We start from the raw sequence: 115,343 nt of genomic DNA on the forward strand, positions 1-115,343 counted from the left end.
CATTACAACTATGTAGGTGACAGTATCCTCGGATACTACTCACACATGGGAGCAGGCTCAATCACTTCCAATGTTAAGAGTGACAAGAAGCTCGTTGTTGTTCACAACGGAACAGAGAATATTGAGACCGGCATGAAGAAGTTCGGCGCTATGCTGGGCGATCATGTTGAGGTTGGCTGCAATTCAGTATGCAACCCCGGTACAGTTATCGGCCGTAATTCCAACGTTTATCCGACTTCCTGCGTAAGGGGAGTTGTTCCTGAGAATTCGATCTATAAGAACAGTGGAGAGATCATCCACAAGGAGGACAGATAATGGGTAAATATTTCGGAACAGACGGCTTCAGAGGAGAGGCTAACAAGAACCTGACCTTTGAGCATGCAGTACAGATCGGAAGATATCTTGGATGGTACTATGGTGCCAACCATGGCAAGAAGGCCAAGGTTGTTATCGGTAAGGACACAAGACGAAGCAGCTACATGTTCGAGTACGCTCTTTGTACAGGTCTTATGGCCAGCGGTGCAGATGCTTACATCATGCACGTTACCACAACTCCTTCAGTTGCTTACATTACAAGAGTAGACGATTTTGACTGCGGTATCATGATCAGTGCATCTCACAATCCGTTCTACGATAACGGAATCAAGCTCTTTAACGGCAACGGTGAGAAAATGGACGAAGAGACCATTCTCCGGGTTGAGGATTACATCGACGGCAAGATCGAGATTCCTGTTGCTGAGAGAGCAGAGATCGGAAGAACAGTTGACTATGTTGCAGGAAGAAACCGCTATGTAGGCTATCTCATCTCCAATTCAAAGTTCAGCTTTAAGGACAAGAAGGTTGGACTTGACTGTGCCAACGGTGCTTCATGGCAGATTGCCAAGGCAGTGTTTGACGCTCTTGGAGCCAAGACTTATGTTATAAACAATGAGCCTGACGGACTTAATATCAATACAGACTGCGGATCAACTCATATTGAGCATCTGCAGAAGTTTGTTGTTGAGAAGGGCCTGGATGTCGGATTTGCCTTTGACGGTGATGCTGACAGATGCCTTGCTGTAGATGAGAAGGGCAACGTTATCACAGGTGATCATATCATCTATATTTACGGTCTCTATCTCAAGGAGAGAGGCGCTCTTGCCAACAACAAGGTTGTCACAACAGTAATGAGTAACTTTGGCCTTTACAAGGCTCTTGATAAGGTTGGTATCGAGTACGAGAAGACCAAGGTTGGTGACAAGTATGTATACGAGAACATGGTTACATATGGTCACCGCGTAGGTGGAGAGCAGTCAGGACACATCATCTTCACCAAGTATGCAACCACCGGAGACGGTATTCTTACATCTCTTAAGCTTATGGAGGTTATGCTTGCAAAAGAGAAGCCTATGAGTGCTCTTGCAGCTCCTGTAGTTTTCTACCCTCAGGTTCTTAAGAACGTAAGAGTAAAGAGTAAGCCTGATGCACAGAACGATCCTGATGTACAGAATGCAGTTGATGAAGTTGCTAAGGCCCTCGGCGATACAGGACGTATCCTTGTAAGAGAGTCCGGAACCGAACCGGTTATTCGTGTAATGGTTGAGGCAGAGAGCGATGAAATCTGCGAAAAGTATGTGGATCAGGTAATTGATGTGATCCGTGAGAAAGGTCATTTGGAGTAAATTTATATGTGTGGAATAGTAGGATATATAGGCCACAAGCAGGCAGGACCAATACTGCTTGATGGACTTTCAAAACTTGAGTACAGAGGATATGATTCAGCAGGTATTGCTGTCAGAAATGGCGCAGACCAGGCAGTAGTCGTTAAGGCTGTAGGCAAACTGGAGAATCTCTCCAACAAAACTAACGGAGGATATGCCCTTTCAGGAGAATGCGGTATTGGTCACACAAGATGGGCAACTCACGGTGCACCGAGCCTTATCAACGCACATCCTCATGTAAGCGGAAACTGCACAGGCTCAGGCTCAGGAGAAGTAGAGTCTGAGGTTGTCGGTGTTCACAACGGAATTATCGAGAATTTCCAGGAACTCAAGGAAAAGCTTATAAGACATAATTACAAGTTCTATTCAGATACTGATACTGAGGTTCTGATCAAGCTTGTTGATTACTATTATAAGAAATACAAAGTAGGACCTATCGATGCGATTGCCAAGACTCTGGTTAGAGTACGTGGTTCCTATGCCCTTGAAGTTATGTTCAAGGACTATCCCGGGGAGATCTATGTTGCAAGACAGCAGTCCCCTATGATCATCGGTGTCAAGGATGATGAGTCCTTTATCGCTTCCGATGTACCTGCCATCCTTAAGTATACAAGAGATGTTTATTACATCGATAACATGGAGATGGCACGTATCAGAGCCGGAGAGGTTACATTCTTTAACCTTGACGGTGATGAGGTTGAGAAGGAAGTTACAACAGTAACCTTCTCTGCAGAAGCTGCTGAAAAGGGTGGATTTGAGCACTTCATGATGAAGGAGATCCACGAGCAGCCCAAGGCAGTTGCAGATACCATCGGCAAGTATGTATCAGGCACTACGATTGATCTTAGTGAAGTCGGAATTACAGATGAAGAGGCAAAAGAGATATCTCAGATTTATGTCATTGCCTGCGGATCAGCATGGCATGTTGGCATGGAGATGCAGTATATCATTGAGGAACTCGCAGGAATTCCTGTAAGAGTAGAGCTTGCTTCAGAGTTCAGATATCGCCAGATGCCTCTTGATAAGAATGCCCTTGCTGTGGTTATTTCCCAGTCCGGAGAAACTGCCGATTCACTGGCAGCACTTCGTCTTGCCAAGGAGAACGGCATTAAGACTCTTGCTATTGTAAACGTAGTCGGATCATCCATCGCAAGAGAAGCAGATCACGTAATGTATACCCTTGCAGGACCTGAGATTTCAGTAGCTACAACCAAGGCATACAGCTGCCAACTTATCTGCGGATACCTTCTTACACTTAAGCTTGCGGAAGTCAGAGAGACTCTTGATAGCGACAAGATTTCATACTACATAAAAGAAATCCAGAGCATACCTGATAAGATTGAGAAGATCCTGGATGAGAAAGATCGTATCCAGTGGTTCTCAGCTAAATATGCCAATGCTCACGATATCTTCTTTATCGGCAGAGGTATAGACTATGCAATTTCACTTGAGGGAAGCCTTAAGATGAAAGAGATCAGTTATATTCACTCTGAGGCATATGCAGCAGGAGAGCTCAAGCATGGTACAATCTCTCTTATTGAGGAGGGTACACTTGTAATTGGCGTTCTCACACAGCCATCACTTCTTGAGAAGACAATCTCCAACATGGCTGAGTGCAAGAGCCGTGGTGCTTACCTGATGGGACTTACTACCTACGGAAGATATAACATTGAAGATCAGGTAGACTTTACGGTTTACATCCCTAAGGTTGACGAACACTTTGTTGGAAGCCTTGCGATCATTCCTCTTCAGCTTCTTGGATATTACACCAGTGTTGCTAAGGGACTTGATGTTGATAAGCCAAGGAATCTGGCAAAGAGCGTAACTGTAGAATAAATAGGCAAAAAAATCCCCCTTAACTCGAGGCTGGTCGCTTAACCTCGTCAAGGGGGATTTTTTATGCGTGCGTTTAGTTATCGAAGTACCACAAAACTCTGTGGCTGCATATGCAATGAAGCATCTTTTATCTCAGTCTGACCTATCTCGAACACCTTGGTGGTGTTCTTAGGAAGGGTGGCTGAGGTCTTTTTATCTGACGGGTTTATGGCTACGATCAGATTTCCACGCTTATATACGAACGGGAACTCTTCAGCTTCGGCGTATATTATCTCAAACTCTGAACCTGCATGAAGATCCGTATACTCGTGGCGTAGCTTTGTAAGGGCCTTGACTGTGTTCAGGAGTGATTCAGGGTCTTTTTCCTGATCGGCTACAGTCGGTGCGTCATCAGCCGGATCTACCGGGAGATAGAGCTTATCGGCAGGAGCTTTAGAAAATCCTTTGTTTTCTGTGTTATCCCACTGCATAGGTGTTCTTGTTCCTGTCCTTGTATAGCCGCCTTCCTTGGTGGGAAGCTCAAAGTATCTCATTCCGATCTCGTCGCCATAGTAGATGAACGGAACACCGGGGAGAGTTAAGAACATTGCATAGGCAATCTTGAGCTCGTCGTAGCCAAGTGTTCTTCTGGGCCTCGGAGTGTCATGATTACAGGTTATAAAGCTGATATAGCCGTCTTTTCTTGTGGCATCGTACTTGGGCAGATAATCGCTAAGGAATCTCATGATATCGCCGTTTCCGTCCTTTTTAAGAAAGCTCTTGTCGCCGCCTTCTGTTTCATAGTCGCGCAGAAGAGTGTTGTAGCCGTTTCCTCTGTGATCAAGGTAGAAATCTGCGTGGAATCCGCTCTTAAGAGCCTGCACAGGATTGCTCCACTCAGAAATGATGGCTGCTTCGGGATATTCGTTATCCAGCATTTCACGGATATTTTTCCAGATGGCTCCGGTGGCTGATTTGTTCTCATCATCCTCTTTTACCAGGGAATCCGCCATGTCCACCCTGAAACCGTCACATCCCTTGTCAAGCCAGAAGCGCATAACATCCTTAAGAGCCTCTCTTGTGGCGATACATGCCGGATCATCGGGGGCTTTCTGCCAACTTTCGGTTCTTTTTAAAAAGCCGTAGTTAAGAGCCGGCTGACACTTGAAGAAGTTCAGCATGTAGCAGCCGTCCCTGTCAGCCTCACCGCCAATATAAGGATGGCCTGCAATTCCCTCTATCCAGCAGTTTGTCCAGATATATCTGTCTGTATATTCATTTTTCTCAGCCTTTTTACTCTCCTTAAACCACGCGTGTTCCTCCGAAGTATGTCCGGGAACCAGGTCAAGGAGAACATGAATGCCCTTTTCATGTGCTGTCTTAAAGAGTTTGTACAGATCCTCATTGGTTCCGTATCTCTTTGCTACCTTCTTATAGTCGCGAACATCATAGCCTGCGTCCTTAAATGGTGAATCGTAGCAGGGATTGATCCAGAGAGCATTGCATCCCAGCTCTTTTACATAATCAAGTTTTTCCGTAATACCGTTAATATCTCCGATACCATCTCCGTTGGTGTCATTGAAGGACTGCGGATATATCTCGTAAAATACGGCATCTTTTAACCAATCAGGCATGTGTGTACCTCCCAATAATGCTTTTCTGAATTCGTCATTAATTAACAATAACACATAAATGTACCGTGTGCCATAATTTGTCGGAAACGTTACCGGAAAATATTAATTGTGCATTATTTTCCTTGAAAAAATATCAGTTTCAGTGTATGTTATATGTGTCTGTACAACTGGCGGATAAGTGGGTAACCACATGGGAGTACAGATAATAATTTTGAACAGTCGACCGCCTGGGCAACCGCTTTTAGTGGCACGCTCAGGCGGTTATTTTTTGGAGGGAACAGTATGACAGACCTTAAGAAAGAACTCGGAAGCACAACCTATCCCGGAAGGGGCATCATCCTTGGTACATCAGAGGATGGCAAGTATGCAGTATGCGCATATTTCATCATGGGTAGAAGTGAGAACTCAAGAAACAGAGTATTTGTAGAGGAGGGAGAGGGAATCCGCACCCAGGCTTTCGATGAGTCCAAGATGGAGGATCCAAGCCTTATCATCTACGCACCTGTTCGTGTTCGCGGAACATCAACCATCGTTACAAACGGTGATCAGACAGATACAATTTACGAGCTTATGCAGGCAGGACAGAGCTTTGAGGAGTCACTCAGAACAAGAGAGTTCGAGCCTGATGCACCTAACTATACACCAAGAATTTCAGGTATCATGAACGTTAAGGGTGGAAAATACGACTTTGCTCTTTCAATCCTTAAGAGCAACCACGGCGATCCTTCTTCATGCCAGAGATTTACCTATACATACGAGAATCCTAAGGCCGGTGAGGGATACTTCATCCACACATATCAGGGTGACGGAAATCCGCTTCCAAGCTTTGAGGGAGAGCCCACACAGGTAAATATCTCAGGCGACATCAATAAGTTCACAGATGATGTTTGGACAGCACTTAACGCTGATAACAAGGTATCTCTTTTCACAAGATATATCGATATCGCAACCGGAGCAAAAGAGACAAGGATCTACAACAAGAACTTCAAAAAGGAGGAGAAATAAGATGAACGAGATTCAGTTAAAATACGGATGCAACCCTAACCAGAAGCCTTCACGTGTGTACATGGAGAACGGCGCAGACCTTCCTATCGAGGTACTTAACGGTCGTCCCGGATACATCAACCTCCTTGACGCATTAAACGGCTGGCAGCTTGTTTCTGAGCTTAAGAAGGCAACAGGACTTCCTGCAGCTACATCTTTTAAGCACGTTTCACCCGCAGGTGCTGCAGTAGGTACACCTCTTACAGACATTGAGAAGAAGATTTACTGGGTAGAGGATCTTGGCGAGCTCAGCCCTCTGGCAAATGCTTACGCAAGAGCCCGTGGAGCTGACAGAATGTCATCCTTTGGTGATTTCATCTCTCTTTCAGACGAGTGCGATGCAGATACAGCCCGTCTTGTTAAAAGAGAAGTTTCAGACGGTATCATTGCTCCCGGCTATACAGATGAGGCTCTTGAAATCTTAAAGGCTAAGAAGGGCGGAAACTACGCAGTTATCAAGGTTGACCCTTCATACGTTCCCGAGGCTATAGAGAAGAAGCAGGTTTTCGGTATCACTTTCGAGCAGGGACACAACTTCATCGAAATCAATGACGATATGTTTGAGAACATCGTTACAGACAACAAGGACCTTCCTGAGGCAGCTCTCATCGACCTCAAGATTGCACTTATCACTCTTAAGTACACACAGTCAAACTCAGTTTGCTATGTAAAGGGCGGAGCTGCCATCGGTATCGGAGCAGGACAGCAGTCCAGGATCCACTGCACAAGACTTGCAGGAAACAAGGCAGACAACTGGTTCCTTCGTCAGGCACCTCAGGTTCTGAATCTTCCTTTCCTTGATACAATAAAGCGTCCTGACAGAGATAATGCCATCGACCTTTATATCGGCGAGGATTACATGGACGTTCTTGCAGACGGCAAGTGGCAGAACATCTTTAAGGAGCAGCCGCCTGTATTTACCCAGGCTGAAAAGAGAGCTTGGCTTGATAAGAACACTGATGTTGCTCTTGGTTCAGATGCTTTCTTCCCGTTCGGAGATAACATTGAGAGAGCATTCAGAAGCGGCGTTAAGTATGTTGCTCAGCCCGGCGGATCAGTAAGGGATGACAATGTAATCGAAGCTGCCAACAGCCATGATATGGTTATGGCATTTACAGGTCTTCGTCTTTTCCACCACTGATATTTATAATAACCGGATAAAGGTAATAATTAAGGCCTCATCGGAGAGATTCCGATGGGGCCTTATTTTTTTATTATTTAGATGAGACTCTGATCGTAGATAGCTCTTTGTCCGCCGACATATTTGGGCCTGTGACGGGCACATGTTATAGGTGCTTCGCCGATCTTGCGAAGTGATATTCTCATGGGAACCGCAACGGCGTGCATGTGCATTCCTATCATGGTTCCCCCTATATCTATTCCTGCATCGGCTCTGCCACCGATATCTTCTACAAGTACAGGATCGTCGAATCTCTCATAGCATACGGTTCCAAAGGCTCCGCCGGCGTGATTGGGCTGCGGTATTGCATTTACCTGCTCAAATCCGTATTTGTCCATACAGGCTCTTTCTACCACAAGAGCTCTGTTTAAATGCTCACAGCATTGGGCGGCTGCAAATATGCCTCTCTGCTTGAGCACGGGGATGATACCGTCATATACTGCATTTGCTGAATCGAGGTTTGTAGCTGTTCCGATCTGATCTCCGAGAATCTCGCTGGAAGAACAGCCTATTACGAAAATAGAACCTTCCCTAAGCTTTGCACTCTCTAAAATCTCTGTTATTGCCTGATTTGCCTGAGCCTTTACTTCTGAATAATTCATTGAAATCGCCTGCCTTTAATCATGTTCTTGGGTCAGCTGAGTTCCATCTTTTTAAAGATCTTGATAAGTCCCGCTTTGTAGCACAGAAGGAGAGAGCCCACAACACCGATAAGAGCCTGAGCAATCTCATAAGGGAGCTTTATCATGGCATATTCGAATGTGCTGTAGACAAATGTCTTACCCAGCGTATACCCAACTACCATTATAACAGCACCAACAAGAGTGGCAACAAGGGATTTGGAAATACTCTCTTTTCCCTTATGAGCCATGTAGGAAATGGTGGCTGCCTGAAGACCGTGTACTACAAGTGAAACAAACATCGGAAGCGGGTAAAAGATCATGTCCCCCAAAAATGATCCGATACCGCCTACAATAAACGCTGCAAGTGGGTCAAGCAGGAGTGATGCTGTGCATATGATTAGGTCACATAGGTATAGATGTCCTCCCGGAACAGTGATGCCAAAACTTGACATTGCGATGTTAAGAGCCATAAATATGGCGGTTACAGTGAGCCATCTGACCTTATTCACCTCTTTGAGCGTTACCTTGTTTAAAACTGTTTTCTCCATAATGTTCTCCTCCTTGATAGTAGCCTTATTTTCTGTCTTGACTAACAAACTTAAATCAATATATCATCAAACTGATAATATTAAAAATATCAAAAACAAAATATTTTATATGACCAGATTTTATTGAGGTGAAGATGCAAAGTGAAAAGAGATATTTAACGGTATATGAACAGGTCAGAAAGGACATAATCGGAGGCAGATATCCGGTTGGAACAAAGCTGCCTTCCAAGCGTGTAATGGCAGAAGCCATGGATATGAGCGTGATTACAATAGAACATGCATATGAACTACTTGCGGAGGAAGGGTATATTGTGCCCAGACAGAAGAGTGGATACTTTGTGTCTTTTGACGACAGCGATATATACGTTGGGGCGGAAAAGAGCTTTATAACAGCCGGAAACAGGATCAAGCGCCTGAAAAACAGTGAAGGCTACGCTGCCAGATTCAGGGAAAAACCGGCTGATAATCAAAATAAAAAGAATGAGCCCGGTTTATCGTACTCAATTTATGCTAAAACAGTAAGGAAGGTACTCAGTGACTTTGATGACTATATTATGCAGAAGTCACCCCAGAATGGCCTGTTTGAGCTTAGAAGCGCCATTGCAGAGTACCTCATCAGGTCAAGAAGGCTTGATGTTACGCCGGATCAGATAGTGGTAGGAGCGGGGGCTGAGTACCTGTACGGGCTTATAGTCCAGACTTTCGGAAGGGACGTGGATTACGGAATAGAGAGTCCGTCGTATCAGAAGATTGCCCGGGTTTACGCTGCCGGAGGTGCAAGTCTCAAAATGCTGAAGCTGGGCAACGACGGAATTGAGAGCGATGAGCTCTGGAACAGCAATGTGAAGATACTTCACATAACTCCCTACAGGAGCTTTCCCAGTGGTGTTACCGCGTCTGCTTCCAAGAAGAGAGAATACCTTAAATGGAGCAGGAAGAATGGCGGATATATCATAGAAGATGACTTTGAATCAGAGTTTACTCCAAGCCGTAAGCCTGAGGAGACCATATTCTCTTTGGACGAAGAGGGGAGGGTTATCTATGTCAACACCTTTACCAGGACCATTGGAAGCTATGCAAGGTGCGCATATATGGTGCTTCCGGAGAACCTCATCTGTGAGTTTTCCGACAAGACAGGCTTCTATGAGTGTCCTGTTCCCACTCTGGATCAGCTAGTCATTGCCAGCCTTATTGACAGCGGAGATTTTGAGAGACACATTAACAAGGTAAGGAGATATAATCGCAATAAATGATATTTAGTTCAGAAACGTGCTATAATTGAATAATAAACTTTATACACAAGCCGAAGGTAATCAATGGATAATTACGATAATATTGATGAGCTAACAGGGCTCTATAATCTGAATGGAATCTTAAGCCATTTGCAGAGCCACGATAAAAGTGCTGCAGATAGCAGCTCGGTTATCATCTATCTGAATGTGATGAATTTTAAGGCCTTCAACCAGAGATATGGATTTGTTGGAGGCAATGAATTCTTAAGAGGCCTTGCAGGGGAGATAAAAGGTCTTTTCCCTGAGGAACTGATTGCCAGAACGGCAGGTGATCAGTTTATTATTCTTGCAAATTCCCTGGATGAAAAAGAGATAACGGACAGGCTTACCATGCTCTCGGAAGCTTCAACAAAGCATGACAAGGGGCTTCGCCTTCATATCAAGGCCGGAATATATCAGGAAGCGGGAGATGAGGCAGATCCTGTTATCATGATCGACAGGGCTAAGACTGCCTGCGATGATATCATAAGGGTATATGACAAGAGCATAAACTTCTATGATGAAGCGCTTAGCAAGAAGAATGAGCTGAGACAATACGTTATTGACAACTTCGAGAATGCATTTGAGAACAGGTATTTCAAGGTTTATTACCAGAAGGAAGTCAGAGCATTAACCGGCAAGGTATGCGGGTATGAAGCCCTTGCCAGATGGCAGGACCCTGTTATGGGAATAATCTCGCCCCTTATCTTTATTGAGGTTTTGGAAGAGGTTCATCTGATACATAAGCTTGATCTGTGCATCATTGAAATGGTATGTAAGGACCTGAGGGATGATATCGATAGCGGATACGCGGTTGAACCGGTCTCGGTAAACCTTTCACAGCTTGATTTTGAGCTGTGTGACATCATGGTAGAGATTGACAAGTGCAGGGACAAATATGACATACCGGTTGATCTTATTCATGTTGAGGTCACAGAGAGTGCCCTTTCTTTCGGTGCGGACTTCCTTGATCAGCAGATCAGGAAGTTCAGAGATGCAGGATATGAGGTCTGGATGGACGACTTTGGCTCAGGCTACAGTTCTTTAAACAACCTTAAGAACTTTGATATAGATGTGCTCAAGATTGATATGGATTTTCTGCGTACCTTCGATACCAATAAAAAGACGCAGGTTATCCTGGCAATGATAGTAAATATGGCCAAGGAACTTGGTATCCACACTCTGGCTGAGGGTGTTGAAACCAAGGAGCAGTATGAGTTCCTTCGCAGGATAGGCTGTGAGAAGCTTCAGGGTTACCTTTTTGGCAAGCCAATGCCTGTAGATGATTTTGACAGAGCGGTGGACTGCAGTTCTGGTGTATGTGAGGACTTCTCTCTTGCACCCTACTATGACAGGATCGGAGAGGTCAATTTCCTTGGAAATACGCCACTTAGAGACAAGAGCTTTGAGGTATTTAATAACCTGCCTCTTGCTATTATTGAGCTTCAGGATGAAATAGCACAATGTATTTTTGCAAACAGGGCTTATCTCGATTACCTCAGTACATTGGGCTATGCTTCACTGTCGGAATCCAACAGCGTGTACGGAACTACGAATCATCCCGACGTTATGGAATTTACAGTGTCATTGAAGCGTGCAGCAGACAGCCCTGACCACAGGTCTGTTTCTGATATAGTCACAAACGGCAATGCGGTTAATCATAAGATAAGATTTTTAGGTGAAGGCGGTGGTCGCAAAGCCTTTGCAGTTGTATCCAGGAATAATTCGATTCATGAGGAAAATGACACTGCAGAGAGTTTGCGCGTTGCCATGGCGCATGTCTTTAATCAATATTTCAGAGTTGATCTTTTTGATGAGGACGGCACTGTTGACAATATCTTCCTCAATGCAGATCAGAAGTCTGTTTCTGACATTACAAGAGATTCCAAAGAGGCTGTCAGGTTATATTCTGAATATTATATTTATCCTGAGGACAAGGAACGTTTCAAAAAATTCTATGATATTACTACAGTCCGTGACAGGATAAAGGATACAGAAAATGAATATGTTGTTGATTATTATCGGTCTGCTACACCGGGGGATGACGGAAGAATGCAGATGTACATGATACTTCCGTTTTATTATAATGGCAGATGGAAGTTTATTTCCCTCTGCAGATATGCGGATGAGATCAAGGATGATGTATGGAAATGATTGGATGAGAATAATATGTTAAGGTTTTGTTTTGGGGCATCCGGAGCAGGTAAGAGCACCGGATTATACAGGGAAATAATAAAGAGAAGCATAGAGGAGCCGGGCACTGATTTTCTTATCATAGTGCCGGATCAGTTCACGATGCAGACTCAGAAGGATGTAGTCAGACTGCATCCTAAGAGGGCTATCATGAACATAGATGTACTGAGCTTTGGCAGACTCTCCCACAGAGTATTTGAGGAGACAGGCCATGGCTCTTTTTCTGTGCTTGATGATGTGGGTAAGAGCCTGGTGCTCAGGCATGTTTCGGATATGCTTGGGTATGAACTCCCGATTATAGGCAGGAATATGCACAAACCCGGATATCTGGATGAGGTTAAGTCCACAATTTCTGAGTTCATGATGTACGGGATTGAAGACAAGGACCTTTGTCTTCTCGAGGAAAAGAGCTCTAAGAAGGGCGCGCTCAGAGCCAAGCTAGGGGATCTTAGACTTCTCTATGGCAAGTTCCTTGAATACATAGAGGGAAAATTCATCACCACAGAGGAAACTCTGGATATTTTGTGCAAAGCACTTCCGGAGTCAGCGCTCATCAGAGACAGCGTTATTGTTTTTGACGGATTTACAGGCTTTACACCAATCCAGTACAGGGTTATCAAAGAGCTTTTGTCACTTTGCAGAGAAGTCGTGTTCTCTGTGACCATCAGCCCTGATGAGGATCCTTACGCAGATGCTTTCCAGGAGCAGGAGCTTTTTATGCTCAGCAAGAAGACGGTAAGAGACCTTGAGAAGCTGGAGTTTGAAGTTCAGAAGGAAAACGGATCCAATGTACCTGATTTTGAGACATATAGGAAGCTAAGACACAGTGAGATGGCGGGAAAAGGCGATCTTGGGGATGTGTTTTACACAGAAGAGCCTGTTGCCAGGCTCAAAGACAATGAGCCACTGGCATTTCTGGAGAAAGCTCTTTTCCGATATAACCCTGAGAAGTTTACCGGAGATAACAATTCAATATTCATATATCGTACGACTACGCCTGCCGAAGAAATTCGCCAGACCATGATCAAGATTGCAAATCTGGTAAGGGATGAGGGCTATGCATACAGGGATATTGCGCTTGTATGCGGATCTCTTGATACTTACGGAGATATGATCACCAGAGCGGCGAATAAGTTTGGTATCCCCGTATATGTGGATCAGAATGTTTCTCTTATGCTCAATCCGTTTATTGAATACATAACAAGTGCTCTTAATATTGTGATCTCGGGATACAGGTATGAGGATGTCTTCCACTACATGAGAAGCGGAATGACAGGGTTTGATCCGGGTGATACGGACCTGCTTGAGAACTATGTGAGAGCTTTGGGAATAAGTGGCCGAAAACAGTGGGAAGACAGATTTCTGCGCAGAATGCCAAGGAAGTTTACCTCAAGGAAGCAGGAAATAGAGGAAAAAGAACAGCAGCTGCTTGAGAAGCTGGATGCTATGAGAGCGCAGATCAGTTCGGATCTTAAACCGCTCTTTGATGCAAAGGGAGGATCTGTAAAGGAGATCACGGATGCCCTTATTTGCGTCATAGAGGCTGCAAATTCAAAAGAAAAACTTGAAGCCTATACTCAGATGTTCGAATCGAAGGGAGACCTTAAAAAGGCCAGAGAATACGATCAGATATATACAAGAGTAATGGAACTTCTGAATCAGATGAATGGTCTTATTGGTGATGAGAAGCTTGATATGGCTGAGTACAGGGATGTACTGAGTGCGGGCTTTGGCGAGATTTCTGTCGGTACGATACCACAGGACGTCGACAGGATAATTGTGGGTGATATAGAGAGGACGAGACTTAAAGAGGTCAGAGTCCTGTTCTTCGTTGGTGTTAATGACGGTAGTATTCCTTCATCTGCCGGAAGCGGAGGCATTCTGTCGGATATTGACAGGCAGTTTTTGCAGGACCTAGGCACGGATATTGAGTTTGCACCATCTCCCAGACAGCAGATGTATATACAGAGGCTCTATCTGTACATGAATCTTACAAAACCTACGGACAAACTGTTTTTGTCATATGCTGAACTGGGCAATGACGGTAAGAGTCTAAGGTGTGCGTATCTTATTCCCAAGCTCAGACAGATGTTTGAGGGGCTTGAAGTTGAAAGACCCATGGAAAGCGGATTTGAACCTCAGATGGTGAGTCTTGAAGACGGAATGGAAGCATATTCCGATCTTGTAAGAGAGTATGCGGGAGGAAGGCTCTCTGAGCAGGAAGAGACAGAAATGTTCACCCTTAAAAAGGTCCTCGCTGAAAGCGATGACAATGAGCTTGTTAAGAGACTTACTGAGGCAGCTTTCGTGCATTATGAATCTGTTCCGATTGCCAAAGCGGTTGCTCTTGCACTTTACGGAGCAACACTGGAGAACAGCGTCAGCAGGCTTGAGCGGTATGCAAGCTGTGCCTACGCGCATTTTATCAAGTATGGCCTCTCACTCAATGAGAGAGAGGAATATAATTTTGATGCATCAGACCTTGGAAACGTGTTCCATCAGGTGCTTGAGAAGTATACCGGAGAAATAATAACAAAAGGTATTGATTGGAGAGATCTCTCCAAGGAAAAATCTGATGAAATATTAAATCGAGCTTTAACAGAATGCGCTGATGCGTACGGTGACACTATTTTGAGAAGCAGTGCACAGAATCAGCACATGATAGAACGCATAAAAAGAATACTTACAAGAACCGTAGACACTCTGAAATACCAGATTTCAACCAGCTCTTTCAATCCTGCCTATGTGGAAATGAGTTTTCAGGAGGCAGGGGACCTTGATGAGATCAATGTGGCTCTCTCAGAGGATGAAAAGAAAAACATAACAGAGAAGATGAAACTTAAAGGTAAGATTGACCGAGTTGATCTATGCTCTGAAGAGGATCGGATATATGTCAAGGTAATGGACTTCAAGTCCAGTGAGCACAGATTTAATCTGGCATATCTGTATTACGGTCTTCAGCTTCAGCTTGTGATGTATATGAATGTTGCCGTTGCATGTGAAAAGAAAAAGCACAGCGATAAGGAGATAATTCCGGCAGCAATTCTCTACTATCATGTGGAAGACCCCATGATTGAAGGAAATGCGGATACGGTAACAGATGATATCAATAAAGAGATAATTTCACAACTTAAAATGACCGGACTGGTTAATGAAAATATGGATGTGATCAGGAAGCTTGACGCAGGTTTTAGCGGAAGATCAGACATCATTCCTGTTGAAATCAAAAAGGACGGGACACCTTCTGCAAGATCACAGACGGCAAAGCCCGAGGAGTATGAGGCAATATCAAGCTTTGTTAACAAGAAGGTCAGGGAGTTCGGACGGAATATCCTGAATGGGGATATTTCAGTCAATCCGTACGAAGACGGCAAGATGAATGCCTGTACATACTGTGACTATAAGCACATATGCGGATTTGACGAGAGAATAAGCGGATATAAAAAGAGAAAGCTGGATATTTCCGCAGATGAAGCAAAAATGCGGATTATGAATGGAAATTAAAATATGGGAGTAGAATTTACAAAAGAACAACAGGCAGTCATTGATGCCAGAGACTGCAATATACTGGTATCTGCAGCAGCCGGATCAGGTAAGACGGCTGTCCTTGTCGAGCGCATTATCAGGATGGTCTGCGCAGGACTTGATGTGGATCATCTTCTGGTTGTTACTTTCACCAAGGCAGCAGCTGCCCAGATGAAAGAGAAGATAACAGAGGCTATACAGGATAAGCTTATTCAGGATCCGGATAATGCTCATCTTCAGAGACAGGAGACACTGATCCACAATGCTCAGATCACAACAATTGACGCGTTTTGTCAGTATGTTATCAGGAACAATTTCAATTCTATAGGTCTTGATCCATCCTTCAGAGTGGGAGACGAGGGAGAGCTCAGACTCATTCAGGAAGAAGTGATCAAGGAGCTTATAGAAGAGGAATATGAAGCGGCGAAATCTGTGGAGGACAGTGATTTCTTATTCTTCATGGATTATTTCAATCAAGGCAGCAGAGATGACAGGTCTATCGAATTTATTAATGATCTCTTTAAGTTTTCCGACAGTATGCCATGGCCGGAGGAATGGATAAGAGAGCGCGCGTTGGATTACGCACCGTCAGATACTCCGTTTGATGAACTACCATGGGTCAGGGAGTGCGTGGATCATGCCATAAGTGTCCTTAGGGAGTGCTCAGTCGGAATGGACAGAGCATACAGGATGAGTCTTGAACCCGACGGGCCATATATGTACGGAGACCTCCTGGAAAGTGAAAAAGACAGTATTGATGCGGCTTTGCGATATAATACCTACGATGCCCTGTTTGACGGACTTCGCGCGATTACCTTCGACAGACTTTCGACAAAAAGGGACCCTTCAGTTAATGCGGATAAGAGAGAAACTGCCAAAAATCTGAGGGGTGATGTTAAGGATAAAATCGCAGATCTGATCAAGAAGTACTTTGCTCTTCCTTCAGAGGCCGTCATAGCCAATATGGAGCTTTGTGACCGCGCAGTCAGAGAACTTTGCAGACTTACACTGGAATTTAAATCAAGATTTGATGAACTTAAGAAACAGAAGCAGATCATTGATTTCTCCGATATGGAGCACTATGCACTTCAGATACTTGTGGATCCCGATACCAAAGAGCCCACTCAGGTGGCCCTGGAATACAGGGATTATTACAAGGAGGTTCTTATTGATGAGTATCAGGACTCCAACAATGTCCAGGAGATGATACTTAAGGCTATATCCGGGGAAACAGCCGATATTTCAGAGAGATTCATGGTTGGAGATGTCAAGCAGAGCATTTATAAGTTCAGACTTGCAAGACCTGAAATCTTTATGGAGAAGTTCCACAGTTATGACAGGGATGAGAAGGCACCTGACAGACGAATAGATCTTCACAGGAACTTCAGAAGCAGGAGAGAAGTCCTTGAGATAACCAATTACATCTTTAAACGGATCATGGGAGACGACCTCGGCGGAGTTGAGTATGATACCGATGCAATGCTGGTCTCCGGAAGAGATTTTGAAGAGCCGGCTTTTGATGTCACACCGGAGGTACTCTTTGTCGATGGTGCAGACACACTTGATGAAGATATAACGGATGATGAGGGCATCAGAGATATGTCCGACAAGGAAAAAGAGGCCCTTCTGATAGCTGAGAGGATAAACAGCCTCAGGGAGGAAAACCCTGAGCTCATGTTCAAGGACATAGTAATCCTTCTAAGAGCGCCCTCCGGCTGGGATGAGATATTTAAGGATGTCCTTGAGGGACAGGGGATTCCCACATATATCGAATCAAAGAGCGGTTATCTGGATGCATCGGAAGTTGCTATTTTGCTGGATTTTCTGACTGTGATCGACAATCCCAGGCAGGATGTGCCGTTGACTGCTGTCATGCATTCTTCCGTGGGCGGATTCTCAGATGAGGAGCTTGCCCTTATCCGCATTGCAATAAATAAAAACGAAGAGCTTTCCGGAAGGGATTGTCTTTATGACGGCCTTATAAGTGATCTGCAGCTGGAAGAGATGCTCTCAGCCAAGGTCAGAGATTTTGTGGCGATGCTTGAAGAGTACAGGAGCATGTCAACCTACACTCCTGTTCATGAGCTTTTGCAGACCATCATAGACAGAACAGATTATGAGGCTGTAGTTACAGCGATGCCCGGCGGCAATCAGAGGAAGGCCAACGTGGAGATGCTGCTTCGCAAGGCTGCCGATTTCGAGAAGACCAGCTTTAGAGGTCTTTTCCACTTCGTCCGCTACATTGAGCATATTAAGGTTGTTCAGGTGGATTACGGCGAAGCAGGAACAATAGACGAGAACTCGGATGTGGTGCGCATCATGAGTATACACAAGAGTAAAGGCCTGGAGTTCCCGGTAGTGTTTGTGGCAGGCCTCAGCAAGGACTTTGACAAAAGAGATACCAGAGGTGATCTTATCATCGACATGGATCTTGGCATAGGTGTAAAGAGCATAAATACTGATCTTCGCGTCAAATACGACACCTTAAAACGCCAGATCATAGCAGGCAAGATAGGCACTGATAATCTGGGTGAGGAGATAAGGGTTCTGTATGTTGCTCTTACAAGAGCCAAGGAGAAGCTGATAATTACTTCCTGCGTCAAAGATATGGCAGGGGCGCTGAATAGCCAGTTAAAAGAACTTTCACAGCTGGGAAATGTCGGAGATGTCCTTCCGTACTCAAAGAGGGTGAGCGCTGCCAACTATCTTTCCATGCTGCTTCCCTCGTTAATGCTTCATCCTGCTATGGGAGAGCTTATTGATAAGTATGAACTCCCACGTGGAGAATATGATGCTCTTCTGGCAGATGCCACATCAGCTCCGGCTCTTAAGATAAGCTCTGTCGGAGATAAAGATCTTCTTGACGGAATAAGGTCAGGTGCCTTTAAGGCTACAATGCGAAGAGAAGAGCTTGAGATGGGCGGTAATATTGACGAGGATCTGCTTGAGAGATTGAAAGCCAAGTTCTTTGCTAAGTACCCTCACGCGGATCTGAAAGGTCTTTTCACCAAGACCACAGTATCCGAGCTCAAGAAAAAAGCTATGGTGGATGAGGGTGAGTTTGGAACTGTGTCAGCCGACTATGCACAGGATCAGGGACCTCTTACCGGAGCGGAGAGAGGAAGCGCATATCACAGGGTGATGGAATTGCTTGATGGTGACGCTTTTGCAGATGTATCGGTGGATAACCTTTCAGCCTGGATCAATAAGGCCGCTGAGGACGGGCGTATCCCTGATGAGTACAGGGAGGTTGTAAGACCTGAGGACATCAGAACTTATCTTTTGACTGATCTTGGAAGGCGTATGGCAGATGCTTTCGGAAGGGACGAACTGATGCGTGAAAAGCCCTTTATGATGGGAGTTTCCGCCGGAGAGCTTGATCCGGGATTTCCCAAAGAGGAGATGGTCCTTGTTCAGGGAATTGTGGATGCCTGGTTTCTGGAAGATGGTGAGATAGTCCTTCTGGACTACAAGACTGACAAGGTAAGAGATGATAAGACACTGGTCGACAGATATGCTGTCCAGTTGGAACTCTACAAGAGAGCGCTGGAAGCTGCCACAGGAAAAAAGGTAAAGGAAGTATATATCTACTCCTTTACCCTTGAAAGTGTCATAAAACTGGACTGAGCATGGTATACGCCAGTGCCACGGCATTGGCCGCCAGATGCACTATAAACGGTACGCTAAGGACTCTGTGCCTGTAATAGCTGTATGTAATGATAAGCCCCATCAGGAAGCCGTATATGGCCTGAACGGGATGAATATGATAAATGCCAAACAGGGCTGCTGTTACCACAATTGTGACGGCAGCTCTTTTTATGTGCCTGTTCAGGAAGTTGAAAATAAAGTACCTGAAGATAATCTCTTCAACCAGAGGCGTTGCAAAGCAGTACACCATGATCAGTATGGCTATGGAGTCGGAGATCAGATACATACTGCTTTCGGAGCTCTGAAAGGATTCAAGCTGTGTAAGTCCCGACTCATTGAAAATAAATGTCAGCAAAAGAGCTGACAGAGCGCCGATAAGAGCCCACAGGGCATGTATTTTGATTTGTTTTAAGTCAAAAGCATTATTCAAAGAAATTCTCCAGATCTTTTACAGTTTCAAGTATGTAGTCAGCCTTGGCCTGTTCCATCTCATCGCGGCTTCCGTAGCCATAGAGAATGCCTATACAGGGAAGTCCCAGCGCATGTGCTCCTTCAGCATCGTAGCATCTGTCGCCGATCATTATTGCGTGTTGTTTTACAAGTTCTGTGGCTCTTTCCTGCAACTCGTCTTCACCGGTGAAAAGACCCTGTTCCCGGGCCAAGTCAGTAAGCTGAGAGAGTACTTCCTGAACAACCTCGGACTTGGTGGATCGTGTGCCGTCGAGCTCACATCCCACGATGACATCAAAGTATTTGGCGATATCAAAGTGATCGAGTACCTTGTGGATCATGACCTGTGGTTTGCTGGATGCAATAGCTACGGTATAACCTTTGCCTCTAAGATCTGAGAGCAGTTCTTCCATTCCGGGATATACACTGTTCTCGAAAACTCCTTTGTCGTTGTAGTACTCTCTGAAGTACCCGATTGCCTTCCAGGCATCTTCCTCTGAAAAGCCGTATCTTTCCATAAAACTCTTATCGAGAGGAGGTCCCACAAAGAGCCGAAGCCGCTCTGTGTCTGCTTCTTCGATATTATATCGAAGTAGCGCTCTGCGAGCGGCATTCATGATTCCGGGACCGGAATCCGTAACAGTTCCGTCCAGGTCAAATAAAAGAAATTGATATTTGTGCATGTTTCCTCCAAAATCTATTGACAATCCAAATGCAGAATAGTTTAATTGATGTGAAATAAAAATAAACCGCTAGGGGAGCTATGCTGAGATTGTACGTGCCACGCACGACTAACCCTTACTACCTGACCCGGATAATACCGGCGTAGGGAAGCAACGATATCTCTTATTCATCAGGGTACATTATACTGTGCTTTTGTTGATTATGGAATATCAAGGTCAGGAACCCTCCCATTTTAACGGTCATATAAAGGGAGGATTTTTTTATGAGTTTATTTCTTGAAAAGGTAGTCGAGGACGGCTACACATCTTACAACATCACAAAGGGCGGTTATATCTTTGTTGTTGTTCTTGCAGTAATTGCATTCCTTGCTATAAGCTACTTTATCAATGCAGACGGAAAGGGAAGGCTCAGCGTTAAGCAGCTCACAGTTTCAGCTCTTTGCCTTGCTCTTGCATTCGTTCTTTCAAACGTTAAGCTTTTTAAGCTTCCTATGGGCGGATCGGTAACAGTATTCAGCATGTTCTTTGTGACATATATCGGATACCTGTACGGCCCGAGAGTAAGTCTTTCAGCTGCATTTGCTTACGGCCTTCTTCAAATGATCGTAGATCCGTATATCATCAGTGTTCCGCAGATGCTTTGCGACTACGTACTTGCTTTCACAGCTCTTGGCGTTGCCGGATTTTTCCACAACACCAAATATGGCATGTTCAAGGGTTATGTTGCAGGAGTTCTCGGAAGATTCATATTTGCAGTGCTTTCCGGTGTAGTATTCTTTGCGGATTATACTCCTGAGGGAATGTCACCTCTTGGATATTCAGCAGCATACAACGGAAGCTATCTTGGAGCAGAAGCGTTTCTGACTGTTGTAGTTCTTCTGATCCCGGCAGTTCGCACAGCACTCAACAGGATCAAGAATGAGGCTCTTGAGAAAAGCGTAGTAAAGCAGGCACAGACAGTATAAGATAAACGAAAAGCCCGGCACTTTGTCAGTGTCGGGCTATTTTTTTACAGTATCTGTATTCCGTTCTTGGTAGCTTCTTCTACCATATCTTCAGGCCAGATAGAGCACTGAACCTCTCCGATATGAGCTTTTCTGAGGAAGAACATGCAGATTCTTGACTGACCGATTCCGCCTCCGATTGTATATGGCAGTTCCTTGTTGAGAATAGCCTTCTGGAAAGGAAGCTCGGCTCTCTCAGTGCATCCTGCCTTCTCAAGCTGGGCCTTAAGTGATTCCTCATCAACCCTGATTCCCATACTTGAAAGCTCAAGTGCGATGTCAAGAACAGGGTAGTATACGATGATATCGGCATTGAGTTCCCAATCGTCGTAGTCGGGAGCTCTTCCGTCATGCTTATCGCCTGAAGCGAGCTCGTCACCGATCTGCATTATGCAGACAGCACCCTTAGCCTTGGAAATGAAGTATTCACGCTCCTTGGGAGTATTGTCGGGGAACATATCCTCAAGCTCCTGGGTTGTGATAAAGAAGATCTCCTCAGGCAGAATCTCTTCGATATAATCGTACTGAATGGACAGGAATTTCTCGGTTTTTCTGAGAACCTTGTATACGTTTCTTACGGTTTCCTTGAGGAAATCGATATTTCTGTCCTCTTTATTTATAACCTTTTCCCAGTCCCACTGATCCACGAAGATTGAGTGGATATTATCAGGAATCTCATCTCGTCTTACGGCGTTCATATCTGTGTAAAGGCCCTCGCCTACGTTAAATCCGTATTTCTTAAGGGCATATCTCTTCCACTTTGCAAGAGAGTGTACGATTTCAGCCGGACGCTCGTTTTCATTGAGAATGTCAAAAGCTACAGGACGCTCAACACCGTTGAGGTTATCATTAAGTCCTGACTCGGGAGTTACAAACAAGGGAGCGGTTACACGCAGAAGATTGAGCCTTGTTGCAAGCATCCCCTGGAAAAAGTCTTTGACGGTCTTGATTCCAACCTGTGTGTCGTGAAGATCAAGAGCTGATTTGTAGTTCTTTGGGATCTTAAGGTTTTCCATCTTATTATTCCTCTTTATATTTTAATTTCTTCCTACAATTTAATAACTTTTAGCGCAATATTGCAAGAAAAAATTGTTTTCTTCTATCAGTTAGGGAGGGGGGATTCAAATGATATATATTGACATAAAAATGTCAAACAATTTTTTCAAAAACAATTCACAGATTCGTCACAGACTCCTATTTACAAACCGTTTGAAAAAATTTATCATATGTGAAAGTTCGAAAGCGAAAACGATTTCGCAACTGATTTTTTGTTTTATGGTAGTAAGGAGTGATTATTATGTTAGGAGAAATGATTAAAAAGCACATCATGCTTAAACCTGCTCAGGTCAAGGATTTTGTAGATGCTGCAACAAAGTGTGATTTCGATGTAGACATTTACTACAACAGATATGTTGTTGATGCGAAGTCAATCCTTGGTGTTTTTGGTCTTGATCTTACACAGCCTCTTACAGTAGAGTACAGAGGATACAACAAGAATTTCGAGACATTTCTTAACGCAATGGCAGTTTGATAATTGATGCTTAGTTAAATAGGAAAATAGGAGGAGGCTCTCTATGGTATAATCTTTGAGTGAATACCGTAGGGAGCTTTTTTATGGATATAAGAGTATCAGTCAGAGGGCTTGTGGAGTTTATCTTAAGGTCCGGAGACATAGACAACAGAATACACCAGGCAAGTCCCGATGCCATGCAGGAAGGCGGCAGGATACACCGTATGATCCAGAAGAGTATGGGGCCTGACTACCACGCCGAGGTATCTCTTTCTTATGAAAAGAGTTTTGATAAGTATAACCTTATCATTGAAGGCCGCGCAGACGGAATACTGGACAGATATATGGATGAGCCTCTCAGCAGCCTGGAAATCGGCCAGAGCTCTTTTCTCCCTACTGAGCGCTATGCGCCGATGATCGATGAGATTAAAGGAACTTACAGAGAACTGGCCAAGATGAAAGAACCTGTACCTGTGCATCTTGCGCAGGCCAAGTGCTATGCAGCCATGTATCTCTATGAACGCCAATACCCGGAAATCGATGTGCGGATGACTTACTGCAACATGGATACTGAAGAGAAGAAGTTCTTTGACTCTACGTTTACTTACTCAGAGATAACCGGGTGGTTTGAAGATCTTATAGAGAAATACAAAAAGTGGGCAGATTTTGAGTGCGATTGGGCTCTTGAGAGGACCTTATCAATAAAGTCAGTGAATTTCCCATTTGCCTACAGAGATGGTCAGAAAGACCTCGCAGCCGCTGTCTACAGGACAATAGTCCATAAGAAGAAGCTGTTCCTGGAAGCTCCTACAGGTACAGGTAAGACGATATCCACTGTGTTTCCTACTGTTAAGGCCATGGGAGAGGGCAAGGTGTCCAAGATCTTTTACCTTACTGCCAAGACCATAACCAGGACTGTGGCAGAGGAGGCCTTTGGAATCATGCGTTCTGCGCAGAACCTGAGGTTTAAGACTGTTACCATAACAGCCAGGGACAAGATCTGCTTTGTTGATGAGGCAACGAGAAACTGTAATCCGGTGGCCTGTCCCTATGCTAAGGGACATTATGACCGCATCAACGATGCCATATTCGATATGCTTACCCATGAAGACAATTTTGACAGGGATACCATTGTAAGCTACGCCAGGAAGCATGAGGTATGTCCTTTTGAGATGTCGCTTGATATGAGCCTTTGGAGTGATGGTGTGATCTGCGACTACAACTATGTCTTTGATCCTTTTGTATATCTGAGACGTTTTTTTGCCGATGGCATAAGGCATGACTACGTCTTTCTGGTTGATGAGACCCATAATCTCCTTGAGAGGGGCAGAGAGATGTACAGTGCTGTCCTCAGGAAAGAGAGCTTTTTAGATCTCAAGAGAACTATAAAAGACTTTCATCCCCGCATAGTCACAGCTCTTGGCAAGTGCAACAATGCGCTTCTTGAGCTTAAGAGAGAGTGCGATGAGATGGTGGTCTATAACTCTATTGAGAGATTTATCCAGCCTCTGGACAGGCTCTCCGCAATCATAAGCGAGTACCTTGAAGACCACTCCGAAGGACCTTTCAGGGATGAGATACTCCAGTTCTATTTTGAAATATCAAGATTTTTGACAATATATGACCTTTTGGATGATCACTATGTGATGTACGGAGAATATGCCGAGGACGGCAGCTTCCTGCTCAGACTTGCGTGTGTAGACCCATCCAGAAACCTTTCGGCCTGCATGAGCAGGGGAGTATCTTCAATACTCTTCTCTGCAACGCTGCTTCCGATTCAATACTATAAGAGCCTATTGGGAGGAGATGACAAGGATTTTGAGATTTATGCCAAATCTATATTCGATCCTGCCAGACTGGGGATATTTATAGGCTCCGATGTGACAAGCAGATATTCCAGGAGAAATGACGATATGTATTATAAAGTTGCGCATTACATACATAGTGTTGTGAGCGCAAGAAGCGGTAATTATCTTATTTTCTTCCCGTCACACCAGTTCCTTGAGGAAGTCAGCAGCGTTTATGAGGATAATTTCTATGATCCCGATACAACGGAGATCCTTGTGCAAAAGAGCTATATGACCGAGGAAGCCAGAGAGGATTTCCTTGGCAGGTTTTCTGAGGGCAATAATCTTGATCTTTCGCAGATCATCCATATGGACATGGAGGTTGTTGAGGACAAGAATGTTCTCGGTTTTTGTGTCATGGGCGGAATCTTCAGTGAGGGAATCGACCTTAAGTATGACAGCCTTATAGGTGTTATAGTTGTTGGGACCGGTATTCCCATGGTGTGCAATGAAAGAGAAGTAATAAGGAATTATTTTGAAAAAAGAGGTCTTGACGGCTTTGACTACGCATACAAATATCCGGGGATGAATAAGGTACTTCAGGCAGCAGGAAGAGTAATCAGAACCAGTGAGGATATTGGTGTGGTTGCCCTTCTTGATGACAGGTTTTTACAGGCTACTTACAGGGCATTGTTCCCAAGAGAATGGAGGGGGTATAAAACAGTATTGTCCGATTCGGTCAATAATGAGATATCCCGCTTCTGGAGCGGCTTTAATGACGATTTAGAGGGCCAAAACAGAGAAAAATCATAAAAAATCGCGAAAAAGGTTTACATAAAATTGCTTTCAATAAACTTATGTAAACTTAAAAACGAAGCAAATTGTGCATAATCAATACAAAAAACATCGAATTATCAGATAAATGATACAAAAGACATAGGAAAATGACACGGGTGTCATGTGGATAACTCTGTGGAAATTGGGGATTATTCGAAAAACTGTTTTCAAAATACCGCATAAATAGGCATTCTAAATCGGCTGATAAAAAACCGGGAAGTAAGGGTGGAAAAACCTCATATGACTAGAATGGTCAATATATTTATGTAAACCAAGAAAATTAGTGACACCGACGTCATAAAAATGCTTGAAACCCAGTATCCATCTGTGTTTTGCCAATGTTAACAACATTCTTGATAGTGCCACGATGTTGTTGTAAAATAAATTCTAATATTGTTGAAAGAGGGGAGGAGCTTATATGAAGATTCATGACTATGGTCAGGATGTAGTTCTTCTTAATAAAGAGATGCTTTCTGAGAGAGCCAAGATGTCAACAGGCTTTATAGGTGCATGTAACAAGCTTCTCAAACGTGCTAAGGAAATAGACGATACGAATCTTTTGGGCTACAGCTATTATTATCTGGCTGATGCCTACTATCTTATAAGTACAGACTATCGTAAGTTCAATACCAATCTTCTTAAGGCAATCGAATATCTTCAGAGCTGCGGAGACAACGAGCATCTGGCAAGATGCTATAATCTCCTTGGAATTGATGCGCTCAATCATGGCAATCCCGAGCTTGCGCTTGATTTCTTCCTGAGCGGACTTGGATATTGCGAGAATATTGATAAGAACAGCAGTATTCCCGGGTTCCTTAAATTCAACATCGGTCAGATATACTATGATAACGGAGAGATCAAACAGTCTCTTGGGTATATCCGTTCAGCCTACAGGGATATTCGCAAGAATAAGAAGGAAAGTCTCTATTTCAGGAATCTCCTTTACTGCTATTGTTTCCAGGCAGATTGCTACATCATTCTCGATAAGAAGGAATCGGTAGAGAAATGTCTTCAGGGAATTGAACAACTGGAGCAGGCAGAAGGTGTGAATCTTGAGCTGTTCCGGGATCTTCCGGTACTTGATATCAAGATGCGCGGATATTACTATCTCGGAGAGATGGATCTTTATGAGAAATATGCTGATATGCTTTCTTATCAGCTTCAGAATAATAAGTTTGCCCTGGACAGCATGGAGGATATCTATGTGGTCTGCAGATTCTTTATGAAAGTGGGCAGATACGGTGAGGTCAAGAGGATCATCAAGAATGCCGAGAGGAGCCTTAATGACCTAAATATCCCAAATCTTGTCAAGGGACATGCCAAGCTTAGAATTGAGTTTTATGACAAGATGGGAGAAACCAAAGAGAAGAATCAGGCTCTTTTGGACTATTACAATGCTTCTCTGGAGCAGGAAAAAGAGAGTATTGCCAACTATAAGTTCTTTATGAATATAAGGAACAGGCTTTCTTCTATAGAAAAAGAAAACATCATGCTGATAAAACAGGCTGAAACGGATCCTCTTACAGGACTTGGCAACAGATACGGCCTTAATAAGTATGCTGACAAGGCATTTGAGGACGCATACGAGGGACGTTATTCACTTGCAGTGGAAATTCTGGACGTGGACAACTTCAAGATATACAATGATACCTATGGCCATCAGCTGGGTGATCTTTGTCTTAAAAAGATATCAGAGGTCATCGCAAACCTGTGCAACGTAAGGCAGAGCGTTCACGCTTTCAGGTACGGAGGCGATGAATTTGTTCTTGTATATGAGAATATGTCAGATGAGGAGATAATGGAATGCGCTACGTCACTGCGTGATCAGGTGGCATCTCTTAAGTTTGACAACAGGCGCTTCCCGAGCGGACCTGTCGTCACCATCTCCCAGGGCATAAGGAACTCGGTACCGAGCGAGACCAATAAGCTTTGGGATTACATGTACGCTGCTGACAACGCTTTGTATGACGTCAAGGAACACAAGAAGGGTGAAGTGGTGCTGCTTCATCAGGCCATTATTTCACAAAAGTCTCTTGACGAAGCCAAGCATAGCTGATTATTATTATTTTTTACTATAAATGAGGAGAATATAATGAAGAAAGAACTCGAAAAAACCTATAATCCCAGGGATATAGAGGACAGACTCTATCACAAATGGGAAGAAAAGAAATATTTCCATGCTGAGGTTGATAAGACCAAAAAGCCTTTTACTATTGTAATTCCACCGCCAAACATCACAGGTAAGCTCCACATGGGTCATGCTTTTGACCAGACTCTTCAGGATATCCTTATAAGATGGAAGAGAATGCAGGGCTTTAATGCACTTTGGCAGCCCGGAACAGACCACGCCAGCATTGCTACTGAGGTCAGGATTACAGATGAACTCAAGAAGCAGGGAATCGATAAGAGAGAGCTTGGCCGTGAGAAATTCCTTGAGAAGGCTTGGGAGTGGAAAAAAGAGTACGGCGGAACCATCGTTTCCCAGCTCAAAAAGCTCGGATCTTCCTGTGACTGGGACAGAGAGAGGTTCACAATGGACGAAGGCTGTAACGAAGCTGTTACAGAGGTATTCGTCAAGATGCATGAGAAAGGCTACATATATAAAGGAAGCAGGATTGTAAACTGGTGTCCTATATGTAAGACTTCTATTTCTGATGCAGAAGTTGAGTATGAGGAGCAGGCAGGTCATCTTTGGCATATCAAGTATCCTCTTATCGAGGATGACGGCTCCGTATCAACAACTAAGTTTATCGAGTTTGCAACAACAAGACCTGAGACAATGCTTGGTGATACAGCAGTTGCTGTTAATCCTGAGGATGACAGATACAAGGATTTCAAAGGCAAGAAAGTTCTTCTTCCTATAGTTAACAGAGAGCTTCCTATAGTAGAGGACAGCTATGTAGATATGGAGTTCGGAACAGGTGTAGTTAAGATCACCCCTGCTCACGACCCTAACGACTTTGAGGTTGGCAAACGCCACAACCTTCCCGAGATCAATGTCCTTAACGATGATGCTACCATCAATGCCAACGGTGGCAAGTTTGAGGGCATGGACCGCTATGAGTGCAGGGATGCCATTGTAAAAGAGCTTGATGAGATGGGACTTCTTGTTAAGATTGAGGACTATTCTCACAATGTTGGTACTCATGACCGTTGCCACACCACAGTAGAGCCTATGATCAAGGCACAGTGGTTCGTTAAGATGGATGAGCTTATTAAGCCTGCAGTTAAGGCAGTTAAGGAGGGCGAGATCAAGCTTATCCCTCCGAGAATGGACAAGATCTATTACAACTGGACTGACAATATCAGAGACTGGTGTATTTCCAGACAGCTCTGGTGGGGACACAGAATTCCCGCATATTACTGTGATAAGTGCGGAGAAGTTGTTGTTTCAAAAGAGGCTCCTAAGGTATGTCCTAAGTGCGGACATGAGCACTTTACTCAGGATCCTGATACACTGGATACATGGTTTTCATCAGCTCTTTGGCCTTTTGAGACACTCGGATGGCCTCATGAGACAGAGGACCTTAAATACTTCTTCCCTACAGATGTTCTCGTAACCGGTTATGACATTATCTTCTTCTGGGTTATCAGAATGATCTTCTCAAGTTACGAGCATATGGGAACCTATCCGTTCAAGACAGTTCTTTTCCACGGTCTTATCAGAGATTCTCAGGGCAGAAAGATGAGTAAATCTCTTGGAAACGGTATTGATCCTCTTGAAGTTATCGATAATTACGGTGCTGACGCACTTCGTCTTACTATCGTTACAGGCAATGCGCCGGGTAATGATATGCGTTTCTACAACGAGAGAGTAGAGAACAGCCGTAACTTTGCCAACAAGGTATGGAATGCTTCAAGATTTATCATGATGAACATGGCAGAGGATGCACCTTCAGCTATTCACCAGCCGATGCCTGCAGGTCTTGAGCCTGTTGATCACTGGATCCTCTCCAAGCTAAACAACACCATCAAGGAAGTTACCGAGAACATGGAGAAGTTTGAGCTCGGTATTGCTGTTCAGAAGGTATATGACTTTATCTGGGATGAGTTCTGTGACTGGTACATTGAGATGGTTAAGCCTCGTCTGTACAACTCAGACAATGCGGTTTCTCATGAAGCTGCACTCTGGACACTCCAGACAGTGCTTATAAATGCGCTTAAACTCCTTCATCCTTACATGCCTTTCGTTACAGAGGAGATTTTCTGTACTATTCAGGATGAAGAGGAGTCAATCATGATCTCCGACTGGCCTGTTTACAAGGATGAGTGGAACTTTGCCGCTGATGAGAAGGCAATTGAGACCATCAAGGAAGCTGTTCGCGGAATCCGTAACGTTCGTACACAGATGAACGTAGCTCCTTCACGTAAGGCCAAGGTATTTGTTGTAAGTGACAACAAGGAAGTTCTTGATATCTTTACAACAGGTAAGCTCTTCTTTGAGGCACTTGCTTATGCTTCAGAGTCTGTTTGCCAGACAGGCAAGGACGGAATTGCTGATGATGCTGTATCTGTAGTTATTGCAGATGCTACTGTATATATTCCTTTCTCAGATCTTGTAGATATTTCTGCAGAGATTGAGCGTCTGACCAAGGAACAGAAGAAACTTGAGGGAGAGCTTAAGAGATCCCAGAACATGCTAAGCAATGAGAAGTTCCTCTCCAAAGCTCCTGCCGAGAAGATTGCTGAAGAGAAAGAAAAACAGCAGAAATATCAGCAGACTTACGATCAGATAACAGAAAGGCTTGCTCAGCTGTCAAAGTGACCCAAAGGCAAGCAGATTGATTATGGACGATTTACTACTGGCGCAGGTTAATGAGCTCCTTGAGAGGGCTGAAAATGGTGCCAAGATAAAAATTTCAGAATGTGATGGCTTCTTAAATCAGATTCCGAGCTTCAGTGATAAGCACACCATCGAAGATACCAAGGATTTCCTGAGCTTTTTGGGAAATCCTCAGGATAATATCAACATAATCCATGTGGCCGGAACCAACGGTAAGGGCTCTGTATGTAATTACATCTCTTCGGTTCTGACCAAGGCGGATTATACCGTTGGAATGTTTACTTCACCGCACCTGGTGGAAGTAAATGAGAGATTTTCAATTGACGGCAAACCGATATCCGAAGGAGTCTTTGCAGAGGTCTTTATTGAGACCTTGAAAAGAGTTATGGAATATGGCAAGGAAGGATATTTCCCCACATATTTTGAATTTCTTTTCTTCATGGCAGTTATTCTCTATGATGTTTATCCTGTGGATTATCTGATCCTTGAGACGGGGCTCGGAGGAAGGCTCGATGCCACTAATGCTGTGGCAGCTCCTATTCTCACTGCCATTACTGAGATCGGATATGATCACATGCAGTATCTGGGTACAACCATTGAGGAGATTGCGGCTGAGAAGGCAGGAATCATCAAAAAGGGAGTGCCTGTAGTCTTTTTTGACAAAAGACATGAGAGCAGTGAAGTGATCAAAAAGAGGGCACTTGAACTTGACTCAAGAGCTATTGCCGTAGAGCCCAAAAGCATCGAAAACATAGAGTCTGTAAGGGATGAGAGCGGTAACAAATACATTGCTTTTTCATATAATTCCCTTTATGATAAATATGCTGATTTAAAACTCTCCACAGAGGCTAAATATCAGGCTCAGAATGCGGCTGTTGCCGTTACTTGTCTGGAAGTTCTGAGGGATAAGGGAGCAAACATCTCCGAGCTTGATATCAGGGAGGGACTTCTTACGTCCAAGTGGGATTGCAGGATGGAAGAGATGCGCCCCGGAGTTTATGTGGACGGAGCCCATAACCTTGACGGTATAGAGGCTTTCCTTGACAGTGTGGAGGATATCGGCTGCGATGGCCGTAAGATGCTTCTGTTTGGCATTGTAGGTGACAAGCAGTACAAGGACATAATATATCAGATCCTGAAGAGAGGGATTTTCGATTCCATATATGTGGCAACGCTTGAGACAGACAGGACTGTATCAACATCAGATCTCAAGATAGCCTTTGAGGACAGCAAGGATGAGCTTGGCATAATCGGCCTGCCCATCAAGTATTACAGCAATGTGAGGGATGCTGTAACAGATGTAATTGCTATGAGAAAATCCGGAGACTATGTATTTGCCGCAGGTTCATTGTACCTGGCAGGGCAGATCAAGTCAGTCATTTGATGACAATATAAGAGGAAAATGTAATGCTAAATTTTGAAGAAGAGCTTAAAAAGTTCAGACCCAGCCTTGAGATTGAGGATGCTGAGGAGATAATCTACAACCAGGACATCGACGATATGTCAGATGTTATAGTGAAACTTCTCAAGGAAGCAAAGGTAGAATCCGAAACAGCAAAGAGGTCTAAATAAAAATGGCAACCACCAAGAAAAAGCTCGAAAGTTTGTCTAACAGATATTACAACGAAGGGCTTGAGAAGGCCACAGTAAGGGATATGACAGGAGCTGTGGAGGCACTTCACCAGAGCCTTAAGCTCAATAAATACAACATTGATGCAAGGAATCTTCTGGGTCTTGTTTATTATGAGACCGGTGAGGCAGTACCTGCTCTCTCTGAGTGGGTAATCAGCAAGAACCTTCAACCTGAGGATAATCTGGCCGATGGTTACATGGACATGGTCAGAAGTAATCCCGGACAATTTGATAATATCAATCAGACCATCAAGAAATTCAATATAGCGCTCAATTACTGCCACCAGGACAGTCTTGATCTGGCAGTCATTCAGCTCAAGAAGGTGCTTTCATTAAATCCCGGATTTATCAAAGCGCATCTTTTGCTTGCCCTTTTGTATCTTAAGAACGGCAACTTTGACAGAGCCAAGATTGAATCTCAGAAGGCTCTTAAGCTTGATACAGGCAATCTTCTTGCAAAGCGTTACCTCAAAGAGGCAGATTCAATGCTGCTTCCGGGTGAGAGCGGTAAGCTTGTATCCGATGTGGCTTCTTCTGAAAATGATGAAGTAATCAGATACAACAGCGGCAATGAGATGATCATTCAGCCCGTCAAGAAGTCTGCCATTGCCAGAAGCAACTCCATCTGGGGTATTCTTCTGGGTATAGTGCTTGGTGTGGCCGTAGCAAGCTTTCTTATACTTCCTCAGCGTATCCAGAGCATAAACTCCAAGAATCAGGAAAAGATTGCTCAGATCAGTGAGGAGTCAGACTCTAAGTCTGCACAGATTGTTGCTTATGAACAGCAGATAGCTTCCCTCAAGGAAGAAATCGATGCCCTTGGTGCAACTGTTACCGAGTATGAAGGCGTTGATTCTACATCTGCAGCCATGAACTCGCTTATGAAAGCCGTTAACATCTACATGGAAGACTCTCAGAACTATGAGGGTATGGCAGAAGCTCTTGCAAATATCGACCTGGATGTTATTAAGGGCGATGTGTCTGCAGAGTTTACTTCACTTTACGATTCTCTGATGACCCAGGTCGGACCTCAGCTTGCTAAGTCCTATTACAACACAGGCTATGAGGCATACAAAAATGAAGACTTTGAGACTGCAATAACCAATCTCTCAAAGGCTTACCAGTATGACAGTACCAATGTAAATACACTGTATTATCTGGGAAATGCTTACAACGACAGTGGCGATACCGACAAGGCCAAAGAGATTTTTGATGCAGTGATCACGGAATTCCCGGGTACAAAGAGCGCTGCAGCGGCTGAAACTAAGCTTGCGGAGATAAATAACTCAAATGGTTAATTTTTCTGACCTTAACTTTATATTCAGATTTTTGCCAGTATTTTTGGTAGCTTTTTATCTTACACCGGTTAGATTTAGAACATGGACTCTTCTTTTTGGGAGTCTTTTGTTTTATGCGGTGGGAGATCTAAGGATGTTCCCTGCCTTGCTGGCGGCGGTAATTGTTAACTTTCTTTTTGCCAAGGCACAATCCGGTGAAAAGAGTAAATCAATGCTTTTCTTTATTCTCGCCATTGACGCGGGAATGCTTATAGAATTCAAGATCCTTGGTCAGTATGTGGACAGTTCTCTTTTGCCTATTGGCATCAGTTTCTACATCTTCAAAATGATCAGCTATCAGATGGACGTTTATAGGGGCAAATTCGAGCAAGACGCATCATTCGTAGATGTTGCGGCTTATTTCACCATGTTTCCACAGGTGGTTTCCGGCCCTATTATGAGGTTTGACAGATATCTGGAGAACCCGATGCTCAGGGAAAAAACATCTCCGGGACAGATTGCGGAGTCAATTGAGGATGGACTTCGTTTCTTTGTGGCAGGTCTTGCAATGAAGGTGCTTCTTGCAGACCATCTTGCTATGCTGTGGAGAGATATAGGAACTATCGGATATGAGAGTATATCCACACCCCTTGCATGGCTTGGCGCCGTTACCTATTCGCTTGAACTCTACCTGGATTTCTGGGGATATTCCCTTATGGCTTCAGGTATAGGTGTCATGATCGGATTTCCTTTTATTACAAACTTTGATCATCCCTACGGCAGCGGAAGCATATCCGAATTCTACAGAAGATGGCATGCCACGCTCGGATCATGGTTTAAGGATTATATTTACATCCCTCTTGGCGGAAGCAGGAAGGGGCAGCTTAGGACTGTCATAAATCTTCTGGTGGTATGGCTTATCACGGGCTTCTGGCACGGAATAACCCCGAACTTTATAATATGGGGTCTGGTTCTGGGCTTTATTATCATATGTGAGAGACTTTTTGTACTCAAAAAGCTTCCGACTCCTGTTTCGAAGTTTGTCGGTAAGGTAAATGTACTTGTTATCATTCCGCTTACCTGGGTTGTTTTTGCTATTTCTGATTTTGATATGCTTGGATGCTATTTTTCCAGGCTTTTCCCGTTTGCAGGCGGTGGTATCTCTGTAAACCGGGGAGATTTTTTGAAAAATATCGGTATTTACTGGAGTGTACTGCTTCCATCACTTATTCTGCTGATCCCAAGAGTTTATGATTTCTGGGTTAATCGCAGAAACAGGGTACTATTCAATATCGCATGGATAATACTGTTCTGGACATGTATTTACAGCCTGGCAGGAGCAGCAGGCAATCCGTTCTTGTATTTTAGATTCTGATTGAAAGGCAAATTAGTGAAGATTCTTAAGAAATGTCCGATCCTTGTGGGGATTGTGGTCATTACAATTGCATTATCGATAGTGTCTTTGATATTCAAGGACACGGTTTATGCCGGATATGCTGATAAATATGAATCCGGAGATATACCGCTTTTGGCACTGGCCTTCAAGGGCGCAATTGATGAGGTGTATCCATGGAGTGATATTCAGCAGGAAGCTCTTTTACCGCAGGATGTTCAGACTGATGAGGCGCCGGAGTCCCCTTCACAGCAGGAGGAGGTTACGACAGAACAGCAGGCACAGGATATCCAGTCTGAGCCTGAAGAGGCAGTTTATATTTCGGGCAATGATGTGTCGGGAGACAGCCTGTCGGGAAACAGCGTTTCGGGGAACTCAGAGGATATAACCTATGAGTTTACCGAGGTTGATGACGATTATTTCACAGATGCTGTGTTTATAGGCGATTCCAGAACGGTAGGACTTTCCGAATACTGTGAACCCCTTGATACACGTGCTACCTTTTATGCCAAGATATCTCTGACCATCTTCGATGTGTTCAAGAAGGAGTACATCAAGACAGATGAGGGCAAGATCAGTCTGGAAGAGGCTCTTACCAGGAATCAGTTTGGCAAGGTCTATATCATGCTTGGCCTTAATGAAATAGGAACCGGAGACAGTGAGTATTTTAAAGCTGCTTATGCTGAAGTCATAGGCAAGATAAGAGAGCTCCAACCGGATGCGATCATCTACATTCAGGGCATCATGCATGTAACAGCGCACAAGAGTGATGCAGACAAGAATTTCAACAACGAGAAGATCAATGCAAGAAATGCAGCAATTGCAGAGCTTGCTGACAATAAGACCATCTTTTATATCGATATGAACGAAGCTGTGGATGATGAGAACGGAAACCTGGAAGCAGGGCTTTCTTTCGATGATGTTCATCTAAAAGCATCATCTTATGAAAGATGGCATGAGTTTTTACTTCATAATGCTATAGTGAGGTGATAAAATGGCTAGAGAGATGACTTTTAAAATGGAACGACCCGGACTGTTAAAAGAGGGAGACCATGTGAAGGTCACTGAGGGTGTTCTGCCCAGTAATTATTACTACACCATCGATCCATCTCTTGCAATGTCGGGCAATTTCCCGTTCCGTGAGAGAATGCTGGCGAGGGAGGGCGTAGTTACCAAAGTAGAAGAAAACGCCAGAGGATTCTATGTTACTGCGGTTTTCGATGAGCAGAGCACTTGAGGATCCCAGCGCATAAAACATATACAAGGAGGAATAATCATGGAATACATTTCAACAGACAAGGCACCACAGGCTATCGGACCTTATTCACAGGCAATCAAGGCAGGGGATTTCCTCTATGCATCAGGACAGATTCCTATCAATCCTGAGGATGGCGAGATAGATACTACAACTATTGCGGATCAGGCCGACAGAGTATGCAGAAATATTGGTGAGATCCTCCATGCAGCAGGCACAGACTATGAGCACGTTGTAAAGACAACATGCTTCCTTGCTGAGATGAGCGATTTTGCAGCATTCAATGCTGTTTATGAGAAATACTTTACAGGTAAGCCCGCAAGAAGCTGTGTTGCAGTTAAACAGCTTCCAAGAAACGTTCTCTGCGAGGTAGAGGTTGTTGCATACCTCAGATGATATAGGATTTCGAGAACGCAGTGGAGAAATCCGTATATCATCGAAAGTATGGGGGAACACGATGAATAAAAGTTTTGTTGCTGGTCTTTTGCTTACAGCAGTCTTTCTTACCGGCTGTGGGAGCTTAAACGGCAGACACAATATTGACTCGGGATTTAGCTATATCGAGAGCCACGAGTATCAGAGTGCTCTTGACAGCTTTAATGCGGCTGAGGAAGGCGGAGAGGACAAATGCCTTATTTACAGGGGAAGAGGCATTGCTCACCTGAACAGAGGAGAGTATGAGGAGGCCATTGAGAACCTTCTGGCTTCTCTTGCTTCCGATGAGGGAATAGTTGATGACATGGATTTTGACACCAACTATTATCTGGCAGAAGCATATCTTAATACGAAGGAGTATAATAAGGCTAAAGAGGTATATGATGCCATTCTTGCTCTTAGAAGCAATGACAGTAACGCATATTACCTCAGGGGGACAGCCGAGCTGGCATCAGGCAATCACGATGCCGGATACTCTGACTTTACCAAGGCCATAGCGCTCAATTCCCGTGATTATTCAATGATCATAATGATATACAAAGCCCTGGATGAGTATGGCTATACAGATGAGGCTACAGCCATTCTTCAGACTGCCATCGACAACGGCAGGGAGTTTATGTCCAATTTTGAGAAGGGACAGATCTCTTTTTACCTTGGTAACAACGGTGAGGCACAGAGTTATCTGGAAGCTGCCAACAATGAGAGAAACCAGGTAAAAGAGCCTGTTGTTATCCTTCTGGGACAGACCGGAGAGAAGCAGGGTGACTATAACTATGCAATCAGTGTTTACAGGAATTATTTGAGTGAAGAGCCTGACAGTGCTCTTGTTTACAATCAGCTGGGGATGTGTCAGATAAAGCAAGGGGATTATGAATCTGCAGTGACATCCTTTGAGGCGGGGCTTGCGCTCGATGACAAGAACCTTAATCAGGCACTGATGCTTAATGAGATTACAGCCTATGAATACAGCGGAGATTTTGGGGTAGCCCAGACTATGATGCAGTCATATCTGGAGAAATATCCGGACGATCAGGAGGCCATAAGAGAGAATATATTTCTCTCTACAAGATAGAAAAGGAGGGTATGCAAAAAATGGCAAAAACAGCAATTATCACAGGTGGTTCAAGAGGTATTGGTGAGGCTATGGCTCTCAAGCTCGGTGAGCTTGGCTACAATGTAGTTATCAACTACAGAAGTGAGTCATCCAAGGCACTTTCTGACAATCTCGCAGCTAAGATTAAGGAGCAGTACAAGGTTGATACTCTTGTAGTAAGAGCAGACGTTAGTAAGTATGAAGACTGTGAAGCCCTTGTAAAGGCAACTGTTGACAAGTTTGGCGAGAATATCGACGCTCTTGTAAACAATGCAGGTATCACAAATAACTGCAACTGGATCGACATTACGAGAGAGCAGTACGAGAATGTTATCAACACTAACCTCATGAGCTTCCTGCACATGACACACCTCGTTCTTCCTTACATGGTAAACCATTCAGACAGACATCATCAGTGCTGTATCGTTAATACATCATCTGTTGGAGGACTTACCGGTGTTATCAATCAGGCAGACTACTGCGCATCCAAGTCAGGTATCATCGGCCTTACAAGAGCACTTGCTCTTGAGTTTGCAGGCAGAGGAATTCGTGTTAATGCCATCGCCCCCGGTATGATCATGACAGACATGCTCCGTGGCGTTAACCAGGAAGAGCTTAATGCTCTTGCTGAGACTATTCCTGAGGGATTCATCGGTGACGTATCCGATATTGCCGGAGCTCTCGGATATATCCTTACAGCATCCTACGTAACAGGACAGGTTATTTCACCTAACGGTGGATTTGTAATGCAATAATTGAATACAGTAAACTTAAAAATCCCAACAGGCTCGTGCCTGCTGGGATTTTTTATTTGGTGGATTTTCTTTTCGGTTTGCCGGTGTAAGCCCTTATTATGCCTCGTACTGTTTCTTCCAGATGAGGTTTAAGTTCATCCAGAGAAACCGGATCACTGTACATTATCGAGCTGTAGCCGGTGGATCCGACAAGTTCGATTATCATAAAAAGCATTACTTCAGGATCACGAAGCTCAAGTCCGGATTCTTCGATCATCTTTTGGTATACTTCGGAAAAGTCTATATCATATTCTGTCATGGGGCTTGTCAGAGCTCTTTTAAACACTGCCCATGAAAGATCCTTATAAATGAAGGAGAGAAGGCCTTTATTGGCGTTAAGCTCATCCAGAACGTAGTCCATTATGAAGATTATGCGGTCCTCAAAATCCGTGATACCGGCGTGTTCCAGTGCATCGTACGCCTGCATGAACAGCTGGGAGGACTTGTGGGCAATAAGCCTGTTCCTTATGTCATATTTGTCTTTAAAGTAAAGATAGAATGTTCCCTTGGCTACTTCTGCCTTATTTACAATATCGGAAATAGAAGTCTTATTGATGCCCTGAGAAGTGAACAACTCAAAAGAGGCATTTAAGAGGTTTTCCATCTTTAGTTTCTTGTTTAAATCTGCTTTTCCCATACAATCACATCCTTCTAAACCATATTATAACATAGCGCTAAAGCGCCCGTTTTTTTATTTCATAGTGAAATTATTAAAAAGAAATAAAATTTATGACTATCGGTCAAAAATAATTGACTCATGGTCATTTATGTGATATACCATAATACAGAAAGTGACTGTTGGTCAATAATTATTTTTTAAAAAGAGGAGTTGGTGTTATGAATAAGCTTTCAAATCTGATTGTAAAGCTGAGATATGTAATCCTGATCGTTGCAGTAGCACTTCTGATTCCATCAGCAGTAGGTTACTTCAACACCAGAGTAAATTACGATATCCTTACTTATCTTCCCAAAGATATTGAAACTATGAAGGGACAGGACGTTCTTCTTGATCAGTTCGGAACAGGTTCTTTTGTTCTGTATGTTGCCGAGGGAATGGAAGAGAAGGATGTTGCAAAATTAAAATCCCAAATAGAAAATGTGGACCATGTTGCGAAGGTCCTCTGGTATGACTCGGTAATGGATCTGAGCGTTCCGATGGAAATGCTTCCGAGCGATGTGTATGAAGCCTTTAACAGTGGCGATGCCACAATGATGTTTGTGGTATTTGACTCAGGAACATCTGAGGACTGCACAATGGATGCCATTGAAGATATCAGAAAGATTTCTAATAAGCAGTGCTTCATGAGCGGTATGAGTGCCATCGTTACAGATACTAAGAATCTGGCCATGAAGGAAACACCGGTTTACGTAGGTATAGCTGTTCTTCTGGCTGTAATAGTACTTTCACTGACAATGGATTCCTATCTGATTCCGTTGTTCTTCCTTCTTAGTATAGGAATGGCAATCGTCTACAACATGGGAACCAATGTGTTTAAAGGAGAGATTTCTTTTATCACACAGTCACTGAGTGCAGTACTTCAGCTTGGTGTAACTCTTGATTACTCAATCTTCCTGTGGCACAGCTATCAGGAGGAACTGGAAAAGACATCTGATAAGAATGAAGCCATGGCAAACGCCATAACGGCGACCTTCCAGTCGGTTATCGGAAGTTCAATTACAACAATTGCAGGTTTCGTTGCTCTTTGCTTCATGAGCTTTACACTGGGACTTGATCTTGGTGTTGTAATGGCCAAGGGCGTTATCTTCGGAGTTGTTGGATGTGTAACAATTCTCCCAAGCATGGTACTTGTATTTGACGGTCTTATTGAAAAGACCAAGCACAAGCCTTTGATGCCTGAGTTTGATAAGCTGCCAAAGTTTATTGCAAAGCATTATCTCGCATTCTTTGCGATATTCCTGGTACTGATTGTTCCGGCGATATACGGCAATAATCACACTTCAGTTTACTACGACCTGACTCAGACACTTCCTGACAGCCTTGAGAGCGTACAGGGAGCCAACAAAGTCGATGAGAAATTTGAAATGAACTCCGCGTATATGCTTCTGGTGGATAAGAACCTTGACAGTGCTTCAATGAACCGGATGATAAAAGAACTCAAGAATACAGACGGAATCCTTTCAGTACTCGGCGCAGATTCGATTGTAGGACCGGCTTTTCCAAGAGAGCTCATTCCTGATGATGTGTTATCTGATTTAGAGAGCGATGAATGGCGAATGGTTCTTTTGACAACTGATTATAAGATTGCATCTGATGAGATCAACGAGCAGATAGCAAGCGTTGATAAGATTGTAAAGAGCTATGATCCAAAGGCTATGGTCGTAGGTGAGGCTCCTTGTACCAAGGACCTGATAACAATAACAGACCATGACTTCCAGGTAGTTAATATAGTATCCATCGGACTGGTATTCCTTATCATTGCATTTGTACTTAAGTCCGTATCGCTTCCGTTTATTCTGGTTGCGGTTATTGAGTTTGCAATCTTTGTTAATATGGGACTTCCGTATTACACAAATACAACAATACCTTTCATTTCATCAGTAGTTATCGGAACCATACAGCTTGGTGCCACAGTTGACTATGCGATCCTGATGACAACCAGGTATCTGAATGAGAGAAGCAGCGGCCATGACAAGAAAGAAGCTACACTGATAGCTCTTTCGACAAGTATGAAGTCGGTTATTGTAAGTGCGCTTAGCTTCTTTGCAGCAACCTTCGGCGTAGGACTTATATCAAGTATTGACATGATCGGTTCTCTTTGCATGCTTATGGCAAGAGGCGCCATCATCAGTATGGTTACCGTACTTCTTGTTCTGCCGGCTATGTACATGCTCTTTGACAAGCTTATCATGAGAACAACATTCGGACTGCAGACAGAGGAAAAAGAACATCACCATATCGGAGATTTACTCCACAGACATAAAGTAGCTTAATTCCCAGGAGGAGAAAACAATGATCAGAAAGAATTTAATCAAATCATTATCAGTGGTTATGGCAGCAATGCTGGCAGTTATGACAGTAGCATGTGGCCAGACAACAGCAGATACACAGACACAGACAGCAGTAGAAGAGACAGCAGAAGAGGCTGAACTCGAAGAGAAGATAACAGGCAATTCCGTTGTGACAGGATCCGAGGCAGATGCCGGAAAGGTTGAAACCGTATATGTAACAGCGGATGCCAACGGAGCTGTAAACGATGTTATCGTAAGCGAGTGGCTCAAGAATGCCACAGCTTCATCGGAAATATCAGATACTACTGAACTTAAGGATATTGTCAATGTAAAGGGAACTGAGACATTTAAGGACAACGGAGACGGCTCACTTACATGGGACGCTGAAGGATCGGATATTTACTATCAGGGAACTACAGACAAACAGCTCCCTGTTACCATGAAGATCACATACACTCTTGACGGAAAAGAGATTACTCCTGAGGAACTTGCAGGAAAGAGCGGAAGAGTAACAATCCGTTTCGAGTATGAGAACAACGCTAAGCAGACAGTTAATGTCGATGGAAAAGACATTGAGGTTTACACACCGTTTGCAATGGTATCCGGTATGATGCTTGATTCAGACAAGTTCTCAAACGTTGAGATATCAAACGGTAAGGTTATCTCTGACGGCGGCAACTATGTGGTTATGGGTGTTGCCCTTCCGGGTCTTAAAGAGAGTCTTGATATCTCTGATGATAAGTGGGATGAGCTTGAGGATGCAGATGAGATCAAGGAAAAGCTTTCAAACAGCTTCGAGATCACTGCTGATACTACAGACTTCGAGCTTGGAATGACAATTACAATGGCAAGTTCAGACATCCTTTCAGATTTTGGTCTCACAGATATCACAGGATCTGATAAGATTGAGGATCTTAAAAATGATATGGGAGATCTCAATGACGGATCAAATCAACTTGTAGACGGAGCAAAAGAGCTTAAGGACGGAACAGGAGAACTTAAGGACGGAACAGGTAAGCTCTATGACGGAACAAGCAAGCTTTATGACGGAACAGGTAAGCTTGCAGACGGAGCCGGAGAACTTAAGGACGGAACAAGCAAACTCTATGACGGAGCCGGAACTCTTCGTGACGGCGCAGGCACACTTGCCGGCGGAACAGCAACATTAAAAGATGGAATTTCAGCTTATACAAACGGTGTTTCACAGGTCAATGACGGCGCAGTAGCTCTTGCACAGGGTGCAACAACTGCTAAACAGGGATCTTCAGCGCTGAAGACCGGAGCAAGCCAGCTTGCAGACGGTGCTAATACACTTGCCAGAGAAGTAAGCGGATTGGGCGAGCTTCTTCCTGCTTATAAAGCAAGGATCAACGGACTGACAGATGCAATGAATCAGAACGTTACTGCACTCACTGCAAAGAGAAGTGCACTTGAAAAGACACAGAACTTCCTTGCAACAGGCCAGGGTTGGGATGAGGATGTAGCAAGCACGATTGCTGAGCTGGCAGGAGCACCTGTATCTCAGGAGGATGCTACAAAACTGGTTCTTTATGCAAAGCAGGCACTTGCTGCATCTGCTGAGGAGACTCCTGCACTTCCTTCTCCCAAGGCAGCAGCTGCCGCACAAGCTGCGCAGGCAGGTCAGCCCGATCAGACTTCTGCAGAGACTACTGAAACTGTAAATGTCGATATTCCGGACAACGGCGATGAACTGGTACAGGAAGTTACATCAGATACCATTACAGAGGATGATGGCTCTGAGACACCTGTTGTGACAGAGACACCCGTTGTAACAGAGACACCTGTTGTGACAGAGACACCTGTTGTAACAGAGACACCTGTAGTAACAGAGACACCTGTAGTAACTGAGACTCCTGTAGTAACTGAGACTCCTGTAGTGACAGAGACACCTGTACAAACAGAGACACCTGCGACAGAGAATTACAGTACAACTACCTTTACTGTTACTGATCTGACACCTGAAGGTGATGTAGATGCAATGCTTGGTGCATCACTTGCTACAGACTTAAATGGGGATTCATCAGCTGATGAAGCGAAAATTGCGAAGCTTGAGGAAGAGCTTAAGAAGACTCAGGAACAGCTTCAGGAGGCATTGACAGCAGCGCAGACAGCCAAGACAGAAGCAGAAAAATACGGAGCTCAGGCACAGGCAGCAGCTGATGGAATGAATTTATATTATCAGGCAGCGCTTCAGTACAGACAGGGCGTTGAAGACCTTAAGGCAGGAATGAGAGTAGTTGCCAAGTACCAGAAGCTTGTTGGTGCAACAAGTGCAGCTATTACTGCAATTGATCAGACATTGGCAAGCCTTGGCAGCATCGGCCTTGATCCTGAAGAGCTTGCAGGTATTATGTCAACAGTTGAGACAAAAGCAGGTGAGCTTCAGAACGGTACAGCAGCTCTTGCAAACGGAGCAAATCAGGTATACGGCGGTGTAACACAGCTTGACGGTGGTCTTGGTGAGCTCAGCGCAGGTGCAAACCAGCTTGCTTCAGGAACAGGAACCCTTGCTTCAAAGAGCGGAGAGCTCAATGACGGCGCAAGTAAGCTTAACGATGGCGCAAACAAGCTCAGTGACGGAACTGCAGAACTTAAGGATGGTGCCGGTCAGCTTAACGATGGAGCCATGGAGCTTCTTAAGGGTGCCGGTGATCTCAACGATGGCGCTAAAGAGCTTAACGACGGTGCTAAGAAACTTGATGACGGCGTAGCAACACTTGATGACGGAATGCAGCAGCTCTTAGACGGTGTTGTAAAGCTTGATGAAGAGGGTATCAAGAAGCTCTATGAAGCATTCGACGGAGATCTTACAGATTTCGCTGACAGAATGAGTGCAATCCAGGAAGCAGGCAACAGTTACACATCATTCGGTGGTTCAAGCAGTGATGTGGACAGCAGCGTTAAGTTCATCTTCAAGACAGACAGCATTAAGAGCCTTTAATATAACTAAATCCCGCTTTTGAAACGGTCTGAGACCGAAGTGTGTTGCAACACTTCGGTCTTGTTTTTTGTTTATATGTTATAATCAAAAACCGAGACTTGTGAGATTTAGGAGATCAGTGGATATGAAAAAGAGATTTTTTACAGCTGTTATGGCTGCTTTCGTGATTGGAAACGTGCTTGTAGGTTGCAGTGCAGAAAAAGAGTATGCAGGCATCAATATAAATGAGCCGGAATCAGAAGCGACACAAGACTCTTATCTTGATATCAAACCACAATACACCTTGATAACCGATGATTACATGTATGTCGTGGATGAAAACGGCGATAAGGTGAGAGGGTTTTTCAAGGCTGATATTATAAAGGCGATCGGGGATGAAATAAAAATATCATATTATCTCAGATTGGTGACAGCCTTCGAAAATATCGCGATATGCGCATACGATGAATACGGAGCTGATGAAGTTAAGTTCTATGCATATAATTGTGACACCAAGGAGGTAGTTAACTTCTTTAACGGTAAGTTTTATCCGAGTGCAACAGATTATTACAATGGTAATGTTCTGATAAGATATAGCGATGTTGAATATTCATTTACAATAAATGAGGATCTTACTTATACAGAAAATGATCCTGTTAATGAAGATTTTTTTGAGATTCTCGCTGATTATAAGATAGAGAAACCCCAGGATCGCAGTAACAAAGGCATTTCGGTGGCAAGAACTTTGGATGAAACAGGATATCTTCTGGTAAGTGCAAAAGACGAAGATCCTAACGGCGGAGATTCAAATCGCGGATATTTTATGTTAAAAAGCGATGGATCAGTTACAGCGCTTCCGCAGATTAAAGGTGAAAGAGTTACGATTGCAGACTACAGCAGATCAGGAATCATCTACGAAACATCCAAGGATTGGGATTTTGAAAAGGCTTACTGCCTTGATACTGATACTCTTGAAGTCAAAGAACTTCCCTGGGAGGAGCAGAAAACCTCTCTTGGCATAAATGACGGCATTCTTTATTCATGTGATAACACCGAGTCAGATGTATACATGATAGATACCTACGATTACTATGCGTATGACATGGCAAGTGGCGAGGAGAGTAAGATCTTTTCAACAAGATCCGTTCCCGGAAGCGGATATGGTCTTGGCAGGAAGGGCGACTTCCAGATGTGCGGAGACAATGCTTTTGTACTTGATGTAGCAGGAGACAAGATCAAGTGGCTCAGGGTAAGCTATGAGGATGGAAATGTGTCTTTTACCGATATAGATTGTCCTGTCAGAGACGTGACACCGCTTTCGTATGGCACTGTTGAATACGAAGCCGAGAGCTACGTGTGCCCGAAATGCGGGAAGGTTGTAAGCAAGAGCTATGAGGAATATCCGGTTATAGATGAAAGTTATTCAGAGCATGCAGATGAGATCAACAATAGTTTAAAAGAGCTTTTAACTGCTGATGATTTTTATGATTACAGTGATGATGATTGTGATATGCATGATTATGAAGAAGGTCTTTTTGATACTCATGAATCCCTGGTCTGGGAAATGAATGTTATAAATGACAGGTTCCTTACTGTAGATATGTCAACATACTCGATGGCTGTTGGTGGAGCCCATGGTTATGGAACCGATTATCAGGTGGTCTATGATCTTGAGACGGGAAAACGCCTTAAAAACGAAGATATATTCAGAGGTGATGAAGAGCAGTTTAAGACCTTTATTGCAGAAAAGACAAGAGAATATGCGGCGAACAGCGATGAAGATGAGCGTAGCAGATTCTTTTCACCTGACCTTGATGCAATCTATGATATGGCTTATGAGATCGCAAGCTTTGAAAATACAAACCTGGAATATTATGATGATCATCTGGAGCTTGTTTATCTGCAATATGAGATTGGGCCTTACGCTGCAGGCGTTTTCTATATCGATATCTCGTATGAGGATTTTATAGGCGCAAATACGCTAACTATTGAATGAATTTTTCTTATTTACAAACATGGTACAGCATGCTATACTATGTTTCGTTGACGCGCTGTTGCGCAGATACGGAATAGGGGAATCATACAATGGCTAGTATCACGGTCTCCAAAACCGTTCATGCGGGTTCGAATCCTGCTTCCCCTGCTACTTCAGAAAGGTTGAAAACTAGATTTTACTAGTCTTTCAGCCTTTTTTGTTTGCAAACAGGAGATTTTTGGTATACTAGAGGATATATTTTAAATCAGAGAGATGGGGAAATTTTGTCATGATTTACGAGAATGTACTTGAGGCAGTCGGGAATACTCCGCTGATACGCCTTAACAGGATGACAGGTGAGGACAGTGCTGAGATACTTGTTAAGTTTGAGGGGACAAATATCGGCGGATCCATCAAGACCAGGACTGCGCTCAACATGATAATAGAAGCTGAGAAACAGGGGCTTATCCACGAGGATACCGTTATAGTCGAGCCTACAAGCGGCAACCAGGGAATAGGACTTGCGCTTGTAGGAGCAGTAAGGGGCTATAAGACCGTTATCATCATGCCGGATTCTGTCAGCGAGGAGCGCAGAAAGCTTATAAGACACTACGGCGCAGAGGTTGTACTGATCCATGACGACGGCGATATAGGAAAGTGTATAGATGAGTGCTTAAAGGCAGCTCTTAAAATGCGCGACGAGGATCCAAAGGTCTTTGTACCACAGCAGTTTGAGAATCCAAACAACACTATGGCTCACAAAAAACATACTGCGGTTGAGATCATTGAGCAGGCAGGAAAGCCGATCCACGGATTTTGCTCGGGTATAGGTACAGGCGGAACCCTTACAGGTATCGGTGAAGTGTTAAAAGACAAATATCCTGACATCGAGATCTGGGCTGCCGAGCCTGAGAATGCAGCCATTCTCGCAGGCGGAAATATCGGAACTCACATGCAGATGGGAATCGGAGACGGTATTATTCCTGATATTCTCAACCGGAATATCTATGACAATATCTATGTTGTATCCGATGATGAGGCCATAACTACATCCCAGAAGCTTGCAAGGCTTGAGGGCCTTATGTGCGGAATATCTAGCGGAACCAACGTGGCAGCAGCAATTAAGCTTGCTAAAAAGCTTGGACCGGGCAAGACGGTAGTGACTGTTCTTCCCGATACGGCTGAGAGATATTTCTCAACTCCACTTTTTGATGAATAAATTTAACTTTTTATTGCTTTAATGCGTTGCAGTATGATATACTAACCGGGAACAAGGGCGTTCGAATCGAATTAATTCGTGCGCCTTTTTCTTATATCTGAGGTTTAGTTAGGAGGAGATGCATATGGGCAATTTATTAACTTCCGTTGAGAACATCAACAATGCTGTTAACGGTTTTGTATGGGGACTTCCCATGCTGATTCTGCTGGTTGGAACCGGCATTTTAATGACAATTCTCACCAAAGTATTCCAGATTTCTCACTTTAAGCACTGGGTCAGGAGTACCATAGGCGGAATATTTAAGGATAAGCATGTCACAGCCCACACAGGCAAAGACGATACGCAGATTTCACAGTTCCAGAGTCTTTGTACCGCTCTTGCGGCAACTATCGGAACCGGTAATATCGCAGGTGTCGCAGCAGCCATTCTTGCAGGCGGTCCCGGAGCGATATTCTGGATGTGGATTGTTTCTTTCTTTGGTATGATGACCAATTTCTCCGAGAATGTTCTCGGAATTTACTACAGGCGCAGAAATGAGCGCAATGAATGGTGCGGAGGCGCAATGTACTATCTCAAGTACGGTCTTGGCTCCAAGAAAGGCTTTGCTCATATCGGAGCATTTCTTGCTGTTATGTTCAGCCTTTTCTGCGTAATCGCATCTTTTGGTATCGGCAATATGAGTCAGATCAATTCTATTGCGGTCAACATGAATTCAGCTTTTGGTATACCATACGTTTTCACCGGTGCACTTCTTATGGCACTTGCAGGCCTTGTTATTGTGGGCGGTCTTAAAAGAATCGCATCCGTAACTGAGAGACTGGTGCCCTTCATGGCAGTGATCTACCTAGTTTGCACAATTGTAATTATTGTTCTTAATTTTGATAAAGCAGGTGCTGTATTCGCCTCCATTATAAAGGGAGCCTTCGGTATGAGAGCAGTAGGCGGCGGAATTGTAGGAAGCGGAGTTGCCTATGCTATGCAGTGGGGAATGAAGCGCGGAGTATTCTCCAACGAGGCAGGTCTTGGTTCATCGGTTATGGTCCATTCTTCATCCAATGTAAGAGAACCTGTAGTTCAGGGAATGTGGGGAATCTTTGAGGTATTTGCAGACACAATTATCGTATGCAGCCTTACAGCTTTTGCTGTACTTTCCAGCGGACTGGTCAATCTTGATACAGGTGAGGTTGTTTCTGACGCGGTTTCAACAGCTCTTGTTGCAGAGGCTTTCTCAACAGTATATGGCAAGGCCGGTGCAGCTTTTATAGCCATCGCAATCCTGTTCTTTGCGTTCTCGACAGTACTGGGCTGGAGTCAGTACGGAAGCAAGGCTTTTGAGTATCTGTTTGGTACAAAGGCATCCAAGATATATCAGCTTGTATTTGTAATCTTCATCATGGTAGGCGCTACAATGGACCTTACTCTTGCATGGGATCTTTCAGATACCTTCAACGGTATGATGGCTATTCCGAACCTTATCGGTGTACTGGCACTTTCGGGAACAGTAATGAAGATAACACAGAACTACGTTGACAGAAAAATAAAAGGAAAGCACGTTAAACCCATGCTTTCCGCTGTAGATGAGATTCAGGAGCTACATGAAGAAGAACTCAAAATGGCTTCAGGAGAGTAAACTCATCGCACTCTGAACAAATTGTTATCTGATAGTTTTCGATTTCATATGGTAAAAGATTCAGTGCCTCACAGTCATACACGGCTGATGAGGCCTTTATCTTGCCGTTTTCAAGGCGCAGGGAGATGCCTTTTGGCTCCATGGCTATCCCTTTTCCGCTGTGTTTCATGATGCTCTCTTTTACGGTCCAGAGTCTTGTATAGACTTTGTCCGCATCATTTTCGCTGTCCATAAGCTCTTTTGCCAGATTCTGATCATCTTCGCCAAATACATAGTTTACAAGGCTGTCCTTAAAATGCTTGATCTTCTCGATGTCTACGCCAATCTCTCTGTCTGAAATGCCAAGGATGACAACATCTCCTGAATGGGATATATTGAAAAAGATATCGCCATGTCCCTTGATGCGTGGCTTTTTGTTCTGATCCGGCATTACTTCATAGCTTGAGATACCGATGTCCTTCATGGCTGTGTCAAGAAGTATTCCGGCACCAAGGGATAATAGCTTTGAGTGCTGCGGTTTGAAGGCATCGATTTTTTCTTTTCTGAAATCCGGCATCCTGCGGTACCATATATCAAACTGCCCGGGATCCTGAAGAGAATCAATATTCATGATGTATAATCTGTTTTGTGTTTTCATGACGTCATTATAGCACCGGATGAACGCAAGGAAAATTGTCAAAAGGGCATATGTACAATAAATAGTGTATAATAATACGTAAGAGAGATTGGAGAAGTCATAGATGATAAACCTTGCAATTGTAGAGGATGAAGATTCATATGCGGATCAGCTCACTGAGTTTGTGAACAGATACCAGCAGGAGAGCGGTAATCATTTCAAGATCACAAGGTTCAGAGACGGAGATGAGATCACAAACGGCTACAAAAGTCAGTTTGATATTATTCTCATGGACATAGAGATGAAGCTTGTCGACGGAATGACGGCGGCTGAGGAGATAAGAAAGCTTGATCAGAATGTGGTGATCATGTTTATCACCAACATGACAAGCTATGCCATAAGGGGGTATCAGGTGGATGCTCTCGATTATGTCCTTAAGCCTGTGAGTTACTTTGCCTTTTCCCAGAAGCTTGACAGGGCTCTTGGCAGGGTCAAGAAAGAGGACTCCAACATCATTTCCATTGAGATGTCATCCGGAGTTAAAAAGCTTGATATCGACAATATCTTTTATATTGAAAGCCAGGGGCATAATCTGAATTTCTATACAGGAGCCGGAGAGTTTACCATAAGGGCCAAGCTCTCTGATTTTGAACAGCAGCTTGCTCCGTACCATTTCTTCAGGAGCAACAAGGGCTATCTTGTTAATCTCAAATATGTGGACGGCGTTGAGAAGGGTAGCTGCATCATAGCAGGTAAACAGCTCCTCATAAGCCGTGCCAGAAAAAATGACTTTATGACAGCGCTTACTGATTACATGGCAGGAATATGATATGGAAAACTATTATCAGGATATACCCAGACTATATACGGCCATCGCGGAATGGCTGGCCTGCATTACCTATTGCCTTGTCTTAAAGCGCAAGGTCAAGAGAAGCAGCTTTATAATAATCTCTGTGGTTGCACTTTTGGTGCAATCTCTTTTTCTTGTTTTCACGGCAAATCTTCCCATATTCTTCTGGATTCCATGTATGCTCATGGCAGTTGGTTTCATGTTTGTTTTCATGTTTATCGTATGCGATGATACGGTGAATGTGGTCGGATATTACTGTGCAAGAGCGTTTCTTCTGGCAGAACTGGCAGCATCTTTGGAATGGCAGCTGGCATGCTTCTTCAGGAGATTCAATGATTCGATGGTGAATCAGGTTTTCATTCTGATCCTGGTCTATGCTTTTGTGTTTGTATGGGCTCATCATATGGAAAAGAGTATAACAAGAGGTATTTTCCAGCTGGAGATAAACACACATGAGCTTTTGGCAGCGATACTTATAGCGGCAGCAGTCTTCGCTTTCAGCAATCTCAGTTTTATTTTTTCAAATACACCGTTTTCTGTAGGTGTTGCGGCGGATGTCTTTTATGTAAGGACTCTGGTGGATGTAGCCGGTATCATGATCCTCTATGTATATCAGAGCCGTATCTGTGAGCTTCTTGCAGAAAAAGAGCTGAGTAACATCCATTCGATGCTCAAAGCCCAATATGATAAGTACAGAAACTATCAGACTACCTTCGATATGATAAACGTCAAATACCATGACTTAAAGCATCAGATTGCAGGGCTCCGTGCGGAGATGAGCGAAGAACAGAGACAGGAGTGGATAGACTCACTGGAGCAGGAGCTTGAATCCTACAGTCCGGAGCTGCAGACGGGCAATAGTGTTCTGGATACACTGATCGCCGGAAAAATGATGAGCTGCAGGGCCAATAACATCAAAGTTACCTGTGTTGCGGATGGAAATATACTTGATTTCATGCATGTTGCCGATATCTGTACCATATTCGGAAATGCCCTGGATAACGCTATAGAGAGCGTTTCGCTCATTGATGATCCGGAAAAGAGACTCATCCACATATCTGTGTCTCCGAAGAAAAATTTTGTTATAATACAAATAAACAATTATTGCGAAAACCAGATAAAGATAAAGAATGGTTACCCGGTGACAACTAAGGCAGATAAGAGCAGTCACGGTTTTGGGTTAAAGAGTATACGATATACTGTCGATAAATATCATGGAAGTGTCACTTTTGATGTTAACAAGAACTGGTTTGAACTCAAGATACTTATACCTCGCGGAGGAATAGCATGAGTATATACGGAACAGTCATTCAGGACTATGTGGGTTTTGTGCTTCTGGTAGCTCTTTTGTACAGCAGCAGGATCAGGCGATCAGATAAGCAATTGGGACTCAGATTATTTACAATGATCACTATTATGACAATGATAGCCTGCATTGTAGATTCCCTGTCCTTTTTTGTTGACGGAAAGCCCGGGCTCTTTATGAGGATCGTTGGCATTGTGACCAACACCTATTGCTTTGTTGTCAATCCGATATTTATCGCATCCTGGTGTCTTTACGAGGACCTGAAACTGTATAAATCCATGGCCAGGGTTAAGAGAATATATACTTATGCATTTATTCCTGCAATTTTGCTGGTTGTCATTGCGCTGGTCAATATGTTCCTGCCGATCATCTTTTATCTGGATGAGAATAATGTATATCACAGACTTCCCTTCAATTATGCATATTATATTGTGGATATAGGGTATGTTCTGTTCAGTATCTGGATATTTAAATCCTATGAAAAACGATATGGAAGACCACGGTTTTTCCCGTTGTTTATTATGTTAAGCCCTATAATTCTGGGATGCGGGATCCAGGTTCTGTTTTATGGTGTATCACTCATATGGGTGTCCATGGGTGTAGGTCTTACAGCCATTTATATGTCCATACAGAACGAGTTTTCATATCAGGATAAACTTACCGGACTTTATAACAGAGCTTATCTGGATTACATGCTGGAGAGCAGTACCAGAGACAAGAAACCTCTGGGCGGCATCATGATAGACGTTGATTACTTTAAACAGATCAACGATACCTACGGTCATTCATATGGCGATGAGGCGCTGATTGATGTTGCAAGGATCATAACCTTTGCCAAGCCTGACAAGGCAGTGGCAATAAGATTTGCCGGAGATGAGTTCATAGTCATGCTGAGGTCTGCCAATGAGAAGCAGATGCAGAGCATGGTCGAGAGCATAAGAGAAGAACTCAAGATGTTTAATGAAACAGAAGAGCGAAGATATAAGCTGTCTCTTTCGCTGGGATACAGTATATACGAACCGGCTCATGACTCGATCGATATCTTCTTGAAGCGCATGGATGACAACATGTACGAGGAAAAGAAGGAGAAACACACAAGATAGTTTAATTACCGTTCATGACAAAAATCGTACCGTTTGTGACAAAAACGGCACGATTTTTTTTGCGTGCTAGTATAAAGTCAGCGAAAGGAGAGAAAACGTGAAATATCAGGACATAATCTCAAAGATGACAATTGAAGAAAAAGCAGCCTTTTTAAGCGGAAAAGGTGAATGGGAGACAAGAGATTTTGAAAGACTCGGAATTCCTTCAATCTTTTGCTCGGACGGACCTCACGGAATCAGAAAACAGGCCGGAGCCGGAGATCATTTGGGACTTAATGAGTCACTTCCTGCGACATGCTTTCCTACTGCTGCAACAATAGCAAACAGCTGGGATGAGGACCTTGGAGAATCACTTGGTGAGACTCTCGGTGAAGAAGCCATGGCACTTGGAGTAAATGTACTGCTTGGCCCGGGACTTAACATAAAGAGAAGCCCTCTCTGCGGAAGAAATTTTGAATACTTCTCAGAGGATCCGTACCTTGCAGGTAAGATGGCGGCATCCTATGTAAGAGGAATCCAGTCCCAGGGAGTATATGCATGCCCCAAGCACTTTGCGGTAAACTCTCAGGAGCTTCGCAGAATGGCTATGAATTCTGTTGTTGATGAGAGAACTCTCAGAGAGATTTATCTGACAGGTTTTGAGATCGCAGTCAAAGAGGGCGGCGCCAAGACCATAATGTCAGCTTACAACGAAGTTAACGGCACTTATGCCAATGAGAATAAGCATCTGTTAAAAGAGATACTCAGAGATGAGTGGGGATTCGACGGAATCGTGATCACCGACTGGGGCGCAAGTAATGACCATGCGCTCGGAGTTGCGGCAGGATCCAACCTTGAGATGCCAAATCCCGGACTTGACTCAGCAAGAGAACTGATAGATGCAGTAAAGAGCGGCAAGATTTCTGAGCAGGACGTTGATGAGAGAGTGGACGAACTTCTCGATGCTGTAATGACTCTTACATCAAATGCAAAGGGCAGAAAAGAGCAGTTCGACAAGAATGCACATCACGGAATTGCCAGAAGGGCAGCAGCTGAGAGTGCAATACTTTTAAAGAATGAGGATAACATTCTTCCTCTTAAGAAGGGGGCCAAGGTTGCCATAATCGGCGATTTTGCCTTCGTTCCAAGATATCAGGGAGCAGGATCATCCCTTGTCAACCCTACTAAGGTAGAGACAGTATCTGAGCTGGTTTCAAGCTATGACCTTCAGGTTGTGGGCATGAGCCGCGGATATTCAAGAAGCGGAGAGGAAGATGCACAGACCCGTCAGGAAGCACTGGATCTGGCTTCAAGAGCGGATATAGTTCTTTTCTTCTTTGGACTTAATGAAAATTCGGAATCTGAGGGTATGGACAGAACCCATATGAGAATTCCTCAGAATCAGATAACACTCCTTCAGGAGCTGGGACAGGCCAATGCAAATCTTGTCGGTGTTATCAGCGCAGGATCTGCCATTGAGATGCCATGGCATCATTATTTCAAAGCACTGCTTCACTGCTACTTAAACGGACAGGCGGGAGCCGGTGCAACTCTGGATATTCTTACAGGATCGGTTAATCCTTCCGGTAAGCTTTCCGAGACAATACCAAGGAGACATGAGGACACACCTGCTTATCGCTATTATCCGAGTCAGCAGAGAACATCCGAGTACAGAGAAAGCCTTTATGTGGGCTACAGATACTATGATACGGCAGATGTTCCGGTGCTTTATCCCTTTGGATTTGGCCTTTCTTACACAAGCTTTGAGTATTCTGACATAACAGCAGATGACAGCGGAGTGTCTTTTTCGATTAAGAATACAGGAAACGTGGACGGCGCAGAAGTGGCGCAGCTCTATGTATCCCTTCCGGACGGAAAGGTATTCAGACCGGCAAAAGAGCTTAAGGGCTTTAAGAAAGTTTATTTAAGAGCCGGTGAAGCTCAGAAGGTAACAATATCTTTTGACGATAAGACCTTCCGTTTCTATAACGTAAGGACTGATGCCTGGGAGATCGAAGGCGGTCGCTACAACATAATGGTTGGAAGCAGCAGTGCAGATATAAGGCTCAGTGCAAATGTTGAGATACAAGGTACAGCTGCTGACCTTCCATACAGCAAGGAAGAGATGCCTTCCTACTACACCGGCAAGATCGAGAATGTAGGGGATGCCGAATTTGAGAAGCTCCTCGGAAGGCCGATTCCCGATGGAAAGTGGAGCGGACAGCTTACAAGGAATGATGCTCTGTGTCAGATGTATTACGCAAAGAGCGGACTTGCAAGATTTGCATATAATCGCCTCACTGCAATGAAGAAAAAGGCTGACGATAAAGGTATCCCGGATCTGAACACTCTTTTCATATACAACATGCCTTTCAGGGCTATGGCCAAGATGACCGGAGGTGCTGTGAGCATGGAGATGGCAGACGGAATTGTCAATCTGGTGAACGGCCACTTCTTTAAGGGCCTTGGAGCAATAATAGGCGGATACTTCAGAAACAGTAAGAAGAACAAAGCCTATGAAGCGAAGATGAAAAAGTGAGGGGACTGAAAATGAAATTTTGGAATGATTTTGCTGAAAAACATCCTGCTGTAGCCAAGTGGGTCAGAGAAGGCGGACTGTTTGTGATAGTAAGTAACGCCATAACGGTATTTAAGTATCTTTTGCTTACTTTCCTGCCTGCTGCATTTGCCTTTATGGGTGACAGGAGTTTTGGATGGCCGGGAATTCCGGTGACTTTATTCGGAGAGACCTTTGAGTGGAACATCCTGGGATATGACCAGGCCCACGGAGGACTTGCCTATTTTACCGCATACATGATTGCCATGATCATCGGAGAGTGTATTAACTTTCCTATCCAGAAGCTTTTCGTGTTCAGAAATCATGAAAAGCCCGGTAAGCAGATTGCATGGTATGTGATGGCATTCATAGTAATTACCTGCATTGTAAATTCCATAAACTGCGTTTGGGTTGCAGTTGCAGGAAAGTTCGTTCCGGCATGGGTTTACAACATAGGAACCACAGTACTTAACGGCGGAGTGTCCATGGTAGTATTCTTCTTTGTCAATAAGATAATATTCCCCGAGACACCCAAGGATGCCGAGTAATTAAAAGATCGCAAAGGGCTGACCACCCTTTTTGATAAAAGAAAAACTAAATGCTTTTCTATGGGAAGGAGAAAAAGAATATGTTACAAATCAACATTGCTGACGTCATTGCTGTCCTTAATACAATGATCCCACAGCTGATTATCATCGGTGTGGTACTTGTTGCAGCAATCATCTGCACAATTGCAGCAATCAAAATCAAGAAGCCTTTAAAGGGCTTTGTAAGAAAGCAGGCATGGCTTGTATTTCTTTTGACACTGGTACTTGTCGTAACCAACATCTTACTCGTGCCAATGTATTCCATGGTAAACATGGCAATGGGTGGAGGAAAGATTTCAGAAGAATCATCTGAGCAGGCAAAAGAGCTCTGCACAGAGATCGCAGAGGAGGGTATTGTTCTTCTTAAGAACGATTCAGCAGCTCTTCCTCTTGCAGCAGGAACAAAAGTAAACGTATTTGGATGGTCATCAACCAATCCTATCTACGGCGGAACAGGTTCAGGAGCTCTTTCTGCAGCATATCCTACAGTTGATTTCCTTCAGGGACTCACAGATGCAGGAATTGAGTACAACCAGGAACTTGTTGATTTCTACAAGGGCTGGAGAGATTCAAGACCTTCAGTCGGAATGATGGGTCAGGACTGGACAATTCCGGAGCCTACAATTGATGAGTACGGTGATCTTTTTACATCAGCAAAAGACTATTCCGATACAGCTATTTTCTTCATCGCACGTTCAGGTGGTGAGGGCGCTGATCTCCCTGTAAGCTACGATGGCGCTGATACTTACAACTTCGATCCTAACAGCTTCTTTGGAGGAACAGGAACACGTTACTCAGAGCAGGCTGATGACCTTGATGCAAATAAGTCATATCTTGAGCTCTCAAACAGAGAGAAGGCTCTTCTTGACAAGGTTACATCAGACTACAGCAAGGTTATCGTTATCGTAAACTCAGCTAATGCCATGGAGCTTGGCTTTGTAAATGATTACTCACAGATCAAGTCAGTTATCTATTGCCCCGGAACAGGTCAGACCGGTTTTGACGGACTTGGAGAGATCCTTGCAGGTACAGTTAATCCTTCTGGAAAGACTGCGGATACATTTGTTGCAGATCTTCACGCAACACCTACAGCCAACAACTTTGGTGATTTTGATTACACAAATATGTCCGAGTTTGGATTTGAGAACATGTTCGCCGAGGGCGGAATGTCTTATCCGACATTTGTTAATTACGTTGAAGGTATCTACGTTGGATACAGATTCTATGAGACAGCTTTTGCTGAGGCAGAGGCAGGAAACATGGACTTCGACTATGACAGCGCAGTTGTATATCCTTTCGGATATGGACTTTCATACACAACCTTCAGCCAGGAGATGGGCCCTGTAACCACTGATGGCAAGACAGTTTCATTTGATGTAACAGTTACAAATACAGGAAGTGTAGCAGGTAAGGATGTAGTTGAGGTTTATTACAATCCTCCTTACACAAACGGCGGAATCGAGAAGTCAGCAGCAAATCTCATCGCATTTGAGAAGACAGGTGTTCTTGAGGCAGGAGCTTCAGAGACTGTAACTATCTCTTTTGCAATGGAAGATATGGCTTCCTATGATACATATGGCGAGGGCTGCTATGTTCTCGACGCAGGAGATTACGAGATCTCAATCAACACAGACGCTCACAACAAGATTGCAAGTGAGACCGTAACTGTTGATTCAAAGGTTGTTTACAACGAGTCAAACAAGCGTGAATCTGATTTTGTCGCAGCAACAAACCAGTTTGGATTTGCTGAGGGAGATTCCTTCACATATCTCTCAAGAGCAGACGGATTCGCAAACTATGATGAAGCTACAAAGGCACCTGCATCTTACGAGTTGTCAGATGCATATAAGGCAACATACTTTAACGAAACCAACTATGATCCTACTGCATACAACAACGATGCAGACGTAATGCCTACAACAGGAGCTAAGAACGGTGTTAAGCTCGCAGAGCTTCGTGGCCTTTCTTATGACGATCCAAAGTGGGATTCACTGCTTGATGAACTTACAGTGTCTGAGATGAACACCCTTATCGCACTCGGCGGCTATGAGACATCAGCAGTTGATTCTATAGATAAAGTCATGACTTATGACTGTGATGGACCTGCTTCCATCAACAACAACTTCACAGGTCAGGGTTCAATCGGATTCCCTGCAGCAGTAATGATCGCATGCACATGGAACAAAGATCTTGCTTATGCTTTCGGTGATTCAATCGGTAAGATGGCAGACGAGATGGATGTATCCGGATGGTATGCACCTGCTACAAACACACACAGAAGTGCATTTGCCGGACGTAACTTTGAGTACTATTCAGAGGATGGCGTTCTCGCAGGCTGGATGTGCGCTAAGGCAGTAGACGGAGCAAGAGCTCACGGCGTTTACTCATACGTTAAGCACTTTGCTACAAACGATCAGGAGACCAACAGAACAGGCTTCCTTTGCACATGGCTCAACGAGCAGTCACTTCGTGAAGTATATCTTAAGTCATTTGAGATAGCATTTAAGAAAGCTAACCCTGCAGCAACAATGGTAGCCTTCAACAATATCGGAACAGTTCCTGCTGAGGCTTGCTCAGAGCTTCTCAACACAGTACTTCGTGGTGAGTGGGGCTTCAGAGGCCTTGCAGAGACCGACTACTTCGGTGGCTACGGATACCAGGATTCAGACAGAATGATCAGAAACGGCTGTGACCTCATGCTTGCAACTTATGAGACACCTCAGTCAACAGTAACAGATCAGACTTCTGCTACATCTGTTATCGCTATGAGACAGGCTTCCAAGAATATTCTCTACACTGTTGTTAACAGCAGAGCATATGACAAGAACATCAGCACAGGACTTCCTACATGGGTTAAGATCCTCTATGCTGTAGATGCACTTCTCATCGCACTTATCGCATTCCTTGAGTTCAAGGCAATCAAGAAGTACCTTGCTCAGAAGAAGGAACTTGCCAATACACCTGACAGTGCTGAGGTATAAGATGTGCTGTAAATACCGTTTTCGGTGATTTATAGATCGTAATACTTTAGGAGCTCCCCTGCATTTTGCAGGGGAGCTCTTATTTGGTTATAATGGTTCTGGGGATAAAAAGGAGAGTGTGTTATGAAAAGAAGAGTTATTTCGATTTTACTATCAGTATCTATGCTGTGCACTGCCTGCAGTTTGGGTGGGAATACTGCACAGGATCAGCCCGCTGACCAGTCTCAGGATCAGGCAACGCAGGAAGCTGGTGAGGATGCTCCGGCAGCCGATGCGCAGACACAGTCAGTAGAGTCAACAGGAACTGCAGCTGTAGGCAAACTTCCGTCACTTCTTGGAGATGAGGAGGAGATATACTACGATGAGAGCCTTGTTCCAAGTGTGGAGCCGTATACGGTTGCGCCTGATTTTTCAAATGTAACTTATCATCCTGATTATGCGTATCTTTTTGAAGATCAGTATAAATCAGAGTGGAACGATCCGTCACTTCTTAGAAATGCCCTTATAAAGAACGGATTTGCTATTAAAAACTCAAGTGGTGCCGATGAATTCTACGAGATCTACGAGGATAACCGTTATTTCTTTTTCCCGAACTTTGTAACTGTCGATTCACTGATGCACACATATCACCTGTATTTTGCTCATCTGATGAAGAACACGGAGAAGGATTATCTCGCAGACAAGCTCAAGGAGCTCAGCGCTCAGATGCTTGAAAAGAGCGCAGCCCAGTACGGTGAGCTTAAGGGTACAAAGTGGGAGAGCGCAGCTCTCAGGAACTTAGAGTTCTTTTACATAGGAGCATACCTTCAGGATGAGACTGTAGCAGCTCCTGTTGATGATGCAGGCTTTGGAGATGTCGTTAAATCAGAGATTTCCAAGATACAGGGTGCTGAAGCTATTGAAGATTGCGCTATCACAGGCTTTATGGAAGATTACACACAGTACAAGCCAAGGGGCTATTATGAAGGCGATGAGCAACTGGAGAAATACTTTAAGGCTATGATGTGGTACGGACGTATTCCCATGGCGCTTAATAATGAGGATACAGTCAGAAGTGCGTGCCTTATGAGCAGCGCTCTGGCAAGTGATGACGAGGCATGGAAGAGCATCTACACAGTTACTTCCTTCTTTGCCGGTGCATCCGATGACCCCGGATATGACCAGTTTTCAGCTGTTATTGAGCAGTGCTATGGTTCAGTGCCGGATGCTTCTGTTCTTGCTTCTGATGATGAGGCCTTTGCAAAGGTCCTTTTGGCAGCAAAAGAGCTTGATCCTCCTGCAATAAATTCTGTTCCTGTCATGGAAGGTGAAGATCCGGTTATTCCGTCATTCCGTTTTATGGGCCAGAGATTTACCGTAGATGCGGCAATCATGCAGAAGCTCATTTTCAGCGCAGTCAAAGAAAACGCAAACGGTGACAGAAGATATTTACCTGATACTCTGGATACAGCTGCGGCACTTGGTTCCGAGCAGGCAGCAGCAATCCTGAAAGAGCAGGGAGATTACGAGTTCGAGAATTATGAGAAGAACATGAATACTGCTGCAGAGCACTTTAACAATTCAGATCCCAAGATCTGGAACAGCAGTCTTTATGCCGGCTGGCTCAATACCCTCAGACCTCTGTTTGAGTCAAAGGGCGAGGGCTATCCGATGTTCATGCAGAACGCAGAGTGGGATAAAAGAAATCTCGAGTGCTTTGCAGGTTCATTTGCTGAACTCAAGCATGACACAATCCTCTACTCCAAATCAGTTATGGCTGAGATGGGCGGAGGATACGATACTCCACCGGATGACAGAGGCTATGTTGATCCTGAACCCAAGATCTACAGCAGGTTCATCTTCCTTGCAAACAACACCAGGGAAGGACTTGAAAGCCTTGGAATGCTCAGCGACAGGGATGAGGAAAACCTTCTGCGACTTGCGGAGATAGCAACAAGACTCCTTGAGATTTCTGAAAAAGAGCTGAAGGCAGAGAGTCTTTCTGATGATGATTATGAGTGGATCAGAGAATACGGCGGATATATTGAGCACTTCTGGAACGAGGTAAATAACCCCGATGATACAGAAGAAAGAGTATATCCCGAGAACGTTCCCTGTCCTGTGATTGCAGATATCGCAACTGACCCTAACGGCAGCATTCTTGAGGTCGGAACAGGCTATGCCCAGACAATGTATGTTGTATTCCCTATTGACGGAGAACTTCATGTGGGAAGCGGAAGCGTATACAGCTTCTATCAGTTCGAAGCACCTATGTCAGACAGGATGACTGACTCAGAGTGGCGCCAGATCCTCAAGGGCGGATATCTTGACGACAACTGGGAGTGGGTTGAAACAGAAGCTGCACCGGATCAGCCGGAATGGACACAGAGTTACAGAGTAGGCGATAAATGATTGGCCCGGTGACTTCAAAAACCGGTAAAAAGATATTTTGGCTGCTACTGCTCGTTGGAGCAGTGGCGGCCTTTTGCTGTTTAATTGCAATGAATTATATTCCGGGAGGCTTTGCCTGGCAGGAAAAGACAATTGAGCTGGCTGATGGAAGAAAGCTTGTGCTATCAGGTAAGATACTGGAGCTTGAAGATACAGCGGGAAAAGAGCTCTGGAAATCCGATAAGGGCCACAGGGTTCAGGACGCATTTGCGACCGACCTTGACGGAGACGGAGATGAAGAGCTCATTGCTCTTTTGTGGAAAAGAGGCAGATTCGGCCCTGCAAGACCCTACTGGATAACTTCTGATGAAAAGAAATACAGCCAGCATATCTTCATTTATGATATAAACGAAGATGGAAGCGTGACTCAGAAATGGTGCGCCTCAGATATCGGACCAACAGTTGTCAGGATGAAGGTCATGGACAGGAACAGCGCATTCCTTCTGACCGAGGATATTAACGACAAAGCCTGCCTGTGGAGCTGGCAGTCCTTTGGACTCAAGAACATGGATAACACTGTCAGCTTTGCATGCTTTGGTGATAACATAATCCATGAGGAGATATATCTCTACGGAGAGAGCGTATCAGGCGGCAATTATGATTTTTTGTATAAGCCTTTTAAGAAGGATATTCAGGATGCCGATGTGGCAGTCATTCAGCTTGAGACAATGCTGGTGGACAAGGCATCAGCTGTGGGAGGATACCCGTCATTTGGAACTCCTTTAGGTGTCGGAAGGGCAATAGCGAACGCAGGATTTGACGTGGCTACATGCGCCAATAACCACAGTATGGACCGCGGGCTCTATGGCATAGATGTGACTACAGGTTTTTGGCAGCAAAATCACATTACCTGCGTCGGGCTTCACAGCGCTTACGATTCCGATAACAGAGCCTATAAGATTATTACCAGAAACGGCATAAATATTGCGCTGTTTGCTTACACTTACGGCATAAACGATCAGGGGAATGAAAATGATTTTTCTTTTCTGCTGAATGGCTTTCCGCATGGAGAGGAGCAGGAAAAAGAGTTTGTGGCTGACCTTAAAAGTGCAAGGGATGAAGCGGACTTTGTGATTGTCTTCGCCCACTGGGGACAGGAGTATGAGAAGGAGCCAAACGACTATCAGAAGCATATGGCGCAGCTGATGGCAGAGGGCGGTGTCGATGTGGTAGTGGGGACTCATCCGCACGTGGTGCAGCCTGTAGAGACCATAAAAAGACCTGACGGAGGAGATATGCTTGTTTATTACAGCCTTGGAAATTTCAGGGCGGGTCAGGGATTTAGTGAGGACACAAAAACCGGAGCAGAAGCTCTTTTTACAATAGAGCACTGTTATGATGGAGTGAGACTTGCCGGTTATGATATAAAAGAGATTGACGCATATTGGAAAGATGGGCTGAGCAATTGATGTTCTTTTAGATGATTGGGAGGAGTATGATATGTCTTTTGACAAAAAAACAGCCGTATCATTGGGACTGACCGTGGCGCTTGCTGTGTCGGTTGTAACTGCCGGGATGATCGGCGGAAAGATAGGATTTAAGAGTAATGGGGAGCAGGAAGTGGCGCAGTCGGCTTTAGACTCTGCTGCGGGTGAAGTGGCAGCCAATGAGCTTCCTGTAAATGTGATTGATGACAAGTACAGGACTACCTATGAGGTCTTTGTGTATTCCTTTTGCGATAGCGATGGGGATGGAATCGGAGACCTGAAGGGACTTACGAGTAAGCTGGACTATATAAGTGACGGCGATGTTGCTACTGACACAGATCTTGGCTGCAATGAGATCTGGCTGATGCCCGTTTCTCCATCACCTACATATCACAAATACGATGTGACCGATTATAAGGACATTGACCCGGAGTACGGAACTTTAGAGGATTTTGATGAGCTTATAAAGGCCTGCCACGACAGAGGAATCCGCGTTATAATCGATCAGGTATACAATCATTCCTCCGTTGAGCATCCATGGTTTAAGGAGGCAGCGGAGTTTTTGGCAGATCACCCCGGGATTACGTTTGAGGATGGAAATTATAGCACTTCGTTTTACATAGATTGTCCGAAGCTTTCTTATTACAATTTTGCAAACGAGAAGAAGGATGGATATGAACCGCTTCCGGGTACGGATTACTTCTATGAAGCCCGCTTCTGGTCAGGAATGCCGGATCTTAATCTGGACAGCGATGCGGTTCGCAGAGAAATCGCTGATATCACAGGATTTTGGCTTGATCACGGCGTGGATGGTTTCAGGCTTGATGCCGTGACTTCATACTACACCGGCAATGATCCTGCCAATATCGAGTTCATGACGTGGCTCAATGACACGGTAAAGGCTAAGAATCCCGATGCTTATATCGTGGCAGAGGCATGGACCAATTCTGCAACTTACCACAAGTACTATGCCAGCGGAATCGACAGCTTCTTTGACTTTGACTATGCGGGAAGTGAGGGCGTGATCGCAGGTGTTGCAAAGGGAACAGCTCCGGCTTCAAGGTATGCTGAGGCACTTGTTAGCACTCAGAAGGCACTTGAAACAAACGGCCCCGGGACAGCCATTGACGCACCTTTCTATGTGAATCACGACATGGCAAGGAGCGCAGGATACTTCACGGGAAAAGGTGCTGAAGATAAACTTAAGCTATCCTGGGGACTTAATCTCCTGATGCCCGGAAATGCCTTTATCTACTACGGCGAGGAGCTTGGAATGAAGGGCTCCGGCAAGGATGAGAATAAGAGAGCGCCTATGTACTGGACGGCGGACACCAAGGCGGACGGCATGTGCAAAGGCCCTACGGCTATGGATTCTTTTAAGATGAAATATCCTGCTGCAGATGAGCAGAGTGAGGACCCTGCTTCAATCTATAACTACGTTAAGGCTGCAATCAAGGCGCGTAATATCTTCCCTGCAATTGCCAGGGGAGAGACGGCGGTGATCAGCGAGCTGACTGACTCGGATATCTGCACATTTACGAGATGCTGCAAGGCGGATGATTCCGGACGCTACGATGCAGAAAGACTGTTTGTTGTCATCAACACATCGGATGAAGCTAAGACTATAGATCTGTCAGCTGTCACTGATGCTGTGGAAGCTTCCGATGCACCTGTGTCAGGCGCTGACATCGCATCCCACGGAATTGCCTATCAGCTGAACACCGGTGAGGAGTGGAGCTCACTGGAGAATGCTACGCTTACCATGGCGCCTTACGGCATTGTTATGATCAGATTTTAAGGAGTCTCCAAATGTGTTATGATAGGAAACGAAATTATTTATGGGGACTGAGTCAGATATTATGAAGTATTTTATTATGTATATTAAACAGACCCTCAGGTTTGTTTTAAAGCCGCTTTCCTTTGTACCTGCAATTATCATGATGCTGGTTATTTTCAATTTCTCTGCACAGGAAGGTGGTCAGAGCAGCCAGCTCAGCTACGAGGTTGGCGTGAAGGTTCTTACGATCGCCAACGAGAAGCTGGACAGGGGATGGAGTGAAAAAAAGATCAGGCAGTTATCCAGAGAGGGACAGCACTATATAAGAAAGACAGCACATTTTACGGAGTATTTTCTCCTGGCCGTGTCAGTGGCATTCCCCCTTTATGTATATGGGGTAAGGGGATTGTGGCTGCTGTTTTCGGCAGGAATATTCTGCGTGGGGTATGCGTGCCTTGATGAGTACCACCAATCCTTTGTGGCGGGGCGAACGCCGGGGAAAAAGGATGTAGTCATCGACAGCGTGGGTATCTTCTTTGGAATAATTGTTACGAGGATAGTGGGATGGACAGGCAGGATGACGATCTTCAGGCCTCTGTCCAATCGCAAAGAAAAAGAAAAAAGGTGATACGGGGTTATGTTAAAGGTATTTTTGGCGGAGGACGAATTTGTTGTCCGCGAGGGGATCAAAAACAATGTGGACTGGAAAGCCCACGGCTATGAATTCTGCGGAGAAGCAGGCGATGGGGAGCTTGCTTATTCTATGATACAGACGCTAAAGCCTGATATCGTCATAACGGACATCAAGATGCCATTCATGGACGGCCTTACCTTAAGCAAGATGGTGAGGGCCGCCTTTCCCAATACAGAAATAGTACTCCTGACGGGCTATGAGGATTTTGAGTTTGCCAAGGAAGCCATTAAGATCGGCGTGTGCTCATATCTCTCCAAGCCTATAAGCGGAGAGAATCTGTTAAAAGAGATCGATGCGGTAGCAGCCAAGATTGAGGAGAAAAACCGCGAGCGTGAGATAGCAAAGCGCTACGAAGAAGATATGAAAGAGCGCACAGAGCTTGATAAGCAGGAGTTTTTCGAAAATCTTGTAACAGGTGAGAAGGACCTTCCGTATATTCTTAACAGGGCAAAAGAGCTGTCGATTGATATAACAGCTCTCAGATATAATGTGATAATCCTCAGGATCCGTTCGATCAAGCACGGAACAGATGAGTATTCGGGCAGTGTTGTCGGTGTTTCTGACAAGCTGGTTGATATAGTTGCCGCCAACAGAGCACTGCTTTTTGACTTAAACCTTGATGGCAAGGCAATACTGTTTAAGGGTGATACTGATGAAGAGATCGGAAGGAACATTGACAGAGCTATTTCGCAGATGAAAGAGCTTTTCTTGGCATATCCTCATATCAGATATTTCGGAGGCGTCGGTCAGGTTGTCGAGAGAATATCGGACATTCCGAGCTCTTTTACCTGGGCAAACAGAGCCTACGCCCATCAGTATCTTACAAGCGAGAGCGATTTCCTGTTCGGCTCGGAGGAAGGACTACATTCACAGAGGGATGATGTGATACTCTCGGAGATCGATCCAAGGCACATAGACAGAAGGCTTGTAAAAGAGTTTCTTCGAATGGGCGATGAGTCAGAGACAGAGTTTTTCCTGGATGAATTTTTCAAGGGCATGGGCAAGAATGCAATCCGCTCAACCATGCTCAGACAGTATATTTCCATGGATATCTATTTCACGGTATCCGACTTTATTCTAAATGAACTCGGTCTTTCCAAAGAGGAGATGGATGCCGAGGTTCCGCAGTCAGACATGCTTTCGGATGAAAAGACCACTTACGAGTATCTGGTCCGCATCCTGAAAAAGGCAATAGATCTCAGAAAGCGCACGTCACAGAGCCATTACCGCGAGGTCATTGGCGAGGTGCTTGCATACATCGATCAGCACTACAGCGATGAGGAGCTTTCTCTTAACACACTGGCAGCGCACGTTAATTTCTCACCCAATCACTTAAGTGCTGTATTCAGACAGGAGATGGGTCAGACCTTTATCAAGTATCTTACGGATTTCCGTCTTGATAAGGCAAAAGAGATGCTGCTTTCCACTTCCAAAAAGAGCAATGAGATCGGAATGCTTGTGGGTTACAAAGACCCGCACTATTTCTCATATCTTTTTAAGAAGACAACAGGCATGACCACAACGCAGTACAGAGGCAAGGGACGCATGGAGGATGAGGAATGAGTACGGCTTCCAAAGAAGGCCGAAAGAGGAATAAATCCCGTTTGGCCACTCAGATCCGAATATCATATCTGATACTTCTTTTACCCAATATCGTGTTCATGGTCTTTGCTTTCTATAATCTATGGAAGCTGAGCGCGCGCTATGACGACATGCTCAACTCCGTTGTTGTGGCTTCCGAGTTTTCCCTCGATTTCAAAAACGACTTTGACTATGAGACATATCTTTTGATAGTAGGTAATGTTGCGCCCGGGGATTCCAAGATCCCCGAGCTTCTTGCCGATGCCCGGGGCGTTGTCGACTCTCTTAAGGACGTCACGGATACTGCTGATAACAGGAAGAGGCTTCAAAGTGCCGAGAAGTACCTCAACAACCTTCAGGGGTATATCGATAACATTACTGAGAACCTTGGCTTTGACGACAGATATGAGGCAAACATGCTGATCTGGGAGAACGATGTACAGATAGTTACATCTCTTTTACAGGAGACCATCAACGAGTACATTTACTATGAGAACAGACAGATTCAGATAGCCCAGGCTCAGAACAGGCAGTTTTATTTAAATACGATCAAGGTGTCCATGGCTATCTTTGGTTTTATTGTTGTGGCCATCATAGTGGTTTCGATTGTGGGTCCGCTCTGGATCACACGTCCCATCGAGGAACAGGTTACAAGGGAGCAGAAGCAGCTTCGCAAGGCGGAGTTTGAGCTTTTGCAGGCACAGATAAATCCGCACTTTTTATACAATACTCTGGATGCCATTGTCTGGTCGGCTGAGGCGGGCAATCAGAAACAGGTTGTAAAGATGGTGGGTTCGCTTTCCGAGTTCTTTAGGTCCTCTCTTAATAAGGGAAAAGAGCTTGTAAGAGTGAGGGAGGAGTTATCTCACGCCAGGAGCTATCTGGAGATCCAGCAGATAAGGTATCAGGATATTTTAAGTTACGAGATAGATGTGCCGGAGGAGCTTTTTGAGTACGAGATACCCAAGATAACCGTTCAGCCTATTGTAGAGAATGCGCTTTACCACGGCATCAAGAACAGAAGAGGCGGAGGAAAGATAACCATAACCGGAGAAGAGGGCGATACGGATTACAGGATTATCGTCGCAGATGACGGTATGGGTATGGACAGTGAAAGACTTTCGGAGATCTCAAAGGGGCTTGCGGACAAGGCCCCGGAGGATGCCAAGATCTACGGACTGTATAACGTTAATGAGCGCATAAGACTCTTTTACGGAGAAGAATACGGTATCACGCTCTCATCGGAATATGATAAGGGAACAACAGTTACCATAAGGCTGCCGAAAAAATCAACCGAAATCGTAGAAAATTGAAACAGAATAAAAAATAAATAAAATATTCAACTTTTTCTCTTTGTTTATTTAATGGAGATTTTACGGCTTTTTCTCTAGAATTGTATTTAGTAAGGAATGGTCCTTACAGTAAACATCCATTCTAGGAGGAAAAATTATGATGAAGAAAGTATTGGCACTTCTTATGGCATCTGCAATGACACTCGGTCTTGTTGCATGCGGAAGCTCAGCACCTGCATCTACAGGTTCAGCACCTGCAGCATCAGGCGGAAAGATTAAGGTTGGTATCATTAACAACGACCCTAACGAGTCAGGTTATCGTACAGCTAACGACGCTGACCTCAAGGCTAAATTTACAGAGGCTAACGGCTACGAAGCATCTTTTGCTTACAGCTTAAAGAATGATGAGCAGATCCAGTACGCTCAGAACTTTATTCAGGACGATGTTGATTATCTTCTTCTTTCAGCTGCTGATACAGCAGGCTGGGATTCAGTTCTTAAGGATGCACAGGCAGCAGGCGTAAAGGTTATCCTTTTTGACCGTACAATCGATGCAGATCCTTCACTCTATGAGGCTTCAATCGTTTCCGATATGGCAAAAGAAGGACAGACAGCTGTTGACTGGCTCGCTGGCCAGAACCTTTCAGAGTACAACGTAATCCACATTCAGGGTGTTATGGGATCAGCTGCTCAGCAGGGAAGATCAGGCGCTCTTGATACTAAGGTAGCAGCAGAGTCTAACTGGAACATCGTTAAGCAGCAGACAGCTGAGTGGAACGCAGAGAAGGCTCAGCAGATCGTTCAGTCAGTTATCGACGCAGGCACACCTTTCAACGTAATCTATGCAGAGAACGACGATATGGCTAAGGGTGCTGTTGCAGCTCTTGACGCAGCAGGTATTTCACACGGCGTTGGCAAAGACGTAGTAGTTATGGGATTTGACTGCAACAAGTGGGCACTTGAAGAGCTCCTTGCACAGAACTGGAACTATGACGGACAGTGCAATCCTTTCCAGTCAAGCTACATCGACGATATCATCAAGAAGCTTGAGGCAGGCGAGACACTTTCACAGAAGACCATCATCATGGACGAGAAGGGCTTCGACGCTTCAACAATTACTCAGGACGACGTAGACAACTACGGAATCTAATAAATCAGTTATGAGAGGCGCAGCGGCATTGTCTGCTGCGTCTTTTTTAAAGAAATGAGGAGCAGCCCATGAATGAAACCACATTACTAAAAATGCGTGGCATTGATAAATCATTCCCCGGCGTCCGTGCGCTTCAGAAGGTAGATTTTACCTTGAACAAGGGAGAGATACATGCGCTGATGGGGGAAAACGGCGCAGGAAAATCAACGCTTATAAAAGTACTTACAGGTGTTTATCCCAAGGATGCGGGAACAATTGAGCTTGAAGGTGCGGGAGAGGTAGCTATCCACTCACCGCAGGATGCTCAGAACCTTGGAATAAGTACCGTTTATCAGGAAATAACTCTTTGTCCCAATCTTACTGTTGCAGAGAATATGTTTATCGGAAGAGGTCAGGGAGTACTCACAAACTGGAAGCAGATAAATGCCGATGCAGACAAGCTTCTTCAGTCGCTGGATATTCCGGCCAGGGCAACTCAGCAGCTGTCAAACTGTTCCATAGCCGTACAGCAGATGGTGGCCATTGCAAGAGCAGTAGATATGGACTGTAAAGTTCTTATTCTGGATGAGCCTACATCCTCTCTTGATGAGCAGGAGGTTGAAAAGCTCTTTGGCCTTATGAGAGACCTCAAGGAGATGGGAGTTGGCATCATCTTTGTAACACACTTCCTTGATCAGGTATACGAAGTGTGCGATAAGATCACTGTTCTTCGCGACGGACAGCTGGTCGGTGAATATGAGATCAAAGATCTTCCAAGAGTACAGCTTGTTGCCAAGATGCTTGGTAAGGAAATGGATGATCTTTCAGACATAAAAGGAGAATCAGATGAATACAAAGGAAATGACGCTGGAGAGATCGTGTTCGAAGCTGAAGGGCTTCAATCTGACGCAGGCATAAAACCTTTTGATTTTCATATCAAGAAGGGTGAAGTCAACGGCTTTACGGGACTGCTTGGTTCCGGACGAAGCGAGTGCGTAAGGGCAATCTTTGGAGCTGACAGGATCCTTGGAGGCAAGGTAAAGGTTCACGGCAAAGAGGTTAAGATCAATAAGCCGATCGATGCCATGAAGAACGGAATTGCCTATCTTCCTGAGGACAGAAAGATCGACGGAATCATCGGGGATCTGTCCGTAAGAGATAACATCATCCTTGCGCTTCAGGTTATGAAAGGCTTCTTTAAGCCCTTTACAAAAGCTCAGGCCAAGGCCTTTGCCGATGAATACATAGATAAGCTCAATATCAAGACAGCTTCGGCTGATAAGCCGATCAAGGCACTTTCCGGAGGTAATCAGCAGAAGGTTATTCTTGCAAGATGGCTTCTTATGCATCCCGAATATCTGATCCTTGACGAGCCTACAAGAGGTATTGATGTAGGTACCAAGGTTGCAATTCAGAAGCTGGTGCTTGAACTTGCATCGGAAGGTATGAGCGTTACCTTCATTTCATCCGAGACTGATGAGATGCTTCGTACATGCTCAAGACTTGTAGTAATGCGCGATAGAAAAGTAGTCGGAGAGCTCTCCGGTGATGATCTTACACAGAATAAGATCATGGCTACTATCGCAGGAGGGGAGTAAGGTATGACCAAGAATAAAGGAAATGTTTTGGGCGTGATAAAAACAATAGCGTCCCACCAGCTGTTTATACCGCTTCTTGCACTTGTACTTCTTGCGGTAGTAAACCTGGTAAATGATCCATCATTTTTTGAGATAAAAGACGTAACAAACAACGCAGGCTATATAGTTAAGTCCGGTGCGCTTATCACTATTCTGGACTACGGCTCAGAGCTTGCAATTCTCGCAATCGGTATGACACTGGTAACTGCAGCATCCGGCGGACAGGATATTTCCGTTGGAGCAACAATCGCAATCGCGGGATCAGCAATGCTGAGAGTTCTTTGCGGCGGAAACTCAAGACCTGAAACAATTCAGGCTCCTATCATTGTAGCTTTCCTTGTAGCATGTATAGTCGGAATGCTCTGTGGTGCCTTCAACGGAATGCTGGTTTCCATATTTAAGATCCAGCCCATGATCGCAACTCTTATCCTGTTTACCGCAGGAAGATCGATCGCAGCCTGGATAAACAACAACGAGCTTCCTATCGTTCCGGATCCTAAGTTTGCGTACTTTGGCGGATTCATTCCGGGAATACCGATCCCGACAACAGTTTTCATCGCAGCAATATGTATCATCATCATTGCAATTGTGCTTAAGTTTACCAACCTGGGACTTTACACTCAGGCAGTAGGTATCAACGAGAGTTCATCAAGACTTAACGGTATCAACCCCACATTTATCAAGTTCCTTTCATTTGTTATCCTGGGACTTTGCGTGGCAGTTGCAGCTCTGATCAAGGTTAGCCGTCTTTCAACCATCAACTATTCGGTTATTGCAAAAGACATTGAGATGGATGCAATTCTTGCCGTAGCCCTTGGAGGAAATGCTCTTTCAGGCGGTAAGTTCAACATCTGGGCTTCAATCCTTGGAGCATATGTAATCCAGTTCCTTACAACAACACTTTATAAGTTCAATGTGCCTTCGGATGCACTTGCAGCTTATAAGGCGGTAGTTGTTATCATCCTTGTTGTATTCTCTGCTCCTAAGGCAAGAGAGTATATGGAGATGTTTGTAAAGAAGCTGAATCCTGTCAGAAAGGAGGCGGCTTAAATGAAAGACAAGAAAAAAGAAAGCATCTTCAATAAGATGAATGACACTAACCTCCTGCTGACCATTACCATTGTGATCTTTTTCCTGATGTATATCGGAGCGGTACTGTTCCAGGGAGGCGGATTTTCCAAGCCTCAGATGTTCTTTAACATCTTAAACGCCAACGCTGCTCTTATCATCACTGCATGCGGAATGAGTATAGTAATGATCTCGGGCGGAATCGATATTTCCGTTGGTGGAGTTGTAGCTCTTGTTTCAATGTGCTGTGCAGTATATCTGGACAAAACAAATTCTCCGAGCCTTCTGGTTTCGGTACTTATAGCTGTTGGTATCGGTGTACTTTACGGACTGGTTCAGGGTTTTTTGGTTGCTGTTCTTGATATCCAGCCGTTCATAGTTTCTCTTGCGGGAATGTTCTTTGCAAGAGGTATGACAACCATAGTAAACACAGCACCTTTCAACGTTGAGAATCAGGCGTTTATGGCGCTTAAGGACACTCGTGTGAATGTGCCTTTCCTTGGTTCATACAACAAGAAGGGTATATATGTTCCGGCATATATTGAAATTGGTGTTATTGTAGCTCTTCTTATTGTGATATTATTGTTTGTAGTGCTCAAATGGACCAAGCTTGGAAGAAGCTTTTATGCAGTGGGCGGCAACAAGCAGAGTGCGCTGATGATGGGTATAAACGTAAGAAGGACCAAGTTCCTGTCACACCTTATCTGCTCAACACTTGCCGGTATCGGAGGATATGTATATTTCCTTCATGTAGGATCCGGATCTGCAAGCCATGCAATGGGTATGGAGATGAACGCTATTGCTTCATCAATCATCGGTGGTACACTGCTTACCGGTGGTGTTGGTAATATTATCGGAACATTCTTCGGAGTGCTTTCCCTTAGTACCATCCAGAACATTGTTGCATCAGCAGGACTTGATGAAGCATGGTGGACAGGTATCACCATTGCTGCAATGCTCTGCATCTTCCTTCTTATCCAGAGCGTAGTTATGGCTCAGAAAAAGAAAGCTATCAAGGCCTGAGGATAAATAAGGAAACATGAAAAGATTTTTAAAATTGATACCTTTGCTGCTCCTGCTGCCGGCTGTTCTGGCAGGTTGCGGGAGTGGCGTTCCTTCCGAAAGTGCGGAAGAAATAATAGAAACCCAAAAAGCCGACGATGCCATTACCGTCGGCTTCTCTCAGTTGGGGGCGGAATCAGATTGGAGAAGTGCCAACACAGACTCTATGCTTGAGGCCTTCAAGGAAGAAGACGGTTACAATCTGATCTACAAGAACGGCCAGCAGAAACAGGCCAATCAGATCACAGCCATCAGGATGTTTATTCAGCAGGAGGTGGACTATATAGTACTGGCACCTTCTACTGAGGACGGATGGGAAACTGTTCTGAGTGAAGCCAGAGAGGCAGACATTCCTGTGATCCTCGTTGACAGAAGAGTAAACACGGCGGATAAGAATCTCTACTCATGCTGGGTCGGTTCTGACTTTGAGCTTGAGGGAAAAAAGATGGCGGCCTGGATCAAGGCATACACCGAAAGCGCAGGTATTGCGCCCGAGGACCTTCACATAGTAAACATTCAGGGCAATATCGGTTCGACAGCCCAGATCGGAAGGACAAGAGGCCTTGCAAATGCTGCCAGGGACAACGGATGGGACCTTATGGCGGAGGTGAGCGGAGACTTTACCGAGAACAGAGGAAGAGAGGTCATGGGCGCTCTTCTTAAAAGGTTTGATAATATCAACGTTGTCTACTGTGAGAACGATAACATGGCCATAGGAGCCATCGACGCCATAGAGAGCGCAGGACGAAAAGTGGGTTCAAACATCAAATATGGTGAGATCATGGTGGTATCCTTCGACGGTGTCAACGAGACAGCCCTCGAGTATGCAAACCAGGGCAAGATTTCCTGTATCGCGGAGTGCAACCCTCTCCACGGACCAAGAGTCAGGGCTCTCATCGAGATGCTCCAAAGGGGGGAGACACCTGAGAAGTTCAACTATGTTGACGAGACACTTTTTAGTTCTGTTCCGGGAGTCGATGCAATCGTGGTAGACGGCAAGGCTTATAAGGTTGAGAGAAAGTGATCAGGATGCTTCCAGGCTTAGAAGGCTAAGACTAAAGAATCGAATCAGACATGCTTGTACTTATTATCGGATTGGATGTTATACTTAAAGTGTCTAGTTAGTACGATGATACCGGGCTCGGAACATGGAGGTAATACTTATGAAGAAGACAGCTGCAATGTTTCTTATAGCGACACTTTCAATCAGCATGCTGGCAGGCTGTGGCAAGAGCAATCAGCCTTCTGCGGATCAGCAGACAGCGACCACTCAAAAGACTGAGGCTCAAGCTACTGCCCAAACCACGGAGATTATTTCTTCGGAGGATGTTATAGCAGGCTATACCGTCAAGGACCTGGAACTTAACGACGTTGCTCTGGCCGATTATATCAAAGACAACAAGGTGACCATGATCAATTTCTGGGGGACATTCTGTGGACCTTGTCTTTCGGAGATGCCGGCTCTTGGCGAAATTGAAAGAAGATACAAGGATAAGGGCTTTGAGATTGTGGGACTTACCACTGATGTGGCTGATCTGGAAGGAAATTATGATGAGAGCACTATTGATGATGCGAGAGCTATCATAGAGGATACAGGAATCACATATCCAATTCTCGTAGCTCCTGCGCAGCTCATGGTGGATATCGGACTTCAGTACGTTCCGACAACATATTTCCTTGACTCAGAGGGTAATGTTCTTGGCTCTCCCGAAGTGGGGAGCAAGACCAGCGTGGAATGGGAGGATGTTATTAACAGATACCTTTCCGCAGAATAAGAAGAGGTTGTTATGAAAAAGACTGTACCGATCTATGTTACGCTGATCCTTCTTTTGATTGCCATAGCTTCCTGCATTTTCGGGATCAGCAGAGGCGAAGTGAAAACCGTAGCTAAAAAGGCAACCAATATTTGCATGGAGTGTATCGGAATTGGCTGACAGTGGCTTAAAGAAACACAGAATAATAAGAAAAGGTGTTCAGGCTGGATGGGGAATCCTTTCGAATGCCCATTTCAAGGGCTTTCTTACAGCGTCTATCTATAAGGGACCGCTCAAGAATTTCTGCGTTCCGGGGATGAACTGCTACTCGTGTCCGGGGGCGCTTGGAGCATGCCCAATCGGAGCCATGCAGTCCATCTTCGACGCCAGGAAAAGAAAATTCGCCTTTTATGTAGTTGGCTATCTTGCTGCGATAGGTCTTTTGGTGGGAAGATTTATCTGCGGATGGCTGTGTCTTTTTGGCCTTATTGAAGAACTTCTTTATATGATCCCAACCCCTAAAATAAAGATACCACAGAAGGCAGACAAAGTTCTCAGATACCTTAAGTATGTATTTCTTTTGGTGTTTGTCTTTGGACTGCCCTTTTTTTACAGGTCAGAACTTGGGACGGGAGATCCGTTCTTTTGCAAGTATATATGCCCTGTCGGGACTTTGGAAGCAGGAGTTCCTCTGGTCCTTTTGGACAGTTCACTTAAAACGGCGATAGGAGCGCTCTTTAGGTGGAAGGTAGCCATACTCGTTGGCTGCATCCTTGCATCTGTCTTTATTTACAGACCCTTCTGCAAATATGTATGTCCCTTGGGAGCATTCTATTCCCTGTTCCAGAAGGTGAGCCTCCTTAAGATGTCTTTTAACAAAGACGCGTGTGTGAATTGCGGAACCTGTGCCCGAATCTGCAAGATGAATGTTGATCCAATGAAGAACCCCAACAGTGCAGAGTGCATCAGATGCGGCGAGTGCGTTAAGGCCTGCCCCAGTAGTGCACTCAGGTTTAAAATATAAACAGATTATAAATAATAATAAACCAACCATAAAATTACAAAATATTTGTTTTTTATGATGGGTGGTATGATTGCTACATGGTTATCCTATAACCTATAGAAAATAAAAACAAGGGAAAAAACAGGGAAAGGATAACGAAAATGAAAAAGAGATTCATTGTAACAGTTCTGGCGATGGCAATGGTAACTACCTCTGTAGCAGGAGTTAAGGTAACAGCTTATGCAGATGACGGCGAAGGCGCACCTGCAGAAGAGGCCGCAGCACCCGCAGCAGAAGCAGCACCTGCAGCAGAAGCGTCAACACCTGCAGCAGAAGAGACCCCAGCACCTGCAGCAGAAGAGACAGTACCTGCAGAAGAGGAAGCGCCTGCAGAGGTTATAACTGAGACAGGGGATGGCCTTGTTATAACAGATAATTCTGACGGATCCAAGACTGTTGAGTATGATCTTAGTGTAACAGGAATGACATCAGAGGAAAGCTTACAGGAAGTTGTAGATGAGAAGACAACTGAGCAGGAAGAGATAAAAAGCGACGTTGAAAGTCAGAATGGAACATACACCTATGAAATTACTACTAAGGTTGAGGAGAAGGAAGAGGAAGTAACTGAAGAGAAGTCCTTTGAATCCCAGGAGAAGCTCGAAGAATATGTAACAGAGCTGGCTACTCAGGAAGATATAAAGAATATTGAGGTAGTTACATCAGAGCAGGGCGTTACAGCAAAGCAGGTTGATTTTGACGGATATCATCAAAATGAAGATGGTACTGTAACAGAGAGCTCTGATGAAGAGGGTATCTACTATTACGAGGGTTATTATGTTAAGTATAAAGGAGATGACAGTTACTCAGTAGTTATTACAGGCGGCGTTGAGAGCATTACTATTGACCTGTCATGGCTTGCTGAAGATGCATTTGTCAGAGATATGTGGGGAGATCCGGAGCCCGGAGACGGAACAGGATACAGCGTAAGTATCGTAAATGAGTCCGGAGATGTCTATGAAACAACAGAGTATAATACAGGAACCGACGGACCATACAGATATTGCGCAACATCCAAATTCAAAGAGGAATGGGGAACAGTGGTATCCGAAGAAAATGGCAAAACTTACTACATTCCAAATGATATCCGCTATCTCAACGGAAGATTATTAGACCTTAAAACAACCGAGGCTGCCAGATATTTTTGGCCTAGCTACTGGGATAGATACGATAACGCAAAGAATATGACTCTTGATCAGATACTTGAGTATTACAATTCTGTTCTTGATACTGAAGAACCTTACACAGATGTAGCAAAGGCGTGGGCAGATAACTTTAATGAAAGAGCATGGCAGACCAGTTACGTTGCAGATGGTGAAGAGCAGACAGGAAATTCATTATTTGCCAACTTAAAGCTTGAAGATGAAACACCTTTGGATTTCAACGTTAAAGTTCTCCTTGATGGCGGAGCTACAGATAATTTTTATCAGAGCACTGCATGGAGCTTTATAGAAAATATTGTCCTTGGGGTAGTTAAGACCCTCAATGCAGGCATCAGCTACACAAAGGTATCCGATGTATTTACTGCAGAAGTAACTGGAAATGGTTCTATTCCTTCCGACAGCACAACACCGGATCCAACACCTACACCAACACCGGATCCAACACCTACACCAACACCTACACCAACACCGGATCCAACACCAACACCTACACCAGCACCGACACCTACTCCTACACCTGATCCAACACCTGTAGTTATAGAAGAAACGCCCGTTGCATTGGCACAGACTCCCGCACAGCCTGAGGCTCAGGTTCTCGGAGCAACAAGGCAGGCCGGCAGTGGCGCAGCAGTACTCGGAGCAAGAAGAGGCGCAACAGAGGATACATCGAACATGGCAACATCAGTAGCACTTATCCTTGCAGCAGCCGGCACACTTGCAGCAGTATTTGCTAAAAGAAAAGAAGCGTAAGCAAAAAATATCCCGATAATCCCTATAATAAAAAGAAACACTAAGTTGGAAAATGGCTGCTTTGATAAGCAGTCATTTTCTTGTATCAAAGGGCGTTTCTGCTCCGGCTGTAAAGGGAAGATCAGCGGAATGTAATCGAAAAAAAGAAAAAAGTGTTGACATGAGTTCGCCATTGTGTTAAATTATATCAGTGTTTGAAAACAAAGCAGAGTATCCACTCTCACCCTGCGGCACAGCCAGTAGCGGTTAATATCTTTTCAAATCCAAGCTATAGCGCGAGGATTCTGTGATTGATTTTAGTGGATACATTTGCGAATGTATCCATTTTTTTTATTCATTTTGGAGGGTAAAGCCATTAGCGAGTTATTTATTAACGAACAGATCAGAGCTAAAGAGGTCCGTGTAATCGGTATTGAGGGAGATCAGCTTGGTGTTATGTCAATTCAGGATGCCAGGAAGATCGCAGAAGACGAGGGTGTTGACCTTGTCATGATAGCTCCAACTGCTAAGCCACCTGTTTGCAGAGTAGTTGACTATGGTAAGTTCAAGTATGAGCAGCTTCGTAAAGAGAAGGAAGCTCGTAAGAAACAGAAGACTGTTGAGATCAAGGAGATCAGACTTTCTCCCAACATTGATACCAACGATCTTAATACTAAGGTAAACGCTGCCAAGAAATTCCTTGAGAAAGGAAACAGAGTTAAGATCACACTTCGTTTCCGCGGACGTGAGATGGCACATATGGGAGCCAGCGTTCACATTCTCACAGATTTTGCAGAGGCACTTGCCGATGTTGCTGTTGTTGAGAAACAGCCCAAGGTTGAGGGACGTTCAATGACCATGTTCCTTGCCGAGAAGAAAAACTGATCATTAGCCATTATTGGTTAAAGATAAATATGATATAGGTCAATACAGAGAAATCCGTATATCATAAAAAGCGTAAAGTATAGGAGGAAATAGCAATGCTGAAGATGAAAACAAAGAGAGCAGCTGCCAAGAGATTCAAGGTTACAGGCACAGGAAAGCTCATGAGAAACAAAGCGTATAAGCGCCACATCTTAACAAAGAAGTCCACAAAGAGAAAGAGAAATCTTAGACATGCCGGACTTGTTGACGCTACTAATGTTAAGACAATGAAGCAGATCCTTCCTTACGCTTAATCAGTTGGAAGAATCTAAAGTCAGGTATATTTTTGATCATTTATAGGAGGATTTAAAGATGGCAAGAGTTAAAGGCGCATTAAATGCCAAGAAGAAGCACAATAGAGTACTTAAGCTCGCAAAGGGCTATAGAGGAGCAAGATCAAAGCAGTACAGAGTTGCTAAGCAGTCTGTAATGAGAGCTCTTACTTCAGCATTCGCTGGACGTAAGCAGAAGAAGAGAGATATGAGATCTCTTTGGATCACACGTATCAATGCTGCAGCAAGAATCAACGGCCTTTCATACAGCAACATGATGCACGGCCTCAAGCTTGCAGGTGTTGACATCAACAGAAAGATGCTTGCAGAGCTTGCAGTTAACGATCCTGATGGATTCAAGACACTTGCAGAGCTTGCAAAAGAGAAGATCGCATAATAATATCGGAAACTTATATTGAATAAATAGTTTTTTGATAGTAAAATTAAGGAGTCTGAAGAACAAAATTCAGATTCCTTTTTTATTTGAAAAATTGCAGAATGGAGGCATTATTATGGCACTTGAGAATTTACAGCCACAGGAAGTTTTTACTTTTTTTGAAAAGCTGTGCAGCATTCCGCACGGCTCATATAATCTTCAGCAGATAAGCGACTATCTTGTTTCTTTTGCAAAAGAGAGAAACCTTGAGGTCATTCAGGATAAGGAGCTCAACGTTATCATCAAGGCTCCGGGAAGCGAAGGATATGAGGATAAAGAGCCTGTTATCCTGCAGGGACACATGGATATGGTTGCTGTTAAGGATGACAATGCAGATATCGATATGAAAACAGAAGGTCTCAGAGTTAAAACAGACGGAGAGTACGTCTGGGCTGAGGGTACCAGCCTTGGAGGGGACGATGGCATAGCTGTTGCTTACTGCCTTGCACTTCTTGATTCCAAGACCATTCCTCATCCTCCTCTTGAAGTTGTTATTACAACCAATGAAGAAACAGGTATGGAGGGTGCTGCAGCAATCGATCTCTCCGGTCTTAAAGGCAGGAAGATGATCAACATCGACAACGAGGTAGAGGGACAGTTCATCACCAGCTGCGCAGGCGGAGCCCGCGTTTATTCCAAGGTTCCCGTTACAAGAGATGTGACCTACACCGGAGCCAAGGTACTTAGCGTCAAGGTTGAAGGCCTGCTGGGCGGACATTCCGGTGAGATGATAAAGTGCGGAAGAGGAAACGCGAATATTATTCTTGCAAGAACTCTTGCGGAAGCCGGTGACAAGGTGAATCTCAACCTTATCAGCTTTGACGGAGGAAGTGCAGACAATGCAATTCCTTCATCCGCAGTAGCTCAGATTGTTATCGGAAACCGCGATCTTGATGCATTTAAGGAGAGTGTATCCGCTACAGAGGCAGCTGTTAAGGGCGAGCTTGAGGTTAAGGATCCGGGACTTAAGATTACCGTAAGTGACGGCACAAGCTCTTTTGACAAGGCAATCACCGCAGCTGATACAATGAAGTTACTTACCATGATATGCACCATGCCTGACGGTGTACAGGCTATGAGTTCAGCAGTGGAGGGACTTGTAGAAACATCATTGAATCTCGGAATTGTTGCGACAAAAGATGGAGTGATCACTGTAGAACAGTCTGTAAGAAGCAGTATTGAATCTTCCAAGGATTTCCTTATCAGGAAGGTTAAGACCATAGCGACGATGTTTGGTGCCGGAGTTGAGGTAAACGGCAATTATCCGGGATGGAAGTTCAGACAGTCATCGGAGCTCAGAGATCATATGGTGGCTGTTTACAAAGATATGTATGGCACAGAGCCCAGAATAGAAGCCATCCACGCAGGACTTGAGTGCGGAATCCTGAGCGATAAGATTGAGGGCCTTGACTGTATTTCAATAGGACCCGGCATGGACGATATTCACTCACCCAAAGAGAGGCTGTCGGTTAAATCAACAGCAAATGTATGGGAATATCTGAAGGCTGTTTTAAAGTGATAACTATGGGGAATAAAACAGGAGGTGTTACATGAATCCAACCAGAAAAAGTATTATGGACGCCGTTGTGGTACTGTTCAATGAAAAGGGCATGAAGTTCACAATGGATGACATTTCAAAGCTGCTTCACATCAGTAAAAAGACTATTTACAAGGAATTTAACGACAAGGACGAGCTCTTTTACGCTACGGTTGATTACGGCTTTGCAGCCATCAAACAGAAGGAAGCTGAGATCATTGCAGATGATTCTCTTGACCTTGTTGATAAGATTGCCAAGGTGATAGTATGTCTTCCTGACAACTACAGAAATATCGATTTCAGACAGGTTTACCAGCTCAGGGATAAGTTCCCGGTAGTTTATAACAGGATAGCGGGTAAGATCGAGACTGACTGGGATGAGACCGAGAAACTCCTGGCCGAGGCTATGGACAAGGGACTTATCAAAAAGGTTCCGATTCCTGTAATCAAGCTGACTATTGAGGGTGCCATTGAGAAGTTTTTAAGTACCAAGGAACTGGCCAAGACTCACGTTACATACGAGGAGTCCCTTAACAGCATGATTGATATCATAATCAACGGACTGCGCGTCTGAAGCATCTTTTGGAGGGGTAATAATGATCTACGCAGATGGAAAGATTTTTCTTTTGCAAACCTTGAACACATCCTATCTGTTTCGAAAGACTGAAACGGGACATCTTGAGCATATTCATTACGGCGGCTCAATTTATTCCGCTGAGACCTACGACAGGCTCAGGACCGAAATAGACTTAGAATCCGCTGATAAAGAGCTCCTTGAGAAAATGGTGGCTGCCATGGCCCCCAAGCACTACAACGGCGGTGGTAATATGACCTACTATGACGATGAACATCCGAATTTCTGTCTTGAAATGATGGGGCTGGAGTTCTCGTCGTTTGGCAAGGGAGATATCAGAGAGCCCATGGTTGAGCTCACCTATCCTGACGGCAACAATACTGTTGATTTTCTTTTTGAGGACTACGAAGTCAGAAAGGGAAAAAGAGCTCTTGAGACCCTTCCATCTTCTTACGATGATACTGACAGTGCAGAACAGCTGATCATTAAACTTGCAGACAAAGGATACGGAACGAGACTTGATCTGATCTATACAGTATTTCCGGACTGCGATGCTATCACCAGGAGTGTGGTTCTTGTCAATGATGGCGAGGGAGATGTAAGGATAGACAGGATCCTCAGTTCCTCTGTTGATTTCTATGAGACCGGACTTAAGTTTACATCTTTCCATGGCAGATGGGCCTATGAGATGGGCAAGTCAGAGTCTGTTTGCAAAGCGGGCAAGATTGTCTCTGAGGAGCTTGCAGCTGGTGAATCCGGTTCAAGATCTAATCCTTTTGTTATGGTAAGTAATACCGAAACTGATGAAAATAACGGTGACTGCTATGGCTTTAATCTGATCTACAGCGGCAATCACTATGAAGCTCTTTCATCCAACGGCTGCAGTATAAGCAGGTTTGTTTCGGGCCTTCAGCCTGCCGGATTTTCCTGGGTGCTCTCAAAAGGGGATAAGTTTGAGACTCCCGAGGCAGTGATGACATATTCAAACCGTGGATTTAACGGCATGAGCAGAAAGATGCACAGGTTTGTTAAAAAGCATATTGTGAGAGGACAGTGGCGTGACAGAGAGCGTCCTATCCTCATCAACAGCTGGGAAGCCAATTACTTTAATTTCAATCAGGGATCTCTTTTAAACCTTGCAAGAGAAGCGTCCAAATGCGGCATTGAACTGTTTGTAATGGATGACGGATGGTTTGGAGAGAGAAATGATGACCACAGATCACTCGGCGACTGGTATGAGAACAAGAAAAAGCTTCCGGGCGGGATTAAAGAGCTGGCAGAAAAGGTAAATAACCTTGGAATGCTTTTTGGCATCTGGGTTGAGCCCGAGATGATAAGTGAGAACTCTGAGCTATACAAAGAGCATCCCGACTGGGCAGTGCAGGTACCGGGACATCCTCATTCCAAGGGAAGATCTCAGATGAATCTGGATCTTACAAGGACAGAGGTTCAGGACTTTGTCATAGATTCCATGAAAAAGGTTTTTTCTGCAGGAAAGATATCTTATGTCAAGTGGGACATGAACAGAATATTCTCTGACCGCTTCTCAACGGCGCTTTCTGCTGATAAGCAGGGAGAGTTCCAGCACAGATACTATCTGGGACTTTACAGGATCATGAAGGAACTGACAGAGAGCTTTCCTGAAATACTCTTTGAGGGCTGTTCTGCAGGCGGTAACAGGTTTGATCTCGGTATTTTGTGCTATTTCCCTCAGATATGGGGAAGCGATGATACCGATGCCTTCTGCAGACTGGATATTCAGAGAGGCTACAGCTACGGATATCCTGCAAGTACGGTTGGTGCGCATGTCTCGGCATGTCCGAATCATCAGACTCTCGGAAATGCAACTCTTGAGACCAGATTTGAGATTGCAGCAGCCGGCTGTTTTGGTTACGAGTTAAACCTCTGTGATATGAATGAAGCCGACAAGAAGGCTATTTCTGATCAGGTGGAGTTCTATAAGAAGTGGAGAGGTCTTTTCCAATACGGAGAATATTACAGACTTCCTGATGACGGATACATGATCGTGTCAGGAGATAAAAAGAAAGCGATTGCGTTTGCGGTTGAGAGAAATATGGCTCCAAATTGTGACTACAGATGCATTAAGACCCTTGGCCTTGATGATTCTGCGGTATACAGTGTCACAAACAGAGTTGTACCGCTGAGCGTAATGGATTTTGGAAGCCTTGTTAATACTATGGCTCCCGTTCACGTCAAGCAGGATGGAATCATCCATCACCTTATTGACAAGTTCACAAATTTCAACGGGGAAGAGCAGAAGGACACAGCAACAGGTGCAGCGCTAAAAAGCCGCGGCCTGTCGCTGAATGCATCTTTTGGCGGAACCGGATACAGTCAGGGTACCAGGATCATGAGAACCGGTGACACAAGACTGTACCTTTTTGAAATGATTTAATCGCTGTAGCTGACATCCATGTTGGCATAAACTTCAAAATCAGGATAAGCTTCTTTTACAGCTTTGACAGCGTTGTTAAACACATCCGTTTTGTTTGGTACGAAATCAATTACCAGATCAAAGCGGATGTTCTTTTTTTCGAAATCAACAAAGAATCCGTGCATCTGAAGAACGTTGTCGAAGGAAGATACGATCTTTCTTACGTTGTTTCTGACCTCTGTGATTTTCTCATCTTTGGTGTTTACGGAATAGATACCGATGGAGATTATGGACACGTTGTGTTCCATGTAAACTCTGTCCTGTATTTCTCTTGTGATTTCATCAATCTTGTCAGCGGTAAAGGTGTCGGGAATTTCAATATGGACTGAAGCCATTACACGATCAGGGCCGTAGTCGCTGAATATCAGGTCATAGGCGCCCTGAACACCGTCTACGTCAACGATTGTCTTCTTGACGGCAGTAGATACCGCTGAATCTATACGCTCGCCCAGAATCTCGCTTATAGTGTCCCTTAGCATCTCCAGAGCTGACTTTATCATAATGATGGCGATTATTGCTCCGAGGTATGCCTCCACTGAGAGACCCGAGAAAATAAAGATAAAGGCAGCCACAAGTGTAGCGGCGGATATTATCGAATCAAATTTAGCGTCGGTACCGGATGCAACCAAAGACTCTGAGGATACCTTTTTGCCGGTATTTATAAAGAACTGACCAAGCAAGAGCTTAACTACAACTGCGACAGCAACGATGATAAGAGTTACAGTTCCATACTGAGCCGGTTCCGGGTGCAAAATGGATTTGCATGATTCCACCAAAGAGGTGATGCCGGCGTAGAGCACGATGATGGAGATTATCATGGCGCTCAAGTATTCAATCCTTCCGTATCCGTAAGGGTGCTTTTTGTCAGGAGCCTTGCCTGCGAGAGCTGTTCCGATTATCGTGATGACTGATGAGAGCGCATCGCTTAAGTTGTTGACTGCATCAAGCACAATTGCGATAGAGCCTGATATCATACCGACAACCATTTTGAAACCGGCAAGGAGAATGTTTACCACAATGCCAATTATGCTTGTTCTGATGATGACTCTGCCTCTTGTTACTACTTTTGAATCTGCCATATATTCTATCCCCTCAAGTGTTTTGGATTACTGAATTGTACCACGGATTTGGCCTTGGCATACCATAATAATATAAAATATGATAAAATTAATAAAGTATGGGCGTATTTTTAGATTAATTTCTGAAAATATTTTTCTTATTTTTGAGGGGCGAAAATGAAGAAGAGCATCACAGCAGGTCTTTTTACCTTTGTTGCAGCACTGGTCATAACTACTGTAATTGCAGTCTTATACGTTACAAGTGCAGCCGGAAGCAGAAGGGAAAGGGCTGAGTTTATTGCGCAGTCCGTTGCTGACAGGATCGAAGCCGAGATACAGCGAAGAGATTATATAACCAGAATGTTTGAGATCGAGGTATCCGGCAGCAAGGACGGCATTACTCCTGAGAGCTTTGCTATTACCGCAGATGAGGTGTTCAACGATTATTTGGATATCGTTGATATCACGCTTGCACCCGGTGGTATAGTGAGCTACAAGTATCCCCTGGACAACGGTAAGGCTGAGAGAACAGATCTTTTTGCTGACGGCGCCGGCGGAATCTATGCAGATTACAGCAAGATGTCAGGACTTGGTATTATCATGGCGCCTGTAACCTTAGAGGACGGAAGCTACGGCATTATTCTCAGAAGACCTATTTATATGGGGGAAGTTTCCGAATCGAATTTCTGGGGATTTGCTTCTGTGGAGCTCAATCTTTCAAACTTTTTATCCGAAGTAAATATCAGAGCCCTTGTTGATGGAGGCTACGATTATAAGCTGATCGGCGACAACTCTATCACCGGTGAGAACCGCATGATCATGGAGAATTCGGAAAAAGAGCTGTCGTCTCCCGTATCGGCAATGATAAACACTGTCGGTGGCGGAGCCTGGACGCTTCTTATTTCTCCGAAAGCCAGCTGGATGAATCTCTATGAGATAACCGGATCAATGCTTATTGCTGTTTTGATCAGTATTCTGGCAGCTTTGGCAGCAGGAGCGTTCGTATCTGTCAAGGCGTATTCCAAGGAATTGGAGGTGCTCTCTTACAGAGATGCTCTGACCAATATCAACAACAACAGAAGTTATCAGGAACACATGGAAGAACTCAGCAAAAAGAAACTTCCATATGGCCTTATATTTATGGACCTGAATGACTTTAAACAGGTCAATGACACATACGGACATGAGGCAGGAGATACTCTGCTCAACATCGTAGCCAAGAGACTTCAGAACAGTATCAGGGAGAAGGACAAGGCATTCAGAATCGGTGGTGATGAGTTTGTTGTTGTAATCCACGGAACTCATGACGCGCAGTTCTATGAAGGTGTTATTGCCAGAATGCGTCAGAATGTGGCCAGGGATGTAACACTCAATAACGGCGTTATCCTTAAGGTGTCCATAAGTGCCGGATTTGCACGCTGTCCTGAGGACGGAAGCAAGTTCGAGGACGTTGTTAAGAAGGCCGATGACGCAATGTATCACAACAAGAGGCTGTTCAAGGCACAAAAAAAGGCCGGTCAGGAAGCGGGGACTGAACAGGCCGGATCATCAAGATAATAAGGCGGAGTGAAAGATAATGGCGGGAGGAAATTTCGATACTATCAACAGAATCTTTGACACCTTTGCGGTTACTTCAAGAAGCCGCTATGTCTATGTATATGACATGGAAAAGAACGTTTCCAGGTGGTCTGCAAATGCTGTTGATTATTTCGGTTTAACAGGGGAGTATATCTATAACGCAAGTTCGGTATGGGAGATTCGCATCCATCCCGATGATATCGACAAATATAAGGAGTACATAAACGCTGCATTTGCCGGGCAGAAGGTTGATCCCAACTATGAGTACAGAGCCCGGAATAAAAACGGCGAGTATGTGATCTGTTCAGCAAGGGGCGTGGTGATAAAAGACTATGCGGGAAGGCCCGTCTTTTATGCCTGCTCTATCATAAATAAGGGTATTGTGGACAACAATGACCCGATAACTCTTTTACCAAATCAGTATGAGATGCTCAACTACATGAGGCAGCTTAAGACTCAGCTCAAAGAGTACTCGATCCTCATGATCAACTATATTGATTTCGGTGGCATCAACAGAAGATACGGATACACCATGGGTAATACGATCCTCAGAGCAACGGCTCAGAGGCTTGTTGACGAGGGCAAGAACATGGGACGTGCTTTCAGAGGTGACGGAACAACTCTTGCTTTCATCTCCGACTCCATGACCATTGATGAGATAAAGAAATTCTATGGCCGTATGAGAACCTACGCCAGAGAATCGATCATGGTTGATGACAAGAAGATAGGAGCGGAACTGGCCGGCGGTGTTATTGTTTCAACCGACTGCAACGTTGATGAGCATTCGATCTACACAAGTGCCAAATATGCCCTTGATTATTCCAAGACTCAGAAGCACGGAAATCTCATTATTTTCCACAATGATGCACTGGACAACAACAAGAGCAGTATTGAGCTTGTAGATGCTGTAAGAAACAGCGTTATAAATAAATTTGAGGGCTTCCATCTGGAGTATCAGCCGAGAGTATCTTCTGTAGGAGGTAAGCTCGTTGGAATGGAAGTTTTCGTAAGGTGGCATAAAGAGCCTTACGGCGAGGTTTTACCTTCAGAGTTTGTGCCGTGGCTTGAACAGGACCCGGTGTTCTATTCACTGGGCAACTGGATCCTTGAAAAAGCGCTTATGGATGCGCTGGAGATCCGCAAAAACAACAAGGACTTTTACGTCAGTGTAAATCTTGCATTCATGCAGCTTGAGAGGTCTGAGTTCAGAACAACTCTTCTTGATATCCTGAGAAAGACGGGATATCCTGCGACAGGTCTTTGCCTGGAGATGAGTCAGTCCAGCAGCAGACAGCTCTCCATGGAGCATTTAAAGAGTCAGATCGAATTCATTAAGTCCTGCGGAATCAAGATCGGAGTAGATTGTTCATCATTTGAAGCTCTGGATATGGTAAGGCATCTCCCTGTGGATATAGTGAATCTGGCACCGTCTCTTACAGGCGTTGTGGCAGATAACCTCACGGTTAAGTACATGATAGAAGCTATTACAGCGTTCACCCACAGACTTGGGATCAGAACGTGCTTTAGCGGAATAGAGGATCAGCAGACGGATGCAATAGCAAGACAGTACCCGGTATCTGAGCTCATGGGCTACTACTATGGCAGACCGTGCAGAATAGAAGATTTTAAGAAACTTGAGCTGTTAGGGCAGCAGTGATGCCTGCGGCTGGAGGAATAGATGAGTAAGTTGTTTCGTTTCGTGCAAAATGAAGATGTGCTTAAGTCTTTTGAGGAGTTCAAGGATAGTGTACTCCTTGAAAGGCCTGTGGTTATTGCGCGCAATGGAGACTATACACTCTTTCTTCGAAGGAAATCTGACGATGAACTTGAACTGACAACTGAAAATACACTCAAGAACGTTGTTGCAGCCAGCAGAACCTATGTGGTCTCGGATACTACGGATGACCTGGTGGCAAGAGGTGTAAGACATGCCTGCCAGAAGATGTCGGAGCTCTCAGATGAGGACGTCAACAGAAAGAGACTACAGATATGGAAGTGGTATGTCATGGACTGGCAGCTGAAATCCGGCTCCAACACTGAAGAGATGATGGAAAAAGAGCTCCATTGGAGCGAGGATGCAGGCAACACCAATCAGGATATCCTTGATATGGAGTCATTTCTGCATGGAGACTATCTGAATCTCGGAAATACATTGTATCTCATTGACAAGTATCTTGCGAATGATGAGAAGTACAGGGATATATTCAGGAAGTTTGCCATTGAGGATGTCATGGAGATGACCAGTGAGGACACCAAGGACAGGTCGCTGGCAGAAGCAGAGCAGAAGAAACAGACTGATGGTCTTCATAAACACACCTACAGATTTACCGTCAGCGTAGAGGCAACTGACAAAGAGCACGCAAGAGCAGCATTGTTGCGGTATCTGGCCGGTGATGACAGAATCAAGGTCCAGAAATAATAAAAAATTTATAAAGCACTTTATAAACTTTTAATGGTTTAACGCGAAAAAGTGTGCCATATTCTCTATCTTTTGAGGGGGTACTGAGATATAATGTACCCATTAAATGAAATTTTATTTTGAAATGTTAAGGGTTGAGGGGCTCTTTTATTTCATCGGGTATTTCATTTAAAATCATATTTCTTTTTGAGATGGAGGAATTGAATATGAGGCGTTCCGCAAAGAGCAGACACAAAGTTAGCCAGAGTAGTATCGCTATTATGGCAGACGCAATTAAGGCAAAGGAGCAGAACCTTTCATACGGCAAGTTCAAGGCGCTAGACCTACTTGGATCCGGAAGTATGGTGGATGAAGAAGAGCCATCTGAGTATGCAGTCCACAGTTCAACACTGGTTCGCAAGACTGTACAGAGAGAAGAGAAAAAAGCAGTTGCTTACGTTAAGGTAAGAGCGGTATAAAAACCTGGTATAACAACTGAATATTGATAAAAAAATGGGAAGGACCTTTAAAAGGTACCTTCCCTTATTTTTGTTTATTTATTTGGAGAGCTTGCTCTCTCTGTAGATGATGTCCGTTCTGGCAGGACCGTTACTTACCATTGTGATAGGATATCCGATGTGCTCCTCGATGAACTCGATATACTTTCTGCAGTTCTCGGGAAGATCCTCGTATTTCTTGATTCCTCTGATGTCGCATTTCCATCCGGGAAGAGTTTCAAATACAGGCTTAGCCTTATCAAGAAGATGAGTTACAGGGAACTCTGTTGTAACCTCGCCGTCTATATCATAACCTACACATACTGGAATCTCATCGAGATATCCGAGTACGTCAAGTACTGTGAAAGCAACATCTGTAGTGCCCTGAAGTCTGCAGCCGTACTTACTTGCTACGCAGTCATACCAGCCGACTCTTCTGGGACGGCCTGTGGTTGCACCGTACTCACCACCGTCACCGCCGCGGCGTCTGAGTTCTTCAGCTTCATCTCCGAAGAGCTCTGAAACGAATGCACCTGCACCTACAGCTGATGAATAAGCCTTGGATACTGTTACGATCTGTTTGATCTCATAAGGAGGAATTCCTGCACCGATCGCACCGTATGCTGCAAGAGGTGATGAACTTGTAACCATAGGATAGATTCCGTGGTCAGGATCCTTCATTGTTCCAAGCTGGCCTTCAAGAAGGATTGTCTTGCCCTCTTTGATTGCCTGATCAAGATAAAGAGATACATTTCCAACATACTCTTTTACCTGCTCTCTCCATTCTACTATCTGATTGAAAAGAGCTTCCTGATCTATAGGATCTGAGTGGTAGAGATTAACAAGCAGTACGTCCTTGATCTCGGCGATCCTTGCAATTTTCTCTTTGATCACATCATCATCCTGGAAGAACTCGTTGATCTGCCATCCGATCTTGGCAAATTTGTCTGAGTAGAAAGGAGCAATTCCGGACTTGGTTGATCCGAAGCTCTTACCTGCGAGCCTTGCTTCCTCAAGTGTATCGAAGAGTACGTGATAGGGCATCATTACCTGTACTCTGTCAGAGATCATGATCTGCGGCATCGGAACACCCTTGGATGTGATCTCATTAAGTTCGTTCATGAATTTTGTGATATCAAAGGCAACGCCGTTACCGATGATATTCATTATGTGCTGGTGGAAAACGCCTGATGGCATAGTATGCAGTGCGAACTTACCATAGTCGTTTACAATTGTATGTCCGGCATTGGCACCACCCTGAAAACGTATTACTACGTCAGCCTTGTCCGCAAGGGTGTCCGTAATCTTACCTTTGCCTTCGTCTCCCCAGTTGGCACCTACAACAGCTTTTACCATAATAGAAAGCCTCCTCATTACTTATAAAAAGTTTCTTAGTTTCAAACCACATATAAATATATCCTATTAACGCGAAGAAGTAAAACGAAAGTTTCAAAGCTGCCTGAAATGTTTAGTTTTTTCCTAAATTTTATAAATATTTATACAATATTAAGACATAAATAACGTAATATCGATTAAAATATAAGGTACAGATTGTTAACAATTTCTTTTCCCCGATTTGTGATAGGAGGATATTATGGCTAAGACCGGTGCTAAGTCAGGTGAGTTCGGAGGCGAAAGCTTTAGAAGGCTTTCTGTTGCCGATAAGTTCAAAAAAGTATTTAGTAATTTTAGAAATAACCTTATTGTTATCTTTGTTGTAATTGTGATCATTGACCTGGTTTCACTAATAAATCTTGGAAATATATATAATATTTATTATGAGCAGAATTCTCAACAGGGAGAGATAAGGATTACTATTCAGGCTCTGGCAAAGTACTATCTCTGGGCAATGAATGCTGTTGAGGCAGATGATAGGCAGGAACAGCTTGACGGTGCTCAGGAAAAGATTGACGAGATGAATGCAGGACTGGATACGCTGAGCAAGGTCTATAAAGGAGATCTTTCCAACGCCTATGCTCATATCAAGGACATAGATAATGCAGATGAGACCTTGAAGGAACTTATGAATTCCGGAGCTGCCAAGGAAGATATTTATGCATACTATGTAAGTACTGTGAATGAAGCTATTAAAGTTGTCGTTAAGGACTTTAAAGAGATTGGTCTGTCAGCCAAAGCGCAAGCGCAGAAGGCATATGTCACTTCAATAATAATGGTTATCATTATGACCATCATCTCCCTGGGAGTTGTTATCTATGCGCTTGTTTATTCAAGAAAGGCAAGAGGAGCCCTTACAAACAGTATCCTGGGACCTATCGGCGCAATTTCCACAGCTGCGGACGATATGGCAAAGGGTAAGCTGGAAGTTAACATTGAGACTGATTCCGAGGATGAACTCGGCAAGCTGGCAAATGACCTTGCGGAGTCCACAACGGTTATAGAGAGTATTGTAAAAGACATTGATGAAACTTTGAGAAGAATGTCCGGCGGAGATTTCTCATCAGGTTCAAGGAATGAAGAAATCTATATCGGAGACTATGAGGCAATCAGAAATGCCCTTTCAGATATTTCGGAGAACCTCTCCAGCACACTGCTGGAGGTTAAGAATTCCTCAAGTCAGGTATCTCAGGGAGCAACCAACATGTCCCAGGGAGCTTCTGATCTGGCGGAAGGCGCAACAGATCAGGCTGCAGCTGTAGAAGAGCTTACAGCATCTGTAAATTCCATTACAGAGCAGACCAAACAGCTTGCTGATGTGGCCGAGAGAAGTAAATCCATGGCTACATCTGTAAGAGATAATGCAGAGACCAGTGCGCGCAAGATGCATCTTGTAACCGATGCTATGACAAGGATAACTGAGGCATCTGCAGAGATCGAGCAGGTAACCAATTCCATCGAGGCAATTGCCAAGCAGACATCACTCCTTGCACTCAATGCTTCAATTGAGGCAGCAAGAGCCGGTGAGACAGGAAAAGGATTTGCTGTTGTTGCAGATCAGATCGGAAAACTGGCTGACCAGAGTAGCGAAGCAGCCAAGAATACACATCAGCTCATTGCGGACACCATGGATGAGATCAATAACGGAAATTCAGTAGTTGCTGAGACCACTGAAGCGCTTGATGCTATGAGAGACAGCGTCGAAGAGATCACGGATATGATCGTTGAGACAGGAGAACTTGCACAGCAGCAGGCTCAGAGCATGGATGAGATCGACAAGGGCATCGAGATGATCTCCAACGTTGTACAGAACAATTCAGCTACAGCTCAGGAGTCGAGCGCAGTATCATTAGAACTATCTGAACAGTCAGAGTCTTTGAACAATCTGATCGGACAGTTCACAATAAACGGCTGATATATATATCAGGCCGCATAAAACGTTAAAAGCCCTTTGCGTATGGCTTGCTCCTGCGCGAGGGGTTTTGTCTTATCACAGTGTGCTTTCCGATAGTATAATAAGAAAGACGGAGGAGAGCACACTATGATAATAAGAAGAGCAAAAGAAGCAGATATAAAAAGAATTATGGAACTGCTGGGACAGGTGCTTGAGATTCATGCAAGCATAAGACCTGACATCTTTGTTTCAGGCACAACCAAGTACAGTGAAGATGATTTAAAGGAAATGGTCCCGGATGACGAGAAACCGATTTTCGTGGCGGCTGATGACAGAGACTATTGTATGGGCTATGCGTTCTGTCAGCTGAAAAACCCTGCATTCACCAGCACAATGGTACCTCATAAATCTCTTTACATAGATGATCTGTGTGTGGATGAGAAATATCGCGGAGAGCACATTGGAGAGAAAATCTTTGAATATGTAAAGAAAGAGGCGAAAAAGCTTGGATGTTATGAAGTGACGCTCTGTGTCTGGAACGGAAATGACGCAGCGGAACACTTCTATGAAAAGATGGGAATGACCACGAAGGAAAGAGTGATGGAGATTATTCTGGAATGAGAGAACGCTTTCAAGATTATCTGAAAAACCAAATTGAAATCTACAAAGGAATTGCTTTCCCGGTAAAATCAGGGCCTCTTAAGAGGCTTTTTACAAGCAAGGTGGATGTTATGAAGCTGCATCCAAATCCTGATGACGAGTTTACAAAACCTGAGGTAGGACCGAGCTATCGCATTATTTCGGAGTACGAGCAGTTTTTCAGGACTAACGTAAATCTCTATGCTGAAGAGCCGCTTATCATCGAGAAGATGCATCCCGACGGCTATATGCTGATAAACGGTCATCACAGATGGGCGGCTTACTATAATGTCGGCAGGAAAAAGGTTCCGGTAAATCTCGTGAATCTTACTCACGATGCAGACATTAAGGAAATGATAAAGAGTGCGGTTCATGATAAGAGGGTTTCTCTTGATCTTGATGAGGTTGTCTTTACTAAGGGTGATGAAGGAACGGTTGAGAAAAAACTCATGTTTCCGTTTAACCGTATGTATAAGGAAGATATCAGGCTTGGAGTGCCGGCACTTTTCCATAATCTTGCCAAGTATGGTTATGATATCTGGGTTTATACTTCACAGTATTATTCAATGGACTATGTCCTTAATTACTTCAAGCATTATCACGTGAAGATCAATGGAGTCATAACAGGTGCCGAAAGGCAGAAATCCTTAAGTGCGATGAGCAGAAGTGATTTCGACAGCCTTATTGCCGACACATATAAATACACGCTGAGCATTGATAATGATTCTGTGGTCAGGATCAATACAAGAACAAAAGAATTCGAAGATTTTGCTATTGATAAACAGAAGGGGAACTGGGCCGATCAGATCATGACAATTATCGGAGGATTCAATGAGGAAAAGACAGAATAATGAAGAAAAGATGAGGGTATCCTTTGATCTGGATGAGGTTCTCTTTGTATATCCCAAGACACACAAGACAGAGCCGGAGCTTAAGTTCCCGTTCAACAGGATATACAAGGAGAGGCTGCGGCTTGGAACACCTGAGCTTATAAACACTCTTCAGAAATTGGGATATGAAGTCTGGGTATACACATCATCTTTTCGCAGTGAAAGATATATAAAAGGACTGTTTCGTCACTATGGCATCAAATTTGATGGTATAATCAACGGGAACAGGCATCTCAGGGAAGTGCAGAAAAACAGCAGTCAGCTCCTTCCTCAGAAGGTTCCGAGCAGATACAGGATATCTTTGCATATCGACGATGAATCCATTATCTGCACTCAGGGGAGAACTTTTGGCTATGAAGCTTATCAGCTGGACGGACCGGATGATGAGTGGAAGGAAAAGATAATAAAATTCGCCGGAGAGGTAAGACACAGAAAAGAACTCCGGGAGGGGATAAAGGATGAAGATCAGGTGGACGGTAACTAAAAAGAGCGTGTTGAGCATAAGCCTTTTTGCTCTGATCCTAAGCGCTCTTATGTGCATCAGTGGATCTGTTATATTTAACCGTGCTATTCAAAAAGAATATAACGCCAATGGATATGTCATCGCGAATATCATTCTCGATGAGATTGACCATGACAGGATTGCTGAGTATACAACCACCTGGAGGAGCGATGACTATTATAAGGAGATGTCATCATATCTTAGAAATATGCAGGAACACTCGGGAGCTGCGTACATATATATTGCCGTTCCCTATGAAGACAAGACTATGCGTTATGTCTACGATCCTGCCACATTTATCGGTGACTCCGATCCAATCTCGGCTTCTTTTGACGAGATATGGACAGCCTACAGGGAGGGAGTAAGGCCAAAGAGCTATCTGATCAGGAAATCCAAAAAGTACGGCTTTTTGACATCCAGCTGTCTTCCGGTTAAGGACAGCAGCGGAGAGGTTGTAGCTCTTTTATTTGTAGACACCAACATGAAAGTGATCCTCTCTACGCTCTACAAATATGTTTTTTATATGGTGATAATAGCGCTGCTCCTTTTGCTCTTGTACATCATATTCAGTTATACAGCTCTGAAAAAGAATCTTATCGGTCCGCTTCTGACCATCAGAAACAATGTCAGCGGATTTGCCAAAAATAACGCTCAGTCGGATGATACCCTGAGTGCCATTAAGACCGGTGATGAACTGCAGGATCTGGCCGAAGAGATTGGCAGCATGGAAAAAGACATTGTGAATTACATTGACGATATCAGGACCATCACTGCTGAGAAAGAGCGAATAAGCGCTGAGCTTGATGTCGCAGCCAAGATACAGTCTGATATGCTTCCGAGTGAGTTCCCGCCTTTCCCGGACAGAAACGAGTTTGAAATCTATGCATCAATGCATCCTGCCAAGGTTGTCGGCGGAGATTTTTATGATTTCTTTTTCCTGGACAGTGACCATCTTGTGATTGTTATGGCGGATGTATCAGGTAAAGGAATTCCGGCAGCTCTTTTCATGGTGAATGCCAAGACCAATATAAAGAACAGAACTTTAAGCGGAGGCAGGATATCGCCTTCAGAGGTACTGTTTGATGTTAACAACCAGCTTTGTGAGGGCAATGAAGCAGAGCTGTTTGTAACTGTATGGCTTGGAATTCTGGAGATATCGACAGGTAAGGTTGTGGAAGCAAATGCAGGACATGAGCATCCTGTGATAAGAAGGGCAGGCGGAGAGTTTGAACTTTCCAAGTACAGACATTCTCCTGCTGTCGCTACTCTTCCGGGACTTAAGTTCAGAGAGAACGAGTTTAAGCTTGAACCGGGAGACAGTCTTTTTGTTTATACGGATGGTGTGACTGAGGCTACCAATGCTGAAGATCAGCTCTTTAAGACAACAAGACTTCTTGAGGCTCTCAATAAAGAACCTGATGCCGATCCGAAGCGCGTATGTGAAATTGTGACTGAAGAAATTGATAAATTTGTGGGTGATGCTCCACAGTTTGACGATATTACAATGCTGAGTTTTAAATATCTTGGCAACCAATAATTTATAGTGTATTATATTCCCTGGCGTAGATGATATGAATTTTTATGCGAGGAATATGTACTATAATGAATGACAAAAAAGAAGCAACTAAACCATATAAGAGGGTGCTTGCCTGGGTCGGAATAGTCGTACTCGTTGGCATGTACCTTCTTCTTTTATATGAAGCACTTACAGGTTCACCTGATACCTACAATGTATTTATAGGATGCGTGGCAGCGACAATAGCTGTGCCTATTCTTCTTTGGCTTCTCATCTGGGCTATTGGTGCTCTGACAGGAAGACATACTGTGGCTTCACTTGATCCGATGACCAGTAACAAGAAGCATGATAAATACGGAAATGTAGTACCTGAAGGTGAGATCGATACTGTCGTTTTTGACATCGGAAACGTGCTCACAAACTTTGCCTGGGATCAGTTCCTTGAAAATAAGGGATATGACAAGGAAATGGTTGAGAGAATGGGCAAGGCATCCGTTTATAGTAAGGACTGGGTGGAATTTGATAAAGGAGACCTCACTACAGAGCAGATCTGTCAGAGATTTGCAGACAATGATCCTGAAATCGGAGATGAGCTCAAGAGCGCATTTTCTGATCTGACTGATGTTGTTACCAAGAGAGATGAAGCTATTCCGTGGATACAGTCTTTAAAGGCAGCAGGATACAGAGTACTTGTCCTTTCCAATTTCAGCAAGCAGGCTCTTGAAGGCTGCAGAGATGCAATGTCTTTTCTTGATGTCGTTGACGGAGGAATACTCAGCTACAGAGATCATGTAGTCAAGCCCGATGAGGCGATTTATAAGCTTCTCATGGAGAGGTATGAGCTTGTGCCTGAGAAGACTGTGTTTATAGATGATACGCCTGCCAACATAAAGACGGCGAGAAGTCTGGGCTGGCACGGTATTGATTACAGGAATTATGACCAGGCTGTAGAAGAGCTTCACAATCTGGGCGTCAGATATTGATAGTTATACTTATTGTTTTGTGTTTTATTACGGAGGATTTTTGCAATGACTAACTGTAACGCGTGCGGAGTACCGCTTGCCGAGGAAGATGCTTTTTGCCCTAACTGCGGAGCAGCTACAGGTAAGCCCAAGATACAGGCTCCCAAAACGGTTATGGATATACAGCCGGACCCGACGATCAGTCAGTCGTCAGTGCCTGTGCAGCCGGTAATGCAGGGACAGACACTGCCTGTACAGCAGCCTGCGATTTTGCCACAGCAGCCAATGGACTGGCAGGCTCAGGCAGCCATGAAGGACAGGGCTCAGAATAAGAGCTATGCGACCGCCATCAAGGTCATGCTTGTTGTGGCCTGCATTGCAGGAGCAACCTATTATCTGATTCCGCTTCTGTGGTGTGTTCCGATGACCATTGTTGCCTGGAAGAAGCTCGACAGAGAAGAGCCTCTCGGAACAGCATTTAAGGTATGCACATGTATTTTTGTCAGCAGAATCGCCGGATTTCTCATGTTTATGATGAAAGATGAGAAGCCTCGCTATATTCAGTATTAAGGGAAAATAATCTGTACTTTTTTAGCTGTAATTGATATAATGATTTTTGATAAACCAACACAAAAGTGGCTGAAAGCCAGAAGGGATGCGGGATTCAATGACCATGGAAAATGACGGAAGTGTCAATGAGAACAGCGTAGAAGACATTGTTTCAAGATACCGTCCTGAGCTTGACAAGTTAGTTCCATATTTGAATTGGCTTAAAGATAATGCAAGCAATGAAGTGGCTCAGAGCTATAGCAATTCTGAACTCAAGTCTATGCCGTTTCCGATTTATGATTCTACATTGCTTTCTTTTGTTAAGGCAGCTCAGAATACGGCTCTTATCGATCGTAACTATGTCTATGTATATTCCAGACATCGTATAAGTTCAGCCAAGGATGAGCTTACCATTATTCATGATGCGCAGATCACAGATATTGATGATCTTGCCGGCATCCTGTCCAAATACATTCTTACAGGTATGACCAAGGGTACTGTGTGGGCTGAGGGAGTCCGCAACGGAGTTTTGTACAACGTGGTCAAGAAAATGGACGAACTCGTTAAATTTTGGGCTGTGAAAACTTGCTGAGGTTTTGTCGAAGCTAGTTTGAACGTGTCCTGGTGAGCGCAGCGAGGCAGAACTTCCTTGTGATAAAGTGAAAAGGTTTTTGGAGGAGAAATGGGAGAGAAGTCAGTCCAGAAGAAAAAGTACATTCTTGAAAAGGCCAGAGCAGTCTTTTCCGAAAAAGGTTTCAAGAATGTTACCATGAAGGATGTTGTAGACGCCTGTGCAATCAGTCGTGGGGGTCTTTATCTCTATTTCTCAAGTACAGAAGAAATCTTTCTTGCAGTTCTTGCAGACGATTCCTCTGAGGATGATGAAGAAGCAGTTGTTGCAGCGCTTTCAGGTGATGCATCCGCCGGCGATATGCTGGCTCTTTTCCTCAAGGAACAGAAAAAAGAAATCCTTAGAAAAAAGAACAATCTCACAGTTGCCACTTATGAGTTTTTCTCTCTTCATAAGGCAGCTGCCAAAGACAATCCTCTTAAAAACCAGTTTGATACAGCTGTAAGGATTGTTGAGAAGCTTATAGAAAATGGCGTTGATAGCGGTGAATTCTATTGCGAGAACCCTGTAGGTTGTGCTCGCAATCTTATGTACGTGGTGGAAGGCCTCAAAATTGCTTCCAAGACCATCGGCGTTACAGAAGAAGCCATTGACAGAGAGCTGATGTATGTATTAGAGGGGTTAGTGCCCGATGAATTAAATAATTAATTAGTTTAAAAAGTGCTTAGTTAATTCTAAAGCACTTTTTTAATAAATAAGTTGTTAGGAAAGAGGAGATTTTATGAGCGCAGTAAGACGAATTTATGTGGAAAAGAAAGCCCCTTTCGCCGGCAAGGCAAAGGAACTTAAGTCTGAGATCAAAGGCTACCTGGGGATAAGGAGTGTTGAACAGGTAAGAATCTTTATCAGATATGACGTAGAGAACATATCCGATGAAGTATTTGAAAAGGCTTGCAGAACCGTATTTTCAGAGCCACCTGTAGATATCCTTTACAGAGAGGAAATTGAGATTCCGGAAAATGCAAGGGTGTTCAGCATTGAGGCTCTTCCGGGACAGTTCGATCAGAGGGCAGATTCCGCAGAACAGTGCGTGCGCTTTATCAAAGGCGATGAGAAGCCTGTTATAAAGACAGCTGTAACATACATGCTGATCGGTAATGTATCTGACGAAGAACTGAAGAAGATTCAGGACTACACCATGAACCCGGTTGATTCCAGAATTGCAGCAGATACTAAGCCTGAAACTCTTGTTGAGAATTACGATGAGCCCGAGGATGTTAAGATCCTCGATGGCTTTAAGGACATGCCGGAAAAAGACCTTGAGGAGCTCTATAAGTCTCTTGGTCTTGCCATGACCTTCAATGACTTTAAGTGGATACAGCAGTACTTCGTATCTGACGAGCACAGGGATCCAACAATGACAGAGATCAGGGTTCTTGATACATACTGGTCAGACCACTGCCGTCATACAACTTTCGGAACAGAACTTGTAAATGTAGAGTTCGGCGACGGCTTCTACAAAGAGCCCATCGAGGGTGCTTACAAGGACTATCTTGCAGCAAGAGATCAGCTCTACAAGACCGATGACAAGAAGAAAGAGAAATTCATCTCCCTTATGGATATTGCGCTCATGGGAATGAAGAAGCTCAAGGCTGACGGCAAGCTTACAGATATGGAAGTATCTGAGGAGAACAATGCCTGCACAGTTGTTGTTCCTGTTGAGGTTGATTACGGTCAGGGACCAAAGACCGAGAACTGGCTGGTATTCTTCAAGAATGAGACTCACAACCATCCTACTGAGATCGAGCCTTTCGGTGGTGCTGCCACATGCCTTGGCGGTGCTATCAGAGATCCGCTTTCAGGAAGAGGCTATGTATATCAGGCTATGCGTGTAACAGGTGCTGCAGATCCTACAGTTCCCGTTGCTGAGACCATGAAGGGCAAGCTCTCACAGAAAAAGCTTGTCAGAGGTGCTGCTTCAGGCTACTCATCCTACGGTAACCAGATCGGACTTGCAACAGGCTATGTCAAAGAGGTTTATCATCCCGGATACGTTGCAAAGCGTATGGAGATCGGTGCTGTAATGGGCGCTGCTCCTCAGGAGCATGTTATCAGAGAGAGCGCAGATCCCGGAGATATCATCATTCTCCTCGGCGGACGCACAGGAAGAGACGGCTGCGGCGGAGCTACAGGTTCATCCAAGGCTCATGACTCCAAGTCACTTACCAGCTGCGGGGCTGAGGTTCAGAAGGGGAATGCTCCTACAGAGAGAAAGCTTCAGAGACTCTTCAGACGTCCTGAAGTAAGTGAGCTTATCAAGAAGTGTAACGACTTTGGTGCCGGCGGAGTTTCTGTTGCCATCGGTGAGCTTGCACCCGGACTTGATATCAATCTTGACCTTGTGCCCAAGAAGTATGCAGGTCTTGACGGAACAGAGCTCGCTATTTCAGAGTCACAGGAGAGAATGGCAGTAGTTGTTGCCAAGAAAGATACAGAGCAGTTCCTTGCCTATGCTGCAGAGGAGAACCTCGAGGCGGTAGAAGTTGCGGTTGTTACCGAGGAGCCAAGACTTGTCCTTAACTGGAGAGGCAAGAAGATTGTTGATATAAAGAGAGAGTTCCTTGATACCAACGGAGCTCATCAGGAAACAAAAGTTAAAGTAGAGATTCCTTCCAAGGATGACAACTACTTTGAGACCATCGCCAGCGAGGGCGCAAAAGAGGCACTTGAAGAAGGCGATGTTAAGAAGGCATGGCTCTCTGAGATGAAGGACCTCAACGTATGTTCACAGAAAGGTCTTGTTGAGATGTTTGACTCATCAATCGGTGCCGGCTCGGTTCTTATGCCTTACGGCGGTAAGTACCAGCTCACCGAGACCCAGACCATGATCGCTAAACTCCCTGTTCTTGCAGGTAAGACAGATACAGTAACCATGATGAGCTACGGCTTTGATCCATACCTTTCAAGCTGGAGCCCATATCACGGCGCAGCATTTGCTGTTACAGAGTCTGTTGCAAGGATTGTTGCAAGCGGTGGTGATTACAGGAACCTTCACTTCACATTCCAGGAATACTTCAAGAGAATGACTGAGGATCCGACAAGATGGAGTCAGCCTTTCACAGCACTTCTCGGTGCTTTTGAGGCTCAGCTGAAGTTCGGTATCGCATCCATCGGTGGTAAGGATTCAATGTCCGGTTCCTTTAACGAGATAAACGTTCCGCCTACATTGGTTTCTTTTGCTGTAGACGTTGCAAGACTTAAGGACGTCATCACACCTGAGCTTAAAAAGAGCGGTAATAAGCTTGTTCAGTTCGTTCTTCCTAAGGACAGCTTTGACCTTCCCGATTACGACAAGGTTTGCGCACTCTTTGGTCAGGTAAAAGAGCTTATGGCAGCAGGCAAGATTGTTTCAGCCTACGCTGAGGATGCTTACGGTATCGCAGCAGCAGTAAGTAAGATGGCCTTCGGTAACGGTCTTGGAGTTAAGATAGCAGACGGCATTTCTGCAAAAGAGCTTTTTGCTAACGATATGGGTAACATCATTGCCGAAGTTCCTGCAGAGTTTGCAGCTGATGCCCTTGCAGTAAGCGGAGCAAGGCAGATTGGTGAAGTAACAGATAATGCTAAGTTTGAGGCATGCGGAGCTGTTATCGAGCTCTCAGAAGCTCTTTCAAACTGGAAAGAGAAGCTTGAGAAGGTATTTCCTTCAACGGTTTCAGATGATAAGAGCGAAGTTAAGTCTGATCTCTTTAAGGCAGAGAGCATCTACGTATGCAAGAACAAGGTTGCAAAGCCTACAGTATTCATCCCTGTATTCCCGGGAAGCAACTGTGAGTACGATTCTGCAGAAGCCTTCAGAAGAGCAGGAGCCGAGACAAACGTTAAGATCTTCAGAAACAGGGATGCACAGGACATCAGAGAGTCAGTTGCAGAGTTTAAGAACGCTATAAACAACGCTCAGATCATCATGTTCCCGGGCGGATTCTCGGCAGGTGATGAGCCTGACGGAAGTGCCAAGTTCTTTGCGACAGCCTTCCAGAATGAGGAGATCAAGGCAGCAGTAGAAGATCTTCTTGATAACAGGGATGGACTTGCACTTGGTATCTGCAACGGATTCCAGGCTATGATCAAGCTCGGTCTCGTACCTTACGGACATGTAACAGGACAGACTGAGAATTCACCTACACTTACATTCAATACCATCGGAAGACACATCTCCAAGATGGCATACATAAAAGTAGTTTCCAACAATTCACCATGGCTCACAGGAGCAGAGCTCGGCGGAGTTTACACAAACCCTGCATCCCACGGTGAAGGAAGATTTGTTGCACCTGACGATGTCCTTAAGGATCTCTTTGCCAAGGGACAGATCGCAACCCAGTACTGCGACCTCGACGGCAACGTAACCATGGACGACGAGTGGAACATCAACGGTTCCTACATGGCTGTTGAGGGAATCCTCTCTCCGGATGGAAGATGTCTTGGTAAGATGGCTCACTCAGAGCGTCACGGAGATGGTGTGGCTATAAATATCTTCGGTGAGCAGGATCTTAAGATATTCGAATCAGGCGTTAAGTATTTTTGTGATTAAGGGATTCAAAGTCACAGGAAGTTCATGCTTGCATGAATCTTCATGTGACCTTGAAGACTTATTAGATGTTTTTGGAGGTTTTTGATGAAGGCGTTTTTGATACTTGAAGACGGAACGGTTTTTGAAGGGAAGCATATCGGAGCTGATAAGGATGTTGTCAGTGAGATAGTTTTTAATACTTCAATGACCGGGTATACGGAAGTGTTTACCGATCCGTCTTATGCGGGACAGGCAGTTTGTATGACCTATCCGCTTATTGGAAATTACGGCGTATGCCTGGATGATATGGAGTCTGAGAAGATTTGGCCGGATGCTGTTATAGTCAGGGAGATGGCAAGGGTTCCTTCAAACTTTAGGTGTGACATGAGCCTTCAGGAGTTTTTGGAGAAGTATGAGACTCCCGGAATTGAAGGTATAGATACAAGGAAACTGGTAAGGATTCTCAGGGAAAAGGGTACCATGAACGGGTATATCACTACCAATGAGAGCATTACTTACGAGAGCATTAAGGATAAGCTTCATGCTTATACAACAGGGGATGTAGTTTCTAAGGTTTCATGCAAAGAGAAGGTGAAGCTCACAGCACCTAACCCAAGAGGCGAGAAGATCCCTAAGATTGCTAAAGAGCAGAACGGCAAAGGCCTTAAGGTTGCCCTTCTTGATGTGGGCGCCAAGAGGAATATTTCTGATGCGCTTCTTGCAAGAGGATGTGAGGTGACAATTTATCCTTACAACACCACAGCCGAGGAGATCCTTGCAGATAAGCCCGACGGAATCATGCTTTCAAACGGCCCCGGAGATCCAAAGGAGTGCACAGGAGTAATTGAGCAGATCAAGAAGCTTTATAACTCGGATGTTCCGATCTTTGCCATCTGTCTTGGACACCAGCTCATGGCCCTGGCAACAGGAAGCGATACCTACAAGCTGCATTACGGTCACAGAGGCGGCAATCATCCGGTAAAAGACCTTGCAACAGGCCGTGTTTATATATCATCACAGAACCACGGATATGTTGTGGATACGGATAAGCTGGACAAAACAGTTGCAGAACCTGCCTTTATGAATGTCAACGACGGCACCAATGAGGGACTTAAGTATGTGGGCAAGAACATATTCACGGTTCAGTTCCACCCGGAAGCATGCCCCGGACCTCAGGATACCGGTTATCTGTTTGATCGTTTTATCAGTATGATGCGCGCTTAAGCTTTAGTAGGAAGGAATTTGTAGTTATGCCAAAGAATAAAGATGTAAAAAAGGTTCTCGTAATCGGTTCGGGACCCATTGTAATAGGACAGGCTGCGGAGTTTGACTACGCCGGAACACAGGCCTGCAGATCACTGAAGGAAGAGGGAGTTGAAGTTGTACTCGTAAACTCAAACCCCGCTACCATCATGACAGATAAGGACATCGCTGATGAGGTATACATCGAGCCTCTTACAGTCAAGGTCCTTGAGCAGATAATTGAAAAAGAAAAACCTGACTCAATTCTTCCGACCCTCGGAGGCCAGGCAGGACTTAACCTTGGTATGGAGCTTGATGAGTCGGGCTTTTTAAAGAGCCACAATGTAAAACTTCTTGGAACTACTGCTGAGACCATCAGAAAAGCTGAGGACAGACAGGAATTCAAGGATACCATGGAAAAGATCGGAGAGCCCTGCGCAGCATCAACCGTTGTTCACAACGTTGAGGACGGCGTTGCCTTTGCAAAACAGATCGGTTATCCGGTAGTTCTTCGTCCCGCCTTTACACTTGGAGGATCCGGCGGCGGTATCGCTCATAACCAGGCAGAGTGCGAAGAGATATTAAAGAACGGACTCAGACTCTCAAGAGCCAATGAGGTTCTTGTTGAGCGCTGCATCGCAGGCTGGAAGGAAATCGAGTACGAGGTAATGCGTGACGGAGCAGGGAACTGCATCACCGTCTGCAACATGGAAAATATCGATCCTGTCGGCGTTCATACCGGCGACTCAATAGTTGTTGCTCCATCACAGACCCTTACTGACAAGGAATACCAGATGCTCAGAAGTTCAGCTCTTAACATTATCAATGAGCTGGGGATCACCGGAGGCTGCAACGTACAGTTTGCTCTTCATCCCACAAGCTTTGAGTACTGTGTAATTGAGGTTAACCCAAGGGTAAGCCGTTCATCCGCTCTTGCAAGTAAGGCAACGGGATATCCGATTGCCAAGGTTGCTGCCAAGATCGCTCTTGGATACACTCTGGATGAGATTAAAAACGCAATTACAGGTAAGACCTATGCAAGCTTTGAGCCTGCTCTTGACTATTGCGTAGTCAAGTTCCCGCGTCTTCCTTTCGATAAATTCATAACCGCCAAGAGGACCCTCACTACACAGATGAAGGCAACCGGTGAGGTTATGAGTATATGTACTAACTTTGAAGGTGCAATGATGAAGGCTATCCGTTCTCTTGAACAGCATGTGGACTGCCTTACAAGTTATGATTTCTCAGACCTTGACGACGATGATCTGAGGGAGCGCCTTAAAGTGGTTGACGATCAGAGAATATGGGTTATAGCAGAGGCACTTCGTCGCGGCTTCAGTCATGATGAGATCCATGAGATCACCATGATCGACCTCTGGTTTATAGACAAGCTCCATACACTGGTCAAGATGGAACTTCGTCTGCTTCGTGCAGGAGAGAGGAACACAGCAGGAAAGACCGGCACTCTCGAAGATGCCAAGAAGGCCATAAGTTATGACCTTCTTCTTGAGGCAAAGCGCCTTGAGTATCCCGACAGCGTAATTTCCCGCTTCACAAGATTTGATGTTTCAGTGTTAAAAGAGCTGAGGGATTTCTATAATATTAAGGCTTCCTACAAGCTTGTTGATACCTGTGCTGCTGAGTTTGCTGCCCAGACACCTTACTATTACTCGGTTTACAACGGACCCGATTCGGAGGATGAAGCCCGCTTAAAGGAATCGGACAAGAAGAAAATCCTTGTCCTTGGTTCAGGCCCTATCAGGATCGGCCAGGGTATTGAGTTTGACTATTGCTCTGTTCATGCAACCTGGGCATTTAAGAAGGCCGGCTACGAGACCATCATTATCAACAACAACCCTGAGACTGTAAGTACTGACTTTGATATTGCAGACAAGCTCTACTTTGAGCCTCTTACACCGGAGGATGTTGAGAATATCGTCAGGCTTGAAAAGCCTGACGGAGCTGTAGTTCAGTTTGGTGGTCAGACTGCGATCAAGCTCACTCAGGACCTCATGAAAATGGGTGTAAAGATCTACGGAACCGATGCTGCGGACGTTGATGCTGCAGAGGACAGAGAGATATTTGACCGCATCCTTGAAGAGACGCAGATCAAGCGTGCTGCGGGAGCTACAGTGTACACAGCTGAGGAGGCAAAAGAGGTTGCTAACCGCCTCGGCTATCCTGTACTGGTGCGTCCTTCCTACGTTCTTGGCGGACAGGGCATGCAGATAGCTCTTTCCGATCAGGAAATCGAGGAGTTCATGGGCATCATCAACAGATATGCTCAGGATCATCCAATCCTCGTAGATAAGTATCTTCAGGGTATTGAGACAGAGGTAGATGCTGTGTGTGACGGCGAGGATATCGTCATCCCCGGTATCATGGAACATATCGAGCGGAGCGGAATCCACTCCGGCGATTCAATCTCGGTTTACCCCGCACAGTCTCTTTCACAGAAGGTAAAAGACACTATCGCAGAATACACAAGAAGACTTGCAAAGGCACTTCATGTAATAGGCCTTATCAACATCCAGTTCATTGCTGTCGGAGATGAGGTATACATCATTGAAGCTAACCCCAGGTCTTCACGTACCGTTCCTTACATCAGTAAGGTTACAGGTATTCCGATCGTTGATCTTGCAACACAGGTTATGCTCGGCAAGAAATTAAAAGACCTTGGCTATGAGCCCGGACTTCAGAAGGAAGCTGAGCATATCGCCATCAAGATGCCTGTATTCTCATTTGAGAAGATCAGAGGTGCTGAGATCAGTCTCGGACCTGAGATGAAGAGTACCGGTGAGTGTCTCGGAATCAGTAAGAGTTTCAATGAAGCTCTCTACAAGGCTTTCCTTGGCGCAGGAGTAAATCTTCCGAAGCACAAGCAGATGATCATCACCGTCAAAGATTCCGACAAGGGTGAAGTCATCGAGATCGCAAGGCGTTATGAGAAGCTGGGATACATCATTTACGCCACAAGATCAACTGCCGAGACGCTCAACGAGAACGGCGTAAAGGCAAGAAAGATAAATCGTATCAACCAGGAATCTCCTACAGTCATCGACCTTATCCTCGGTCACAAGATCGATCTTGTAATCGATACTCCTACTCAGGGAAGAGATAAGACAAGAGACGGATTCCTCATCAGAAGAACAGCAATCGAGACCGGTGTAAATGTTATAACTGCACTGGATACCGCCAGAGCTCTGGTAACAAGCCTTGAGTGCTCGGCCAATGAGGAGAGCCTTGAGCTTATAGATATTGCTAAGGTGTGATGCTTATGGCAAGTGAAAAAAGAAATAACGTGACATATGATGATCTGTACAAATACAGAAGCATATGGATGGGAATTGCTATAGTATGGATAATTTACTATCATTTTCCCCATGATTTTATTACCAATCCGTTGCTGCTGAAATTGCAGCTGTATGGATATGCAGGGGTGGACATGTTTCTTTTTGCGTCGGGAATAGGATGTTACTATTCCCTGAGCAGGGACTGCAGTCCCCTCGGCTTTATGAAGCGAAGACTTAAAAGAATCCTTCCGTCCTACTGGTTTTTCCTGATCATGTGGTCGGCTTTGAAGCTTATTCAAAATCAGGTTGACCTAAAGGCTATACTTGGTAATTTTCTGGGAGTTCAATATTTTTCATCTGCCGGCATTGCGTTTAACTGGTATATCGGTCTTTTGCTTGTATTCTATATTCTTGCACCACTTCTTTTTGAATTGTTAAAAGGAGTTGTTGCACCGGTCAAATATGTAATGCTTACCGCACTGATGATCCTGTTTACTGTTCCGTTTATAGGAGATCAGGGATTATTAATAGCTTTTTCAAGACTTCCTGTATTTTTTATCGGAATGTGTTTTGGTAAAGCGGGAGTCATAAAGAGAAATGTGAGTAAAAACGACGCTTTTCTTATTACGGCAGCAGGCTTTTTGGGCGTTGTTGTTCTCTACATCGTAGACAGATACTTTTATTCGCATATATGGGAAACCGGTCTTGCATGGTATGTGTTTATGCTTATAGCACCGTTTTTGTGTCTTCTGATTTCCTGTGCATCAGACCTTGTAAGTAAGGCAGGACCCGGAAGGATAGTGCTTTCCGTATTTGAGTTTTTCGGGAAGTATTCATTTGAATTGTTTATGGCTCATCTCTTTGTGATAGATATTAGAGCATTTTTTGTAGAAAAAGGGATACTTGCCGATGGGCTTTGGACCTGGTGGTCTGTTATAATATTCTCAGTACCGTTTGCTCTGGTTCTTGGTATTCCCGGAAGACTTATCGGAAATAATAAAAAAATCTGATTGGAGATACAAGTCTTTATGTCCAGGGTTATTTATGAGAATGCTCTTGATAATGAGTTAGATATAAAGGATTTAAGCTTTGAGGGAAACGGCGGGATTTCTTTTGCCGGAGGCGCGATGCGCATGACATCTGCAGAAGAGACAGTGCTGTGGTATACAAAGCCTCTTCCGGCTGATGTCAGGATTGACTGGGAATTTAAGCCTTTGTCAGATTCCGGAACAGCGCAGCTTCACTTCGCAGCCAAGAATGCAGGCGATAAGATATCGGAATTTCTTTTGTCTTACTACAACAGAGGATTGGCAGAAGAGAGGTCTTTTCACACCTGCTCACTCTACAAGAACGGCCCGGAGAATATGGTATATAAAGGAGCAGACCCCATGGCGGGCGCTGCGGAGGATACCTGGTACCGGCTTTCTATGGTAAAGCGCGGAAAAGATGTCTATTATGGAATAAACAATCTGGAGCTGGTCCATTTCCATGATGACGGAATTACTCTCGGTGAGATACTGACAGGAGGCAATATGGGGCTTGGACAGCTTTCCGGGACAGAGGCTCTCTATAAAAATTTAAAGGTGACATGGATATGAAGATACTAGTTATCAACGGACCGAACCTGAACTTCCTCGGAATCAGGGAGAAGGCGGTTTACGGCAATCAGGATTATAACTATCTCTGCAATATGATAAAAGACAAGGCGGCAGCTGATGGTGATGAGGTGGAATGCTATCAGTCAAACCACGAGGGAGCCATTATCGACAGGCTTCAGGAGGCTTACAGCGACGGCACGAAAGGGATTGTCATAAATCCCGGAGCATATACCCACTACAGTTATGCTATCCACGATGCGCTAAAGAGCCTTGAGAATATCATCAAGGTTGAGATACACATCTCGGATATCCAGTCCAGGGAGGAGTTTCGAAAGGTTTCCGTTACAGCTCCTGCCTGTGATAAACAGATATACGGACATGGCCTTAACGGCTATCTTGAGGCTATGGACTATATACACGAAGCGCTTAAATAAACCAACAAAGGATTACTTACATGGCAAAGACAGTTAAGATGGCAGACATAGCCAAAAAAGTTGGAGTGAGTGTTGTCACGGTATCCAAAGCCCTCACGGGACAGAAGGGTGTCAGTGAGAGTACCCGTCAGCAGATCTTAAGGCTTGCGGATGAGATGGGATACGTTCAGCCCTCCGCTGCTACCCGCAGTGAAGTAAAGGGCCATAACATAGGCATTATCATTCACGACAAATACTTTAGCAAATACAATTCATTTTATCTGCAGATGTATCAGATGCTCACAAGCCGACTTGGTGCTCAGGGAGATTTCACTATCTTAGAGCTGATAACCCATGACATGGAAAAAGAGCTGACGGCTCCGAATCTGCTTAGGGAAAACAAGATAGATGCTCTTGTGATGCAGGGTGAATTTTCAAGGCGGTACTGCGAGTTTATAAAGAGCGTGGCAGGAGATATTCCTTTGGTATATCTGGATTTCTGCGACGAGTCCAGAGATGAAGTGTCTGTTATATCAGACAGCTTCTACGGCTCCTACTATATGACCAATTACCTGTTTGAAAAAGGTCACAGAGATATTGCCTTTGTGGGATCTCTTTTGCAGACAACATCAATTACCGACAGATATCTTGGATATGTAAAGTCCATGATGGAGCATGGAATTCAGGTAAGGCCTGACTGGCAGATTGATGACAGAGATAAGAATACCGGAATCATCTTTGAACCTGATAAGCTTCCACTTCCGCTGGAACTTCCCACAGCTTTTGTATGTAACTGCGATCTTACAGCAGGAGTACTTATTAAGAGGCTGGAGAAAGAGGGGTACAAGGTTCCCGAAGATTTCTCGGTAGTAGGATATGATAACTTTATTTTCCCGGGAGTCTGTGACGTGGAGATAACCACTTATGAAGTAGATATGCCTGTTATGGTGCAGAAGGCAGTTTCCTATCTGACATCTCTTTTAAATGGAGAGGATGTGAAAATGGGAACGCACATTATTACAGGACATCTGATAGAAAAAGACAGTGTAAAAGCTCTTAGCTGATGCTAAGAGCTTTTGTTTTTTCTGTATTCGGCAGGTGTCTGCGAGGTTTCTCTCTTAAAGAGCTTTATGAAGTGACTGGTGTTGGCGATGCCGACATCGTACCCCACGGCATTTACCGTGATATCTGTCTGTTCAAGAAGTGTCTTGGCCTGCTGGATCCTGATGTTGTTGAGATATTGAAGAGGTGAGTGGCCGTAGTAGTTCTTGAATTCCCTGCAGAGCCTGTATTTGCTTACAAGGAGCCTCTGTTCAAGATTATCTAAAGTAATAAAGGTGTTGTACTCCTGGTCGAGTATCGACTTCATCTCCTGTATATAGCCCGGTATGCCGGGAGTTGCAGAGGGGGTAAGAGCTTTAGAACCTGCCAGATATCCTTCCGTGAGAATGTCAGTCAGTATCCTGGCTCTTAGAAGCTCCGAGTCTGCTCCCTGCCTTAGCAGCAGTCTTTGCAAATATGAGAGCTGGGTTCCTATGTGTTTTTCTTTAAATTCTATAACCTTGGATGAATGTTCTGTATATAGTCTTAAGGATTCCCCTGATAGCAAAAACAAGTGAAAATAGCAAGGAGTACTCTTGGTGTCAAAGCGGAAATTCTCATAGGGCCTTAATAGTATCATGCTTCTCTCGGGCATTGCTATGCTGTCTTTTGTCTTTATCAGAGCATCCCCTTTTTCGATATATAATAATAAATAGAATGGATTATCGATACATTCAAAGGTGGTTGGGATACCGTAGGTAATGGCTCCTCCAAAGACTGCTCTGAGGATGAGAGGATCCAAAGATTCGCTGGCACAGGCCATGAATCTCTTGGTGTCAAGGACATCGGTAAAAGATGTGCCACTACCGAAGAGCCTGTGGAAACGAAAGATATTATTCAGTTCATCGATCGTGGTGTATTTTGAAGATGCCATGATTTACTCCTGTTTATGGGAACATTATAGTAAGTAAAAAGGGAAATATCAACCTAAAATTAACTAAAACGTTTAAGCTAATTAGGTAAAATAAGTTAAATAAATGATTAAAAAGCTAAATTTAAAGCTGATAAATTCATTTATGCAAGAATGAGTTATAAAACGCAAGAATAATAGATGATTAAAAAAAGTAAATAATGTATTCTTCAATCAGTAAATGAAACGGAGCTCGTTAAAAGGAGGATGAATATGAAATTGAAAAGAGCTTTAGCGGTCACACTTATGACAATCATGGCAGCAGGTACGGTTGCTTGCGGGGAGACAACCGTATCTGAAAGCGGTCAGGAGACAGGCGCAGATACTGGCGCAGCAGCACAGGCAGAAGACGAACAGGTTGCTACAGCAGATGCACCTGCTTCCGATTCAGAAGGAATCAAGTCTTACGCTGATCTCGTTCTTGGAGAGGACTTCACTGATCTTAATGCAGAAATCTCTTTCTTCAGCAACAGAACAGACCTTGATTCAGAGGATTATGGCGGAGTTACATGGAAGGAATACATTGAGGCCTTCAATGAAGTTTATCCTGATATCACAGTAAACGTGATCACAGATACAAACTACGCAGAGGATGCCAAGACACACCTTCAGTCAGGAGATTATGAGACAGTAATTCTCATTCCTGCAATTGACAAGGCTGACCTTTCTTCATACTTTGAGTCATTCGGAACTCTTGATGTTATGAACGGACAGATCAACTACGCTGATCACTGGGAGTATCAGGGTGAGGTTTACGGAGTACCTTCAACAGCAACAGCTCAGGGTATCGTATACAACAAGAGAGTGTTTGAGGAGGCAGGTGTAACAGAGCTTCCCAAGACTCCTGAGGATTTTATTGCTGCGCTTAAGAAAATCAAAGAGCATGATCCTTCCATTATTCCTCTCTACACTAACTACGCAGCAGGATGGACAATGGGAAGCTGGGATGATTACACAGGAATCAGTGCAACAGGTGATGTAAACTACACAAACGGAACACTTCTTCATGAGAAGGATCCTTTCAGAGATTATGGCGATTCAACCCACCCTTACGCTGTATACAAGATTCTCTATGATGCAGTTGCGCAGGGACTTACAGAGGATGACTACTCAACAACCGATTGGGAAGGCTGCAAGGGTATGATCAACAGAGGCGAGATCGGATGCATGGTTCTTGGATCATGGGCTTATCCTCAGATGGAAGCTGCCGGAGATAATGCAGCAGATATCGGATACATGCCATTCCCTGTAACAGTAAATGGCAAGCAGTACGCTCTTGCAGGTCCTGACTACTGCTACGGCATCAACAAGAATGCTTCGGATGATGAGAAGCAGGCAGGAATCATCTTTGTAAAGTGGATGACTGAGCAGTCAGGCTTTGTATATAACGAGGATGGTCTTCCAATCAAGGTCGGAAGCACAGAGACAAAGCTTTCATTTGACAATGTTGAATTCCTTCAGGAAGCACCTGCAGCAGAGGGAGAAGAGGATCTTCTCAACGAGCTCAACTCCGAGTCAGAGCTCAACTACAGAGCAGGCGGTGACAGAAGAATCCAGCTCATCATCGAGCATGCATCAATGGGCGATATGGAATTTGATGACATCATGAACGAGTGGAATGAGAAGTGGACAGAGGCTCAGGAAGCCCTCGGCGTTTCAGTAAATGAGTAATTTCAGTCATTTGTTTTTTGCCTGACAACCAAGGAGGATGGGACAATGAAATGGCTTAAAAGTAGAAAGGGACAACAGACTGTAATAATAATCAGCTTTATCACTGTCCCATTACTTCTTCTTGCAATCTTTACCTACCTGCCCTTTGCACAGATGGTACAGTTTAGCTTTTATAAAATGAAATATCTTACACCACCGGACAAAAGAGTCTTTGTGGGATGGAAAAACTATATTGATGTGTTTACCAGAGACGATTGTTTCAAGGCATTAAAGCTCAGTTTCTATTACTGCGCCGGTGCACTGTTTCAGCTGGCACTGGCACTGTTTCTGGCAACGATCTTGAGCTTTGGGGTAAAGGGCGGAAACATCTTTAAAGGAATGATGTTCTTTCCTTACCTTATAAGCGGAATCGCTATCGGTTTTATCTTCAAGTTCTTTTACACAAGAGGGTTCGTCCTTGATTCTATCTTGGGGATCATTGGAGTGAACAAGGACATTCTTCCCTACTGGCTAAAAGATCAGAGTGTAAATAACTGGTCCCTGGTGGCGACCTCTGTATGGCGCTACTTTGGACAGAACATGGTCCTTTTTATCGGAGCAATCATGTCGGTGGATGCTGAGCTATATGAGGCAGCTTCCCTTGACGGAGCAAATCGCTTCCAGCAGTTCTTCCACATAATTCTTCCGAGTATCAAGACCATTGTCACCTTAAACGTGATCCTGTCAATAACCGGATCCTTAAGTGCTTTTGAACCTCCGTTTGTAATAACGGGAGGTGCTAACGGAACAGGAACCTACTTCGTTATCATGAACGAGATTGCACATGTCACGCAGAAAGTAGGACTTGCAAGTGCCATGGCTGTGGTACTTCTGGTGATCATATTCATCGTCACCATATTGCAGAAACTGTTCTTTAAATATGTTTTCAGAGAGGCAGACGCATGAAGATAAGAAAGTTATTCATAAACATAATTAAATACCTGATCCTTGTATTCTTTGCGTTTGCAGCTGTGGTACCTGTAGTATCCTGCATATTTACGGCATTCAAGACATCGGAGGAGTATCAGACAACAAATGTAATTACACCCCCCTCAAACTGGTTATACTTCAATAACTTCGTCAAGGCCTTTCAGACAGCAAACATGGGCAGGGCATTTATGAACTCTCTCATAGTAATGGTGGTTGTTCTCGTTGTTTCTGTCGTAGTCGGAACGCAGCTTGCTTATGTACTGAACCGCTTTGAGTTTTTCGGAAATACCCTCATAAGAAATCTGTTTTTGTTTGCATCACTCCTTCCGTCAATTGCCATGCAGGTTACGGTGTACAAGATCATGAGTACCTTGGGATTTGTAAATCACCTCTACGGCTACATCATCATGATGTGCGGAACTGACGTCATCTCCATTTATATCTTCATTCAGTTTATGGAGAATATATCAAATTCAGTGGATGAGTCGGCGATCATAGACGGCGCTTCCTACTGGACAGTTTATTGGAAGATCATTCTGCCGCTTTTAAAGCCTGCAGTTGTTACGGCGTGCATATTAAAAGGAGTATCGGTCTACAACGAGTACTACTGCGCCAATCTTTATCTTATGGACAAGGAGATACGAACCATGTCCACCTCCCTTTATACCTTTGTCGGTCCCATGGGAAGCCAGTACAACCTGATCTGCGCAGGTGTCCTTATTTCGATCTTCCCGGCGTTTTTAGTATTTATCCTTTGCCAGAAGCAGATTTACAGCGGAATCACGCAGGGCGCAGTTAAGGGATAAAAGAGTTTTTGAGGTTTTGAAATGTTACAGGAAATACAAAAAGAATTAACGGAACATATCATACCCTTCTGGAAGGAACTTAGAGATGATGAATACGGCGGCTACTACGGCCTTATGGATTTTGATCTGAAGGTAGATAAAAAAGCTGAGAAAGGCGCAATACTGAACAGCCGCATTCTCTGGTTCTTTTCAAGGGCATTTAACGAGTTAAAAGACATATCGCTTCTTGAAGAAGCAGACCACGCCTACAGGTTTTTGAAAGACAAACTTGCAGGTGATGGCACAAAGGGAATCTGCTGGTCTGTTACCTACGACGGCAAGGTTCTCGATAGCACAAGACATACGTACAATCAGGCATTTGCCATATATGCTTTATCGGAATATTACAGAGCAACGGCTGAACCGGAGGCACTTTTGCTGGCGCATAAGCTCTTTTTCCTGATAGAGGAGATGTGCAGGGACAATGACGGTTATCTTGAGGCTTTTGATGAA

General features: G+C 44.4%; 90 protein-coding genes, 1 tRNA gene and 2 riboswitches (2 of these 93 only partly in view). Of the genes, 80 read left to right on the forward strand and 11 right to left on the reverse strand.

What is annotated here, in order from left to right; translation table 11 throughout:
* The 3 genes in view from G590_RS0104360 to glmS are tightly spaced (at most 6 nt apart) and all read left to right on the forward strand, a layout consistent with a single transcriptional unit that may run on beyond the window.
* Window positions 1-315: the 3' end of an acyltransferase gene (locus G590_RS0104360; protein ID WP_022764452.1), read on the forward strand. It extends 348 nt beyond the left edge of the window; only the last 315 of its 663 coding nucleotides appear in the window; its start codon lies beyond the left edge, outside the window; it ends in the stop codon at window positions 313-315.
* Window positions 315-1,661, forward strand: coding sequence for a phosphoglucosamine mutase (gene glmM / locus G590_RS0104365; RefSeq protein WP_022764453.1), 1,347 nt, complete (start codon window positions 315-317; stop codon window positions 1,659-1,661). The genes G590_RS0104360 and glmM overlap by 1 nt, the downstream gene beginning before the upstream one ends.
* Window positions 1,662-1,667: 6 nt before the next feature.
* Window positions 1,668-3,536 (forward strand): glutamine--fructose-6-phosphate transaminase (isomerizing), encoded by a 1,869-nt coding sequence (gene glmS / locus G590_RS0104370; RefSeq protein ID WP_022764454.1) that lies wholly within the window; start codon window positions 1,668-1,670, stop codon window positions 3,534-3,536.
* A 77-nt stretch (window positions 3,537-3,613) separates the two neighbouring features.
* On the opposite strand, the gene G590_RS0104375 is transcribed toward glmS, so the two are convergent.
* Window positions 3,614-5,149: an alpha-amylase family glycosyl hydrolase gene (locus G590_RS0104375; RefSeq protein WP_022764455.1), complete on the reverse strand. Its 1,536-nt coding sequence runs from the start codon at window positions 5,147-5,149 to the stop codon at window positions 3,614-3,616.
* Window positions 5,150-5,302: 153 nt separating this feature from the next.
* Window positions 5,303-5,389: riboswitch (ZMP/ZTP riboswitch) on the forward strand.
* Between the two features lie 42 nt (window positions 5,390-5,431).
* Between G590_RS0104375 and G590_RS18370 the strand changes: the two genes are divergently transcribed.
* The gene (locus tag G590_RS18370; RefSeq protein WP_022764456.1) at window positions 5,432-6,154 is read left to right on the forward strand and encodes an IMP cyclohydrolase; all 723 of its coding nucleotides are present in this window, start codon (window positions 5,432-5,434) and stop codon (window positions 6,152-6,154) included.
* Between the two features lies 1 nt (window position 6,155).
* Window positions 6,156-7,334 carry a phosphoribosylaminoimidazolecarboxamide formyltransferase gene (locus tag G590_RS0104385; RefSeq protein WP_022764457.1) on the forward strand — a complete coding sequence of 393 codons (1,179 nt, stop codon included), beginning with the start codon at window positions 6,156-6,158 and terminating at the stop codon, window positions 7,332-7,334.
* Between the two features lie 77 nt (window positions 7,335-7,411).
* Here the strand turns inward: G590_RS0104385 and G590_RS0104390 are convergent, their stop codons facing one another.
* Both G590_RS0104390 and G590_RS0104395 read right to left on the reverse strand, forming a co-directional pair.
* A complete protein-coding gene (locus G590_RS0104390; RefSeq protein WP_022764458.1) occupies window positions 7,412-7,975 on the reverse strand; it encodes a TIGR01440 family protein in 564 nt (187 codons plus the stop codon).
* Window positions 7,976-8,007: 32 nt separating this feature from the next.
* Window positions 8,008-8,544 carry an ECF transporter S component gene (locus G590_RS0104395; RefSeq protein ID WP_022764459.1) on the reverse strand — a complete coding sequence of 179 codons (537 nt, stop codon included), beginning with the start codon at window positions 8,542-8,544 and terminating at the stop codon, window positions 8,008-8,010.
* Window positions 8,545-8,678: 134 nt separating this feature from the next.
* Between G590_RS0104395 and pdxR the strand changes: the two genes are divergently transcribed.
* From pdxR to addA, 4 genes are all read left to right on the forward strand, one after another.
* Window positions 8,679-9,797: a MocR-like pyridoxine biosynthesis transcription factor PdxR gene (gene pdxR, locus G590_RS0104400; protein ID WP_022764460.1), complete on the forward strand. Its 1,119-nt coding sequence runs from the start codon at window positions 8,679-8,681 to the stop codon at window positions 9,795-9,797.
* Window positions 9,798-9,860: 63 nt separating this feature from the next.
* Entirely contained in the window at window positions 9,861-11,969 is a 2,109-nt protein-coding gene (locus G590_RS0104405) for a GGDEF domain-containing phosphodiesterase (RefSeq protein WP_022764461.1), read from the forward strand.
* A gap of 15 nt (window positions 11,970-11,984) precedes the next feature.
* A complete protein-coding gene (locus tag G590_RS0104410) occupies window positions 11,985-15,512 on the forward strand; it encodes a PD-(D/E)XK nuclease family protein (RefSeq protein ID WP_022764462.1) in 3,528 nt (1,175 codons plus the stop codon).
* A gap of 3 nt (window positions 15,513-15,515) precedes the next feature.
* Window positions 15,516-19,160 carry a helicase-exonuclease AddAB subunit AddA gene (gene addA, locus G590_RS0104415; protein ID WP_022764463.1) on the forward strand — a complete coding sequence of 1,215 codons (3,645 nt, stop codon included), beginning with the start codon at window positions 15,516-15,518 and terminating at the stop codon, window positions 19,158-19,160.
* On the opposite strand, the gene G590_RS0104420 is transcribed toward addA, so the two are convergent.
* Window positions 19,144-19,611 (reverse strand): CPBP family intramembrane glutamic endopeptidase, encoded by a 468-nt coding sequence (locus G590_RS0104420; protein WP_022764464.1) that lies wholly within the window; start codon window positions 19,609-19,611, stop codon window positions 19,144-19,146. The genes addA and G590_RS0104420 overlap by 17 nt on opposite strands.
* On the reverse strand, window positions 19,604-20,314 hold the full coding sequence (locus G590_RS0104425; RefSeq protein ID WP_022764465.1) for an HAD hydrolase-like protein: 711 nt from the start codon (window positions 20,312-20,314) through the stop codon (window positions 19,604-19,606). The genes G590_RS0104420 and G590_RS0104425 overlap by 8 nt, the downstream gene beginning before the upstream one ends.
* Window positions 20,315-20,375: 61 nt before the next feature.
* A riboswitch (TPP riboswitch) is annotated at window positions 20,376-20,480 on the forward strand.
* A 97-nt stretch (window positions 20,481-20,577) separates the two neighbouring features.
* Between G590_RS0104425 and thiT the strand changes: the two genes are divergently transcribed.
* A complete protein-coding gene (gene thiT / locus G590_RS0104430; RefSeq protein ID WP_022764466.1) occupies window positions 20,578-21,279 on the forward strand; it encodes an energy-coupled thiamine transporter ThiT in 702 nt (233 codons plus the stop codon).
* A 44-nt stretch (window positions 21,280-21,323) separates the two neighbouring features.
* On the opposite strand, the gene asnA is transcribed toward thiT, so the two are convergent.
* Window positions 21,324-22,334 carry an aspartate--ammonia ligase gene (asnA, locus tag G590_RS0104435; RefSeq protein ID WP_022764467.1) on the reverse strand — a complete coding sequence of 337 codons (1,011 nt, stop codon included), beginning with the start codon at window positions 22,332-22,334 and terminating at the stop codon, window positions 21,324-21,326.
* A 281-nt stretch (window positions 22,335-22,615) separates the two neighbouring features.
* Between asnA and G590_RS0104445 the strand changes: the two genes are divergently transcribed.
* The 13 genes from G590_RS0104445 to G590_RS0104505 all read left to right on the forward strand — a co-directional run bounded on the left by G590_RS0104445 (window position 22,616) and on the right by G590_RS0104505 (window position 38,075).
* Window positions 22,616-22,849, forward strand: coding sequence for an HPr family phosphocarrier protein (locus G590_RS0104445; RefSeq protein WP_242829760.1), 234 nt, complete (start codon window positions 22,616-22,618; stop codon window positions 22,847-22,849).
* A gap of 83 nt (window positions 22,850-22,932) precedes the next feature.
* Window positions 22,933-25,428 (forward strand): ATP-dependent DNA helicase, encoded by a 2,496-nt coding sequence (locus G590_RS0104450; protein ID WP_022764470.1) that lies wholly within the window; start codon window positions 22,933-22,935, stop codon window positions 25,426-25,428.
* Between the two features lie 442 nt (window positions 25,429-25,870).
* On the forward strand, window positions 25,871-27,508 hold the full coding sequence (locus G590_RS0104455; RefSeq protein WP_022764471.1) for a GGDEF domain-containing protein: 1,638 nt from the start codon (window positions 25,871-25,873) through the stop codon (window positions 27,506-27,508).
* A 36-nt stretch (window positions 27,509-27,544) separates the two neighbouring features.
* Window positions 27,545-30,217: a valine--tRNA ligase gene (locus G590_RS0104460; protein ID WP_022764472.1), complete on the forward strand. Its 2,673-nt coding sequence runs from the start codon at window positions 27,545-27,547 to the stop codon at window positions 30,215-30,217.
* 22 nt (window positions 30,218-30,239) lie between these two features.
* Window positions 30,240-31,619, forward strand: coding sequence for a bifunctional folylpolyglutamate synthase/dihydrofolate synthase (locus tag G590_RS0104465; protein ID WP_022764473.1), 1,380 nt, complete (start codon window positions 30,240-30,242; stop codon window positions 31,617-31,619).
* Between the two features lie 23 nt (window positions 31,620-31,642).
* Window positions 31,643-31,807, forward strand: coding sequence for a hypothetical protein (locus G590_RS21495; protein WP_022764474.1), 165 nt, complete (start codon window positions 31,643-31,645; stop codon window positions 31,805-31,807).
* A gap of 2 nt (window positions 31,808-31,809) precedes the next feature.
* Complete coding sequence (locus tag G590_RS18380) at window positions 31,810-33,165, forward strand: tetratricopeptide repeat protein (protein ID WP_022764475.1); 1,356 nt, start codon at window positions 31,810-31,812, stop codon at window positions 33,163-33,165.
* Window positions 33,158-34,519, forward strand: a complete 1,362-nt coding sequence (locus tag G590_RS0104480) for an MBOAT family O-acyltransferase (RefSeq protein ID WP_022764476.1) — start codon at window positions 33,158-33,160, stop codon at window positions 34,517-34,519. The genes G590_RS18380 and G590_RS0104480 overlap by 8 nt, the downstream gene beginning before the upstream one ends.
* A gap of 15 nt (window positions 34,520-34,534) precedes the next feature.
* The gene (locus tag G590_RS0104485; protein WP_026493928.1) at window positions 34,535-35,527 is read left to right on the forward strand and encodes a GDSL-type esterase/lipase family protein; all 993 of its coding nucleotides are present in this window, start codon (window positions 34,535-34,537) and stop codon (window positions 35,525-35,527) included.
* Window positions 35,528-35,531: 4 nt separating this feature from the next.
* Complete coding sequence (locus G590_RS0104490; RefSeq protein ID WP_022764478.1) at window positions 35,532-35,774, forward strand: hypothetical protein; 243 nt, start codon at window positions 35,532-35,534, stop codon at window positions 35,772-35,774.
* A 39-nt stretch (window positions 35,775-35,813) separates the two neighbouring features.
* The gene (locus G590_RS0104495; protein WP_022764479.1) at window positions 35,814-36,188 is read left to right on the forward strand and encodes a RidA family protein; all 375 of its coding nucleotides are present in this window, start codon (window positions 35,814-35,816) and stop codon (window positions 36,186-36,188) included.
* 61 nt (window positions 36,189-36,249) lie between these two features.
* Window positions 36,250-37,299: a tetratricopeptide repeat protein gene (locus G590_RS0104500; RefSeq protein WP_022764480.1), complete on the forward strand. Its 1,050-nt coding sequence runs from the start codon at window positions 36,250-36,252 to the stop codon at window positions 37,297-37,299.
* A gap of 20 nt (window positions 37,300-37,319) precedes the next feature.
* The gene (locus tag G590_RS0104505; RefSeq protein WP_022764481.1) at window positions 37,320-38,075 is read left to right on the forward strand and encodes an SDR family NAD(P)-dependent oxidoreductase; all 756 of its coding nucleotides are present in this window, start codon (window positions 37,320-37,322) and stop codon (window positions 38,073-38,075) included.
* 52 nt (window positions 38,076-38,127) lie between these two features.
* Here the strand turns inward: G590_RS0104505 and G590_RS0104510 are convergent, their stop codons facing one another.
* Window positions 38,128-38,751, reverse strand: coding sequence for a TetR/AcrR family transcriptional regulator (locus G590_RS0104510; RefSeq protein WP_022764482.1), 624 nt, complete (start codon window positions 38,749-38,751; stop codon window positions 38,128-38,130).
* A gap of 200 nt (window positions 38,752-38,951) precedes the next feature.
* On the opposite strand from G590_RS0104510, the gene G590_RS18385 reads away from it, so the two are divergent.
* The 6 genes from G590_RS18385 to G590_RS0104540 all read left to right on the forward strand — a co-directional run bounded on the left by G590_RS18385 (window position 38,952) and on the right by G590_RS0104540 (window position 48,849).
* Window positions 38,952-41,066, forward strand: a complete 2,115-nt coding sequence (locus G590_RS18385) for an efflux RND transporter permease subunit (protein ID WP_035762530.1) — start codon at window positions 38,952-38,954, stop codon at window positions 41,064-41,066.
* Between the two features lie 19 nt (window positions 41,067-41,085).
* The gene (locus G590_RS20420; RefSeq protein ID WP_022764484.1) at window positions 41,086-44,046 is read left to right on the forward strand and encodes a hypothetical protein; all 2,961 of its coding nucleotides are present in this window, start codon (window positions 41,086-41,088) and stop codon (window positions 44,044-44,046) included.
* 124 nt (window positions 44,047-44,170) lie between these two features.
* Window positions 44,171-46,021 (forward strand): RsiV family protein, encoded by a 1,851-nt coding sequence (locus G590_RS0104525; protein WP_022764485.1) that lies wholly within the window; start codon window positions 44,171-44,173, stop codon window positions 46,019-46,021.
* A 75-nt stretch (window positions 46,022-46,096) separates the two neighbouring features.
* Window positions 46,097-46,168: transfer RNA gene (locus G590_RS0104530), tRNA-Trp, on the forward strand.
* A gap of 121 nt (window positions 46,169-46,289) precedes the next feature.
* Window positions 46,290-47,219 (forward strand): cysteine synthase A, encoded by a 930-nt coding sequence (gene cysK / locus G590_RS0104535; protein WP_022764486.1) that lies wholly within the window; start codon window positions 46,290-46,292, stop codon window positions 47,217-47,219.
* Between the two features lie 124 nt (window positions 47,220-47,343).
* Window positions 47,344-48,849: an alanine/glycine:cation symporter family protein gene (locus G590_RS0104540; protein ID WP_022764487.1), complete on the forward strand. Its 1,506-nt coding sequence runs from the start codon at window positions 47,344-47,346 to the stop codon at window positions 48,847-48,849.
* Here the strand turns inward: G590_RS0104540 and G590_RS0104545 are convergent.
* A complete protein-coding gene (locus G590_RS0104545; RefSeq protein WP_022764488.1) occupies window positions 48,827-49,459 on the reverse strand; it encodes a 4'-phosphopantetheinyl transferase family protein in 633 nt (210 codons plus the stop codon). The genes G590_RS0104540 and G590_RS0104545 overlap by 23 nt on opposite strands.
* A 130-nt stretch (window positions 49,460-49,589) precedes the next feature.
* Between G590_RS0104545 and G590_RS0104550 the strand changes: the two genes are divergently transcribed.
* The 27 genes from G590_RS0104550 to G590_RS18415 all read left to right on the forward strand — a co-directional run bounded on the left by G590_RS0104550 (window position 49,590) and on the right by G590_RS18415 (window position 83,790).
* On the forward strand, window positions 49,590-50,294 hold the full coding sequence (locus G590_RS0104550) for a LytR/AlgR family response regulator transcription factor (protein WP_022764489.1): 705 nt from the start codon (window positions 49,590-49,592) through the stop codon (window positions 50,292-50,294).
* A gap of 1 nt (window position 50,295) precedes the next feature.
* Window positions 50,296-51,606: a GHKL domain-containing protein gene (locus tag G590_RS0104555; protein WP_022764490.1), complete on the forward strand. Its 1,311-nt coding sequence runs from the start codon at window positions 50,296-50,298 to the stop codon at window positions 51,604-51,606.
* Window positions 51,603-52,724 carry a GGDEF domain-containing protein gene (locus G590_RS0104560; protein ID WP_022764491.1) on the forward strand — a complete coding sequence of 374 codons (1,122 nt, stop codon included), beginning with the start codon at window positions 51,603-51,605 and terminating at the stop codon, window positions 52,722-52,724. The genes G590_RS0104555 and G590_RS0104560 overlap by 4 nt, the downstream gene beginning before the upstream one ends.
* A gap of 97 nt (window positions 52,725-52,821) precedes the next feature.
* The gene (locus G590_RS0104565; RefSeq protein WP_022764492.1) at window positions 52,822-55,242 is read left to right on the forward strand and encodes a glycoside hydrolase family 3 C-terminal domain-containing protein; all 2,421 of its coding nucleotides are present in this window, start codon (window positions 52,822-52,824) and stop codon (window positions 55,240-55,242) included.
* 11 nt (window positions 55,243-55,253) lie between these two features.
* A complete protein-coding gene (locus G590_RS0104570) occupies window positions 55,254-55,808 on the forward strand; it encodes a GtrA family protein (RefSeq protein ID WP_022764493.1) in 555 nt (184 codons plus the stop codon).
* Between the two features lie 80 nt (window positions 55,809-55,888).
* On the forward strand, window positions 55,889-58,828 hold the full coding sequence (locus G590_RS0104575) for a glycoside hydrolase family 3 protein (RefSeq protein WP_022764494.1): 2,940 nt from the start codon (window positions 55,889-55,891) through the stop codon (window positions 58,826-58,828).
* A gap of 123 nt (window positions 58,829-58,951) precedes the next feature.
* On the forward strand, window positions 58,952-61,219 hold the full coding sequence (locus G590_RS18395) for a DUF3160 domain-containing protein (RefSeq protein WP_022764495.1): 2,268 nt from the start codon (window positions 58,952-58,954) through the stop codon (window positions 61,217-61,219).
* Complete coding sequence (locus G590_RS20425; protein WP_022764496.1) at window positions 61,216-62,667, forward strand: CapA family protein; 1,452 nt, start codon at window positions 61,216-61,218, stop codon at window positions 62,665-62,667. The genes G590_RS18395 and G590_RS20425 overlap by 4 nt, the downstream gene beginning before the upstream one ends.
* A 31-nt stretch (window positions 62,668-62,698) precedes the next feature.
* A complete protein-coding gene (locus G590_RS18405) occupies window positions 62,699-64,483 on the forward strand; it encodes an alpha-amylase family glycosyl hydrolase (protein ID WP_022764497.1) in 1,785 nt (594 codons plus the stop codon).
* 61 nt (window positions 64,484-64,544) lie between these two features.
* Window positions 64,545-65,090, forward strand: a complete 546-nt coding sequence (locus tag G590_RS0104595) for a VanZ family protein (protein ID WP_026493931.1) — start codon at window positions 64,545-64,547, stop codon at window positions 65,088-65,090.
* A gap of 9 nt (window positions 65,091-65,099) precedes the next feature.
* Window positions 65,100-66,719: a response regulator gene (locus G590_RS0104600; RefSeq protein ID WP_022764499.1), complete on the forward strand. Its 1,620-nt coding sequence runs from the start codon at window positions 65,100-65,102 to the stop codon at window positions 66,717-66,719.
* Window positions 66,716-68,050: a sensor histidine kinase gene (locus tag G590_RS0104605; RefSeq protein ID WP_022764500.1), complete on the forward strand. Its 1,335-nt coding sequence runs from the start codon at window positions 66,716-66,718 to the stop codon at window positions 68,048-68,050. Before G590_RS0104600 ends, G590_RS0104605 begins: the two co-directional genes overlap by 4 nt.
* Window positions 68,051-68,186: 136 nt before the next feature.
* A complete protein-coding gene (locus G590_RS0104610) occupies window positions 68,187-69,179 on the forward strand; it encodes an ABC transporter substrate-binding protein (RefSeq protein WP_022764501.1) in 993 nt (330 codons plus the stop codon).
* A gap of 68 nt (window positions 69,180-69,247) precedes the next feature.
* Window positions 69,248-70,756, forward strand: a complete 1,509-nt coding sequence (locus G590_RS0104615; RefSeq protein WP_022764502.1) for a sugar ABC transporter ATP-binding protein — start codon at window positions 69,248-69,250, stop codon at window positions 70,754-70,756.
* Between the two features lie 3 nt (window positions 70,757-70,759).
* Entirely contained in the window at window positions 70,760-71,845 is a 1,086-nt protein-coding gene (locus G590_RS0104620; RefSeq protein ID WP_022764503.1) for an ABC transporter permease, read from the forward strand.
* Window positions 71,846-72,886 carry an ABC transporter permease subunit gene (locus G590_RS0104625; RefSeq protein WP_022764504.1) on the forward strand — a complete coding sequence of 347 codons (1,041 nt, stop codon included), beginning with the start codon at window positions 71,846-71,848 and terminating at the stop codon, window positions 72,884-72,886.
* A 16-nt stretch (window positions 72,887-72,902) separates the two neighbouring features.
* Window positions 72,903-73,949 carry an ABC transporter substrate-binding protein gene (locus G590_RS0104630; protein WP_022764505.1) on the forward strand — a complete coding sequence of 349 codons (1,047 nt, stop codon included), beginning with the start codon at window positions 72,903-72,905 and terminating at the stop codon, window positions 73,947-73,949.
* A 139-nt stretch (window positions 73,950-74,088) separates the two neighbouring features.
* Window positions 74,089-74,700 (forward strand): TlpA disulfide reductase family protein, encoded by a 612-nt coding sequence (locus G590_RS18410; RefSeq protein WP_022764506.1) that lies wholly within the window; start codon window positions 74,089-74,091, stop codon window positions 74,698-74,700.
* A 12-nt stretch (window positions 74,701-74,712) separates the two neighbouring features.
* Entirely contained in the window at window positions 74,713-74,859 is a 147-nt protein-coding gene (locus G590_RS21500) for a CD1871A family CXXC motif-containing protein (protein WP_022764507.1), read from the forward strand.
* On the forward strand, window positions 74,852-75,703 hold the full coding sequence (locus G590_RS0104645) for a 4Fe-4S binding protein (protein WP_022764508.1): 852 nt from the start codon (window positions 74,852-74,854) through the stop codon (window positions 75,701-75,703). Before G590_RS21500 ends, G590_RS0104645 begins: the two co-directional genes overlap by 8 nt.
* Window positions 75,704-75,843: 140 nt before the next feature.
* A complete protein-coding gene (locus G590_RS21505; RefSeq protein WP_022764509.1) occupies window positions 75,844-77,652 on the forward strand; it encodes a hypothetical protein in 1,809 nt (602 codons plus the stop codon).
* Window positions 77,653-77,967: 315 nt separating this feature from the next.
* On the forward strand, window positions 77,968-78,516 hold the full coding sequence (infC, locus tag G590_RS0104655; protein WP_051142115.1) for a translation initiation factor IF-3: 549 nt from the start codon (window positions 77,968-77,970) through the stop codon (window positions 78,514-78,516).
* A 95-nt stretch (window positions 78,517-78,611) separates the two neighbouring features.
* The gene (gene rpmI, locus G590_RS0104660) at window positions 78,612-78,809 is read left to right on the forward strand and encodes a 50S ribosomal protein L35 (protein WP_022764511.1); all 198 of its coding nucleotides are present in this window, start codon (window positions 78,612-78,614) and stop codon (window positions 78,807-78,809) included.
* A 58-nt stretch (window positions 78,810-78,867) separates the two neighbouring features.
* Window positions 78,868-79,224 carry a 50S ribosomal protein L20 gene (gene rplT, locus G590_RS0104665; RefSeq protein WP_013280184.1) on the forward strand — a complete coding sequence of 119 codons (357 nt, stop codon included), beginning with the start codon at window positions 78,868-78,870 and terminating at the stop codon, window positions 79,222-79,224.
* Window positions 79,225-79,339: 115 nt separating this feature from the next.
* Window positions 79,340-80,782, forward strand: coding sequence for an aminoacyl-histidine dipeptidase (locus G590_RS0104670; RefSeq protein WP_022764512.1), 1,443 nt, complete (start codon window positions 79,340-79,342; stop codon window positions 80,780-80,782).
* A gap of 31 nt (window positions 80,783-80,813) precedes the next feature.
* Window positions 80,814-81,374: a TetR/AcrR family transcriptional regulator gene (locus G590_RS0104675; RefSeq protein ID WP_022764513.1), complete on the forward strand. Its 561-nt coding sequence runs from the start codon at window positions 80,814-80,816 to the stop codon at window positions 81,372-81,374.
* A gap of 22 nt (window positions 81,375-81,396) precedes the next feature.
* Window positions 81,397-83,790: an alpha-galactosidase gene (locus G590_RS18415; RefSeq protein ID WP_022764514.1), complete on the forward strand. Its 2,394-nt coding sequence runs from the start codon at window positions 81,397-81,399 to the stop codon at window positions 83,788-83,790.
* Here G590_RS18415 and G590_RS0104685 read toward each other — a convergent pair.
* Window positions 83,787-84,908, reverse strand: coding sequence for a cation diffusion facilitator family transporter (locus G590_RS0104685; RefSeq protein ID WP_022764515.1), 1,122 nt, complete (start codon window positions 84,906-84,908; stop codon window positions 83,787-83,789). The genes G590_RS18415 and G590_RS0104685 overlap by 4 nt on opposite strands.
* 156 nt (window positions 84,909-85,064) lie before the next feature.
* Between G590_RS0104685 and G590_RS0104690 the strand changes: the two genes are divergently transcribed.
* From G590_RS0104690 to G590_RS0104705, 4 genes are all read left to right on the forward strand, one after another.
* Window positions 85,065-86,444, forward strand: a complete 1,380-nt coding sequence (locus G590_RS0104690) for a diguanylate cyclase domain-containing protein (RefSeq protein WP_022764516.1) — start codon at window positions 85,065-85,067, stop codon at window positions 86,442-86,444.
* 19 nt (window positions 86,445-86,463) lie between these two features.
* Entirely contained in the window at window positions 86,464-88,122 is a 1,659-nt protein-coding gene (locus tag G590_RS0104695) for a sensor domain-containing phosphodiesterase (protein WP_022764517.1), read from the forward strand.
* A 21-nt stretch (window positions 88,123-88,143) separates the two neighbouring features.
* On the forward strand, window positions 88,144-88,884 hold the full coding sequence (locus G590_RS0104700; RefSeq protein ID WP_022764518.1) for a hypothetical protein: 741 nt from the start codon (window positions 88,144-88,146) through the stop codon (window positions 88,882-88,884).
* Between the two features lie 206 nt (window positions 88,885-89,090).
* Window positions 89,091-89,342 (forward strand): hypothetical protein, encoded by a 252-nt coding sequence (locus G590_RS0104705; RefSeq protein WP_022764519.1) that lies wholly within the window; start codon window positions 89,091-89,093, stop codon window positions 89,340-89,342.
* A 78-nt stretch (window positions 89,343-89,420) separates the two neighbouring features.
* On the opposite strand, the gene G590_RS0104710 is transcribed toward G590_RS0104705, so the two are convergent.
* Window positions 89,421-90,716, reverse strand: a complete 1,296-nt coding sequence (locus tag G590_RS0104710; RefSeq protein ID WP_022764520.1) for an adenylosuccinate synthase — start codon at window positions 90,714-90,716, stop codon at window positions 89,421-89,423.
* Between the two features lie 238 nt (window positions 90,717-90,954).
* Here G590_RS0104710 and G590_RS0104715 point away from each other — a divergent pair, with 238 nt between their 5' ends.
* From G590_RS0104715 to G590_RS0104790, 16 genes are all read left to right on the forward strand, one after another.
* Window positions 90,955-92,670 (forward strand): methyl-accepting chemotaxis protein, encoded by a 1,716-nt coding sequence (locus G590_RS0104715; protein ID WP_022764521.1) that lies wholly within the window; start codon window positions 90,955-90,957, stop codon window positions 92,668-92,670.
* A gap of 126 nt (window positions 92,671-92,796) precedes the next feature.
* The gene (locus tag G590_RS0104720; RefSeq protein ID WP_022764522.1) at window positions 92,797-93,270 is read left to right on the forward strand and encodes a GNAT family N-acetyltransferase; all 474 of its coding nucleotides are present in this window, start codon (window positions 92,797-92,799) and stop codon (window positions 93,268-93,270) included.
* Window positions 93,267-94,139, forward strand: coding sequence for a ParB/RepB/Spo0J family partition protein (locus tag G590_RS0104725; RefSeq protein ID WP_022764523.1), 873 nt, complete (start codon window positions 93,267-93,269; stop codon window positions 94,137-94,139). Before G590_RS0104720 ends, G590_RS0104725 begins: the two co-directional genes overlap by 4 nt.
* Window positions 94,120-94,662, forward strand: a complete 543-nt coding sequence (locus G590_RS18420) for an HAD family hydrolase (protein WP_022764524.1) — start codon at window positions 94,120-94,122, stop codon at window positions 94,660-94,662. The genes G590_RS0104725 and G590_RS18420 overlap by 20 nt, the downstream gene beginning before the upstream one ends.
* Window positions 94,637-96,217 (forward strand): PP2C family protein-serine/threonine phosphatase, encoded by a 1,581-nt coding sequence (locus tag G590_RS20430; protein ID WP_022764525.1) that lies wholly within the window; start codon window positions 94,637-94,639, stop codon window positions 96,215-96,217. The genes G590_RS18420 and G590_RS20430 overlap by 26 nt, the downstream gene beginning before the upstream one ends.
* Window positions 96,218-96,282: 65 nt before the next feature.
* Window positions 96,283-97,179, forward strand: a complete 897-nt coding sequence (locus tag G590_RS0104740; protein WP_022764526.1) for an HAD family hydrolase — start codon at window positions 96,283-96,285, stop codon at window positions 97,177-97,179.
* Window positions 97,180-97,224: 45 nt separating this feature from the next.
* Window positions 97,225-97,728 carry a zinc ribbon domain-containing protein gene (locus G590_RS18430; RefSeq protein ID WP_022764527.1) on the forward strand — a complete coding sequence of 168 codons (504 nt, stop codon included), beginning with the start codon at window positions 97,225-97,227 and terminating at the stop codon, window positions 97,726-97,728.
* Between the two features lie 97 nt (window positions 97,729-97,825).
* A complete protein-coding gene (locus G590_RS0104750; RefSeq protein WP_022764528.1) occupies window positions 97,826-98,299 on the forward strand; it encodes a hypothetical protein in 474 nt (157 codons plus the stop codon).
* A 90-nt stretch (window positions 98,300-98,389) separates the two neighbouring features.
* On the forward strand, window positions 98,390-98,986 hold the full coding sequence (locus G590_RS0104755; RefSeq protein ID WP_022764529.1) for a TetR/AcrR family transcriptional regulator: 597 nt from the start codon (window positions 98,390-98,392) through the stop codon (window positions 98,984-98,986).
* Window positions 98,987-99,059: 73 nt separating this feature from the next.
* On the forward strand, window positions 99,060-102,869 hold the full coding sequence (locus G590_RS0104760) for a phosphoribosylformylglycinamidine synthase (protein ID WP_022764530.1): 3,810 nt from the start codon (window positions 99,060-99,062) through the stop codon (window positions 102,867-102,869).
* Between the two features lie 84 nt (window positions 102,870-102,953).
* Entirely contained in the window at window positions 102,954-104,072 is a 1,119-nt protein-coding gene (locus G590_RS0104765; protein WP_022764531.1) for a carbamoyl phosphate synthase small subunit, read from the forward strand.
* A 26-nt stretch (window positions 104,073-104,098) separates the two neighbouring features.
* A complete protein-coding gene (gene carB, locus G590_RS0104770) occupies window positions 104,099-107,362 on the forward strand; it encodes a carbamoyl-phosphate synthase large subunit (RefSeq protein WP_022764532.1) in 3,264 nt (1,087 codons plus the stop codon).
* Window positions 107,363-107,367: 5 nt separating this feature from the next.
* Window positions 107,368-108,393 (forward strand): acyltransferase family protein, encoded by a 1,026-nt coding sequence (locus G590_RS0104775; protein ID WP_196802468.1) that lies wholly within the window; start codon window positions 107,368-107,370, stop codon window positions 108,391-108,393.
* Window positions 108,394-108,411: 18 nt separating this feature from the next.
* Entirely contained in the window at window positions 108,412-108,981 is a 570-nt protein-coding gene (locus G590_RS18435) for a DUF1961 family protein (RefSeq protein WP_022764534.1), read from the forward strand.
* Window positions 108,978-109,415: a type II 3-dehydroquinate dehydratase gene (locus tag G590_RS0104785; protein WP_026493937.1), complete on the forward strand. Its 438-nt coding sequence runs from the start codon at window positions 108,978-108,980 to the stop codon at window positions 109,413-109,415. Before G590_RS18435 ends, G590_RS0104785 begins: the two co-directional genes overlap by 4 nt.
* Before the next feature lie 20 nt (window positions 109,416-109,435).
* Complete coding sequence (locus G590_RS0104790; protein WP_022764536.1) at window positions 109,436-110,458, forward strand: LacI family DNA-binding transcriptional regulator; 1,023 nt, start codon at window positions 109,436-109,438, stop codon at window positions 110,456-110,458.
* 2 nt (window positions 110,459-110,460) lie between these two features.
* On the opposite strand, the gene G590_RS20435 is transcribed toward G590_RS0104790, so the two are convergent.
* Entirely contained in the window at window positions 110,461-111,369 is a 909-nt protein-coding gene (locus G590_RS20435) for a helix-turn-helix domain-containing protein (RefSeq protein ID WP_022764537.1), read from the reverse strand.
* Window positions 111,370-111,618: 249 nt separating this feature from the next.
* On the opposite strand from G590_RS20435, the gene G590_RS0104800 reads away from it, so the two are divergent.
* The 4 genes in view from G590_RS0104800 to G590_RS18450 are tightly spaced (at most 45 nt apart) and all read left to right on the forward strand, a layout consistent with a single transcriptional unit that may run on beyond the window.
* Complete coding sequence (locus tag G590_RS0104800) at window positions 111,619-113,076, forward strand: ABC transporter substrate-binding protein (RefSeq protein WP_022764538.1); 1,458 nt, start codon at window positions 111,619-111,621, stop codon at window positions 113,074-113,076.
* Between the two features lie 45 nt (window positions 113,077-113,121).
* Window positions 113,122-114,021 carry a carbohydrate ABC transporter permease gene (locus G590_RS18445; protein WP_022764539.1) on the forward strand — a complete coding sequence of 300 codons (900 nt, stop codon included), beginning with the start codon at window positions 113,122-113,124 and terminating at the stop codon, window positions 114,019-114,021.
* The gene (locus tag G590_RS0104810; RefSeq protein WP_022764540.1) at window positions 114,018-114,851 is read left to right on the forward strand and encodes a carbohydrate ABC transporter permease; all 834 of its coding nucleotides are present in this window, start codon (window positions 114,018-114,020) and stop codon (window positions 114,849-114,851) included. The genes G590_RS18445 and G590_RS0104810 overlap by 4 nt, the downstream gene beginning before the upstream one ends.
* A gap of 21 nt (window positions 114,852-114,872) precedes the next feature.
* On the forward strand, window positions 114,873-115,343 hold the 5' end (the start) of the coding sequence (locus G590_RS18450) for an AGE family epimerase/isomerase (protein ID WP_022764541.1). Its footprint extends 753 nt past the window's final position; 471 of the gene's 1,224 nt are visible here — the first part of the coding sequence; it begins with the start codon at window positions 114,873-114,875; its stop codon lies off the right edge, out of view.

Origin of the sequence: Butyrivibrio sp. XPD2006, from assembly GCF_000420865.1 — a bacterium.
Taxonomy (GTDB): Bacteria; Bacillota; Clostridia; order Lachnospirales; family Lachnospiraceae; genus Butyrivibrio.

Bases quoted from the DNA above. Each gene is read 5' to 3' on its own strand.
- carB (WP_022764532.1), top strand. From the start codon at position 104,099: ATGCCAAAGAATAAAGATGTAAAAAAGGTTCTCGTAATCGGTTCGGGA.
- G590_RS0104500 (WP_022764480.1), top strand. From the start codon at position 36,250: ATGAATAAAAGTTTTGTTGCTGGTCTTTTGCTTACAGCAGTCTTTCTT.
- rpmI (WP_022764511.1), top strand. From the start codon at position 78,612: ATGCTGAAGATGAAAACAAAGAGAGCAGCTGCCAAGAGATTCAAGGTT.
- cysK (WP_022764486.1), top strand. From the start codon at position 46,290: ATGATTTACGAGAATGTACTTGAGGCAGTCGGGAATACTCCGCTGATA.
- G590_RS0104695 (WP_022764517.1), top strand. From the start codon at position 86,464: ATGGCGGGAGGAAATTTCGATACTATCAACAGAATCTTTGACACCTTT.
- G590_RS21495 (WP_022764474.1), top strand. From the start codon at position 31,643: ATGCTAAATTTTGAAGAAGAGCTTAAAAAGTTCAGACCCAGCCTTGAG.
- G590_RS20425 (WP_022764496.1), top strand. From the start codon at position 61,216: ATGATTGGCCCGGTGACTTCAAAAACCGGTAAAAAGATATTTTGGCTG.
- G590_RS0104690 (WP_022764516.1), top strand. From the start codon at position 85,065: ATGAAGAAGAGCATCACAGCAGGTCTTTTTACCTTTGTTGCAGCACTG.
- G590_RS20430 (WP_022764525.1), top strand. From the start codon at position 94,637: ATGAAGATCAGGTGGACGGTAACTAAAAAGAGCGTGTTGAGCATAAGC.
- G590_RS0104785 (WP_026493937.1), top strand. From the start codon at position 108,978: ATGAAGATACTAGTTATCAACGGACCGAACCTGAACTTCCTCGGAATC.
- G590_RS0104555 (WP_022764490.1), top strand. From the start codon at position 50,296: ATGGAAAACTATTATCAGGATATACCCAGACTATATACGGCCATCGCG.
- G590_RS0104720 (WP_022764522.1), top strand. From the start codon at position 92,797: ATGATAATAAGAAGAGCAAAAGAAGCAGATATAAAAAGAATTATGGAA.
- G590_RS0104595 (WP_026493931.1), top strand. From the start codon at position 64,545: ATGAAGTATTTTATTATGTATATTAAACAGACCCTCAGGTTTGTTTTA.
- G590_RS0104710 (WP_022764520.1), bottom strand. From the start codon at position 90,716: ATGGTAAAAGCTGTTGTAGGTGCCAACTGGGGAGACGAAGGCAAAGGT.
- G590_RS0104510 (WP_022764482.1), bottom strand. From the start codon at position 38,751: ATGGGAAAAGCAGATTTAAACAAGAAACTAAAGATGGAAAACCTCTTA.
- G590_RS18420 (WP_022764524.1), top strand. From the start codon at position 94,120: ATGAGGAAAAGACAGAATAATGAAGAAAAGATGAGGGTATCCTTTGAT.
- G590_RS20420 (WP_022764484.1), top strand. From the start codon at position 41,086: ATGATCAGAAAGAATTTAATCAAATCATTATCAGTGGTTATGGCAGCA.
- G590_RS0104810 (WP_022764540.1), top strand. From the start codon at position 114,018: ATGAAGATAAGAAAGTTATTCATAAACATAATTAAATACCTGATCCTT.
- thiT (WP_022764466.1), top strand. From the start codon at position 20,578: ATGAGTTTATTTCTTGAAAAGGTAGTCGAGGACGGCTACACATCTTAC.
- G590_RS18385 (WP_035762530.1), top strand. From the start codon at position 38,952: ATGAATAAGCTTTCAAATCTGATTGTAAAGCTGAGATATGTAATCCTG.
- G590_RS20435 (WP_022764537.1), bottom strand. From the start codon at position 111,369: ATGGCATCTTCAAAATACACCACGATCGATGAACTGAATAATATCTTT.
- G590_RS18430 (WP_022764527.1), top strand. From the start codon at position 97,225: ATGACTAACTGTAACGCGTGCGGAGTACCGCTTGCCGAGGAAGATGCT.
- glmS (WP_022764454.1), top strand. From the start codon at position 1,668: ATGTGTGGAATAGTAGGATATATAGGCCACAAGCAGGCAGGACCAATA.
- G590_RS0104705 (WP_022764519.1), top strand. From the start codon at position 89,091: ATGAGGCGTTCCGCAAAGAGCAGACACAAAGTTAGCCAGAGTAGTATC.
- G590_RS0104375 (WP_022764455.1), bottom strand. From the start codon at position 5,149: ATGCCTGATTGGTTAAAAGATGCCGTATTTTACGAGATATATCCGCAG.
- G590_RS0104550 (WP_022764489.1), top strand. From the start codon at position 49,590: ATGATAAACCTTGCAATTGTAGAGGATGAAGATTCATATGCGGATCAG.
- G590_RS18370 (WP_022764456.1), top strand. From the start codon at position 5,432: ATGACAGACCTTAAGAAAGAACTCGGAAGCACAACCTATCCCGGAAGG.
- G590_RS0104505 (WP_022764481.1), top strand. From the start codon at position 37,320: ATGGCAAAAACAGCAATTATCACAGGTGGTTCAAGAGGTATTGGTGAG.
- G590_RS0104700 (WP_022764518.1), top strand. From the start codon at position 88,144: ATGAGTAAGTTGTTTCGTTTCGTGCAAAATGAAGATGTGCTTAAGTCT.
- G590_RS0104490 (WP_022764478.1), top strand. From the start codon at position 35,532: ATGGCTAGAGAGATGACTTTTAAAATGGAACGACCCGGACTGTTAAAA.
- G590_RS0104405 (WP_022764461.1), top strand. From the start codon at position 9,861: ATGGATAATTACGATAATATTGATGAGCTAACAGGGCTCTATAATCTG.
- G590_RS0104575 (WP_022764494.1), top strand. From the start codon at position 55,889: ATGTTACAAATCAACATTGCTGACGTCATTGCTGTCCTTAATACAATG.
- G590_RS0104750 (WP_022764528.1), top strand. From the start codon at position 97,826: ATGACCATGGAAAATGACGGAAGTGTCAATGAGAACAGCGTAGAAGAC.
- G590_RS0104425 (WP_022764465.1), bottom strand. From the start codon at position 20,314: ATGCACAAATATCAATTTCTTTTATTTGACCTGGACGGAACTGTTACG.
- G590_RS18435 (WP_022764534.1), top strand. From the start codon at position 108,412: ATGTCCAGGGTTATTTATGAGAATGCTCTTGATAATGAGTTAGATATA.
- G590_RS18415 (WP_022764514.1), top strand. From the start codon at position 81,397: ATGATCTACGCAGATGGAAAGATTTTTCTTTTGCAAACCTTGAACACA.
- G590_RS0104765 (WP_022764531.1), top strand. From the start codon at position 102,954: ATGAAGGCGTTTTTGATACTTGAAGACGGAACGGTTTTTGAAGGGAAG.
- G590_RS0104685 (WP_022764515.1), bottom strand. From the start codon at position 84,908: ATGGCAGATTCAAAAGTAGTAACAAGAGGCAGAGTCATCATCAGAACA.
- G590_RS0104740 (WP_022764526.1), top strand. From the start codon at position 96,283: ATGAATGACAAAAAAGAAGCAACTAAACCATATAAGAGGGTGCTTGCC.
- glmM (WP_022764453.1), top strand. From the start codon at position 315: ATGGGTAAATATTTCGGAACAGACGGCTTCAGAGGAGAGGCTAACAAG.
- G590_RS0104570 (WP_022764493.1), top strand. From the start codon at position 55,254: ATGAAATTTTGGAATGATTTTGCTGAAAAACATCCTGCTGTAGCCAAG.
- G590_RS0104800 (WP_022764538.1), top strand. From the start codon at position 111,619: ATGAAATTGAAAAGAGCTTTAGCGGTCACACTTATGACAATCATGGCA.
- G590_RS0104455 (WP_022764471.1), top strand. From the start codon at position 25,871: ATGAAGATTCATGACTATGGTCAGGATGTAGTTCTTCTTAATAAAGAG.
- G590_RS0104560 (WP_022764491.1), top strand. From the start codon at position 51,603: ATGAGTATATACGGAACAGTCATTCAGGACTATGTGGGTTTTGTGCTT.
- asnA (WP_022764467.1), bottom strand. From the start codon at position 22,334: ATGGAAAACCTTAAGATCCCAAAGAACTACAAATCAGCTCTTGATCTT.
- G590_RS0104480 (WP_022764476.1), top strand. From the start codon at position 33,158: ATGGTTAATTTTTCTGACCTTAACTTTATATTCAGATTTTTGCCAGTA.
- G590_RS0104630 (WP_022764505.1), top strand. From the start codon at position 72,903: ATGAAAAGATTTTTAAAATTGATACCTTTGCTGCTCCTGCTGCCGGCT.
- G590_RS0104790 (WP_022764536.1), top strand. From the start codon at position 109,436: ATGGCAAAGACAGTTAAGATGGCAGACATAGCCAAAAAAGTTGGAGTG.
- G590_RS0104525 (WP_022764485.1), top strand. From the start codon at position 44,171: ATGAAAAAGAGATTTTTTACAGCTGTTATGGCTGCTTTCGTGATTGGA.
- pdxR (WP_022764460.1), top strand. From the start codon at position 8,679: ATGCAAAGTGAAAAGAGATATTTAACGGTATATGAACAGGTCAGAAAG.
- G590_RS0104620 (WP_022764503.1), top strand. From the start codon at position 70,760: ATGACCAAGAATAAAGGAAATGTTTTGGGCGTGATAAAAACAATAGCG.
- G590_RS0104410 (WP_022764462.1), top strand. From the start codon at position 11,985: ATGTTAAGGTTTTGTTTTGGGGCATCCGGAGCAGGTAAGAGCACCGGA.
- G590_RS0104445 (WP_242829760.1), top strand. From the start codon at position 22,616: ATGTTAGGAGAAATGATTAAAAAGCACATCATGCTTAAACCTGCTCAG.
- G590_RS0104465 (WP_022764473.1), top strand. From the start codon at position 30,240: ATGGACGATTTACTACTGGCGCAGGTTAATGAGCTCCTTGAGAGGGCT.
- G590_RS18405 (WP_022764497.1), top strand. From the start codon at position 62,699: ATGTCTTTTGACAAAAAAACAGCCGTATCATTGGGACTGACCGTGGCG.
- G590_RS0104600 (WP_022764499.1), top strand. From the start codon at position 65,100: ATGTTAAAGGTATTTTTGGCGGAGGACGAATTTGTTGTCCGCGAGGGG.
- G590_RS0104460 (WP_022764472.1), top strand. From the start codon at position 27,545: ATGAAGAAAGAACTCGAAAAAACCTATAATCCCAGGGATATAGAGGAC.
- G590_RS0104670 (WP_022764512.1), top strand. From the start codon at position 79,340: ATGGCACTTGAGAATTTACAGCCACAGGAAGTTTTTACTTTTTTTGAA.
- G590_RS18445 (WP_022764539.1), top strand. From the start codon at position 113,122: ATGAAATGGCTTAAAAGTAGAAAGGGACAACAGACTGTAATAATAATC.
- G590_RS0104540 (WP_022764487.1), top strand. From the start codon at position 47,344: ATGGGCAATTTATTAACTTCCGTTGAGAACATCAACAATGCTGTTAAC.
- G590_RS0104545 (WP_022764488.1), bottom strand. From the start codon at position 49,459: ATGAATATTGATTCTCTTCAGGATCCCGGGCAGTTTGATATATGGTAC.
- G590_RS0104495 (WP_022764479.1), top strand. From the start codon at position 35,814: ATGGAATACATTTCAACAGACAAGGCACCACAGGCTATCGGACCTTAT.
- addA (WP_022764463.1), top strand. From the start codon at position 15,516: ATGGGAGTAGAATTTACAAAAGAACAACAGGCAGTCATTGATGCCAGA.
- G590_RS0104615 (WP_022764502.1), top strand. From the start codon at position 69,248: ATGAATGAAACCACATTACTAAAAATGCGTGGCATTGATAAATCATTC.
- infC (WP_051142115.1), top strand. From the start codon at position 77,968: ATGTATCCATTTTTTTTATTCATTTTGGAGGGTAAAGCCATTAGCGAG.
- rplT (WP_013280184.1), top strand. From the start codon at position 78,868: ATGGCAAGAGTTAAAGGCGCATTAAATGCCAAGAAGAAGCACAATAGA.
- G590_RS0104450 (WP_022764470.1), top strand. From the start codon at position 22,933: ATGGATATAAGAGTATCAGTCAGAGGGCTTGTGGAGTTTATCTTAAGG.
- G590_RS21500 (WP_022764507.1), top strand. From the start codon at position 74,713: ATGAAAAAGACTGTACCGATCTATGTTACGCTGATCCTTCTTTTGATT.
- G590_RS21505 (WP_022764509.1), top strand. From the start codon at position 75,844: ATGAAAAAGAGATTCATTGTAACAGTTCTGGCGATGGCAATGGTAACT.
- G590_RS18395 (WP_022764495.1), top strand. From the start codon at position 58,952: ATGAAAAGAAGAGTTATTTCGATTTTACTATCAGTATCTATGCTGTGC.
- G590_RS0104605 (WP_022764500.1), top strand. From the start codon at position 66,716: ATGAGTACGGCTTCCAAAGAAGGCCGAAAGAGGAATAAATCCCGTTTG.
- G590_RS0104725 (WP_022764523.1), top strand. From the start codon at position 93,267: ATGAGAGAACGCTTTCAAGATTATCTGAAAAACCAAATTGAAATCTAC.
- G590_RS0104715 (WP_022764521.1), top strand. From the start codon at position 90,955: ATGGCTAAGACCGGTGCTAAGTCAGGTGAGTTCGGAGGCGAAAGCTTT.
- G590_RS0104625 (WP_022764504.1), top strand. From the start codon at position 71,846: ATGAAAGACAAGAAAAAAGAAAGCATCTTCAATAAGATGAATGACACT.
- G590_RS0104755 (WP_022764529.1), top strand. From the start codon at position 98,390: ATGGGAGAGAAGTCAGTCCAGAAGAAAAAGTACATTCTTGAAAAGGCC.
- G590_RS0104775 (WP_196802468.1), top strand. From the start codon at position 107,368: ATGGCAAGTGAAAAAAGAAATAACGTGACATATGATGATCTGTACAAA.
- G590_RS0104395 (WP_022764459.1), bottom strand. From the start codon at position 8,544: ATGGAGAAAACAGTTTTAAACAAGGTAACGCTCAAAGAGGTGAATAAG.
- G590_RS0104610 (WP_022764501.1), top strand. From the start codon at position 68,187: ATGATGAAGAAAGTATTGGCACTTCTTATGGCATCTGCAATGACACTC.
- G590_RS0104385 (WP_022764457.1), top strand. From the start codon at position 6,156: ATGAACGAGATTCAGTTAAAATACGGATGCAACCCTAACCAGAAGCCT.
- G590_RS18410 (WP_022764506.1), top strand. From the start codon at position 74,089: ATGAAGAAGACAGCTGCAATGTTTCTTATAGCGACACTTTCAATCAGC.
- G590_RS18380 (WP_022764475.1), top strand. From the start codon at position 31,810: ATGGCAACCACCAAGAAAAAGCTCGAAAGTTTGTCTAACAGATATTAC.
- G590_RS0104390 (WP_022764458.1), bottom strand. From the start codon at position 7,975: ATGAATTATTCAGAAGTAAAGGCTCAGGCAAATCAGGCAATAACAGAG.
- G590_RS0104675 (WP_022764513.1), top strand. From the start codon at position 80,814: ATGAATCCAACCAGAAAAAGTATTATGGACGCCGTTGTGGTACTGTTC.
- G590_RS0104760 (WP_022764530.1), top strand. From the start codon at position 99,060: ATGAGCGCAGTAAGACGAATTTATGTGGAAAAGAAAGCCCCTTTCGCC.